Below are 115,343 nucleotides of genomic sequence, written 5' to 3'. Positions count from 1 at the left end.
TCTCCATGCCCCGTACCGCGGCATCCCCGCTTGCCTCCCCCGTTCCCCGTGCCGCCGACCGCGACCGGCGACGCACCAGCGCCAGCGTCGTGCTGCGATCCGTGCTGGAGCACGGGCCGGTGGCGCGCAGCACCGTCGCCCGGCTGACCGGGCTGTCACCCGCGTCGGTGACCGAGCACTGTGCCCGGCTGGCCGGACTCGGGCTGATCCGCGAGGAGGCGGCGCCGCGCCGTTCGAACGGGGTCGGCCGGCCGCACGTCCCGGTGGACCTCGACGGCGAGCGGTTCCTGGTCGGCGGCGTGCACGTGGCCGTGCCGTACACCACGGTCGCACTGCTCGATCTGCGTGGCCGGGTGATGGCCGAGCGACGGCTGGAGCACGAGCGGACCGATCCGGGGCGGGTGCTCACCCGGGCCGCCGAGGGCCTCGCGGCGCTGCTCGCCGAGCATCCGGGCCGCCGGCCGCTGGGTGTCGGGGTCGCCGCCGGCGGCTGGGTGGACCGGGAGACGGGCACCGTGGTCGAGCACGAACTGCTGGGCTGGCGCGAGGTGCCGGTGCGCGAGCTGCTCCGCGACCGCACCGGACTGCCGGTCCGTGTGGACGGACACGCACGGGCGCTGGTGGGCGGCGAGCGGCTCTTCGGGCGGGCCCGGGGAAGCCGCAGCGTGCTGCACCTGTTCGTCGGCAACGTGGTCGACGCGGCCTTCGCCACCAACGACGAGGTGCATCACGGACCTCGTTCGCAGGCGGGCGCGATCGCCCACCTTCCGGTGCCGGGCGGCACCGAGCCGTGCACGTGCGGCCGTACGGGCTGTCTGCAGGCCGAGGTGAGCGAGCGGACGCTGTGCCGCCGGGCCCGGGCGGCCGGGGTGATCGAGTCGGCCGATCCGGTGCACGTGGTGGCCGCGGCAGCGGCCGGGGACGCGGTGGCCCGGCGGCTGCTGGTGGAGCGGGCCCGGACGACCGGGCGGGCGGCCGCGCTGCTGCTCGATGTGCTCAATCCCGAGACGGTCGTCGTCACCGAGGTCGGTGTCCTGCACTTCGAGGACTGCCTGGACGCGCTGCGCGAAGCGGCCGGAAAAAGCCGGTCCACCACCGTGCTGCCGACGAGCTTCCCGGATTCCGTACTGGCGGTGGCGGGCGGATCGGTGCTGCTGGACGCGTTGTTCCGGGACCCTCTGGGTGTGTCGTCAGAGGCTATTTAATTCAGAAACTCGGAATGTTGACAGGGGGTACCCATGGCCGGGAACATACTGGTCATGGGCCCTCTCACGAGCTGTCGCACCCTCTGTTGCTGACACGTTGCCGCGCATGAAGCGCGTGTTTCCTCTACGTGAGTTCGTGTTGCGCGTGTTTCCTTCTGCGTGAGTTCGCATTGCACGGTTTCGCACTGCGCGGGCTTCCCCTGCGCCGGCTTCCCCTGCGTGTTTTCTCTTGATCCGGCTCGCCTTCCCGGAATTCTTCCTGCCTTCCCCGTCCTTTCTCCCGGGAGTTCTCCCATGCACCGTCGTGTCTTTCTCACCTCCCTGCTGGGCGCGTCCGCCGCCGTGGCGGGCCTCAGCGGCTGCGCGGGCGGCAGCGCCGCCGCCGACACCGAGGGCGCCTCCACCGAGCCGCTCGCCGGCAAGGTCCCGGCCGGCACCAGCCTGAAGATCGCCTCGTACCAGAACGTGCAGCAGCTCCAGTTCAGGCTGGCCAAGCTGCCCGCGCTCCCGTTCACGGTGTCGAGCTGGCTGAACATCGGGGCCGGCCCGGACGTCATCAACGCCTTCCGGGCCAAGTCCCTGGACCTCGCCAACAACGCGGGCATCCCGCCGATACAGGCGCACTACCAGGGCTTCGCCGCGAAGATCGTGGCGATCGACGTCACCCGCAAGCCCAACTACCTCTTCGCCACCAAACCCGGCAGCGACATCCGCACGGTCGGGGACTTCAAGGGCAAGAGGCTCGCCTTCTCGCAGGGCCAGGCCCAGGGCGTCGTCCTGCTGCGGGCGCTGAAGCAGGCGGGGCTGAAGTACGACGACGTGACGCTGGTCCCGCTGACCAGCAACCAGTTCCTGACCGCCCTGCAGTCGGGCCAGGTGGACGTCGCGCCGCTCGCCAACAGCCAGGCACCCGCCTATCTCAAGCAGTACGCGGGCAAGGGCGCCCGGACCGTCACCACCGACGTCGTCGACCTGCTCAACCTGCTGTGGGCGCCGCAGTCCGTGCTGAACGACCCGGCGAAGGCCGCGGCGATCGCGGCGTACATCCCGCAGTGGGCCAGGGGCCTGGTGTGGCAGTACGAGCACCCGGACGTGTGGAACGAGGAGTTCTACGTCAAGACGCAGAACCTGACCCTCGACCAGGCCCGGAGCATCAGCAGGCTCGCCAACAAGCCCCTCTTCCCACCCAGCTGGGACGAGGCGGTCACGTGGGAGCAGGAGACCGCCGATCTGCTCGCCGAGGGCGGCTTCGTGAAGAAGTTCGACGTCTCCTCCCTCTTCGACCACCGCTTCGAGTCCCTCGCCGCGAAGGCCGTACCGGCGGAGTACCGGAGGTGAGCGCCGTGACCACGACGACGACCGCCGTGGCGCCGGCGGCCGCCGCGGAACTTCCCCCGGTGCGCCGACGCCGCCGCCTCTCCCCCGGCCGCCGCCTGCCGGCCGCCCGGCTGGCGGGACCGCTGCTGCTCCTCGCCCTGTGGGCCGCCGCCTCGGCAGCCGGACGGCTCGACCCGGGTGCGATTCCGGCACCCTGGACCGTGGCGCGCACCGCCGTCCGCCTGTGGAGCGACGGCACGCTGCCCACCGACATCCTCACCTCGGTGGAGCGGGCCGGGTACGGCTTCGTGATCGGCCTGGCCGCCGGGGTCGTCCTCGCGCTCGTCTCCGGGCTCAGCCGGACCGGGGAGGCGCTGATCGACGGGACCGTGCAGCTCAACCGGGCGATCCCGACCCTCGGCCTGATCCCGCTGTTCATCCTCTGGCTGGGCATCGGCGAGACCTTCAAGATCGCCATCATCGCGATCGTCGTGTACATCCCGCTCTACCTGAACACGCACGCGGCCCTGTCCGGCATCGACAGCCGGTACGTCGAACTCGCCGAGGTGCAGGGCCTGTCCAGGTTCGCGTTCGTCCGGCAGGTCGTGATCCCGGGGGCGCTGCCCGGATTCTTCGTGGGACTCCGGCTCGCCGTCACCGGCTCCTGGCTGGGCCTGGTGGTCCTGGAGCAGATCAACGCCACCAGCGGCCTCGGCTACCTGATGTTCCAGGCGCAGAACTACGGCCAGAGCGACGTCATCCTGGTCGGCCTGCTGATCTACGGCATCTTCGGCCTGGTCTCCGACAGCGCGGTCCGTCTGATCGAACGGAGGGTGCTGTCATGGCGCCGCACACTGAGCAGCTGACCCGGCCCGCCGTCCGGCTCAGCGGCCTGACCCGGTCGTTCGCGGACCGCACGGTCCTCGACGGCATCGACCTCGACCTGCCGGCGGGGCAGTTCACGGCCCTGCTCGGGCACAGCGGTTCCGGCAAGTCCACCCTGCTGCGGGCCGTCGCCGGGCTCGACCACGGGGTGGCCGGCAGCGGCCGGCTGACCGCGCCCGAGCGGGTGTCGGTGGTGTTCCAGGACTCCCGGCTGCTGCCCTGGCGCCGGGTGCTGGACAACGTCCTGCTGGGCCTGTCCGGCAGGGACGCCGAGGAGCGTGGCCGGGCCGCGCTGGCCGAGGTCGGCCTGGGGGGCCGCGAGCGGGCCTGGCCGGGCGAGCTGTCGGGCGGCGAGGCACAGCGTGCGGCGCTCGCCCGCTCCCTGGTCCGCGAGCCCGAACTGCTGCTGGCCGACGAGCCGTTCGGGGCGCTGGACGCGCTCACCCGGATCAAGATGCACAACCTGCTGCGCGAGCTGTGGGAGCGCCACCGGCCCTCCGTGCTGCTCGTCACCCACGACGTGGACGAGGCGATCGTGCTCGCCGACCGGGTCCTCGTCCTGGACCGGGGCCGTATCGGCCTCGACCTGACCATCGACCGTCCCCACCCGCGCTCCTACCGCGAGCCGCTGCTGGGCGAGTACCGCGAGCGGCTGCTGGCAGCCCTCGGTGTCACGGAGGACCACGCATGACCCGCAGGCTCCACCTCAACGCGTTCCTGATGAACACCGGTCACCACGAGGCGTCGTGGCGGCTGCCGGAGAGCGACCCGTACGCGCACGTCGACCTCGCCCACTACGTGGAGCTGGCGCGGATCGCCGAGCGCGGCACCTTCGACTCCCTCTTCCTCGCCGACGGTCCCCAGCTGTGGAGCAACCTCGCGCAGCGTCCGGCCGGTGCCCTGGAACCGCTCACCCTGCTGACCGCGCTGGCGACCGCCACCGAGCACATCGGGCTGATCGCCACCGCTTCCACCTCGTACAACTCCCCTTACAACCTGGCCCGCAAGTTCGCCTCGCTGGACATCATCAGCGGCGGCCGGGCGGGCTGGAACATCGTGACCACCGCGGGTGCCGAGGCCGCCCGCAACTTCGGCCTGGACGCCGAACCCGCGCACGCCGAGCGGTACGCCCGCGCCGCCGAGTTCCTCGACGTGGCCCTCAAGCTGTGGGACAGCTGGGAGGACGACGCGATCGTCGCCGACAAGGCGGCCGGGGTCTGGGGCGACGACACCAAGATCCATCCGCCCCGGCACCGCGGGACGTACTTCCGGGTCGAGGGCGCGCTCAACGTGCCCCGTTCCCCGCAGGGCTACCCGCTGCTGGTGCAGGCGGGCTCCTCCGACGACGGCAAGGCGTTCGCGGCCCGGTACGCGGAGGCGGTGTTCACCGCCCAGCAGACCCTCGCCGACGCACAGGCCTTCTACGCCGGCCTCAAGTCCCTCACCCGGCAGGCCGGACGCGACCCCGAGCACCTCAAGGTGCTGCCCGGGATCGTCCCCGTGCTCGGCTCGACCGAGGCCGAGGCGCGGGCCGGCGAGCAGCTGCTGGAGGACCACATCGTGCCCGAGCACGGCCGCACCCGGCTGGAGAACCTGCTGCACCTGCCGCCCGGCACGCTCGACCTGGACCGGCAGCTGCCCGACGACCTGCCGCCGGAGTCCGCCATCGAGGGCGCCAAGAGCCGCTACACGCTCGTCGTGGAGCTGGCCCGGCGCGAGCGGCTGACCGTGCGGCAGCTGATCGGGCGGCTCGGCGGCGGACGCGGTCACCTCACCTTCGCCGGGACGCCCGAGCAGGTCGCCGACCAGATCGGCACCTGGTTCACCGAGGGTGCCGCCGACGGCTTCAACATCATGCCCGCCGTGCTGCCCTCCGGCCTCGCGGCCTTCGTCGAGCACGTCGTACCGCTCCTGCGCACCCGCGGTCTGCTGCGCACCGAATACGGCCCCCGCCAGACCCTCCGGGAGCGCTACGACCTCCCCCGCCCGGCCAACCAGTACCTCGGCTCCGCCTCCGCCCTCGTCTGACCCCCTTCCGAAAGGAACCCTCATGTCCCTCGACATCACCAAGGTCACCGCACGCATCGGCGCCCGGGTCTCCGGCGTCGACATCACCAAGCCGCTCGCGCCGGAGGAGGTCGCCGCAATCCGCGAGGCCCTGAACGTCCACAAGGCGCTCGTCTTCGAGGCCGGGGATCTGGACGACGCGGGCCAGCAGGCCTTCGCCCGTCACTTCGGCGACCTCACCACCGCCCATCCGACGGTCGGCGCCGTCGAGGGCGCCCCGCACGTGCTGCCCGTGGACAGCGAACGCGGCCGCGCCAACCACTGGCACACGGACGTCACCTTCGTCCTGAACCCACCGCAGGCCAGCACCCTGCGCTCGATCACCATCCCGCCCTACGGCGGCGAGACCCTGATCGCCAACGCGGCGGCCGCCTACCGCGACCTGCCCGAGCCGCTGCGCCGCCTCGCCGACACCCTGTGGGCGGAGCACACCAACGACTACGACTACGCGGTGCCGGAGGAGGAGATCGACGAGGAGAAGGCCGCCCAGCGCACGCAGTTCACCTCCATCAAGTACCGCACCGCCCACCCGGTGGTCCGGGTGCACCCGCTGACCGGGGAGCGCGGGCTGTTCATCGGCGGGTTCGCGCAGCGGATCGTGGGCCTGTCGGTGGGCGAGTCCCGCCGGATCCTGGACCTGCTCCAGGCCTATGTCACCCGCCCGGAGAACGTCCTGCGCTGGCGCTGGTCGGAGCGGCAGCTGGTCCTCTTCGACAACCGCATCACCCAGCACTACGCCATCGACAACTACGACGGCCGGCCGCGCCGCCTGCACCGGGTGACCGTCGCCGGTGACGTGCCGGCCGGCATCGAGGGCAAGGAGAGCTACACGATCGAGGGCGACGCCTCGCACTACACACCCGTGGCCGCGTAACCAGGGGTTCACCCTGGGTACAGTGAGCGTCCGGATACTGGGCGGCTCCTTCGCGCGAGCGGACGGGCCGCCCAGACTGTGGGCGATTTTGCCCTCCTATTGCACTGGACGAGTCGCGCCCATGCCCAGCACCACTGTCGAGACGCCGCCCGAGCAGGACAGCGCCTCCCTCTCCCACGGTCTCAAGCAGCGCCACCTGTCGATGATCGCCCTCGGCGGTGTGATCGGCGCGGGCCTGTTCGTCGGCTCCGGCGCGGGTATCGCCGCGGCAGGTCCGTCCATCGTGATCGCCTACGCCGTGTCCGGGCTGCTGGTGATGCTCGTGATGCGGATGCTCGGCGAGATGTCGGCCGCCTACCCCTCCTCGGGTTCCTTCTCCGCGCACGCCGAGCGGGCGATGGGCCCCTGGGCGGGCTTCACGGCGGGCTGGTCCTTCTGGGTCCTGCTCTGCACGGCGGTCGGCCTGGAGGGCATGGGCGCGGCGAGCATCGTGCAGGGCTGGCTGCCGGGCACCCCGCAGTGGATGTGGGTCGCGCTGTTCATGGTGGTCTTCTGCGGTGCGAACCTCGCCGCCGTGAAGAACTTCGGCGAGTTCGAGTTCTGGTTCGCCGCGCTGAAGGTCGGTGCGATCTCCCTGTTCCTGATCCTGGGCGGGCTGGCCATCGCCGGTGTCCTGCCCGGCACCGACTCCCCGGGCGCCTCGAACCTCACCGGCCAGGGAGGGTTCCTCCCGAACGGCAGCGAGGGCCTGGTCATCGGCCTGCTGGCCTCGGTCTTCGCCTACGGCGGCCTGGAGACGGTCACCATCGCGGCGGCGGAGTCGGAGAACCCGGTCAAGGGCGTGGCGATCGCGGTGCGCACCGCGATGTGGCGGATCGCGCTGTTCTACATCGGCTCGATGGCGGTCATCGTGACGCTGGTCCCGTGGGACGACAAGTCGGTCGTGACGGACGGTCCGTACGTCGCCGCCCTGAAGCAGATCGGCATTCCGGGCGCCGACCAGCTGATGAACGTGGTCATCCTGGTCGCCCTGCTGTCCGCGATGAACGCCAACATCTACGGCTCCTCGCGCATCGCCTACTCGCTGGTGGAGCGCGGCCAGGGCCCGAAGGTGCTGGCGAAGGTCTCCGGCGGTGTCCCGCGGGTCGCCGTGCTCACCTCCTGCGTGCTGGGCTTCGTCTGCGTGATGCTCAGCTACTGGCGGCCCGACGACATCTTCAAGTGGCTGCTGAACATGATCGGCGCGGTGATCCTGGTCGTCTGGATCTTCATCGCGGTCTCCCAGCTGCTGCTGCGCCGCCGCATCGAGCGGGAGACGCCCGAGAAGCTGGTCGTGCGGATGTGGGCGTTCCCGGTCCTCACCTGGGTCGCGCTGGCCGGCATGGCGGCGATCTTCGTCCTCATGGCCCGGGAGCCGGACACCCGCGTCCAGCTCTGCTCGACCGGCGGGATGACCCTGCTGCTGGCCGCGGTGGGCTACGCCCGGCAGCGGGTCCGCGCCAGGTCCTGACCTCGCGCTCCCCTTTCGAAAGACCCCCGCGGTGCACCCGCGGGGGTCTTTTTGTTGCTACCGTGCAGTTGCAAGCTCTTTGCAATAAGCGGTTCGGAAGGGACCATCCATGCCCGTCTACACGTTGCCCGACCTGCCCTACGACTACTCCGCGCTCGCCCCCGTGATCAGCCCCGAGATCATCGAGCTGCACCACGACAAGCACCACGCGGCCTACGTCAAGGGCGCCAACGACACCCTGGAGCAACTCGCCGAGGCGCGGGAGACGGAGTCGTGGGGCTCGATCAACGGGCTGGAGAAGAACCTGGCCTTCCACCTCTCCGGGCACATCCTGCACAGCATCTACTGGCAGAACATGACCGGCCCGAAGGAGGGCGGCGGCGAGCCGCTGGCCCAGGACGGCGTGGGCGAGCTGGCCGATGCGATCACCGAGTCCTTCGGGTCCTTCGCCGCCTTCAAGGCACAGCTGTCCAAGGCGGCGGCCACCACCCAGGGTTCGGGCTGGGGCGTCCTCGCCCACGAGCCGCTCAGCGGCCGGCTGATCGTGGAGCAGGTCTACGACCACCAGGGCAACGTGGGCCAGGGCGCGGTCCCGGTCCTGGTCTTCGACGCCTGGGAGCACGCCTTCTACCTCCAGTACCGCAACCAGAAGGTGGACTTCATCGAGGCCATGTGGAAGGTCGTCGACTGGCAGGACGTGGCCCGCCGGTACGCGGCGGCGAAGTCCCGCGCCGACGTCCTCCTGCTCGCCCCCTGACGGCGCCCACCGATCGTCCTGCCTCGTGATCGTCTTCTCACCCTTCACGTCGGCAGGCGGATGAAGGAGAACCCCCGCGAGGACGTGACTCGCGGGGGTTTTCCCCCTCCTCGGGGTCCACCGATCGGTCGACGGCAGGTTCCACCGGGCACCCGTGTCCCGCAACCGCCCTGTTCAGCAAGGCTTTCGGGCATGAACTCACCTACCGTGCGCATCGCACGCCTGAGCGCCAGGCACCCCTGGCGGGCGCTGGTCGGCTGGCTGCTGTTCACGGCGCTGTGCCTCGCCGTGGGCAGCGCCGCCGGCACCCACAAAGCCACGACCGCCGACTACCGGGTCGGCGAGGCGGGACGGGCCGAGGCACTCGCCGCCGACGGCCGTCTGGAGCGCAGGCCCACCGAACAGATCCTGGTCTCGGCCCGGTCGGGTCCTCTGGACGCCGGAGCCGCTCACTCGGCCGTCGAGGACCTCACCACCCGGATGAAGCGGCTGCCCGAGGTCGACCGGGTGGCCGCTCCGGTCCGTTCGGCGGACGGCCGCGTCCTGCTCGTGGAGGTGGCACTCAAGGGCGAGGAACTGGACGCCACGCACAAGGTCGGGGCGCTCGTCGCGCAGACCGAGGCCGTGCAGCGGCGGCATCCCGCGCTGCTCGTGCAGGAGACCGGATCCCCCTCCACCAGCAAGGGGGTCGACCAGCAGCGCGACGACGACCTGGCCCTGTCCGAGAAGATCACCCTGCCGGTCACCCTGGTCACCCTGCTGGTCGCCTTCGGCTCGCTCACCATGGCCGCCGTGCCGCTGCTGCTCGCACTGTCGTCGATCGCCTCCGCCGTCGGCCTGGCGATGGTCGCCTCCCACCTCAGCCCGGACACGGGTGTCGGCACCAATGTGATCCTGATGATCGGCCTCGCCGTCGGCGTCGACTACACGCTCTTCCATCTCAAACGGGAGCGGGAGGAACGGGCCCGCAGCGGCGGCCGGCTGAGCAGCGAGGCACTGGTCGAGCTGGCGGCGGCCACCTCCGGGCGGGCGGTCGTGGTCTCCGGGCTCGCGGTCGTCGCCTCCACGGCGACGCTGTACCTGGCCTCGGACGTCATCTTCTCCTCGCTCGCCACCGGCACCATCGTGGTCGTCCTGACCGCGGTGGCCAGCTCCCTGACCGCACTGCCCGCGCTGCTGACCCTGCTGGGCCGGCGGGCCGAGCGCCGGGCGCTGCGCCGGGCCCGGCGCGGCAGGCCCGCCCGTCGCCTCCGCGAGGGGAGCGGCGGCCGGTTCTGGCCGGCGCTGCTGCGGCCCGCGACCCGGCGTCCGGCGGCCACGCTCGTCCTGTCCCTGCTCGCCCTGCTCGGGCTCGCCCTGCCGGTCTCCGGGCTGAAGATCACGGAGATGAGCCGGGACACCCACTCCCGTGCGATCCCCGCGATGCGGGTGTACGACCGTCTCAACGCCGAATTCCCCGACCGGCGGGTCACCCACCAGGTCGTCGTGCGCGCCGATGCCTCGCGCTCGGCCGAAGTCACCGGCCGGCTGCGCTCCCTCGCCCGCCGGGCCGCCGCCGACCCGCTGTTCACCGGTGCCTCCACGATCCGCACCTCCGCCGACCGCCGCACCAGCGCACTGGAACTGCGGGTGCCGTACCTGGGCAACTCCCCCCAGGCGTACGCCTCCCTGGACCATCTGCGGCACGACTACCTGCCCGCCACCGTCGGCAGGGTCGCGGGCGCACAGTACGGCGTGACCGGTGACGTGGCCCGCTACACCGACTATCCGGCGCACCAGGACTCCAAACTGCCTCTGGTCCTCGGCGCGTTGCTGCTGGTGACCTTCCTGATGACGCTGTACGCGTTCCGCTCGGTCGTGCTGGGCGTGCTCGGTGTCGCACTGAACCTGCTGTCGGCGGCGGCCGCGCTCGGCCTGCTCGTGCTGGTCTTCCAGCACACCTGGGCCGAGGGGCTGCTGAACTTCAGCTCCACGGGGTCGATCGGTTCCCGGGTGCCGCTGTTCCTCTTCGTGATCCTCTTCGGCCTGTCGATGGACTACCAGGTGTTCGTGGTCAGCCGGATCCGGGAGGCGGTGCTCGCCGGCACGCCCACCCGGCAGGCCGTCGTGGACGGCATCCGGCGCTCGGCGAGCGTGGTCACCAGCGCGGCCGTGGTCATGACGACCGTCTTCGTCAGCTTCGTCTTCCTGCACATCATCGAGATGAAGCAGATCGGATTCGTGCTCGCCGCGGCCGTCCTGCTGGACGCCTTCGTGGTGCGTGTGCTGATCCTGCCGGCGGCCCTGCTGCTGCTCGGCGAGCGCACCTGGTGGCCCGTGCGGCCGGCCCGGACCGCGGCCGACGGCCCGAACCCCGCCCTGGTGGACGTAGGTTGACGGGTATGACCGCAACCGCCGCCCCGACCGCCGACGCCTTGTGGGCGACCTCGCTGCGCCGCTGGAACGCGGTGTGCTGGGTCCTGTTCGCCGCGATGGCGGTCGGGATCACGGCCCTGAGCCGGGGCCCCGACCGGTATGCGGCCCTCGCCCTGCTGGGCAGTGTGGCCGTGTGCTTCGCCGTGCTGGACCGGCGCCCCGCCAATCCTGTCGTCCGGCCGCACGGGTACCTCGCGGTGCTGGTGTGCGCGCTGGCCGGTCTTGCCTACCTGCGGACCAGTTACGCGGCCCTGTTCATGGTGACGCTGCCGCACTACTGGATGTTCGGCCGCACCCCCAGGATCTCCCTCGCCTTCCTGGGTCTGGCCACCGGTGGAACGCTGCTGGGCGGCTGGCTCCGGCAGGGCTGGTCCGGCAAGTTCTTCGGCGAGACGGTCGTGGGCACGCTGATCGTGGTCGCGGTGGGGGTACTGATCGGGCTGTGGGTCCGTGCGGTGGTCGAGCAGAGCAGCGAACGCGCCCGGCTGATCGTCGAACTGGAACGTACCCAGGCGGAGCTGACCGAGGCGCATCTGCGGCAGGGCGCGGCGGAGGAGCGGGAGCGGATGGCACGGGAGATCCACGACACGCTCGCGCAGGGCTTCGCGTCGATCGTCGTCCTGGCCGAGGCCGCCCGGGCCGGGCTCGCGGGCGATCCCGGACGCACCGCCCGGCAGCTGGTGTCGATCGAGTCGACCGCCCGGGAGAACCTGGCGGAGGCCAGGGAACTGGTCGGCTCGGGCCTGCTGCCGGGCGGCGCGCCCGCGCACGCCGGGTCGGTGGCACAGACCCTGCAGCGGATCGTGGACCGGTTCGCCGAGGACACCGGGCTGAGCGTGGCCGCCGATCTGGCCGACCTGGACTGCGACCAGCAGACCCGGATCGCGCTGCTGCGCTGCACCCAGGAGTCCCTGGCCAATGTGCGCAAGCACGCCCGCGCCTCGACGGTCGGCGTGGTGCTGACCCGGCGCCCGTACGGCGTGGAGCTGGAGGTCACCGACGACGGCACCGGGTTCGTGGTCGGGGAGCCGACGGGCTTCGGCCTCGACGGGATGCGCAAACGGCTCGCCGAACTCGGCGGTCGGCTCACGGTGACCAGCTCGGTCGGGGACGGGACCAGGATCCTCGCGGTGATCCCGGTGGAGGCGGGCGCATGACCGGGGAAAGGCTCCGGGTCGTCGTGGTGGACGACCACACCGTGATGCGGGCCGGGGTGATCGCCCTGCTGGACGGGGAGGCGGACATCGAGGTCGTCGGCGAGGCGGGCGACGGCCGCGCCGCCCTCGCCCTGGTCGCCCGGCACGAGCCGGACGTGGCCCTGGTGGACCTGCGGATGCCGGTGCTGGACGGGGTCGCGACGACCACCGAGATCTCCGCCCGTCACCCGCGCACCCGCGTGCTGATCCTCACCACCTACGACACCGACACCGACATCGAGCGCGGGGTGGAGGCCGGTGCCATCGGCTACCTGCTCAAGGACACCACCCGCGAGCAGCTGGCCGACGCGATCCGCTCGGCCGCGCGCGGCGAGACCGTGCTCGCGCCCCGGGTGGCGGAGAAACTGGTCGCCCGGATGCGGCGCCCCGTCCACGATCCGCTCACCGCACGCGAGACCGACGTGCTGGACGCGGTGGCCGACGGGCTCACCAACGCCGAGATCGGCCGCCGCCTCGTCATCACGGAGGCCACCGTCAAGACGCATCTGCTGCGTCTGTTCGCCAAGCTGGACGTCAACGACCGGACGCGGGCGGTGGTCGTGGCCATGGAGCGCGGGCTGCTGCCGCGGCCGTGACCGCTCATGTGCAGGGCAGGTTGAGCGACAGCAGCGCGGTGTGCTCCCCGCCGACGCGGATCTCGCTCACGGCCGTGTTGCGCAGCCGGGGGAAGACCCGGCGGTACTCGGCGAGCGGGATGCGCAGCAGGGAGCACAGCACCAGGCGGAGCAGGGTGTTGTGAGCGACGACGAGGACGCGTTCACCGGGGTGGGCGGCGGCGACGCGGCGCAGGGCGGCCGTGCCCCGTGCGGCGGCGGCCCGCGGATCCTCGGCGCCGGGGAAGGGATGCGCCACCGGGTCGGCGCGGAAGTCCTCGGCCGCCTGCGGGTGCTCGGCCCCGAACTCGGCGAGGGTACGGCCCTCCACCACCCCGAAGTCGCATTCGCGCAGGTCGGGTTCGCGCTGCGGGGTGAGGCCGAGGGCGCGGCAGGCGGGCTCGGCGGTGGTCACGGCACGGGACAGGGGCGAGGTCCACACGGCGTCGACCGGGTGCGCGGCGGCCCAGCGCCCGAGCGCCTCGGCCTGGGCGAGCCCGGCGTCGGTGAGGGCGACGTCGCTCACCCCGGCGTACCGGTTCTCGGCGTGCCAGACGGTCTGGCCGTGACGTACGAGGAGAAGGCTGGCCGGCGGGGTCATGGGGAGCAGTATCCCCGTGTCCGGCGAGCGGTGTCCCGGGTTCCGCTGCCCCGGCGGGCAGCGGCGGGCGCGCCACCCGTGACTGCGCCCCGACGGCGGGCGGCCACGACGACGCCGTACGGCATGCGCGGCCGGGACGCACCGCGCCCTGCCGCGTCCCGCTCGGGGCACGGCGGTCCGCCTGCCCCTCTCCGCCTACCCCTCTGCGAGCCGCTCCCGCGCATGTGCGGCGACCTTCGCCGGCAGCCAGCCCCGCGACTCCAGTTCTCCCACCAGGCGGGCGTACGGTTCCGCGAACCGGGCGGTGCGGGCGGGGCGGGGTTCGACGGTCGTACCGCGGCGGGACATGCTCGCGGCCACGTCCGCGAGCGTGGCTGCGCCGCCGGTGCCGTAGCAGGCCAGGGCGGCCATGCCCAGTGCGGGTCCGGTCTCCCGTGGCACCCGGGCCGGGCGGCCGAGGACGTCCGCGCGCAGCTGGTTCCAGTACGTGCTGCGGGCCGCGCCGCCGGTGAAGGCGAGGGGGCCGTCCACGGGGGCGCCGAGGTGGTCCAGGTAGTCCAGGCAGAGGCGTTCCGTGAAGGCCACGCCCTGCAGCAGGGCCGCCCACAGGTCGGCGTCCGAAGCCGGCTCGCCGAGCAGCAGGGCGGTGGCGTGCGGGGCACGGAAGGGGAAGCGCTCACCCGGCGAGACCAGGGGGTAGGCGATCGCGTGGGAGGGCTCGAAGGCGGCGGCGCGGGCGTCCAGCACGGCGGGGTCGGCGCCCGCGAAACGGGCGGTGAGGACCCCGGCGCCCACGCTGGAGGCGCCGCCGGGCAGCCAGGTGCCGTCGGGTGCGCGGTGGTTGTAGACCACGCCGGCCGGGTCGCGCACCGGTTCGGCGGCGGCTCCCTTCAGGACGAGGGTCGTCCCCAGCACCGAGTTCCAGGCGCCCTCGCGCAGGGCGCCCGAGGCGATCTGCGCCGCGCAGCCGTCCGTCATGCCCGCGAGGACCGGGGTGCCGGCCGGGATGCCGGTGGCCGCGGCGGCCGCCGGACAGACGTCGCCGAGCCGGGTGCCGGGCCGCACCACGTCCGGGAGGGTGCCCGCGGGCAGCCCGGTGAGGTCCGGCCAGCGGTCGCGTTCCACGTCGTAGGCCGTCTTCAGGGCGTGGCTGGAGTCGGTGGGGACGGGCCCGCCGACCAGGTGCGCGGTGATCACGTCGGGCTGGTGCGCCACCCGGCCGGGGCCGTGGCGGTCGACGAGCCACCGCACCTTCGGCAGCGCCCAGGTGTCCTGCACCGCGAGCCCCGCCGACCGCAGCCGGCCCGCCTCGGCCGCCGCCCGCCCGTCGTCGTACATCAGCGCGGGCCCGGCCGGGCGCCCGGCGCGGTCCGTGAGCAGCACCGTCCCGGAGGTCCCGCACACGGCGACCCCGGCGACGCCCCCGCGCGTCCCGTCGAGGCCGTCTAGCGCGTCGCGGCAGGCCGCGCACACCGCCTCCCACCACTCCTGCGGGTCCTGCTCGTGCCGCACCCCCTCCCGCCGCCCGCGCCGAAGCCGCGCCGCGCCGCTGCCGAGCACGTCGCCGTCGGCCGTCACGAGCAGTGCGCGCACGCCTTGTGTGCCGAGATCGATCCCGAGCCACGCCGACCCCATGCAGACCTCCGAACATCGCGACCGGTCCTGTGAAGTTCCCACGCCCTGTCGAGATTTCCCGCTGTTTTCCTCGCGCGCAAGGGATTGACGCGCATCCACGGCCGTTACACCCTCTGTTGTCGAGTCGACTCACCGTGTTAACCCGCCCGACCCCACCGCCCCACCGGAGGTCATGGATGGACAGGCACGTGCACGACCGCCGGCGCTTCCTCGCCCTCGCCGGATCCCTCGCCGCCGCCACCGCCGCGGCCCCGCTGCTGTCCGCCTGCGACACCGGCTTCGGCGGCAACGGCAACCCGGGCGGCCCCGAGAGGGGCGGTTCGGCCGCGAACGAGGTCACCGGCGCCTTCGACTGGAAGCGGGAGAAGGGAACGACCGTCAGGGCGCTGCTCAACAAGCACCCGTACACGGACGCCCTGATCGCCGACCTGAAGTCCTTCACCCAGAAGACCGGCATCGAGGTGAAGTACGACGTCTTCCCCGAGGACAACTACTTCGACAAGCTCACCGTCGACCTGTCCAGCGGGCGCGCCTCCTACGACGTCTTCATGCTCGGTGCCTACATGGTGTGGCAGTACGGGCCGCCGGGGTGGCTGGAGGACCTCGGGCCCTGGATGCGCAACTCCTCGGCCACGGGTGCCGAATGGGACCAGGACGACTTCTTCCCGAACCTCCTCGGCGCCGACCGGTGGTCGCTGAAGGCGGGCGCCCCGCTCGGCCGGGGCGGGCAGTACGCGCTGCCGTGGGGCTGGGAGACCAACGTGGTCGCCTACAACACCGAGGTGTTCGGCAGGCTGGGACTGAAGCCGGCCGAGTCCTTCGACGAGCTGCGCGAGCTGGCGGGCGTGATCAGCAAGAGGGCTCCCGGCGCCGGGTTCGACGGCATGTACGGGATCGCCGTACGCGGGTCCCGGAGCTGGGCCACCATCCACCCCGGCTTCATGACGATGTACGCCCGCAACGGCCTGCACGACTTCACCGTCGAGAACGGGAAGCTCACCCCGGCCATGAACACCCCGAAGGCCGTCGCCTTCACCGAGGACTGGGCCCGCATGGTCCGGCAGGGCGGCCCGCCGTCGTGGACGTCGTACACCTGGTACCAGTGCTCCGGCGACCTCGGCGCGAAGAAGGCCGCGATGCTCTTCGACGCCGACACGGCCGCCTACTTCCAGGCGGTGAAGGGGGCGAGTCCGGCCTCCGGGAGGATCGCCTTCCATCCGGGGCCGAAGGGGCCGGACGGGTCCCTCGCGACGAACATGTGGATCTGGTCGCTCGGCATGAGCGCCAGGAGCGGACACAAGAGCGCCGCGTGGCTGTTCCTGCAGTGGGCCACCGGGAAGGAGCACCTGCGCAAGGGGGCCCTCGCCCACGACCACATCGACCCGGTGCGCAGGTCGATCAGCCAGGACGGCGCGTACAAGGACAGGATGAGGCATCTGCCGGGCTTCCTGGAGACCTTCGAGACCGTCGTCGGCGAGACGAAGATCCAGTTCACCCCGCAGGCCCAGTTCTTCGACGCCACCACCAGCTGGGCCGCCGCCCTCCAGGAGATCTACGGCGGCAGGAGCGCAGGGTCCGTGCTGAACGGGCTGGCGGACGACCTCCGGTCCAGGGCGAGCTGACGGTGGCGAGCCGGCGGACCGCCCTCAGGCCGTACCTCCTCGTCGTCCCGGCGCTGTTGCTGACCTGCGGGATCCTCTATCCCTTCGGGCTCGGCCTGTACTACACGCTGTTCGACTTCTCGGCGAGCAGACCGCAGCCGGACCTGGTCCGCCTGCACAACTACGAGACGGTCTTCACCGAGGACGCGTTCTGGAACTCGGCCTGGGTGACCGTGCTGTACGCGGTCGGCGCGGCCGCCGTGGAGACCGTGCTCGGGGTCGCCGTCGCCCTGCTGCTGCACCGGTCGTCCCCTCTCGGCCGGGTCCTGGAGAAGATCCTGATCCTGCCCCTGATGATCGCGCCGGTGATCGCGGCGATCATGTGGAAGCTGATGCTCCAGCCGTCGGTCGGCGTGGTCAACCACCTGCTGAAGCCCTTCGGGCTCGGCGGGGTCCAGTGGACGGACACACCGACGGGCGCCCTGTTGTCGTCGATCGCCGTCGACGTCTGGGTCTACACCCCGTTCGTGGCGATACTGGCGCTGGCCGGTCTGCGGTCGCTGCCCACCTCCCCCTTCGAGGCGGCGGCCGTGGACGGCGCCGGCCGGTGGTACACCCTCCGGCGGCTGACCCTGCCGATGCTGTGGCCGTACGTGCTGGTCGCGGTGATCTTCCGGTTCATGGACTCGCTGAAGGTCTTCGACATCATCTACGCCCTGACGGAGGGCGGTCCCGGCGACTCCACGGTCGTGCTGCAGATCCGGGCCTATCTGGAGGCGATCCGCTTCCAGCGGTACTCCTTCGGGATCACCTACACGATCGTGCTGTGGGCCGTGGTGTATCTGGCCGCGATGGTGCTCGTGCGGCATCTGGGGCGGATCCGGCGGAAGGCGGCCGAGGCCACGTGACGTACAGGAAACGGCTGTTGGGGTGGCTCGCCGATGCCGCCCTCGTCCTCTACTTCCTCTTCTCGCTCTTCCCCGTCGCCTGGATGGTGGTCCTCTCCCTCAAGCCCGCCGACCAGCTCTTCAGCACCTACTTCTCCTTCACCCCGACCCTGGGCTCCTACCGGACCGTGCTGGGCGACGGCGAGGGCATCCCCTTCGTGCGGTTCTTCGTCAACAGCCTGGTGGTGTCGGTGGGCGCGGTCGTGCTCTCGCTGGTGGTCGGGCTGCCCGCGGCGTACGCCTCGGCGCGCTGGCGGTTCCGCGGCTCGGAGAACCTGATGTTCACGCTGCTGTCGTTCCGGTTCGCGCCCGAACTCACCGTGATCATCCCGCTGTTCGTGCTGTACCAGAAGCTGGGGCTGTTCGACACGTACGTCGGCATGGTGTGGGTGCTGCAACTGGTCACGCTGCCGCTGGTGGTGTGGATCATGCGGTCGTACTTCGCCGATCTCACCCCGGAGCTGGAACAGGCCGCGCTGCTCGACGGCTACTCGCGCACGCAGGCCTTCTTCAAGGTGGCCCTGCCGCTGGTGAAGCCGGGCATCGCGGCCGTGTCGCTGCTGGCGTTCATCTTCGCCTGGAACAACTTCGTCTTCCCGCTCATCCTCACCTCCCACTCGGCGCAGACCGTGACCGTGGGCGCGCTGTCCTTCCTCGGCGGCGACCGGCCCCGGTACAACCTGACGGCCGCGGCCGCGCTGGTCTCCGTCGTACCGCCGCTGCTGCTGGCCCTGACCATCCAGCGGTATCTGGTGCGCGGGCTGTCGTTCGGGGCGGTGAAGTCGTGAGCATCGCGCTGCGGGACGTGCACAAGGCGTACGGGCGGACGAGGGCCCTCGACGGGATCTCGCTCCAGGTGGAGGAGGGCGAGTTCTTCTGTCTGCTCGGGCCGTCCGGGGCGGGCAAGACGACGACGCTGAAGACCGTCGCCGGTCTGGAGCGGCCCGACAGCGGGACCGTCGAGATCGGCGGCCGGGACATGCGGGACGTGGAGCCGTACGACCGGGGCGTGGCCATGTGCTTCGAGAGCTACGCCCTCTACCCGCACCGCTCGGTGTACGACAACCTCGTCTCGCCGCTGCGCTCCCCGAGGCACCGGCTGCCCGCCGCCGAGGCCCGCGACCGGGTCGGCGCCGTCGCCGGACTGCTCGGCATCGGCGCCCTGCTGGACCGGTCCGTGGGGCAGCTGTCCAACGGGCAGCGGCAGCGGGTCGCCCTCGGCCGGGTGCTGGTCCGCCCGGCCCGTGCCTTCCTCCTCGACGAGCCCCTCTCCCATCTGGACGCCAAGCTGCGCCAGCAGATGCGGGCCGAGCTGAAGGCGATCGGGGCCGTGCGGCGCACGACCACGCTCTACGTCACCCACGACTCCGTCGAGGCGCTGGCCCTCGGGGACCGGATCGGGGTCGTCCGGGACGGGCGGATCGTGCAGACCGGCACCCGGGAGGACATCTGGTACCGGCCCGACGACACCGAGATCGCGCGGGCCTTCGGGCGGCCCCGGATCAATCTGCTGCCGGGGACGGTGACGGAGCGGGGCGCCTTCCGGTCGGCGGACGGCGCGGTCGGGCTGCCGCTGCCCGTCCGGGTCCCGGCCGGCAGCGAGGTCCTGGTCGGCGTGCGCCCCCGGGACGTGTCCCTGACCGGGGACGGCCACCGGCTCACCGGGAGCGTGTACGTCACCGAGGTGCTCGGACGGTCCGTCGAGGTCACGGTGCGGATCGGCGCGCAACGGCTGTCGCTCGTCGCGTCCCGCGGCGAGGCGGCCGGGCTGTGTCCCGACGATCCGGTCCGCCCGGCCGTCCGGACTGAGAGCCTGCTGGTGTTCGAGGCCGACCGGCCCGGGCGGCCTGGACGACGGATCGGGACACGATGAGCAGCAGCGCACACACCCAGCAGGGCCCGGCGGCCCGGCAGGCCGCCATGGCCGAACTCGTCCTGGCCGAGGGCTCGGCCACCGCGGCCGAGCTGGCCGAGCGGTTCGGGGTGAGCCTGATGACCATCCACCGGGACCTGGACGAGCTGGAACGGCAGGGCATCGTGCGGAAGTTCCGCGGCGGGGTGACCGCCCAGCCGTCCGGGGTGTTCGAGTCGAACGTGCAGTACCGGCTGAAGAGCATGCGCCCGCACAAGGCCGCTCTCGCCGCGCGGGCGCTGAAGTCCATCGAGCCCGGCATGGCGATCCTGCTCGACGACTCGACCTCCACCCTGGAGATAGCGCGCCTGCTCCGGCTCGGCGGGATCACCCCGCTCACGGTGGTCACCAACTTCCTGGAGGCGATCAACCTCCTGGCCGACCGGCGGGGCATCCACCTGATGGCGCTCGGCGGCGACTACGACCGGCTGCACTCCTCCTTCCTCGGGGTGTCCTGCGTGGAGGCGGTCGAACAGCTGCGGGTGGACGTGTGCTTCGCCTCCACGTCGGGCGTGGACGGCGGCTTCGCCTACCACCAGGAGCAGCACATCGTCTCGGTGAAGCGGGCGATGCTGGACGCGGCCGCCCGCAATGTGCTGCTGGTCGACCACACCAAGCTGGGCCGGGTCGCGCTGCACCGGGTGGCCCCGCTCTCCCGGTTCGACCTGCTGCTCGTGGACGACGGGGCGTCCCCCGAGGCACTGCGCGACCTGGACGAGCACCAGGTGCGCTACGAGGTGTGCGCCACGGATCCGAGGGAGGGCGATGACCGCACTGGAGTTACGTGAGCTGCGCAAGACCTACCGGTCGCGGGGCCGGCCGGCGGTGGAGGCGGTCCGGGGCCTGGACCTGAGCCTGAGGCCGGGCGAACTCCTCGGGCTGCTCGGCCCGTCGGGCTGCGGCAAGTCCACGACGCTGCGGATGATCGCGGGCCTGGAGACGGTGACCGGCGGGGACATCCTGGTCGGTGGCGCCTCGGTGACCGGCCGTCCGGCACAGGAGCGCAACATCGGGGTGGCGTTCGAGAACTACGCGCTCTATCCGCCGCTGACGGTCGCGGAGAACCTGGCGTTCGGACTGAAGGCACGCCGCAGGGCCCGCAGAGGGGACGTCCTGCGCAAGGTCGCCGAGATCGCCGAGCGGGTCGGCCTCACCGACGTCCTGGACGCCCGCCCGGCCGGCCTGTCCAGCGGGCAGAAGCAGCGGGTGTCCCTGGCCCGCGCGCTGATCCGGGAACCGGACGTCCTCCTCCTCGACGAACCGCTCTCCCACCTGGACGCCGCCCAGCGCGACTCCACCCGCCGCGAACTCAAGCGCATCCAGCGGGACCTGGGCCACACCACCATCCTGGTCACGCACGACCAGGAGGAGGCCCTGTCCCTGGCCGACCGGATCGCCGTCATGCGGGACGGCGCGATCCAGCAGCTCGGCACCCCCTACGAGATCTACGACAGCCCCGCCACCACCTTCGTGGCGGACTTCGTCGGCGAGCCCGCGATCAACCTGCTGCCGGGCATCGCCGACGGCGACGGCCACGCACGTCTGTCCGCCGGGGTGCGGATCGCGCTGCCGGTACCGGTGGCCGAGGGCCGCCCGGTGGTGGTCGGCGTCCGCCCCGAGGACCTGAGCCTCACCGGCGCCGACGGCATCCCGGCCCGGGTCGTGGCCCATGAGCCCCTGCTGGAGTCCGGCATCGCCACCCTCGCCCTCGACGGGGTGGAGCGGCACCTGGTGGTCCTCACCGGACCCGAGGTGCGCCTCACGCACGACACGCACGTGCGGGTGGCGGCCGGACCCGCCCTTGTCTTCGACGCCGAGACGGGAGACTGCCTGCGATGACCTCCATGACCTCCATGACCTCCATGGACCGGCCGCGTGTCGTGGCCGCCGGCGACCACTTCGTCCTGCCCTCGCTGATCGGCGAGGCGGTCGGCCGCGAGCTGCACGGCGCCTGTGACGTGAAGGAGCTGACCCTCGGCTGGCCGCTGGAACCCTTCGGGCCGGTCGCCGAGGTGAGCGAGGCCAGCGACGCGGAGGACGAGCTGATCGCCGCGCTCGCGGACGCCGAGGTCCTGGTGACCCAGATGGGACCGGTCACCGGACGCGTCCTCGGCGCCTGCCCGGGGCTGCGGCTGGTCGTCGTGTGCCGGGGCGGACCGGTCAACGTCAACCTTCAGGCGGCGCGCCGGCACGGCGTGCGGGTGTGCTTCGCGCCGGGGCGCAACGCGGCCTCCACCGCCGAGTTCACCGTCGGACTGCTGCTGGCCGCCCTGCGCCGCATCCCGCAGGCCCACGAGCTCCTGGCCCGGCAGGGGAGCTGGGCCGGGTCGGTGTACTACACCTACGAGCACAGTGGCCTCGAACTGGAGGACCTGCCCGTCGGGCTGGTCGGGTACGGGGCGGTGGGCAGCAGGGTCGCGCGGGTGCTGTGCGCGTTCGGGGCCCGGGTGATGGTCTACGACCCCCATGTGCACGGCGAGATCCACGGGTTGCGTCTCACCTCCCTCGACGACCTCCTGCGCCGCTCGCGGGTGCTCACCCTGCACGCCCGGCTGACCGACGGGACCCGGGGTCTGATCGGCGCCCGCGAGCTGGCCCTGCTGCCGCCCGGCGCGGTGGTGGTCAACGCGGCCCGGGGCCCGCTGCTGGACGAGGACGCGCTGTGCGAGGCGCTGGAGTCCGGGCGGCTGTCGGCAGCGGCGCTGGACACCTACGCGCGGGAGCCGCTGCCCCCTCACTCACGCCTGCACGCCCTTGCCGACCGTGTCGTCCTGACCCCGCATCTGGGCGGGGCGTCGCGCGCGGTGGCCGAGAAGGCGGCGCGGATCGCCGCGGCGGAGGTGGGGCGCTGGGTGCGCGGGGAGCCGCTCGCGCACTGTCTGACGTGACAGCAGGGGCCGTGCGGGGCACGTCTGCCGGGACCCCGGCGGTCAGAGAGCCGAAGGGTGCGCGCCGGTGCCCGCGGTGCGAACGCGCAACGGCCCGAAGGGCTGAGCACGATCGCGCTCCGGGCACCGGCCCAGGCGCCGTCGTGGGCGAACGAGCCAGGAAGTGGGGAGCCGCATGTTCGTCGGGATCGATGTGGGCACGTCCATGGTGAAGGCCGCCGCCTTCGACGCCTCGGGCCGTGAACGGGCCGTCGAGGCACGGCCGGTGGGGCTCGATCTGCGCGACGGGGCCGTGGAGCAGGACATGGAGGAGGTGTACGCGGCCGTCCTCGCCGTGCTGGAGGCGGTGAGCGCGCGGGTGCCGGAGCCGGTGGAGCTGGCCGGGCTGACCGGGCAGGGCGACGGGGTGTGGCTGGTGGACGCGGCGGGCCACCCGGTACGGCCCGCCCTCTCCTGGATGGACGGCCGGGCCCACGCCCTGGTGGACCAGTGGCTCGCGGACGGCACCTTCGAGGCCGTCTTCCGGCGCACCGGCAGCGCCATGTTCCCGGGCTGCCCGGGCCCGCTGCTGGCCTGGCTGGACCGGCACGAGCCGGCGTCCCTGGACGCGGCCGCCGCGGCCGTCTACTGCAAGGACATGGTCTTCCAGCGGCTGACCGGCGGGGCCCGTGCGGTCACGGACGTGTCGGACGCGTCGATGCCGTTCCTGGACCCGCGCACCCGGTCCTACGACAACGGGGTCGTGGAGCTGCTCGGGCTGACCCACCGCCGCGGGCTGCTCGCCGCGGTGGCCGACCCGGTGGCGACGGCCGAAACATGCGGCGCGGGCCTGCCGGCCGGCACCCGGCTGGCGAACGGACCGTACGACCTGCCCGCCTGCGCGCTCGGCGCGGGCGTCACCGCGCCCGGGGACGGCCTGCTGATCGTCGGCACCTGCCTGGCCGGCCTGGCCGCCACCACGGAGCTGGACCTCGGGGGTGAACCGGCCGGGCTGTACATCTCCACCGACCGGCCCGGCCACTGGCTGCGCGCGATGCCCGCGATGGTCGGCACGGCGGCCCTGGACTGGGTGCTGCGCACCACGGGCGTGCGGTACCCGGAGGTCGATGCGCTGCTGGCCGCCACGCCGCCCGGCGCGCACGGGGTGCGGGTGCTGCCGTACTTCGCGCCCTCCGGGGAGCGGGCCCCCTTCGTGGAGCCCGGGCTGCGTGCCGAACTCACGGGCGTCTGCCTGGAGTCGACGCCCGCCGATCTGATCCGCGCCACCTGCGAGGGCATCGGGTACGCGGCCCGGCACTGTCTGGCGGCGGCGGGTCTGAGCGGTTCCCTCGCCGTGTGCGGCGGCGGTACCCGCAGCCCCGCCTGGATGCGGCTGCTGGCCGATGTCCTGGGCCGCCCGCTGCGGGTGACCGAGGGCGAGGTGGGCGCCCGGGGCGCGGTGCTGGCGGCGGCCGAGCGGTTCGGGGTCGCCCTGGACACGGCGGCCTGGACCGGGCCGACGCGAGTGGTGGAGCCGGACGCTGCGCGGGCGGCGTACTACGCGAAGGGGTACGAGGAGCACCTGGAGCGGCTGGCCGCGGCACGGGAACGGGCCCGGTGCTGACCGGGCCCGTCCGGGGAGATGCGCAGCCGTGCGGGGGCCTGCCACTTGCCGAAGCGGGGGCCTGCACAGGTTGCCGAAGCCGGCGCCTACAGGTTGCTGAAGTCGGGGCCCTTGGTGCGGGTCCGCTTGATCTCGTAGAAGCCCGGGACGGAGGCGACCGCGAGGGTGCCGTCCCACAGGCGGGCCGCCTCCTCGCCCTTGGGGGCGGGGGTGACGACCGGGCCGAAGAAGGCGATCTGCTCGCCGTCGGGGCCCGGCACCGCGATGACGGGGGTGCCGACGTCCTGGCCGACCTTCTCGATGCCCTCCTTGTGGGAGGCGCGCAGCTCGGCGTCGAACTCGAAGTCCTTCTGCTCGGCGTAGTCGATCAGCTCGGCGGGCAGGCCGACGTCCGCGAGCGCACCGGCGACGGCCGCCAGGGTCGGGCCCTCGCCGTCGTTGTGGATGCGGGTGCCGAGCGCGGTGTACAGCGGGCCCAGGACGTCCTCGCCGTGCTTCTGCCAGGCGGCGGTCACCACGCGCACCGGCTGCCAGGCCTTGGTGGCGAGCATGTCCCGGTACTCCTCGGGCAGCTCGTCCAGCCTGTCCTCGTTGAGGACGGCGAGGCTCATGATGTGCCAGCGGACCTCGATGTCCCGGACCTTCTCGACCTCCAGCACCCAGCGGGAGGTCATCCAGGCCCAGGGGCACAGCGGGTCGAACCAGAAGTCCACGGGGGTCTTGCCGGACGGGGTGGTCACGGTCTCGGACATGTCTCTCCTCGGCGAGGCGTTCTTTTGAACGGTCAACATCGCCTCGCGCATCCCCATTCCCTGGTGCCCCGCGTCAGGGGCACGTGGCAGGATCGGTCCTGTTCAGGCGTTCAAGCGATCACGAGGGAGTGCCGCCCGTGCCCGGTGAGAATCTGACCCGCGAGGAGGCCCGGGAGCGGGCCGCTCTGCTGTCCGTGGACGGGTACGAGGTGGCGCTGGACCTGCGCTCCGCCGTCGGCGACGGCGGCGGGGAGCCACGCACGTTCCGCTCGGTGACCACGATCAGGTTCCGCTGCAACGAGCCCGGCGCGGCGAGCTTCGCCGACCTGATCGCTCCGAACGTGACCTCCGTCACGCTCAACGGGAAGGACCTGGACCCCGGCGAGGTCTTCGACGGCTCCCGGATCCTCCTGGAGGACCTGGCCGCGGAGAACGAGCTGACCGTCGACGCCCGGTGCGCCTACTCCCGCACCGGCGAGGGCATGCACCGCTTCGTGGACCCCGAGGACGACGAGGTCTACCTCTACACGCAGTACGAGCCGGCCGACGCCCGCCGTGTCTTCGCGAACTTCGAGCAGCCCGACCTCAAGGCCCCCTACCGCTTCGAGGTGCAGGCGCCCGAGGGCTGGACGGTGTGGAGCAACGGGGCGGGCGAGCTCGCCGAGGGCGTGTGGCGCTTCGCGGAGACGAAGCCGATCTCGACGTACATCACGTGCGTGGTGGCGGGCCCGTACCACTACGTGACCGACTCCTACGAGCGGACCTTCGAGGACGGGACGAAGCTGGAGATCCCGCTCGGCGCCCTGTGCCGCAAGGGTCTTTCGCCCTACTTCGACGCCGACGACGTCTTCCTGGTCACCAAGCAGGGCCTGGACTTCTTCCACGACCACTTCGACTACCCGTACCCGTTCGGGAAGTACGACCAGGCGTTCGTGCCCGAGTACAACCTGGGCGCGATGGAGAACCCCGGTCTGGTCACCTTCCGCGAGGAGTACATCTTCCGCGGCAAGGTGACGCAGGCGTCGTACGAGGCACGGGCGAACGTCGTCCTGCACGAGATGGCGCACATGTGGTTCGGCGACCTGGTCACCATGGAGTGGTGGGACGACCTGTGGCTGAAGGAGTCCTTCGCGGACTTCATGGGCACGTTCGCGAACGTCGGCGCGACCCGCTTCACCGACGCCTGGATCACCTTCGCCAACCGCCGCAAGGCCTGGGCCTACCGCGCGGACCAGCTGCCCTCCACGCACCCGGTCACGGCCGACATCCGCGACCTGCAGGACGCCAAGCTGAACTTCGACGGCATCACCTACGCCAAGGGCGCCTCCGTGCTCAAGCAGCTGGTGGCGTATGTCGGCGAGGACGCGTTCCTGGAGGGTGCCCGCCGCTACTTCAAGCGCAACGCGTACGGCAACACGCGCCTGGGCGACCTGCTGTCGGTGCTGGCGGAGACCAGCGGCCGGGACATGACGGCGTGGGCGCACTCCTGGCTGCAGACGGCCGGCGTGAACTCACTGACCCCGCAGGTGCTGCTGGACGCCGAGGGCCGCGTCGCCGAGCTGGCGGTGGTGCAGGAGGCGCCGGAGGCGTACCCCGAGGAGCGCCCGCACCGGATCGCGGTGGGTCTGTACCGCCGGACGCCCGAGGGCGCGCTTACGCGGTACGCGCGCGTGGAGACCGACATCGAGGGCCCGCGCACGGTCGTGGCGGACCTGGCCGGCGCCGAGGCCCCGGAGCTGGTGCTGGTCAACGACGACGACCTGACCTACTGCAAGATCCGCTTCGACGAGACCTCGCTGGCCACCCTGCGCGGGCACCTGGGCGCGCTGACCGACCCGCTGGCCCGCGCGCTGTGCTGGTCGGCGCTGTGGAACATGACCCGGGACGCGCTGCTGCCGGCCCGGGACTTCGTCGACCTGGTGCTGCGGTTCGGGGGCCGCGAGTCCGACATCGGTGTGCTGCAGATGCTGCACACGTGGGCGCACTCGGCGCTGGTGCACTACGCCGATCCCGCCTGGCGGGCGACGGGCGGGGAACTGCTCGCCGAGGGTGCGCTGCGGGAGCTGCGGGCGGCTCGGGCGGGCAGCGAACACCAGCTGGCCTGGGCGCGTTTCTTCGCGACGGCCGCCTCCGCCGAGGCCGACCTCGCGCTGCTGAAGGACCTGCTGGACGGCGCGGAGACGATCGAGGGCCTGGAGGTGGACCAGGAGCTGCGCTGGTCCTTCCTGGAGCCGCTGGCGGCCCACGGGGTGGCCGACGAGTCCGTCCTCGCGGCCGAACTGGCCCGCGACGACACGGCGTCCGGCAAGCGGCACCAGGTCCGCTGTCTGGCCGCGCGCCCGTCGCAGGCGGTCAAGGCCCAGGCCTGGGCGCAGCTGGTGGAGTCCGACAGCCTGTCGAACGCGCTGGTGGAGGCCACCATCGCGGGCTTCGACCAGCCCTCGCAGCGGGAGCTGACGGCGCCGTACGCCGAGAAGTACTTCGCCGCGATCGCGCGGTTGTGGCAGGAGCGGTCGATCCAGATCGGCATGGATGTGGTGCGGGGCCTGTTCCCCTCCTTCCAGGACCGGCAGGAGACGCTGGACGCGACGGACGCGTGGCTCACGGCCCACGCGGACGCGGCTCCGGCGCTGCGCCGCCTCGTGCTGGAGGCGCGGGACGACCTGGCGCGGTCGCTGCGCGGACAGACGTGCGACGCGGCGGCAGCCCGCGCCTGAGCCTTGGCCTGAGGTCGCTGCTCCGGTGACCGTTACGGAATTCAGGCAATAGGAGCCGTAACCCCTGGTCCGCACCCGATCGGACCAGGGGTTTTCGCTGCCTACTCGACACCCGAACATCCGTCCTTTAGTACCACCTTGTCCGCATTCATCGACGGCTCTGTAACAGCGGTTAAAGGCGGGACGAAGCGCGGAAAGTTCGACGCCATGACGCACAACACCCCGCTCTCCCCCCGCCCCCTGCGCCACCTCTCCGAGGTCCACCGCCGCGTCCTGACGGCGGCCCAGCTCCACACCCACGGCGTGACCTCCGCCGCCCTGACCGAACAGTGCCGCCCCGGCGGCCCCTGGCAGGTGCTCCTGCCGAACGTGGTCCTGCTCCACCCCGGCCCCCCGACGAGCGAGGAGCGGCTGCACGGGGCGCTGCTGTACGCGGCGCGCGAGACGACATCGGGCGTCCCCTCGCAGCCCAGCGCCGAGGACCCGCACCGACCGGTGTACGCGGAGGCCGTGATCACGGGCCTGGCCGCCCTGACCCTGCACGGCTTCTCGTCCGCCCCGCCCCTGCTGTCGCTCGACCACGTCGACGTCCTGGTCCCGCGCATGCGCCGGCTGCGCTCGGCCGGGTACGTGCGGGTCCTGCGCACCGCCTCCCTGCCGACTCCCCGCGCGGTGACGGGACTTCCGGTGGCGCCGGTGCCGCGCGCCCTGGCGGACGCGGTGGCGGAGCTGAGCGACGCGGACGTGGTGCGCCGCCTGCTGACCGAGGCGGTGCGCGCCGGGCACTGCGAACCCGCCTCGGTGGTGCGGGAGTTGACCGCGGCGAAGCTGCTGACCCGGCCGCACGTGGTGGACGCGGTGGACTCGCTGCTCGCCGAGGGCCGGGCGATCGCGGAGGACCGGCTGTACCGGATGGTGCGCGAGTACGGCCTGCCCGACCCGGTCTGGAACGTGGACCTGCGCCTGCCCGGCGGCCCCCACCTGGGCGGCGTGGACGCCTACTGGCCGGAGCAGGCCGTGGCGGTGGAACTGGACACCCGGGCGCCGCGCCAGGACGAGGACGCGCTGTGGTCGGAGTACGCCCGCAAGCGGGAGAACCTGGAACGCCTCGGGATCACCGTCGTCTACATCACCCCCAGGAAGCTCAGGGGGGCCCTGGAGCAGCAGGCGGCGGTGGTCCGTACGGCGCTGATGGCGTCGGGCGACCGTGATCCGGCCGCGTACGTCGTGGTGCTGCCCCGGTAGTGACGGACCGGGGAGCATCAGGAGGGGAGAGGAGGGGCCGCCGGGCCTGACACCGGCGGCCCCTCCTCGTGCATGTACGGCGCCCCGGCAACTTCTGCTGCGCCGCCCGGGTGAGGAGTCACCCGGGCGGCGCAGCACGGCGGGCGGGGCCGGTGCGGGCCGCGGTACAGGAGACACATGAGACAGTCCCGAACAGCGGCCGGCACGGCTTCCCTCCTCCTCGCGGCCGCCTGCGCCTTCGCCGACCCCGCGACGGCACAGGTGGCGTCCCCGGACCCGGCCGTGGCCTATGCGGCCCTCGGTGACTCCTACTCCTCCGGTGCCGGAGCCGGCGACTACCTGCCTCCGGACAAGGGCTGCAAGCGCAGCAGCCACGCCTACCCCGTCCTGTGGGCCGAAGCCCATGCGCCGTCGTCCTTCAGCTTCCTCGCCTGCAACGGCGCCGGCACGACCGACATCCTGCACGACCAGCTCGGCACCCTCGGCCCGCGCACCGGCCTGGTCACCCTCACCGCGGGCGGTGCCGACGCCGGCTTCTCCGGCGCCATGACGACCTGCGCGCTGGGCGGCGCCACCCGGTGCCTGTCCGCCGTCTCCGGCGCCCGCACCACGATGGACGGGCCCCTGCGGGACAACCTCGACCGTCTCTACTCGGCCATCAGGGACAAGGCTCCCGCCGCGCACGTCGTGGTGCTCGGCTATCCGCATCTGTACCGGCTCAGGGGCAGCTGTGCGCTGGGCCTCGCGGACTCCGAGCGCGCCGCCGTCAACGGGGCCGTGGACCACCTCAACGAGGTGATCGCCCGGCGCGCCGCCGCGCACGGATTCACCTTCGCCGACGTCACCGCGGCCTTCGAGGGCCATGAGATCTGCTCCGCCAGCCCCTGGCTGCACAGCGTCGACGTGCTGGCTATCACCGAGTCGTACCACCCCAACGCACCCGGGCAGTCCCTCGGCTACCTCCCGGTCCTCACCCGCGCGTCCTGAAGCCCGCCGCGTGCCCGGGTCGCGCCCGGGTCGGGACGGACAAGGCTAGGCGGAGGGCGACGCGGACGACGGGACGGAGGGCGACGCGGACGGCGGGGGGTAGCTGGGGTGCAGCCTGGCGGGCAGCGGGGCCAGCGACCCGCACAGCGCGGCCGGGAACCTCGGCTGCCTGCGCTGCACGTCCCGGCAGCCTCCCCGCACACTTTCGAGGAACGGCACCCACCCGGACTTCCCGGCCCGGAAGAACCAGCGGTCGCCCAGCGCCGACGAGCAGGCGGGATCCGAGGTGTCGTCGCAGGCCGGTCCCGTGCGCCAGGAGAAGTCCAGCACCAGCCACTTCCCGTCGCAGTGCTCCGCGTCCCGGTACGCGTGCTCGGGCGCGTCGGCCGCCACCAGGGCCTGTTCGTAGGAGTGGGTGGTGCAGCCGGTGGCCGGCGGGTGGCAGCCGAGCCGCCCGCACAGCCGCAGCGCGGGCGGCTTCGCGCCGTCGAGGGTGAAGTGGGTGTCGTGGTCGACGATCAGGTCCTGCCTGCCGAGCGGCCCGGGCAGCCGCACCCGCGCCGTGGCCGGCTTCTGCGTGGTGCATCCGGAGCGCGTGTCCCCCTCCGGCGAGACGAAGGTGATCTGCACCCAGACGGCGCCGTTGACCCGGTCCGTGACGACGGCCTTGAGATCCTTCACACAGGCGCGTGCACCGCTCGGTACCTGTGTGTCGAGGCTCAGTGTGCGGCCGTCGGCGCCGAGGCGGGCTCCGGTGACACCGGAGGGCTCCGCCGTGGTCCAGGGCAGCGGCGAGGCCCCGTCCGTCGCGCCGGCCACCTGTTTCCCGCACGCCCCGAGGAACAGCACGGCAACGGCCCAGAGCGCGGCAGCGGCGCCCCGTCTTCTCCCTGATCGCAGGATCAACTCGGTCTCCCCCGTCGTTCCGACGCCGCCCCAGGACCGGTCCGGGGCACGGGGGTCACCGTACCGAAGCGCGCCGCCCGTGCCTCCCGCCCGGTACCGCTAATGCGGCTCGGGCATCGTCGGCACCGGCGAGGCCTGCATGTGGACGTCGTCGAGCAGCGCGGCGTACGCCGCGATCATGCGCGTACGGCTGAAGCGTTCGCGGCTGGCCGCCAGCGCCGGGGCGAGGCCGGCGCGGCCGGCCACCGCCGCCGTCCAGGCCAGGGCTATGGCCTCCGGGTCCTGCGGGGTCACGAAGCCGTGGCCCCGGACGATCTCCGCGCTGTCGCCCACGTCGGTGGTCACGGGTACGGCGCCGCACATCATGCCCTCGATCAGGCACAGCGGCGCCGCCTCCCCGGAGGCCGAGGTCAGCGCGACGACATCGGCGCCGGCGTAGACGGTCTCCATGTCGCGGCGCACACCGAGGAGACGAATCCTTTCCGCAAGGTGCCGGTCCGCGCCGAACGCGATCTCGATGTCGGCCCACAGGGCCGGGTTCGCCTCGTTCATGCCCGCGCCGCACATCAGGACGTGGCCCTCGGGCTCGCGGGCGAGGAAGGCCCGGGCGGCCCTCAGGAGGAGCGGGACGTTCTTCATCGTGGCGTAGCGGGCCGCGAAGACGATCAACGGTGCGGCGGCCGGGATGCCCAGGGAGGCGCGGAACGCCAGGCGGGCCGCCGGGTCCGGGCGGAAGCGGAGCAGGTCCACGCCGTTGGGAATGACGTGCAGCACCTCGCCGGGGATGCCGGCGGCCTCGTACGCCGCCCGGGTCGACTCGGCGCAGCACACGCACGCCACCACCGTGCCGTCGGCGATCGCGGCCTTCAGCTCGTCCAGGGCGGGACCCTGGTTCTCGGGGTCGGAGCGGTGCAGGCCGACCACGACGGGGCGGCGCGGCAGGCCGCCCTGGTTCAGGAGGGCGAGCGGCTGTTCCTTGAGGGAGAGGATCACATCGGCCGCGGCCATGGCCCGTGCGGTTTCGGCCAGCTCCGGTCCGCTGAAAACCGATGCCGCGACCGATCCGTCCACCAGGCCCGCGGTGCGCCCCAGCGAGGTGACCGCGACGCCGCCGGCCGTGAGCGACCGGTAGCAGGGATCGTCCTCCATCCGCTGCCGGGTGGCCTCGCGGTGGACCTCTCCGTGGATGCTGAGTACCTGGTGGGACTGGCCGCCCTCGGCCAGTCCCCGTACGACGTCGCTGTGCACGATCCGGGCACCTCCGGAGAAGAAGCCCTCGTAGACCGACAGCACACGCAGTCCGTGCCTCGTACGCACACGACCACCCGCCTTGCATAAATGATCGAGAAGATCGAGCCATCCCCGTCCATCGCGGGTTAGCCGATATGAGGCGGTACGGACATTACGTACGAGTTAACGCAGAACTACGCGCATGAAACGTTGCCTAACAGAATTCCCCTTCGATCACGGCGAGCGCGTCTCCGCTCCAGTCCCCGTTGAAATTCAGGGCCAGCGCATGGCGGCCGTCCGCCGTCACCACCGCCGCGGACTGGGAGCCGTGGATCCCGCCGTCATGACCCCAGACATGAACACCGCAGGTCAGCGTGGTGTCGATGAGTCCGAGACCGTAGCCGATGTCCGGGGAGCCGCCGGTTTTCACGGTGGTCTTCATTTCCTTCAGCTGCTTCGGCGGAAGGAGTTCGCCACGCAGCAGCGCGCCGTAGAAACGATCGAGGTCCGCGGAATCCGAGATCATTTCGCCGGCCGAGGAGGCGATGGACGGATTGAGGTTCGTGGCGTCGTACGTGGGGCCCGCCGGGTCCGTGAATTTCGAGTAGGCGCGGCTGCTGGGCCGCGGGACCGTGACCCGGGTGCCGGGCAGGGAGGTGGCCGTGAGGTGCAGGGGGTCGATGATGCGGCGGGTGATTTCCGTGGCGTACGAGTGCCCGGTCACCTTCTCGATCACCATGCCGGCCACGACGTAGTTGGTGTTGGAGTACTTCCAGGACGTGCCCGGTGCGAAGTCGGGCTCGTGCTTCATCGCGATCGCCACCAGGCCGAGCGGGGTGAGCGTGTCGTAGCGGTGCGCGAAGAAGCCGTCCTTGGTGAAGTAGTCGCGGGCGAAGCCGTCGTCGGCGGTGTATCCGTAGATGCCGCTGGTGTGGTTGAGGACCTGGCGGACGGTGATCCGGCGGCCGTCGTGGCCGTGACCCCGCACCACTCCGGGCAGCCAGTGGTCCACCGTGTCGTCCAGGGAGAGCCTGCCCTCCGCCTCCAGCTGGAGCAGGACGGTGGAGACGAAGGTCTTGGTGATGCTGCCGACCCGGTAGCGGTCGGCCGTCGAGCGCGGCGCGCCCGTGTGCAGGTCGCCCACGCCGGCGGTCGCGGACCAGGTGCCGTGGGCGTCCTTCTCGGTGGCGGTCACCCCGGGCACGCCGGCCCGGACCGCCGCCTCGATCGCGCGGCGGGTGGCCGGGTGGCCGTCGCCGAGGTGCCCGCCCGTGGCCGGTCCGGCCGCGACGGCCGGGCCCGCCACGGCGGCCGAGACGAGCAGGGCGGTCACGCCCACCAGAGTCGTTCGTACACGCATGCCTTCCCCCAACTGTGCCGTTCGGTTCGGTCGGGGGGAGGGACTGGTGGAGGTGTGCGAAGGTTGCGCCTTTGTAGGCCAGTTGAGTGACTTTCAGCCCTTCTTCAGCACCAGCTCGGTGTTCCGGTCGTCCGCGCTGCCCGCGAGGGTCTTGCTGGCACCGGGGGCGTTGAAGGACAGCTCGCGGTAGAGGGCGGCGAGGCCGGTCTGCGAGAGGTCGGCGAAGTCGGTGCGGTGCGGGGCCGCCGACTCGATCAGGGTGGTGAAGACGGAGAGCGTGCCGTCCTTGTTGTCCACCAGCTCGATGACGCGGGCGAGCTGCGGGTAGTCGACGTGCGAGGCGGTGGAGATCTCCCAGAAGGAGCGGCCGCCGGAGGCCTTGTGCGGGGTGATGACGTTCTTGTGGATGTGCCCGTTCACCCAGGCCAGCACGTTGCTGTGGGAGGCGAGGACCGAGATCACCTCGGCGCCGTCGTGGCGGCGCTCCCCCGGGCGGTGCGGGTCGGGGCGGGTGTTGGTCATCGTCTTGCTGGTGTGGTGGCTGAAGACGACGGCGTAGGAGTCCTTGTTGTCCTTGAGCGTCTTCTGGAGCCAGTTCAGCTGGGCGGTGCCGATGGAGCCCTCGTAGTGGCCGCCGGCGTCGGTGGTGTCGAGGCTGATGCCGATGACGTCGTCGGAGATGCGGAAGGCGTAGTACTGGGTGCCCGCGTCCAGGTTCGCCGAGGAGTAGCCGTGGCCGACCGGGCCGTGGCCCTGGTGGGCGGGGTCCAGGTGGGCCTTGAGATAGTCCGCGGAGGTATACGGGGCCCGCTTCTCGTCCGGGGTGACCGAGTGCATCGAGCGGGCGTGCGCCTTGAGGAAGTCGCGGTAGCCGACGCCCTTGGGGTCCGTGGCGTTCTTGATGGCGTCCTGGAGCTTCTTGGCCTCGGCGGCGGAGACGTTCATCAGCTTCTTGCCGCCGATGGCCGCCTCGGCGAGGTAGCGGTCGCCGTGGGAGCCGTAGCAGCCGAGCGGGAGGGCGTCGTGGTTGCCGACGGTGGAGTACCAGGGCAGGTTGAGTCCGGGGCTCTTCACCTCGCGGGTCGCGGCGGCCAGGAAGCCCTTCAGGTGCGGGAAGCCGAGCGCCTTGTCGCCGTCGCGGGCGGTGGAGTCGGGCTGCCAGTACAGCTTGAGGCCGCTGTTCTGCACGCCCTCGTAGTGCCGCGGGTCCCCGCTGCTGGGGGTGATCCGGCCGCCGCTCATCACCTTCATGAACCACTCCAGCTCGGAGTGGGCGTTGTTGTCGGTGTTGTCGCCGGTGGTCATGACGAAGTGCAGCGGGGCGCCGGTGACGGGGGCGCCGTGCAGCGCGTTGACCCGCTCGACGAGCGAGATGGCGCCGGGCACGGTCAGCGCCTCGTGCGGGCGCCAGGCGTGCGGGTCGGCGGAGCGCAGGTACTCCAGGCGCAGCGGGTGCTGAACGTCCATCAGGTGCAGGTCGGTGAACTGCACGAACGCGGCGAGCGTCGTGCGGCGGCCCGCGCGGCCGGAATTCGGCGCGGCCAGTTCGCTGCGCACGACCCGCTTCCAGCCGGGGCCGTCGCCGAGGCGCCGGTAGCCGGAGCTGTTACGGGGGGCGGCGACGGAGGCGAGGGTGGTGCCCTTGGTGTAGGGGGCGAGCGGGCCCGCCGCCGCGGCCTGCCGGGAGTGGGCGACGGGCGCCTCGGTGGTGGTGGCGGCCTCGCTGTCGGTGGGGCGCAGGGCGTAGCCCACGCCCGCGGAGAGCGAGACCGCCCCGGCGGCGGCGAGGACGGTACGACGGTGGACCCCCAGAGCGGAGGTGGCGACAGAGCGTATGCGCGACATGGCGCGATCTCCCCGAGTGCGAGCGCGTCGACTGTGGTCGCGGGCGATCGCTCTCGCGAACTTCCCGCTCACTTCGGATGCTTGGCACCGGGGATGACCTGTGCGTGAACACGACAGCAACGCGCAGCGCCGATCACCGTACGTGGATCTCGGGGTAGGGGCGCGGCCATGGAGTGGATTGCAAGCGGCCCAAGGCCGGTTACTCCCCGTTCATCTCCTGGGGTAGGGGACGGGTCTGCGGGGCGAGATGTCCGTCCGCCGGACGCTCGCGCCACAGCCGCAGCGCCACGTCGACCAGGCGCACCCGGTTCAGGCCGGGCACGGCGTCCAGGTCCTGCCAGGCGGCGAAGTCGGTGGAACCGCCGACCTCGTGGCGCAGTTCGCCGCCGGTGATCCCGCCCTCGTAGAGGATCCGCAGGCCCTGGTGGTCGCCGAGGCGGCGCAGGCGTCCGCTGCGCAGGACCCGCCGGCTGGAGTCCACGCCGAGCAGACCGGTCACCCGGATGCGGTAGCCGGTCTCCTCGGTCACCTCGCGGCGGACGGTGTCGTACGGGTCCTCGCCGTGCTCCATGCCGCCGCCCGGCAGGACCCACTCGGGAACGCCGTCGGGGCCCGGGGAACGGGCGAGCAGGATCTGTCCGTCGCGGACGCACACGGCGTAGGCCGCCACCCTCAGCTTCCGTCGCATGGACGGACGTTAGCGCGCGGGCTCCGGGTTGGCGGGGGAATATTCGGGCGCGGACCAGCGCAGCGGAACTGCGGCGGCCCTCTCCAGCACCTCCGTGACGGTGAAGCGGACCGTCCGCCCGCCGTCGGGGCCGAACGTGGTGTGCGCCTCTCCGGTGAGCTGGAGGGCCGTGCCGCTCGTCCAGTCCAGGAAGAGCACACCGGCGCGGGGGTCGGTGCGCAGGTTGCCGAGGGTGAGGAACATGGCGTTGCCGGGGTAGTCGGGCCAGGTCAGCACGCGCGGTGAGACGGCTCGGACGAATCCGGGGTTGCCGCCGCGGTGGCTGGCGTCGGCGCCGCGGTCGTGGACCGTGGCCAGGAAGAAGGTGTCGGCGGCGGCGATGAACTCCCGCTGCTCGGAGGTCAGTTCGACGTCTCGCCGGGGCCTGCCCGGCGTGCGGTCCACGGTCTCGTAGCCCGCCCTGCGCTGGATGTACTTCGGGCAGTTGGAGAACACCTGGTCCGCCGTGACGGCGAAGCCCCGGGCCGTGGGCCGCAGCCGGCCGTTGAGGCGCATGCGGCGGCGGGTGCGGGGGTCGAGGGCGATGGTGCCGACGCGCGTGCCCGGGGTGGCCAGGGCCGCCGCGAGAGGGTCGGCCGGGGGTGGCCCTCCCGCGACGGACATCTGCCGCGCCCCGGTGGCCCGCGCGAAACCGGGTGCGCCGGCGAGCGGCGAGGCCCACACCCGGCCGGTGCCGGGATCCGCCGCCCCCACGACCAGCAGGGGCTGGATGCCCAGGAAGGCCGCCGCGACCGGTTTGATGTCCTGGCCGAGGGAGCGGCCGACGTGGTCGGCACGCTCGCGCACCCCGGCCAGGTCCTGCAGGGCGCGCGAGCCCGCGTGATACCCGCTCATGGCTAGAAGAAGCCGCAGGTCGGAGCGGAGGCGTGCGGGGCCGGTGCCTGCTCGGCGCCGAGCGGTGCGGAGATCTCCAGGCGGGTGCCGTCGGGGTCGTGGAAGAAGATCCCGCCCGAGGCGGCACCCTCTCCGTGGGCGACCACGCCCTCGTGGTGGAACTCCACCCCGGCACCGCGCAGCGCCGTCTCGTACTCCCGGACGCGGTCCGCCGAGCCGGCCGCGAAGGCCAGGTGGTGCAGTCCGGCCCGGCGGCCGTCGTAGGACTCCTGCGCCTGCTGCCAGAGGGTGAGGACGGGCCCGCCCTCGCCGTCCCGCTCGCCGAGGAAGGCGTACCGGCGGCCGTCCTCCTTGCCCTCGGCGAGCAGCGCGAAGCCCAGGACGTCCCGGTAGAAGGCGAGCGAGCGTTCGAGGTCGGTGACGTTCAGGCCGGTGTGGCCGGTGCGCAAGGTCATGGCTCTCCCCTTCGGGCCGCCCTGTCGGGCTGTCTAACCGTCGTAATCAACACTAGAAGGTTAGATGCGAGAGAGTCAACCGGTCACGTACTCTTTAACGGTTAGCCACGAAGGAGTGCCCCATGTCCGCCGCCCGCGATCCCCGCCCGCTCACCGGCGAGCCCCTCGCCCTCGACCTGCTCAACACCCGGTGGAACCGCGAGGGCGTCACCCAGGACCTGCTCACCGACACCGAGGGGCTGGCCGTATGGCTGGCCGCCAACGGACTGGACGGCACCCATGCGGCCGACGAGGACACGCTGCGCCATCTGCGCGAGTCCCGTGAGGCGATCAGGGCCGCGGTGGACGGGTCACCGGCCGAGGGCGCGCCGCTCGTCGACGCCGTCCTCGCGCACGGGCGCATCCGGGCCCGGCTGACCGCCGAGGGCGCGGCCGAGGAGCCCGAGTTCGCCGACCCGTCCTGGGGGCCGGCCTGGCTGGCCGCCCGCAACTACCTGAAGCTGCTCGCCGAGGCCCCGGACCGGATCCGCCCCTGCGCCCACGAGGCATGCGTCCTGCACTTCTACGACACGTCCAGGAACGGCACCCGCCGCTGGTGCTCCATGGCCGCGTGCGGCAACCGGGCCAAGGCGTCCCGGCATTACGCCCGTTCCAAGGAGAGCTGAGCGAATCGGCGAATACGCAATCGTTCAGCCTTTATCCGGTCAGAACCCATCGCGGGTTTTCCCCATACATCGATATCGATTCGGTCAACGGTCACCAAAATCCCGTCCGTTGGGTGAAGCTGTGCCCTCGTCCGGCACAGCACATTTCACCTACAAGGGATGCCGATGACCCAGACCCCCGAGCGTGACCCGATACCCGGTCCGAGACGCCTGGCCCGCATAGCCGTGGCCGTGGGCGTGGTGGCCGCTCTCTCCGCGGCCGGGCCGATACCCCTGGCCCTCGCCGCGGACACTCCCGCACTCCTCCACGCGCGGGAGGCAACCCCACCGGCCCCGGCCACCGGCCCCGGCGTCAAGTCCGACCGGAGCAAGCTGGGTTCGGACGACGCCGATCTGCTCGCCGAGGCCAAGGCGGACGGCGACAAGAACGTCACGATGATGATCGCGACCGCTCCGGGCCGGACCGAGCAGGTCGCCAGGGAACTGGACGCGATCGGGGGCGGCTCGGTGGGCCGGACCTACGACAAGCTCGGCTATGTCCGGGCCACCGTCCCCACCGGCAAGGCGGACTCGGCCATCGCCGCCGCCGCGAAGCTCTCCTCGGTACACGCGATCGACCTGCGCCAGGAGATCCAGCTGGACGACCCGACGCCGAACGGCACGAAGTCCCCCTCGGGCAAGACCTCCTTCGGCGGGCCGGACAGGAACACCCCCGCCGAGAACCCGTACAACCCGTCCTTCGAGACCGGTGCCGTCGACTTCGTCGAGGAGCACCCGAAGGCGGACGGCCGGGGCGTCACCATCGGCATCCTCGACTCCGGCGTCGACCTCGGCCACCCGGCACTGCAGAGGACCACCACCGGCGAGCGCAAGATCGTCGACTGGGTGACCTCGACCGACCCGATCGCGGACGGCGACGCCACCTGGCGCCCCATGGTCACGGCGGTCTCCGGCCCGAGCTTCGGCTACGGCGGCCAGACCTGGACGGCACCGGCCGGCTCGTACGAGATCAGCACCTTCAAGGAGTCCGCCACCACCGGCGGGGACGAGAAGGGCGACCTCGACCGGGACGGCGACACCACCGACAGCTGGGGCGTGCTCTACGACCCGGCGGCCGGCACGGTCACGCTGGACCTGAACAACAACCACGACTTCACCGACGACACCCCGATGAAGCCGTACAAGGACGGCTACCAGGTCGGCTACTTCGGCACCGACGACCCGAAGACCGACGTCGTGGAGCGCGTGCCGTTCGTCGTGCAGATCCGCAAGGACGTGCCGATGGACCCGTACGGCGGCGACTGGACCGGCAAGAAGGCCGACTTCGTCAACATCGGCGTCATCGAGTCCGAGCACGGCACCCACGTGGCCGGCATCACCTCCGCCAACGGCCTGTTCGGCGGGAAGATGAACGGTGCCGCCCCGGGCGCGAAGATCGTCTCCTCCCGCGCCTGCACCTGGACCGGCGGCTGCACCAACGTCGCCCTCACCGAGGGCATGATCGACCTGGTCGTGAACCGGGGCGTCGACATCGTCAACATGTCGATCGGCAGCCTGCCGGCCCTGAACGACGGCAACAACGCGCGCGCCGAGCTGTACACCCGGCTCATCGACACCTACGGCGTCCAGCTGGTCATCTCCGCGGGCAACTCCGGGCCCGGCGCCAACACCATCGGCGACCCCGGCCTCGCGGACAAGGTGATCTCGGTCGGCGCGGGCATCTCCCGGCAGACCTGGGCCGCCAACTACGGCTCGCAGGTGGACAAGCAGTACCAGATGATGCCCTTCTCCTCGCGCGGCCCGCGGGAGGACGGCGGCTTCACACCGACCCTGGTGGCGCCCGGCGCCGCGATCAACACCACCCAGACCTGGCTGCCCGGCTCCCCGGTCACCGAGGCGGGCTACTCGCTGCCGGCCGGCTACTCGATGCTCCAGGGCACCTCGATGGCCTCCCCGCAGGCCACGGGCGCGAGCGCGCTGCTGCTGAGCGCCGCGAAGCAGAAGGGCATCGACCTGACGCCCGCGAACCTGCGCACGGCGCTGACCTCGACGGCCGACCACATCAAGGGCGCGCAGGCCTACGAGGAGGGCGCGGGCCGCATCAACGTCGTGGACGCGTGGGACGCGATCCGCGACGAGGCGACCGCGCACGAATACACCGTCAAGGCCCCGGTCGACACCGCGCTCGACCAGGCGCTCAAGACCCCGGGCTTCGGCACCGGCCTGTACGACCGCGAGGGCGGCCTGAAGGCCGGGCAGAAGAAGACGTACGACGTCACCCTCACCCGCACGTCCGGCCCGGACAAGGCGGTCCGGCACGAGCTGCACTTCGAGAACAACGCCGGCGGGACCTTCCGGATCCTCGGTGACGACGTCGTGAAGCTGCCGCTGAACCAGCCGGTGACCGTCAGGGTCCAGGCGGCCCCGCGGTCGGCCGGCATCAAGAGCGCCATCCTGGAGGTCGACGACCCGCGGACCGAGGGCGTCGACAAGCAGGTCCTCACCACGGTCGTGGTCTCCGCCCCCGTCCACCACACCTACGCGGCGTCGGGTTCGGTGCAGCGCAACAGCACGCAGTCGTACTTCCTGACCGTGCCCGAGGGCGCCAAGTCCCTGGAGGTCGCGCTCGGCGGGCTGAAGGACAAGAGCCAGACCCGGTTCATCGCGATCCACCCGTACGGCACGCCGGTCGACAACACCGGCACCCCGTACTGCTACGTCAACTACCTGGACGGCAACGGCTGCAAGCCCGACGTGCGGTCCTACGCCGACCCGCAGCCCGGCGTCTGGGAGGTCGAGGTCGAGGCGCGCCGCACCTCGCCGCTGCTCGACAACCCCTACACGCTGGACGTCTCCGTCCTCGGCGCGGCCTTCGACCCGGAGACCGTGACCGTGCCCGAGGCCAAGGTGGGCACGCCGGCCACCGCCTCCTGGAAGGTGACCAACCGGTACGCGGCCCTCGACGGCAAGCTGACCGGCGGCCCGCTGGGCTCCGCGAAGACGGCCCGCCCCTCGCTCAAGGAGGGCGAGACGCAGACCACCACGGTGGACGTCCCGGCCGGCGCCAAGTCCCTCGACGTGGCCATCGGCGGCGTCTCCGACGCGGCCGCCGACCTCGACCTGACCGTCTACGACGCGAGCGGCAAGCAGGTCGCGCAGTCCGCGGACGGCGACTCGGAGGAGGCGGTCTCCGTCCCGTCCCCGGCCGCCGGCACCTACACGATCAAGGTCGTGGGCTACTCGGTCCCGTCCGGCTCGACCGCGTACGACTACCGGGACGTGTTCTTCTCCCCCACGCTCGGCACCGTCACGGTCGGCGACCCGGCCCCGGTCAAGCTCGGCACGGGCGACTCGGCCACAGTGAGCGGCCAGGTCACGGCCGCCGCCGAGGCTCCGGCAGGCCGTGAGTTCTTCGGGCAGGTCCAGCTGGTGAACGCGCGCGGCACGGTCGCGGGCACCGGCAGCGTGAAGATCGAGAAGGTCACCCCGTGACCCGGTGACCTGAAGTGAGGGGCGGGGGTCCGGGGGGACCCCCGCCCCTCATGGTCTGCCGGTCGGCGCCTGCTCGGACGGGCACGTAGTGTGCCGGGCGCCGGGCAGCGTCTCGGTGATCCAGGCCCGGTTCACGGCCACGCGGGCGTCACCGACGGCCCACAGTCCGGCGTTGTCCCGGCCCCGGCCGATCCCGACGAGCACGTGCTGCCCCTTGCGCGGGGCGGGCCTGGCCCCCTTGTCGAGGACGAAGGTGACCTCGGCCGCTGCGTGGGCGGGCTTGTAGGAGCGGTCCACGCTCAGCACGATCCGGGTCCAGGGGCTGTCGGGCTGCGGCTCCGCCCTGGCCACGGTGCCCTCCACGACCAGCCGGTAGCAGGCCAGGACCGGTACGGGGTCGGCGGGCCGGCCTTCGTCCCCGGAGACCGCGGCCGGGGTGTTCTGCGCGCCCCTGGCCGCGCCTTTCGCACGGTCGGCGGAGCCCCCGCTCATCGATCCGTCCCCGGCGGAGTGCGTGACGAGCCAGCCGAACCCCGCGGCCGTCGCGAACGCGGCGCCGGCCGCGAGCGTCCCGAGGGCGATCCGCAGGGCCCGGCGCGGGCCGGAGGGACGGCCCGGACGCGGCGGGCGGGCGGGGCGTGCCGGACCGACAGGACGGGTGAGACTGCGCGGCCGGGGGGCGGTTCGCCCGGTCCCCCCGGTTCCCCCCGCTCCCCCGGACTTCCCGGCGGACGGCCTCCCGGCGGACGGCGACGCCCCGCGAGAGCCCGGAGCCCCGTCCGGCTCCTGCCCCTTCGCGCCCTGGCTTCCTGCTTCCTCCCGTCCCGCGTCCCGCTCCGCTGCCTCCGGCCCCCCTGCCTGCTGCTCCTCCGCTTCCTGCCCTGCCGTTGCGGGCCCGGGCTGCGCCTCCCCGGTCAGTGCCTCCGCGAGCCAGGTCAGCTGCTCGCGCAGCACCGCCACGTCCGCCTCGGCCGACCGGTGTGCGGCCAGGAAGGCGGTGTCCCGGCGGGCCTCCTGCGGCAGCGCGTCGCCCGTGATCGCGGCCAGCAGCGCGTCCATGCCGCCGTACTCCCCGGCCTCCTCACGGCCCCCGGCGCCCGCCGGGCCCTCGTGCTGGGCGGTCATGTCACACCACCTCGTCCTCGTGCAGCCTCTCGCGCAGCGCGCGGACCGCCGTGTGCAGCCTGCTCTTGACCGTGCCCTCGGGAACGCCCAGCTCCTCGGCGATCGCGCGCACCGGCAGGTCGGCGAAGAAACGCAGGATCACCACCTGGCGCTGGGCGTCGGGCAGCTCGTCCAGCCCCTGGGCGACGGCGAGGGAGAGCAGGCTGGTCTCCTCGCCGGAGGGGTGCGCGGGCTCGCGCAGCGACGCCAGCCGCTCGCCCAGCCGCTCCTGGCGCCGCTTGGCCCGGTGCCAGTCCATGGCCAGGTTGGAGGCGACCACCGCCGCCCAGGCCGACACGTCCCGCGGCGCCTCGCGGCCGCTCGCGGCTCGCTCCAGCAGCCGCAGGCGGACCTGCTGCACCCCGTCCAGCAGGTCCGCCTGCGGCACCCCGCCGAGCGCGAGCACCGCCCGCACCCGGCGTTCCTGGGCCGCGTCGAGCGGGTCCTCGCCGGTGCGGTCGGCACCGGCGTACGCCCTCCGGTCACGGCGCGCCCCTCCACGCAGCACAAGCCACCCCCTCCTGCGTCCGCCCCTACGACGCCGGAGGGGGCGGAAACGTTCGGACGGGGTCAGAGGTGTACGTCACACCCGGTGTGCCCGGGGTCCGCACGGGCAGGGGCGGGACAGCACAGCTTCCGGCGCGCGGCCCCGGGCGGGGGAACATCTCCAGCCCCGGCGGGCGACGGACGGAGGTACGGAACCGTCCGCCGGGTGATCGTGTCCCACTCCTCGGGCACGCGTCGCAAACAATTGGACAGGTGGACCAGGGTCGGCCGCATGATGGAAAAGCCCCGGTCAGGAAAGCAACACACAGAGGGAGTCGTCGTGAGGGTCGGAATCGTCGGAGCCACCGGTCAGGTCGGCACGGTCATGCGCAGGATCCTCGCGGAGCGGAACTTCCCGGTCACCGAGCTGCGCCTGTTCGCCTCGGCCCGCTCGGCCGGCACGGTGCTGGACGGCGTGACGGTCGAGGACGCGACGAGCGCCGACTACACGGGCCTGGACATCGTGCTCTTCTCCGCGGGCGGCGCGACCTCCCGGGCGCTGGCCGAGAAGGTCGCCGCCCAGGGTGCCGTCGTCATCGACAACTCCTCGGCCTGGCGCAAGGACCCCGAGGTCCCGCTGGTGGTCTCCGAGGTGAACCCGCACGCGATCGCCGACCGCCCCAAGGGCATCATCGCCAACCCGAACTGCACCACCATGGCCGCGATGCCGGTGCTGCGGCCGCTGCACGAGGAGGCGGGCCTCGAAGCGCTGGTCGTCGCCACCTACCAGGCGGTGTCCGGCTCCGGTCTGGCGGGCGTGGCCGAGCTGCACGGCCAGGCGCAGAAGGTGGTCGCCGACGCGGACCGGCTGACCCACGACGGCGGCGCGGTGGAATTCCCCGAGCCGCAGGTCTACAAGCGGCCGATCGCCTTCAACGTGCTCCCGCTGGCGGGCTCGATCGTCGACGACGGTCTCCACGAGACCGACGAGGAGCAGAAGCTGCGCAACGAGTCCCGCAAGATCCTGGAGATCCCGGACCTGAAGGTCTCCGGCACCTGCGTGCGCGTGCCCGTCTTCTCCGGCCACTCCCTCCAGGTCAACGCCCGCTTCGCCCGCCCGATCTCCCCGGAGCGCGCGACCGAGCTGCTCGCGAAGGCCCCGGGTGTCGTCCTGTCCGACATCCCCACGCCCCTCCAGGCGGCCGGCCAGGACCCGTCGTACGTCGGCCGCATCCGCCGCGACGAGACCGTGGACAACGGCCTGGCCCTGTTCGTCTCCAACGACAACCTCCGCAAGGGCGCCGCGCTGAACGCGGTCCAGATCGCGGAGCTGGTGGCGGCCGAGCTGTCGGCGAAGTAGGGCACGGCACGACGCGGTGAACCCTGCGAAACAGGGCGCCGCGGGGCATGACGGACAGGGGCGGGTCCTCGGTTCTTCCCGAAGGGGCGGTCACACGCGTGACCGCCCCTTCCTCTGATCGGCTCGGCCGCCCCGCCCCTCGGGGCCGGTGTGGCGGCGCGGGGCGCGGACGGAGGTGGTGAGGGGGTTCGCTCGGGTGCCGGCGGGGACGCCGGGCGGACGCCTGGGGACATCGCTTTCCCCGCGGATCCCATGGAAGGATGGCGCAACCGACACATAACGAGGAGATGACCGCGTGCCTGGCACAAACCTGACTCGCGAAGAGGCACAGCAGCGGGCGAAGCTGCTCACCGTTGACTCGTACGAGATCGATCTCGACCTCTCCGGCGCGCAGGAGGGCGGTACCTACCGGTCCGTGACCACGGTGCGCTTCGACGTCGCCGAAACCGGCGCGACGTCCTTCATCGACCTCGTGGCCCCGGCGGTCCACGAGGTGACGCTCAACGGGGACGCGCTGGATGCGTCCGAGGTCTTCGAGGACTCCCGGATCGCGCTGCCCGGCCTGCTGGAGGGGCGCAACGTCCTCAGGGTCGTCGCCGACTGCGCCTACACCAACACCGGCGAGGGCCTGCACCGCTTCGTGGACCCGGTCGACGACCAGGCCTACCTGTACACCCAGTTCGAGGTGCCGGACGCCCGCCGCGTCTTCGCCTCCTTCGAGCAGCCGGACCTGAAGGCGACCTTCCAGTTCACGGTGAAGGCCCCCGAGGGCTGGACCGTCATCTCCAACTCTCCGACGCCGGAGCCGAAGGACAACGTGTGGTCCTTCGCGCCGACGCCGCGCATCTCGTCGTACATCACGGCGCTGATCGTCGGCCCGTACCACTCCGTGCACAGCGTGTACGAGAAGGACGGCCAGAGCGTGCCGCTCGGCATCTACTGCCGGCCCTCGCTCGCCGAGTTCCTGGACTCGGACGCGATCTTCCAGGTGACCCGGCAGGGCTTCGACTGGTTCCAGGAGAAGTTCGACTTCGCCTACCCGTTCGAGAAGTACGACCAGCTCTTCGTGCCGGAGTTCAACGCGGGCGCGATGGAGAACGCGGGCGCGGTGACCATCCGTGACCAGTACGTCTTCCGGTCCAAGGTGACGGACGCGTCGTACGAGGTGCGCGCGGAGACGATCCTGCACGAGCTGGCCCACATGTGGTTCGGCGACCTGGTCACCATGGAGTGGTGGAACGACCTGTGGCTGAACGAGTCGTTCGCCACCTACACCTCCATCGCCTGCCAGGCCTCCGCGCCCGGCTCGCGGTGGCCGCACTCGTGGACCACGTTCGCGAACTCGATGAAGACCTGGGCGTACCGCCAGGACCAGCTGCCGTCCACGCACCCGATCATGGCCGACATCCGCGACCTGGACGACGTGCTGGTCAACTTCGACGGCATCACCTACGCCAAGGGCGCGAGCGTGCTCAAGCAGCTCGTCGCCTACGTCGGCGAGGACGAGTTCTTCAAGGGCGTGCAGGCCTACTTCAAGCGGCACGCGTTCGGCAACACGCGCCTGTCCGACCTGCTGGGCGCCCTGGAGGAGACCTCGGGGCGCGACCTGAAGACCTGGTCGGCGAAGTGGCTGGAGACGGCCGGCATCAACATCCTGCGCCCCGAGGTCGCCACCGACGCCGACGGCGTCATCACCTCCTTCGCCGTCCGCCAGGAGGCCCCGGCCCTGCCCACCGGCGCCAAGGGCGAGCCGGTGCTGCGCCCGCACCGCATCGCGATCGGCCTGTACGACCTCCAGGCGGACGGCGGCAGGCTGGTGCGCACCGAGCGGATCGAGCTGGACGTCGACGGCCCGCTGACCGCGGTGCCGCAGCTGACCGGCAAGCGCCGCCCGGCCGTCATCCTGCTCAACGACGACGACCTCTCCTACGCCAAGGTCCGCCTGGACGAGGAGTCGCTGAAGGTCGTCACCGACCACCTCGGCGACTTCGAGGCGTCCCTGCCGCGTGCCCTGTGCTGGGCGTCCGCCTGGGACATGACCCGCGACGGCGAGCTGGCCACCCGCGACTACCTGTCGCTGGTGCTGTCCGGTGTCGGCAAGGAGTCGGACATCGGCGTGGTGCAGTCGCTGCAGCGGCAGGCGAAGCTGGCGATCGACCTCTACGCCGACCCGGCCGCCCGCGAGGCCCTGCTGACCCGCTGGACCGACGCCACGCTGGCCCACCTGCGGTCGGCCGAGCCGGGCAGCGACCACCAGCTGTCCTGGGCCCGGGCGTTCGCGGCGACCGCACGCACCCCCGAGCAGCTGGACCTGCTGGAGGGCCTGCTGGACGGCACGCACACCGTCGAGGGTCTGGCCGTCGACACCGACCTGCGCTGGGCGTTCGTCGAGCGGCTCGCGGCGGTCGGCCGGTTCGACGAGGCGGAGATCGCGGGTGAGTACGAGCGGGACAGGACGGCCGCCGGCGAGCGCCACGCGGCCACCGCCCGGGCGGCCCGCCCGACGGCCGAGGCCAAGGCGGAGGCGTGGGCGTCGGTCATCGAGTCCGACAAGCTCCCGAACGCCGTCCAGGAGGCGGTGATCGGCGGCTTCGTCCAGACGGACCAGCGTGAGCTGCTGGCGTCGTACACGGACAAGTACTTCGAGGTCCTCAAGGACGTCTGGGACTCCCGTTCGCACGAGATCGCCCAGCAGATCGCGATCGGCCTGTACCCGTCGGTCCAGGTCTTCGAGGAGACCCTGGCGAAGACGGACACCTGGCTGTCCGCGGCCGAGCCGAACGCGGCCCTGCGCCGCCTGGTCTCGGAGTCCCGCTCGGGCGTCGAGCGGGCCCTGAAGGCCCAGGCGGCGGACGCGGCGGCCGCGTAGCCGTTCGTACGCAGATGAAGGGCGCCCGGCACCGAGCCGGGCGCCCTTCCGCTCTCCAGGGCCATGTCCGGATCCCGCCGGTCCGCGGCCCGGCGGCGCGCCACGCTGGCTGCATGACGACCTACACCGCACGCCCCCTGACGCCCCTGACGCTCAAGGAACTGCGCACCCGCGACGACGCGGGCCGCCCCATGGCCCCCTTCACCGACGACGAGGGCGGCGCACCCCTGCGCTGCTGCCTGCGCCGCAGCGAGCCGGGCGAGCGGATCGCCCTGGTCTCGTACGCGCCCCTGCGCCGCTGGGCGGCCGGGACGGGCGCCGACCCGGGGGCCTACGACGAGCAGGGCCCCGTCTTCGTCCACGCCGACGACTGCGCCGGTCCGGACACCGACGCCCTGCCCTTCGCGAACGCCCACCGCACGCTGCGCCGCTACTCCGCCGACGGCCGCATCCTCGGCGGCCGCCTGGTCGAGGACGGCACCGCCTTCGAACCGGCCTTCGCCGAGGCGTTCACCGACCCGGAGGTGGCACTCGTACACGTGAGGGCGGTGGAGTACGGCTGCTTCCTGTACGAGGTGCGGCGGCCGTGAGGCCGCGGCCCATCCGTCGACATGATGGTCATGCCCGCCCATATGCAGCAGCTGCGTTACGAGATGCGGATCGGATGACCGTGCCCACCACCGACACCGGCGCCGAGGACCGGCGGTCACTGCACGAGCGGATCGCGGCCGACCTGCGCGACGAAATCATGAGCGGCGACCTGGCCCCGGGCGCCGGCCTGCCCTCCACGGCTCGGCTCAAGGCGAGATTCGACGCGTCACTGAGCCTGCCCAGCGACCCTCCGGTACTCCGTACGCTGCGTGTGGTCTACAGCGACGACGATCGCCCCGTCGAAGCCACGGTCATGGTCAAGGCGGGCCATCTCTACGAGCTTCAGTACGAGTTCACATCCGAGTGACCACTGGCTGCGGCCGTGTCCCGCAGGGCCTGGAGCACCCGGGACACCGCCCGTCCGGTCTCCCCGCCCTTCCTCACCGCCGCCACCACGTGCCGGACCGGCCGGTCGTCCCCCAGTTCCCGCATGACCACGCCGTCGCGGCGGGCCGCCGCCGTCCGCGGGACCAGGGCGACGCCCATGCCCGCCTCCACCATGGCCAGGATCGCGGTCCAGCCGGAGGCCGAGTGGCCCTGGTGGGGGCTGAAGCCGGCGGCCTCGCAGGCGCGGCGGGTGATGTCGGACCAGGGGCCGCTGCCGCCGAAGATCCAGGGCTCGGCGGCGAGGTCGGTGAGCCGTAGGGCGGGGGCCGAGGCCAGGGGGTGGTCCGGGGGCAGGGCGATGTCCAGAGGGTCGGCAAGGAGGGGAGAGCGGGTGAAGCGGGGGTCGGCCGCGCTCGGCGCCTCGGCGGCGAGGGAGAGGGCGAGGTCGACCTCGCCCGCGGCCAGCAGGTCGTACGCCTCGGCGGCCTCGGCCTCGCGGACCCGTACGGTCACTCCCGGGTGGCTCGCCCGCAGAGCGCGTACGGCCGGTACGACGAGGGCGGGCACCGCCGTGGAGAAGGCGCCGACCCGCACCTCGCCGGCCTCGCCCTGCGTGTAGGCCGTGAGCGCCGCGTCGGCGCGCTCCAGTTGCTCGAAGACGGCTTCCGCGTGCCGCAGCACGAGCCGGGCCGCGTCGGTGAGCCGTACCCGGCGGCCGTGGGCCTCCAGGAGGGGTACGCCGAGCTGCCGGGCGAGGTTGGTGAGCTGCTGGGAGACCGCCGAGGGGGTCATGTGCAGGGCCTCGGCCGTAGCGGTGACGGTGCCCCGCTCGCGCAGGGTGCGCAGGATCTGCAGTTTCCTCAGGTCCCACTCGGCCATGACGGCACGGTACACGTCCGTCCGCGGCACACCGCCGCGACCGTTCGCAGAGGTGCCCGGCCGCGCGCCGTCATCACGGCGCCGTCACCGGCGGGACCCCGCGCCCAGCGTAATCCCGCCCAGGATCAGTGCCATGCACAGGAGTTGGGGCCCGGTGGTGGCTTCGCCGAGGAGGGCCCAGGAGAGCAGGGCCACGCAGACCGGCTGGAGGTAGTAGACGATGCCGGCGCGGGCGGCGCCGATCAGGGCGATGGCCTTGCTCCAGGCGAAGAAGGCGACCGCGGAGGAGGCCACGCCGACGTACAGGAGGGGCAGGACCGTGCCGGGGGCGGGGCGGAAGCCGCCCTGGACGGCGAGGCTCACGGCCTGTGGGGGCAGCAGGAGGACGGTGCCGACGAGGAACGTCGTGAACAGGAAGGCGGTGCCGTCGATCTCGGCGGGCCTGCGGCGCAGCAGGGCGCTGTAGCCGGCGAAGCTGCAGCACGCCGCGATCATCCACAGGTCACCGGCGCCGAAGCGCGCCCCGCCGCCGACGAGCAGCACCACGCCCGCGCAGGCCGTCAGCAGCCCGGTGGTCCGCCGCGCTCCGAGCCGTACGCCGCCCAGTCGCTCGAACACCGCCATCAGGACCGGCGCGGCGGCCATGATCATGCCCATGGTGGCGGCGGGGGTCGTGAGTCCCGCCTGGTTGACGAGGGTGTTGTAGACGGCGACGCCGAGCAGGGAGGCCAGCAGGACGTGGCGGAAGTGGCGCCGTATCGGCTTCCGCTGCCGCCAGGCCTGCCGGGCACCGAAGGGTGCGACGGCGGCCAGCGCGATCACCCAGCGCCAGAAGGCGTGCTGCACGGGTGGGACGCTGTCGTGCAGCGCGCGCGAGACGACGAAGCTGCCGGACCAGACGACCGTGGCGAGGGCGGCGAGGGCGAGGCCGAGCACGGGGGCGGCGGCCTTGCGGGGGCGGGTGACGGGGGTGGCGGTCAGGTGCGGGACTGTGGCCACAGAGATCCTTTCGGTGATCGGTGTGCGCCTACCGTCGCAGCGGCCGACCTGTCAGGTCCATCGAATCTTTTCGACCGTTCACTTCAGTGGAACTGAACAATTCAGGCCTGAACGGTGGACGCACGCCCGCACGCCTGCCGACGCTCCCGCCCCTGCCCCGCTGCCCGGCCAGCGTCGCCCCGAAGGCCAGCGCCATGCCCGCCGTCTGCACCGGCGTCAGCGCCTGCCCGAGGGCCGCCCAACCGACGACGGCCGCGGTCAGCGGGGAGAGCGGGCCGAGGAAACCGGCCTGGGAGGCGGTGAGCCGGCCGATGCCGCGGAACCAGAGCCAGTAGGCGACCGCCGTGTTGGCCAGCGCGAGGTAGAGGTATCCGCCGACCGCGCGGCCGTCGAGCGCGGGCGGCGCGCCCTCGGCCAGGAACGCGACCGGGGCGATGAGCAGACCGCCCGCGGTGAGCTGCCAGGCGGTCAGCGCGAGCGGGCCGACGCCGTCCGGCCGGCCCCACCGCTTGGTCAGCACGGTCCCGGCCGCCATGGACGCGGTGGAGGCGACGGATGCGAGGACCCCGATCGCGTCGAGGGCGCCGGCTCCCCGCAGGACGACGAGGCTGACGCCGAACGCGGCCACGGCCCCGGTGACCAGCGTGCGCGCCGCGGGCCGCTGCCCGAGCAGCAGCGCCGAGAGGCCTACGACGAACAGGGGCCCCAGCGAGCCGACGGCGGCGGCCGTCCCGCCGGGCAGCCGGTACGCCGCCAAGAACAACAGCGGGAAGAAGGCGCCGATGTTCAGCGCGCCCAGCACCGCCGCCTTCCCCCACCAGGCGCCGCGCGGCAGCACCCGGGTGAGGGCGAGCAGCAGCAGGCCGGCGGGCAACGCCCGCATCAGGCCGGTGAACAGGGGGCGGTCGGGCGGCAGGAACTGGGTGGTGACCGCGTAGGTGGTGCCCCAGGAGACGGGGGCGAGGGCGGTGAGCAGGACGGTTGCGGGTCGTTTCATGACCGGGTCCCTTCGGTTTCGGCGGAGGCGGCGCCCGCGCCGGGCCGGACGAGAGAGGCGGGCCGGACGGCAGGGGCGGCCCGAACAGCAAGGGCGGGCCGAACGGCGGAGGCGGGCTGGGCGACAGAGGCGGGCTGGGCAGCAGGGACGGGTCGGGCGGCAGCGGCGGGTCGGGCGGCAGGGGCGGGCGGCGCGGCAGGGGCGGCGCCACCGTGGGTCACGGTCACCGGAAGGGGCCGTACCGCCTCCTCCGGCAGGCGGCGCTCCGCCCGGATCAGCAGGACGGCGGCCACCGCCGAGGTGAGGACGAGCACGGCCCACGGCGCCCGGCCGTCGACCGCGAGCAGGGCCGTGAACAGCGACGGAGCCACCGCCTTCGCCAGCGACCAGGACATCTGGTACGCCGCCAGGTACCGTCCGCGCACCGCCTCGGGCGCCGCCGCCACGGCGAGCACCTGGGCGGCGGGGCTGTGGATCAGCTCGCCGAGGGTGTAGACGACGACCACGCCGACCAGGGCACCGCCCAGGACCGTGTCCGAGGCCGGCCGCAGGGTGCCGAGGACGATCTGCGCGGCGAAGGAGGCCGCGAACAGGCCTGCGCCCATCGCCGCCGCCCGGGTGCGCCGGGCGCCGGTCCGCCTCACCCGCGCGCCGACGGCGACACCGGCCAGCGCGCAGAGCACGGTGTTGAGGGTGAAGGCGGCGCCGCTGAGCGCGGCGGGTCCGTGCAGCCACTCCACGACGAACAGCGGGAAGAGGACCGAGAGGGCCGAATAGCTCAGCGCGTTCAGGAAGTTGGCGCCGGTGACGACCAGGAAGGGGCGGTCGGCGAGGACGAGCCGGTAACCGGCGCCCGCACGAGGCGCATCCGGGTCCCCGTCGGTGGCGCGCACCGGCTTCAGCGGACGCAACAGCAGCGCGGCCAGCGCGAAGGAGAGGGCGTTGCCCCAGGCCGCGTAGGTGTAGGCGGTGCCTCCCGCGGCCGCGATGACCAGCGTGGCCAGCAGCGCGCCCGCGCCGTTTCCGGCGTTCTGCAGCGCACGCGTCGACGCCTGCAGCCGGTCCCGGCCGGCACCGCGCGCCACCTCGCCGATCAGGGACTGCTGCGCGGCCGGGAAGGCCCGGTCGGCGGCGGCCGTGACCAGGGCGACGAGCGTGAAGGCGGCGAGGGAGTGGGCGAAGGGGTAGAGGGCGAAGCCGACGACCCGGACGCCGTAGAGCAGGTACTGCACGCGCTTGGCTCCGTACCGGTCCACCGCCGCCCCGGCGAGCGGGAGCGCGCCGATGCCCATGAGGCCGGTGACGGTGAGCACGGCGCCCACGACGGTGAAGGACAGTCCGGTGACGTAGTGGAAGAACACCAGGGTGAACGGGATGTACATGCCGGTGCCGACGCCGTTGACGGCGGCGGCGACGGGCAGGGCCCACTCCCCCGGTATGCGCCCCTCCTTCCGGCGCCCGCGCCCTGCGCCCTCCCGGCCCTCGCCCTCCCGGCTCTTTCTCTTCACGATGCCGACCCCCTTGAAGTGACTTGATGGAAAGTAGCTTAGCGCTAAGCAACTTTTTGGCAAGCTACTTTCTTGCGGGCGACCGTCCACCGGGCGATACTCGGCGCATGAAGGAAGGCCGGCAGCAGCACAGGGACCCCGTCGACGCGATCATCGGCCAGTGGGCGGCCGAGCGGCCCGACCTCGACACGAAGGCGATGGAGGTCTTCGGGCGGATCTACCGCCTCTCGCGCGCCATGGGCGACCGCGTGGAGAAGGCCTACGCCGCCTACGGCATCTCGCGCGGCGAGTTCGACGTGCTGTCGGCCCTGCGCCGCTCCGGCGAGCCGTACACCCTCTCCCCGCGCCAGCTCTCGGCGACGCTGATGCTCACCACCGGCGGCATGACCGGCCGCCTCGACAAGCTGGAGCGCGCGGGCCTGCTGCGCCGCTCCCCCGACCCCCACGACCGCCGCGGCCTCCAGGTGACGCTGACCGAGAAGGGGTTCGGCGTCGTCGACCGGGCGGTCGGCGCGGGCCTCGCCGTCCAGACGGAGGCCCTGTCCTCCCTCGACGACGAACAGACCGGCCAACTGGCCGGTCTGCTCAGGGAGTTGCTGACAGGGACGGAACGGGCGGAACACTAGCCCCGCCCGGACACCCGGCCGCACATCTCGGGAACGCAGCTGCCCACCCGGACGCGCAGCCGCACCGCCCGGACACGCATCTGTCCCCGGGCACACAGCCGCACCGTCGGGCGGGCGGCCGCACCGCCTAGACGCCCGGCCGCACCGCCCGGCCGCCGACGTGTGCGGTCACCGCCGTCTCGATGCGTGCGGTGTCCGCGGTGTCCGCCGCCCAGGCCACGTATCCGTCGGGGCGCACCAGCACGGTCGTACGGCGCTCGCCCGCCCAGCGCGCCACGGCGAGCCGCTCTGCGCGTCCGCCCTCGTAGGGCTCCGGGGTGATCAGGACGAACCGGCCGCCGCGCAGGGCCTCGTAGAGGCGGCCGCCGCCGGCCAGGGCCACGTCCGGGACGCGGGTGCCGGTGAGACGGTGGGCGCCGCGGGGTGCGGGGTAGCGGTAGCCGATGCCGGTGACCTGGCCGACGGCCTTGCGGCGGGCCGGTCCCACGGCACCGAGGAAGGCCGTCAGCGCGGCGCGGGCCGCCAGCGTCCAGGGACGTTTGGCCATGGCGAGGCGGACGATGCCGCCGCTGCTGCGCAGCACCGACCTGCCGACCGGGTGCCGCTCGGCCTGGTAGCTGTCGAGAAGGTCCGGGTCCGCGTGGCCGTGGACGGCCGCGGCGAGCTTCCAGCCGAGGTTGGCGGCGTCCTGCAGCCCGGTGTTCATGCCCTGGCCGCCCGCCGGGGTGTGCACGTGCGCGGCGTCCCCGGCGAGGAAGACCCGGCCGACCCGGTAGGCGGGCGCCTGACGCTCGTCGCTGTGGAAGCGGGACATCCAGCGGGCGTCGTGCATCCCGAAGTCCCGGCCGAGCGCGAGGCGGGTGATCTCCTGGACCTCCGCGAGGCCGAGCGGCTCCCGGTCGGGGACGTTGCGGCCGCGGTGCCAGCCGATCACCCGGTAGTAGCCGTCGCCGAAGGGCGCGAGGAAGGCGAAGGCGTCGCCGACGGCGTTGACGGTGAGCAGGTTCGGGGGCTTCTCGGCGAGCCGCACGTCGGCGAGGACGACGGAGCGGATCACCGACCTGCCGGGGAACGGCAGGCCGATCGCTTCCCGCACGGCGCTGCGCATGCCGTCGGTGCCCACCACGTAGTCGGCCCGCAGGCTCTCCGTGCGGCCTTCGGGTCCGCGGGCCTGCACGGTCACGCCGTCCGCGTCCTGGGCCAGACCGGTCACCTCGGTCTCGTACCGGAAGTCGGCGCCCGCCTCGACCGCACGCCGCTCCAGCGCCTTCTCCACCTCGTACTGCGGGAGGACGAGGAGGTGGTTGAAGCGGGAGGGGAGGGTGCCGAGGTCAAGGGTGAGCCGCCCGAAGAGCCGGAGCCGGTCGAGAGGCCGGCCGGCGGCCTCCAGGTCGTCGGCGAGTCCTCGGGCGTCGAGCTGTTCGAGGGTGCGGGCGTGCAGGACGAAGGCGCGGGAGAGGTTGCTGATCCCGTGCGGGCGCTTTTCGAGGACGGTGACCGGGACGCCGGCGGCGGCGAGGTCACCGGCGAGCAGGAGGCCGGTGGGGCCGGAGCCGACGACGAGGACGCGCCGGGCGGGGCCGGCGCCGCCAGTGGGGCCGGGGCCGGTGGTGGGGCCGGGGCCGGTGGTGGGGCCGGTGGTGGGGCCGGGGCCGGTGGTGGGGCCGGTGGTGGGGCCGGTGGTGTCATTGGTGCTGGTGTTTCCAGTGGTGCCGTTCATGGAGGCCTCCTGGGGTGCCAACGCTCGTGGGCCATCTGCTGTTGACCAACTGCCGTTGACCAACCGTTGGCGGGTCACTGCCGCCGGTCGACCGCCGCCGGTCGACCGCCGCCGGTCAACGCCTGGTGGCCAACAACTGTTGACCAACGCTTGTTGGCAAACGTAGAACGCCCGATCGAGCGATGTCAACACTTGTTGGCCCACGCGTGTTGGCCTACGCTCGTTGACATGAACGGCAGCCCCAGCACAAGCACAGATCCCGGAACCGGACCGGCGGCCCGCCGCTCCGACACCACCCGCGGCGCGATCCTCGCCGCGGCCCGTGAGCGCTTCGCCGCCGACGGCTACGAGCGGGCCACCATCCGCGCCATCGCCAAGGACGCGCGCATCGACCCGTCGATGGTGATGCGCTACTTCGGCAGCAAGGAGGGCCTGTTCGCGGCGGCCGTCGCGCTCGACCTGCGGCTGCCCGATCTGGCGCAGGTCCCCCGGGACGAGGTCGGCCGGGCGCTGGTGCAGCACTTCCTCGGCCTGTGGGAGGAGAACGAGGAGCTCACGGCCGTCCTGCGGGTCGGCGCCACCAACCAGGCCGGGGCCGAGCGCATGCAGGGCATCTTCCGGGACCAGCTGCTGCCGGTGGCCCGCCAGGTGTGTCCCGACCCCGAGCAGGTGCCCACCCGGGCCGCGCTCTGCGCCTCCCAGCTGCTCGGCCTGGCCCTCACCCGCTACGTGCTGCGCCTGCCGCCCACGGTGGCGCTCGGCACCGGGGAGATCGTGGCCTGGCTCGCCCCCACGGTGCAGCGTTACCTGACGGCTCCCAGCCCCTGACCGCGCACTGCCGGGTGGCGGGAGCACCAGGCTGCCGGCGCCTGACGCCGGGGCGAACCACCTAGGCTCGAAGGGGAGTTGACGAAAGACGCCGAAGAACCGGAGCCCCCATGTCCACCAGCGCCGACACCAGCAGCACCGCCTCCGAGATCGCCGAACGCTTCCTAGCCGCGTTCCGGACCCGGGACTGGGAGGCGCTGCACCGCCTGCTGGCGGACGACATCACCTGGACCATGCCGGGGGCCGGCGCCATCTCCGGCACCGCCCGGGGCGCCGACGCGGTCGTGGAGCGGGCGCGGCACATCGCGAGCCGGGGCCTGCACACCGAGCTGTTGCACGTGCTGGTCGGCGCACACGGTGCCGCGCTCTCGCTCCGCAACACGGCGACCGCCGCCGACGGCCGCAGGCTCGACGAGCACTTGGCGACCGTGCTGACCACGCACCGGGGCCGCGTCACCGCCATCGACAGCTACCTGTCGGACGTCGACGGCATGAGCGCCTTCTTCACCACGCCCTGAGGCCGCCGGCGCCACCGTGCCGGAGAGGCCGCCGGCGCCACCGTGCCGGAGAGGCCGCCGGCGCCACCGTGCCGGAGCCGTGCCTGAGCCATGCCGGGGCCGTGCCTGAGCCATGCCGGGGCCGTGCCGTCACCACGCCGAGGAAGTCACCGCGCCGAGGCAGTCACCACGCCGCTCCGTCACCACGCCGAGGCCGTCACGCGCCCTGACCGGCGGCGCCGCACCCTGACCGTCGGCGCCGCGCGCCGGGACCGTGGGGACCGTGGCGGCCGTGGAGAAACACCGAGGGCGCCGTCCTCACCCGGGCACGGCGGTGTGCACGTACCCCGGGAGGACCGGCGCCCTCTGCGGAGACTCAGGTCCGGCTCAGGCCTTGGCCTTGCCCTGGCCCGGCTTGGTCACACGGATCTTGGACTTGTCCAGGACCATCACCAGCCCGGCGATGACCACGAACAGGACCACCGGGGCCACCACGTACAGGCCCAGCGTCTGGATGACGCTCAGACCCGTACCGGGGTCGTCGCCGTCGTCGCGGGTGAGCGCGAGGGCGGGGGACGACATGAGCAGCATCATCAGCGTCGTACCGGCGGCCAGGGCGCCGGCGCGCAGGGCGTTCTTCTTGTCCACGCTCTCAAGTTAGCGAACGGCCGGGAAGCCCGCGCGCGCGGGGTGCCCTACGGCGGCTCGCCCCCGGTTCCCGCCCCGGTTCCCTCCCGCAGGATCTCCAGCAGGGCCCGCAGCCGCGGCGAGGCCGCCAGCTCCTCCAGCGGTACCGGGCGGCCCTGGGCGTCGGCGACGGGCAGCCGCCAGTTGGGGTACTGGTCCCAGGTGCCGGGGAGGTTCTGCGGGCGGCGGTCGCCGACGCCGTCCGGGAGCCAGACGCCGATCAGCCGGGCCGGGGTGCGCAGCAGGAACCGGTGGACACCCTGGATCTCCGCCTCCTCGGCGGTTCCCGGGGGCCCGGCAGCCGGGGTGTCCAGCAGGCCGAGGCTGCCCAGCAGGGCGAGCCACTCCGCGGTGTCCGCGGTCGCCTCCGTGCGCTCCTCGGCGGCCGGGCGGGTCAGCAGGCCGAGGCTCTCGCGCAGGTCGACGTGCTCACCGGTGAGCCGGGCGGCGGTGGGCGGCAGGTCGTGGGTGGTCGCGGTGGCCAGGCAGTCGGCGCGCCAGCGCTCGGGCGGCAGCGGACGGCCGTCGCCCTCCCAGTCCCGTTCGAACCACAGCACGGAGGTGCCGAGCACCCCGTGCCGCTGGAGCCTGTCGCGCACGCCCGGCTCCACGGTGCCCAGGTCCTCGCCGATGACCACCGCCCCGGCGCGGGAGGCCTCCAGGGCGAGCAGCGCGAGCATGGCCTCGGCGTCGTAGCGGACGTAGGTGCCCTCGGTGGGCGGGCTGCCCCGGGGCACCCACCACAGCCGGAACAGGCCCATCACGTGGTCGATGCGCAGGGCGCCGGCGTAGCGGAACAGGGCGCGCAGGAGGCGGCGGTAGGGGGCGTGGCCGGAGGCGGCGAGGCGGTCGGGGCGCCAGGGCGGCAGACCCCAGTCCTGGCCGCGCGCGTTGAACGCGTCGGGCGGCGCGCCGACCGACATCCCGGCGGCGAAGTGGTCCTGTTGCGCCCAGGCGTCCGCCCCGCCGGGGTGCACGCCGACGGCGAGGTCGTGCACGATCCCGACGGGCATCCCGGCCCCGCGGGCGGCGCGCTGGGCGGCGCGCAGCTGGCCGTCGGTGAGCCAGGCGAGCCGGGTGTGGAACTCGACGCGGCCGGCCAGTTCGGCGCGGGCGCGGGCGGTGTCGGCCGAGCGCGGATCGCGCAGCCCCGCGGGCCAGCCGTGCCAGTCGGCGCCGTGGGTCTCGGCCAGCGCGCACCAGGTGGCGTGGTCCTGCAGGGCCTGGCCCTCGGCGGCGCGGAAGGCGTCGTAGGCGGCCTGCCGTCCCGGGCCGAGGGGGACGCGGAGCACCAGCTCCAGGGCCTCGCGCTTCAGCTCCCAGACCGCGTCCCGGTCGATGAGGGCGCCCTTGTCGAGGACGGCGGCGCGCAGCCGCGCGGCGCCTTCCAGCAGTGCGGAGATCCGAGCACGGTCGGCGGGGTCCTCCACGTACGCGAACTCGGGGACGGCCTCGATCCGCAGGTGGACGGGGTCGGGGAAGCGGCGCGAGGACGGCCGGTAGGGGCTCGGGTCGGCCGGGGCCCCGGGTACGGCCGCGTGCAACGGGTTGACCTGCACGAACCCGGCTCCGGCGGTGTGTCCGGCCCAATCGGCCAGCTCGGCGAGGTCGCCGAGGTCGCCCATGCCCCAGGAGCGCCGGGACAGCAACGAGTACAGCTGGACGAGGAGGCCGTAGGAGCGGGTGGCGGGGGTGGGCAGGCGGTCCGGGGCGACGATCAGGTGGGCGTGTGCGGTGCGTCCGTCGGGGGCGGTGGCGCTCACCCGGTGCACACCGGCCGGCAGTCCTTCGGCGGCGTCCCGCGTCTGCCCCTGCTCGGTCTCGATGCTCAGGCGCGTCCCGGCGGGCAGCGCGGCGAGGACGGCGGGGGCGGCTCGGTCCTGTGCACCGCCGGTCCAGTGCACGAGGGTCGGCGGCAGCAGCCGTTCGCGCAGTTCGCGCTCGCGTGCGGTGAGCGCGGCACGGACGGCGTCCGGGGTGCCCGCGTCCACGCCGAGGGCGGCCAGGGCGGCGGTCACGGCGGCGACGGAGACCCGGACCGTGCGGTCCGGGGACGGGCTGTAGGACGTGGCGACCCCGTGGAGTGCGGCGAGCCGGGACAGTTCCTCGTCGTCGTGCGCCGCGGCCATCTACGACCCCGGGGCGAAGAAGTCCGGGACCGGGTCGGACTCGCTGGTCAGCGGGGCGGTGTCTGCGAGCGGTGGCTCGCTGGTCAGGGGCTCGGCATCGGGCAGCGGCGGTTCACTGGTCAGCGGCGCCTGGGTGTAGGTGCTCTCCGCGCTGAAGATGTACGCCTGTGTGTCGAGGGTCTCGGCGGACGGCTCCGCCACGGGTTTCCACTGGGCCGGGATCACGAGATGAGCCGGTGCGGCCACGGGGGCCTCCTTGTCGGGTGCGGCGTGTGTCGGATTACCGCAGCCCTACCCAGTGCGCGCGATGCCAGACGTCATCGGGGCGAACAACGTGCTTCTTCCGGCATTCCGGCCACCCTGCGACCGCCCGCTCGACCGCCCCTCCGGCCGCCCGTTCGGCCAGCCACCCCTGTGCCGGCGCCTTCGATGGCGCCCGCGGTGACAGCTTCGATGGCGCCCGCGCCGGCGCCTTCGACAGCGGAAGAACCTGCCGCAGGACCTCACGGACGCGGCCCGCCCTCTCCCGCACTCCCGCCCACTCCCACGCTCTCGCTCCCTCCCGCCCGCCCCCCCAATCACTCCCCCCGCCACTATTCACTCAGTACATGTATCTGATGCATACTGATCTCCATGAGCACCCGGCACATCATCCTGGGACTGCTCGAGGCGGGGCCGAGCCATGGCTACGACCTCAAGCGGCGCCACGACGAACGCTTTCCACAGGCCCGTCCGCTCGCCTACGGGCAGGTCTACACGACCCTGCAGCGCCTGGTCCGGGACGGTCTGGCCCAGGTCGAGGGGACCGACGCCGACGGCGGACCGGAGCGGACGCTGTACCGGTCGACGGACGAGGGGGCAGGCGAACTGGCCCGGTGGGCCGGGGAGATCGCCGCGCCCGCGCCCTTCGTGGCGAACGAGATCTTCACCAAGGTCGTCGTCTCGATCCTGGCGGGCGGCGACCCGGCCCTCTATCTGCGCGCCCAGCGTGCCGCCCACATGGAGCGGATGCGGGAGCTGACGGCCGTGAAGACGGCCCCGGGCGCCCCGCCGGCGACCGTGCTCTCGGCGGACTACGCCCTCAACCACCTCGACGCCGACCTCCGCTGGATGAACACCACGGCGGCCCGGCTGACCACTTTGACCGCGGAGGTCGACGCATCATGAACAACAGGGGGGACCACTCCTCGGACCCGCTTCTGGCGGGCCGCGACCTGGTCAAGGCGCACGGCACGTCGCCGGCGCTGCGCGGCGCCTCGCTCGGTCTGAGCGCGGGCGAGATCCTCGCCGTGACCGGGACCAGCGGCAGCGGCAAGTCGACGCTGCTGCACTGCCTGGCGGGGATCGTACGGCCGGACGAGGGCGAGGTGGTCTACGACGGACTGCGGCTCGACCGGCTGCCGGAGAAGCGGCTGAGCGAGCTGCGCCGTACCGACTTCGGTGTGGTGTTCCAGTTCGGGCAGCTGATCCCCGAGCTGACGGCCGTCGACAACGTCGCGCTGCCGCTGATGCTGGCGGGCACCGACCGGGCCGGTGCCCGGGAACGGGCCGGCGAATGGCTGGAGCGGTTCGGGGTGCGCGGCCAGGAGGGGCTGCGGCCGGGTGAGATGAGCGGGGGCCAGGCGCAGCGGGTCGCCCTGGCGCGAGCGCTGGTGACCGGTCCCCGGGTGGTCTTCGCGGACGAGCCGACGGGGGCACTGGACTCGCTGGCGACCGAGCAGGTGATGACGGCGCTGGTGCACACGGCCCGCGAGTCGGGCACGGCGGTGCTGCTGATCACGCACGACGCCCAGGTCGCCGCGTACGCGGACCGCGAGGTGCGGCTGAGCGACGGCGCCGCGGTACCGGCGGAGGTGGCGGCGTGACGACGCGTGGGGGCGGCGCACTGACCGCCGATGCACGGCTCGCCTGGCAGCTCACCCGGGGCTCCGGCCGGCAGGAGTGGTGGCGGGTCGGGCTGACCGCGGCCGGTGCCGCGGCGGCGACGGGGATCGCCCTCGCCGCCGTCGCCCTGGCATCACTCAGGGGCTATTACTCGGTGTCCTTCGGCGGCGGCCTGTTGAACGACCCCGGTGAGCGCTCGGGGGTGATCGTCAGCCTGCTGCTTCTGCTGGTGCCCGTGCTGGGCTTCCTCGGGCAGTGCGCCCGGATCGGCGCCGTGCACCGCGACCGGCGGCTGGCCGCCCTGCGCCTGGCCGGTGCCGGCCCGGCCCAGGTGCGCCGGATCGCCGCCCTGGAGACGGGGCTGGCCTGTCTGCTGGGCTCGGTGCTCGCCACCGCCGCCGCGGTACCGGTCCTGCTGAGCGTGTGGGCCGGCTCGACGGCCGCGGCCTGGGCCGGCCTCGTACTGGTCACCCTCGGGGTGCCGGTGCTCGGGGCGGCGGCGGGCGCGCTGACGCTGCGCCGGGTGGTGGCCTCGCCGCTCGGGTGGGTACGCCGGACGCGGCCCCGCAGCGGGCGAGGGCCGGGGCTGCTGTTCACCGGTGCCGTGCTGGCCGTCCTGCTGCTGGCACTCTCGGCCGTCGTCCACACCTCCGGCACGGACCGGGGCCGGGTGCCGCTGATGGTGTTCGGGCTGATCGTCGCGGTCGGGGCGGGAACGGTGTGGCTGACCGGGGGGACGGCCGCGCTGGCCGGGCGGGTGCTGGCGGGGCGCGCGCGTTCGGCGGCGACACTGATCGCGGCGGAGCGGCTGCGCGACGAGCCCTGGGCCGCGGCCCGCACGCACGCGTCCGTCCTGCTGGTCACGATCGTCGGCACGGGCTTCGTCGGCATCCGCCAGGCACTCCTGGCCGGCCTGCACGAGATGAGACGCGAGCATCAGCTCGGCATGCCCCTGTCCTTCTACACGACCGGCATCGACCTGACCGGCGCCGCGATCCTCGTCGCCTTCGCGATCACCCTGTCCGGCCTCGCGGTCGGCACCGCCGAGTCGCTGGCGAACCGCCGCCGCAGCCTGGCCGCACAGGTCGCCGCCGGGGTGCCGCGCGCGGTGCTCGGCCGGGCGCTGCTCCTGGAGACCGCGCTGCCGCTGGCCCCCGCACTCGCGCTGGCGGGCGCGGGCGGCATGGCGATCGGCATCGGGTACGCCTCGCTGACCCAGGGACACGGCTCCCTTGTCGTGCCGTACGCCGGGCTGCTGGTCCCGGTGGGCGTCTACGGGTGCTGCCTGCTGGCGGCGGCGTGCTCGCTGCCCCTGCTGCGCCGCTCGGTGCGCCCGGCGGAGCTGCGCTACGTGTGAGGGCGCGAGGAGATGTCCGGCCCCGGGGCACGGGGGACCCCGGGGCCGGACCGCACACGTGCCCCGGACAGGGACCCAGGTACGCGAAGGCCCGGATCGTCAGGCGGAAATGCCGTCGATCCGGGCCATGGCGTCGTCCGCGCCGAACGGCTGCAGGTAGGGCAGCCAGCGCGGGTCCCTATGTCCGGTCCCGATGATGCGCCAGGCCAGACCAGTGGGCGGAGCGGGTTTGTGGCGCAGCCGCCAGCCGATCTCCACGAGATGCCGGTCGGCCTTCACGTGGTTGCAGCGGCGGCACGAGGCCACCACGTTGTCCCAGACGTGTTTGCCCCCGCGGCTGCGCGGGATGACGTGGTCGACGCTGGTTGCGACGCCACCGCAGTACATGCACCGGCCCCCGTCGCGGGCGAACAGTGCCCTGCGGGTGAGAGGAACGGGCCCGCGATAGGGAACCCTGACGAATCGCTTGAGCCGGACCACGCTGGGTGCGGGGACTGTGACGGTTGCGCTGTGCATATAGGCGCCGGATTCCTCGAGGGAGACAGCCTTGTTCTCCAGGACGAGGACGAGCGCGCGGCGGAGCGGTACGACGCCGAGCGGCTCGTACGACGCGTTGAGGACCAGGACATGCGGCACGGGTGCCTCCTTGGGCGTCGGCGGCGCGTGGCTCGCGCCGGGACGATCTGCAGTCAGTCTCCCCTCATGCCTGGTGGAAGCGCCACCATGTCCCGGTAACGGGCTGGGAGTGTTTTCGACCACACCCGATTCATCCCCAGGATCATGGCCTGTTCAAGCCGGGGTGAGCCCGGTCTCTCCTGTGCCTCTCCTTTGCGGATCGGCGTGGTGCGCACACAATGCCCCGTTAGTGTGGTGGTTCTGTCCGTCCGGTGACCCTTTCGTGACCTTGACCGCCCCGCCGGAGCGGACCGCGCAGCACCATGGAGGTACCTGCCGTGTCCTTGCCCGTCGTCCTACCGGCCGCCGGTGCGACGCCGTCGCCGTCCCCCTCGGGGTCGACGGCCCCGGCCGTGCCGACGCTCCAGGACGCCCAGGAGAGCGCGACGAACGCGGCGAGCTGGGTGGAGCAGAACTGGTCGACCTGGCTCGCGATGGGTCTGCAGATCCTGCTGATCCTGGTCGTGGCCTTCGTGCTCAGAGCAGCGGTGCGCCGCGCGATAACCAAGCTGATAGACCGGATGAACCGGACCGTGGAGTCGGTGGACGGCACCGCGCTCGGCGGTCTGCTGGTCAACGCCGAGCGGCGCCGGCAGCGCTCGCAGGCGATCGGCTCGGTGCTGCGCTCGGTGGCGAGCTTCCTGATCCTCGGCACGGCCGCGCTGATGGTGCTGTCGACCTTCAGGATCAACCTGGCGCCGCTGCTGGCGTCCGCCGGTGTGGCCGGTGTGGCGATCGGTTTCGGCGCGCGCAACCTGGTCACGGACTTCCTCTCCGGGGTGTTCATGATCCTGGAGGACCAGTACGGCGTCGGCGACACGATCGACGCGGGGGTGGCCTCCGGCGAGGTGATCGAGGTCGGGCTGCGGGTGACCAAGCTGCGGGGCGCGGGCGGTGAGATCTGGTACGTCCGCAACGGCGAGGTCAAGCGGATCGGCAACCTCTCCCAGGGCTGGGCGACCGCCGGGGTCGACGTGACCGTGCGCGCGAACGAGGACCTGGACCGGGTGCGGGCCACGCTGGACGAGGTGGCCGGGCAGATGAGCAAGGAAGAGCCCTGGAACGAGCTGCTGTGGGGGCCGATCGAGGTGCTCGGCCTGGACAGCGTGCTGATCGACTCGATGGTGGTCCGGGTCTCGGCCAAGACCATGCCCGGCAAGTCGGTGACGGTCGAGCGCGAGCTGCGCTGGCGCATCAAGCGGGCGTTCGACGCGGCGAGCATCCGCATCGTGGGCGGTGCGACGGCCGCGGAGGACGTCGAGGCGGCCCCCGACCCGACGGCTGCGGTGGCGGCACTGTCGGCGTACTCCAACGCCGACTCCCCGCAGTCGGCGGCCACGACGCCGATCGCTCCGCAGCAGCGGTCGGCGCCGAAGTAGGGCGCCGGCCCCCACACCTTCCCTCCCGCCCCCGAGGTAACGAGTCTGTTGCCTCGGGGGCGTTGTCTATTGACGCCCTCTTCGTCCTGGGCTTACGTTCCTCCCACCCGAATAGGAAACTTTCCTAACAGTGATCTTCCGGCGGCCGGTGATCAAGGCTGGACGCCATGGTCAGGTCGCTGGAAAGCTGGACAGTCGGAAAGGCAGGTGTCGACCCCCATGGCAGGAACCGCCGGTACGCCGGGCACCCCGCGCGTCCTGCGCGCCATGAACGACCGCGCCGCCCTGGACCTCCTGCTGGAGCACGGGCCGCTGTCCCGCACCCGGATCGGCAAGCTCACCGGCCTGTCCAAACCGACCGCCTCCCAGCTCCTCGCCCGCCTGGAGGCGGCCGGACTGGTCCGGCTCACCGGCACCAGCGAGGGCCGGCCGGGCCCCAACGCCCAGCTGTACGCGGTCAACCCCGCGGCCGCCCACGCCGCCGGGCTCGACGTCACCCCGACCCGGATCCGCGCCGCCGTCGCCGACATCACCGGCCGTACCGTCGGCGAACACGAACTGCCCACTCCGGGCCGCCGCCCGGCCCAGCCGGTCGTCGAGCAGGTCACCGAGGCCCTCGACGGCGCGGTGAAGGCGGCGGGACTGGCCCGGGGCGACGTCCACCGGCTGGTCATCGGCACCCCCGGCGCCTTCGACCCCAACACCGGGCGGCTGCGTTACGCCTCCCACCTGCCCGGCTGGCACACCCCCAGCCTGCTCGACGAACTCGCCGCCGCGCTGCCGATGCCGGTGGAGTACGAGAACGACGTCAATCTCGCCGCCATCGCCGAACAGCGGCTCGGCGCGGCCCGCGGCCACGCGGACTTCGTGCTGCTGTGGAACCAGGAGGGCCTGGGCGCCGCCCTGGTCCTCGGCGGCCGGCTGCACCGCGGCTGGACCGGCGGCGCCGGCGAGGTCGGCTTCCTGCCGGTGCCGGGCACCCCGCTGGTGCGCCAGGTGACCCGGGCCAACAGCGGCGGCTACCAGGAGCTGGCCGGTTCCCAGTCCCTGCCGAAGCTCGCCCGGCACCTGGGCATCGAGGACGTGCCGCCGGGACCGTACACCGAGGCCGCCGCCGAGCTGGTGGCCCGCGCCGCCGACCACGCGGGCGGGCCGTACCGGGAGCTGCTGCAGACCTACGCGACCCGGCTGGCCACCGGGCTCGCCTCGCTCGTCTCCGTCCTCGACCCCGAACTCGTGGTCCTCAGCGGCTCCGCCCTCACGGCCGGCGGCGAGGTGCTGCGCACCCTCGTCCAGGCCGAGCTGGAGGAGCTGGCGGCGGCCCGCCCCCGGCTCGTCGTCGGCGACGTCCGGGAGCACCCCGTGCTGCGCGGGGCGCTGGAGTCCGCGCTCGCCACCACCCGCGACGAGATCTTCGACACCTCGCGCTGAGCCCCGCAGCCCGCCCTTCCCTCTCCCCCCTTTTCCTCCCTTCCCCTCTCACCCACCCCGCCCCGGGAGACCTCGCCATGCCCGAAGTCGCACCCTCTCTCGCCCGAAAAGCGGCATATGCCGTGATCGCGTCGCTGGCTCTGCTCACCACCGCCTGTACCGGCCAGTCCAGCTCCGGCGCCACCGACGACGCCTCCAAGGACACGACGATCAACTTCTGGCACGCCTGGAGCGCGCCGAACGAGGTGAAGGCGGTCAAGTCCCTGGTCGCCGGCTTCGAGAAGGCGCACCCCAACATCCACGTGAACATCGTCGGCAACATGACCGACGACAAGATCAACCAGGCGCTGCGCTCCGGCGGCGACCGGGCCCCGGACGTGATCTCCTCCTTCACCACCAACAACGTGGGCAAGTTCTGCTCCTCGGGCGCGCTGGTGGACCTGAACCCCTTCTTCAAGAAGTCGCGGATCGACCCGGAGGCCACCTTCCCGAAGACGATGAACGAGTACACGCAGTTCGACGGCAACCGCTGCACGGTGCCGCTGCTGGGTGACGCGTACGGCCTCTACTACAACAAGACGGCGTTCAAGAAGGCGGGCATCACCGCCCCGCCGAGGACCTGGTCGGAATTCGAGGCCGACGCCAGGAAACTGACGATCCCGCAGGGCGACGGCTACAAGCAGCTGGGCTTCATGCCGGACTACCACGGCTGGGAGTCCACCACCGAGCACTACTTCGGGCAGTTCTCCCCGACGTACTTCGCCAAGGACGGCAAGTCCGCCCTGGCCAAGGACCCGGCGTTCGAGAAGGGCTTCACGCTCCAGAAGAAGCTCGTCGACGAACTCGGCGGATTCCGGAAACTGGAGAAGTTCCGGGCCACCCTCGGTGACGAGTGGGGCCCCAAGCACCCGTTCCACACCGGTCAGGTCGCCATGCAGATGGACGGGGAGTGGCGCCTGGGCATGGCCGAGGAGGCCAAGCCGGGCTTCGAGATCGGCGTCGCCCCGCTGCCCGTCCCGGACGACCGGGCGAGCGAGTACGGCAAGGGCTACATCACCGGCACCATCGCGGGCATAGCCGCCTCCAGCCACAAGCAGAACGCGGCCTGGGAGCTGGTGAAGTACATGACCACGAACACGGACGCGGTGGTCGGCTTCGCCAACGACATCCACAACGTGCCGTCCACGCTCGCCGCGCTGAAGTCGCCGAAGCTGAAGTACGACCCGCGGTTCAGGACCTTCCTGGACATCGCCGCGAACCCGGACTCCACCACCACTCCCGCCTCGATCAACGGCGGGGTGTACCTGGTGACGATCCAGCAGCTCGGCTACGACTACGAGAGCGGCAAGGTCACCGATCTGAAGGCCGGCCTGAAGAAGGCGGCCGCGCAGATCGACACGGACATCGCGCAGGCGAAGTAGCCATGAGCGCGATCATGCCCGCCTCGAAGCGCCGCAGCCCCGCTCTCGCCGCCAAGCAGCGGAAGCAGGCACTGCGTACGGCCGCCTTCATGTCGCCCTGGCTGATCGGGTTCGCGGTCTTCTTCGCGTACCCGCTGATCTCGACGGTCTATTTCTCCTTCATGCACTACGACGGCTTCCGGCCGCCGACGTGGAGCGGGGGCAAGAACTGGACGTACGTCTTCGCGCACTACCCGCTCTTCTGGCCCGCCCTGCGCAACACCCTGTGGCTGGTCGTCGTCATGGTGAGCCTCCGGGTCGTCTTCGGCCTCGGGGTGGGCTTGCTCATCACGAAGATCAAGACGGGCGCGGGGGTCTTCCGCACCCTCTTCTACCTGCCCTATCTCGCCCCGCCGGTGGCGGCGACCATGGCCTTCGCCTTCCTTCTCAACCCCGGTACGGGCCCGGTCAACTCGATCCTGGAGAAGGCGGGCGTCCCGGCGCCGGGTTGGTTCAACGACCCCGCCTGGTCCAAGCCGGCCCTGACCCTGCTGGCCCTGTGGGGCATCGGCGACCTGATGGTCATCTTCATGGCCGCGCTGCTCGACGTACCGGCCGAGCAGTACGAGGCGGCGGAGCTGGACGGGGCGTCGGCCTGGCAGCGGTTCCGTTACGTCACCCTGCCGAACATCTCGCCGATCGTGATGTTCGCCGTGGTCACCGGCGTGATCCAGACGATGCAGTACTACACGCAGCCGCTGATCGCGGGGAAGGTCGCCTCGGGCGTCATCCAGGGCGCGGGCACCCAGTTCGAGCCCGGCTACCCCGACAAGTCCACGCTCACCCTCCCCCAGCTCGTCTACAACCTCGGCTTCCAGCGCTTCGACTACGGCTCCGCGTGCGTCGTCGCCCTCGTCCTCTTCGCGCTGTCGATGGTGTTCACCGCGTTCCTGATGCGGCGCCGGGGCGGTCTCATCCAGGCAGGTGACTGACCATGACCCACGTTCTGGACCAGCCGGTCAAGCCGGCGCCCCCGGTGGTGTCCGGGGCCGAGCGGACCGCCCGCCGCAGGGCGCTGCTCGAATGGATCGCGATCCACTCCCTCGGCGTCGCCGCCGCGCTGTTCTTCACGCTGCCCTTCGTGTTCGTGTTCCTGACCTCGCTGATGAGCGACTCCCAGGCCCTGAGCCGGGACCTGATCCCGCACACCTGGGAGTGGGGCAACTACAGGACGGTGCTCCACACCCCCGGCTTCCTGACCTGGTGGAAGAACACGCTGATCTACGCCGGTCTCGGCACCGTCCTGACCGTGGCGTCGTCGATCCCGGTGGCCTACGCGCTGGCCAAGTTCCGCTTCCGGGGCCGCAGTCTGTCGCTCATGCTGGTGATCTCGATGATGATGCTGCCACCGCAGGTGATCATCATCCCGATGTACCTGTTCTGGGCGAAGCAGCTGGACCTGTCGGGCACGCTGTGGCCGCTGATCATCCCGATGGCGTTCGGGGACGCGTTCTCCGTCTTCCTGCTGCGCCAGTTCCTGATGACGATCCCGAACGAGTACGTGGACGCGGCGAAGGTGGACGGCTGCGGCGACCTCAGGACCCTGCTGCGGGTGGTCCTGCCGATGGCGAAGCCGGGCATCGCCGCCGTCGCCCTCTTCCAGTTCTTCTACGCCTGGAACGACTACTTCGGCCCCCAGATCTACGCGTCCGAGAACCCGGGCGCCTGGACGCTGTCGTACGGCCTGGAGTCCTTCAAGGGCGCCCACCACACCGACTGGAACCTCACCATGGCCGCGACCGTGCTGGTCATGGCCCCCGTGATCCTCGTGTTCTTCTTCGCCCAGAAGGCGTTCGTGGAAGGCGTCACGCTCACCGGAGTGAAGGGTTAACCACATATGCCGTGCTTTCCCGGGGGACAACCCCCAGCCCCCCGGCCGATGACCACCATCCGCGGCACCCGGAAGCGAGGGAACCTCCAGTGAAACTCACCGTGGTCGGCGGAGGATCGACCTACACCCCCGAACTCATCGACGGCTTCGCACGCCTCAGGGACACCCTGCCCATCGAGGAACTGGTGCTGGTGGATCCGGCCGCCGAACGCCTGGAGCTGGTGGGCGGCCTGGCCCGCCGTATCTTCGCCAGGCAGGCGCACCCCGGCCGGATCGTCACGACCGGCGACCTGGACGCGGGAGTCGACGGCGCCGACGCCGTACTGCTCCAGCTGCGTGTCGGCGGACAGGCGGCGCGCGAGCAGGACGAGACCTGGCCGCTGGAGTGCGGCTGCATCGGACAGGAGACGACCGGCGCGGGAGGCCTGGCCAAGGCGCTGCGCACGGTCCCCGTCGTCCTCGACATCGCCGAACGCGTGCGCCGTGCCAACCCCCGTGCCTGGATCATCGACTTCACCAACCCGGTCGGCATCGTCACCCGCGCCCTGCTCCAGGCGGGCCACCGGGCGGTGGGCCTGTGCAACGTGGCGATCGGCCTGCAGCGCAAGTTCGCGGCACTGCTGGGCACCGACCCGAAGGACGTCCACCTCGACCACGTCGGCCTGAACCACCTCACCTGGGAGACGGGGGTACGCCTCGGCGGCCCCGAGGGCGCGAACGTCCTGCCCGAACTGCTGGCCGGGCACGGCGACGCCATCGCCGACGACCTGCGCCTGCCGCGCCCCCTCCTGGACCGCCTGGGCGTGGTCCCCTCGTACTACCTGCGCTACTACTACGCCCACGACGAGGTCGTCGGGGAGCTGCGCACCAAGCCGTCCCGGGCGGCCCAGGTCGCGGCGATGGAGCGCCAACTGCTGGCGATGTACGGCGATCCGTCCCTGGACGAGAAGCCGGAGCTGCTCGCCGAGCGGGGCGGCGCCTTCTACTCGGAGGCGGCGGTGGACCTGGCCGCGGCCCTGCTGCGCGGAGCCGGAAGCCCGTACCAGGTGGTGAACACGCTGAACAGGGGCACGCTGCCCTTCCTGCCGGACGACGCGGTGATCGAGGTGCAGGCGGCCGTGGGTCCCAAGGGAACCGTGCCGCTGCCGGTGCCCGAGCTCGACCCCCTGTACGCGGGCCTGGTGGCGAACGTGACCACCTACGAGGACCTGGCTCTGGAGGCGGCCCTGCGCGGCGGCCGGGACCGGGTCTTCCGGGCCCTGCTGGCCCATCCGCTGGTCGGCCAGTACGCGTACGCCGACGCCCTCACCGACCGACTGATCGCGCACAACCGGGAGCACCTCGCGTGGGCCTGACCGCATCCGACACCGCGCGTGTCCTCGCCATCGACGCGGGCAACAGCAAGACCGACGTGGCCGTGGTCACCGCCGCCGGGGAGGTGCTGGCCACGGCCCGCGGCGGCGGCTTCCGGCCGCCCGCGGTGGGGGTGGCGGCGGCCGTGGACGCCCTGGCCGCCCCGGTGGCGCGGGCCTTCGCGGACGCGGGCGTGGGCTCGGTCACGCACGTCTCGGCCTGCCTGGCCAACGCCGATCTTCCGGTGGAGGAGGAGCAGTTGGCGGCCGCGCTGCACGCGCGCGCCTGGGGCGCGTCGGTGGAGGTCCGCAACGACACCTTCGCGATCCTGCGGGCGGGCGTGGCCGAGCCCCGGGGCGTCGCCGTGGTCTGCGGTGCCGGCATCAACTGCGTCGGCATGCGCCCCGACGGCCGCACCGCCCGCTTCCCCGCGATCGGCCGTATCTCCGGCGACTGGGGCGGCGGCTGGGCCCTGGCGGAGGAGGCGCTGTGGCACGCGGCCCGCGCGGAGGACGGCCGCGGCGAACCGAGCGCACTGGCCCGCACGCTGCCCGCCCACTTCGGCCTGCCGTCCATGTACGCGCTGATCGAGGCACTGCATCTGGAGCATGTGGAGAACGGGCGCCGGCACGAACTGGCCCCGGTCCTCTTCGAGACGGCCGCGCAGGGGGACGCCGTGGCGCGCTCGGTCGTGGACCGGCTGGCCGAGGAGGTGGCGACGATGGCCACGGTGGCGCTGACCCGGCTGGACCTGCTCGGTGAGCAGACCCCGGTCCTGCTGGGCGGCAGCGTGCTGACCGCGGGGCACTCCCAGCTGGACGACGGCATCCGCGCGTTGCTGGCCTCCCGCGCCCCGAAGGCGGACGTCCGGGTGGTGTCCGCGGGGCCGGTGCTGGGGGCGGCGCTGCTCGGCCTCGACCGGCTGGGAGCCGGCGCCGAGGCCCGGGAACGGGTGCGCGGCCACTGGGAGAAGAGGCCGTGAGCCGCCGGCGCCGGCGTCCTTCCCGCCCGGCCGGCGCCGACTTCACCGACGGCGCGACCGCCCGGTGAGGTCCCGGCGGGGGGCCGAGTAGTCTGCGGGGGCCGAGGCGCCGTAGGTGCCCGGCCCCCGCGGTGTGCCGCCCCGGGGAACCGATCACCCGCAACCGGCGTGTTCATCACCGGGGGGTGGTGCGCCACGCCCCCAGCGCCGTAGGTTGCGCTGCGATCCGATCAAGATCGAGTGAAGGCCGGTGCGGATGTCGGTCCGGGCGGCGATACTTGGCGGCGAACGGATGACCATGGGGGAGGTCAAGTGACACACCCGCCGAAGAGCAGCGCGGCACCACCGGTCGGCCCCGCCGTGCCCGCGGTCCCCGCGCAGCCCGGCCGGCCGCCCCTCTCCCCTGCCGCCTCCCCCGTGGCGCCCACCCGCCGTTCCGCCTTCGCCGAGGGCGCCGACCGGCTGCGCACCGCCGCGACCACCGAGCCGGGACGGCTGCGGATCATCGGGGCCGTGCTCGCCCTGCTCGTCGTCGCGTTCGGGGCGGTCACCGCCTGGCAGACCTCCGAGCGGGCGGCCGCCGCCGACGACGTGCTGCACAGCAGCCAGCCGCTCAGCTCGGGCGCCGCCGACATCTACCGCTCCCTGGCGGACGCCAACACGACCGCCTCCAGCGGCTTCCTGGCCGGCGGACAGGAGAGCGCGGCCTCGCGCACCCGGTACGAACAGGACATCAGCACGGCCGCCGCCGGGCTCGTCAAGGCCGCCGCCAACGCCGCTCCCGGCTCGCCCTCCGAGGCGACGATCACCAAGCTGAACCGGCTGCTGCCCGAGTACAAGGGACTCATCGAGCGCGCCCGCACCTACAACCGGCAGGGATATCCGGTCGGCGGCGCGTATCTGCGGTACGCGAACGAGAAGATGCAGAAGCAGATGCTCCCGGCCGCGGAGGACCTCTACACCAAGGAGAACCAGCGGCTGGACGCCGACTACGGGGACGCGACGCCGTATCCCTGGGCAGCCATCGCGCTCGGCGTGCTCGCCCTGGCCGCGCTCGGCTGGGCCCAGCACCGCACCTACCGGCACACCAACCGCGTCCTCAACCACGGCCTGGTGGCCGCCAGCGCCGCCACCGCGGTGGTCCTGCTGTGGCTGGTCGTCGGCCATGCGGTCGCGCGCTCCGGCCTCAACGGCTCGTACCAGCACGGCGTCCGTTCGCTGAACTACCTGCACGACGCCCGGATCGCCTCCCTGAAGGCCCGTGGCAACGAGAACCTCAGCCTGGTGGCGCGCGGCGCCGAGACCGTCACGGTCGGCGGCCGGCAGTCCGACGCGTACTACTACGCCTTCGACAAGGACATCGCCGCGCTCGGCAAGGGCCTGGCCGAGGCCGGGAAGCTCGCCGACGACCCGTCGGGCGCCAAGCCGGTCAAGGCGGCCGAGGGCAACATGGCGGTCTGGAAGCACCGGCACACCGCGGCCCGCACCGAGGACGAGAACGGCAACTACCAGCAGGCGCTGGACATGGTGATCGGTACCGAGGGCGCGACCGGTGAGTGCTTCGACAGCGTGGACCGCAATCTCCATCGGGCCATCGACCACGAGCAGGCCGAGTTCACGCAGGCCGCCGGGGACGGGCGGGACGCGATGACCGGGCTGCCCGTCGGTGCCGCCGTGCTGGCGGTGCTCGGCGCCGCGGGCGCGGTCGCCGGCATAGGGCGCAGGCTTTCGGAGTACCGGTGACAGGGGGCAGGACGATGTACGCAGCACGTGCACGGGCCTCCCTGAGAGGCTGGGGCGGCGTCGGCGCGATGGCGGTGGCGTGCGCCCTGGCGCTCGCGTTCGTCCTGCTGCTGCCCCGCACCCAGGCGGTCCAGCAGGCCGGGAACACCTCCGGGCCGGGACTGGCGAACGGCAGCCAGGTGCGCGCCGACTCCTGCAAGGACTCCGACGCACAGGACCGGACGCTGTCACCGTCCGGCGCCGACGGGCCCACCATCGACGCCATCAAGGCCCGCACGGGCGCCAAGCGCAAGCTGGTCGTCGGCGTCGACCAGAACAGCTACCACTGGGGCTACCGCAACCCGAACACCGAGGGCGCTCAGCTGGAGGGCTTCGACATCGACCTCGTCCACCGGATCGCCCAGGACATCCTCGGCGACCCGGACGCGGTGCAGTTCAAGGCCATCCCGACCAGCCAGCGCATCTCCGCGATCCAGGACGGCCGCGTCGACATGGTCGTGCGCACGATGACCATCACCTGCCAGCGGCTCGCCGACGTCGCCTTCTCCGCCCCCTACTTCAAGACCGGGCAGCAGGTGCTCGCGCCCAAGTCGTCGCCCATCACGGGGTACAACGACACCCTCGCGCACAAGAGGATCTGCACGGCATCCGGTTCCACCGCCTACGGCAAGCTGAAGGCGGACCTGGACAAGGGCAGCCTGCCCTCCTCGACCGACATCTCCACCACCGTCCCGAACCAACTCGACTGCCTGGTACGGCTCCAGCTCGGCGAGGCCGACGCCGTGGTCACGGACGGCGCGCTCGCCGCGAGCCAGGCCGCCCAGGACCCGACGGTCGAACTGAAGGGCAAGGCGTTCACCACCGAGTACTACGGCGTGGCGATGAAGAAGGACGCCTCCGATCTGGTACGCCGGGTCAACCGCATCCTGGTGGGATACCGCTCGAACGGCTGGCAGGCGTCGTACGACACCTGGCTGTCGGCCACACTGGGAAAGGACTCGGGGCCGTCCGAGCCGCCCGCCCCGCGCTACCTGCGCACGAGCTGACCCCCCGTCCCCGACCCAGGCCAACCACACAGCAGCGAGAGGTGATCGATGGGCGTCACGGACCCCGCCGGGCCGGTGATGGACCGGGACGAGGTGGACCGTGCGCTGGCGCGGCTCGGCCAGGAGCACGAGGCGATCGAGACCTCCCTGCTCGCCCTGCAGGACCACGCGGGCCGCAGACTCCTCGAAGGCGCCACCCTGGCCGGCGTCACCAGGGAGCGCTGGGCGGCCGCCGATGCGTCGATCACCCAGCTGTGGGCGTACTTCGACGCCTACACGGCCGCGCTGCGCTCCGCCCGCGAGATCCGTGCCCGGCGCCGCTGGTCCAGCCGCGAGGACCTGGTGGAGCTGACCGGGCTGCTGCGCGGCGCGTCCGTCACCGTGCCCGGAGGTGCCGTCCCCGCATCCGCGGGCAGACTCAGCGAGACCTTCTCGCTGAGCGGCCTGGTCGACCGGATGAACGAGCTGTACGCGTCCTCGCTGGACCTGGTCGTCACCGCCGACGCGGTCTGGTCGGCGCTGCCCGCACGGATCGATCTGCTCGCCGCGGAGCTGCAGCGCACCCGCACGCTCGCGCACTCCGTGGGCGTACGCCCCGGCGAACACCCGGCGGGCGACGACCTGGAACGCATCACCCGCACGCTGACCCGGCTGCGCGAGGACGTGGTCCTGGACCCGCTCGCCTTCTGGGTGCCGGCCGCGGGCAGTTCGGCGCCCGGCGGCGGCCGGCCGGACACCACGGTGTACGACCGCGAGGCGCGCGCCCTGGAGGACGTACGGCGGGAGATCGACGCCGTGCTGACGGTCCGGCAGGACGCGGAGGCGCGGCTGATCCGGCTGCGTGACGTGCTCTCCCGCGCCGACCGCACCCTCGCCGAGGCCCGCACCGCCCGCGGGGAGGTGCTGGCGAAGATCGCGGCGACCGAGGTGCCGGTGGTCAGCGGGCCGCCGACCGCCCTGCAGGAGCAGCTGGCGACGGCGGCCGACTACCGGCGGCAGGCGCAGTGGCACCGGCTCTCCCCCCTGCTGGAGTCCCTGGAGCAGAAGGCGGAGGACGAACTGCTGCGGGCCCGCGAGTCGCTGACGGCCGTCACCGCGCCGCTCGCGGTCCGCGCCGAGCTGCGCGGCCGGCTCGACGCGTACAAGGCGAAGGTCGCCCGGCACGGCATGGCCGAGGACCCGCTGCTGGTCGAGCGGTACGACGCGGCCCGGCGCATGCTGTGGAGCGCGCCCTGCGACCTGCGGGTGGCCGAGCAGGCCGTGCTGCGCTACCAGCAGGCGGCGGCCGAACAGCTCGGCACACCGGGAGTTCCCCACCAGGGCGGGCCAGAGGACCGTAGGAGTGAGTCGTCATGAGTCAGGCACAGCAGACGTGCCAGCGGCCGGGCTGCGAGGGGGCGTACGAGGACGTCGGCGGCGGTGAGCTGTACTGCGACACCTGCGGGCTCGCGCCGGTCGTCTCCGTTGGGGGTCCCCCCTCTGGGGGAGGCATGGTCGGCTCGCCGCCCACCGGGATCACCGGGGGCGGCAAGGGCTCCGCGAGCAGCGGCAGTTCACGCGGTTCGGGTACGTCCTCCCAGTCGTCCAGGTCGCGGCGCTCGGTCTCGGGACGGCTCTCCCGCTCCCTGTCGGGCAGCTCCAGCGGCCGCTCGGTGTCGGTGCGCAGCTCCGGTTCGTCCTCCGGCGCCTCCACGCGCGGCCGGCTCGGCGCCGGGCTGGTCACGGTGCCGCAGGTGCCGCGGCCCGACCCGCGCGCGATGGTGCTGGAGAACCCGGAGGTGCCCGAGCGGAAGCGGTTCTGCTCGCGGTCCGACTGCGGGGCGCCGGTCGGGCGTGCCCGGGGCGAGCGGCCCGGCCGCACCGAGGGGTTCTGCACCAAGTGCGGGCACCCGTACTCCTTCGTGCCGAAGCTGAAGGCCGGGGACGTCGTGCACGGCCAGTACGAGGTCGCGGGCTGCCTCGCGCACGGCGGCCTGGGCTGGATCTACCTCGCCGTGGACCGTGCCGTCTCGGACCGTTGGGTGGTGCTCAAGGGCCTGCTGGACACCGGCGACCAGGACGCCATGGCGGCGGCGATCTCCGAACGGCGGTTCCTCGCGGAGATCGAGCACGCCAACATCGTGCGCATCTACAACTTCGTGGAGCACCTCGACCAGCGCACCGGCTCCCTCGACGGCTACATCGTCATGGAGTACGTCGGCGGCAAGTCGCTGAAGGAGATCGCCAACGACCGCCGCGCCCCGGACGGCCGCCGGGATCCGCTGCCGGTGGAGCAGGCGTGCGCCTACGGCATCGAGGCCCTGGAGGCACTCGGCCACCTGCACAGCCGCAACCTGCTGTACTGCGACTTCAAGGTCGACAACGCCATCCAGACCGAAGACCAGCTCAAGCTGATCGACATGGGCGCCGTGCGCCGAATGGACGACGACGAGTCGGCGATCTACGGCACGGTGGGCTACCAGTCGCCGGAGGTCGCCGAGGCCGGTCCGTCGGTGGCGAGCGACCTGTACACGGTGGGCCGTACCCTCGCGGTGCTCACCTTCGACTTCCAGGGCTACACCAACGCCTTCGTGGACTCCCTGCCCGACCCGGAGACCATCGAGGTATTCCGCCGCTACGAGTCGTTCTACCGGCTCCTGGTCCGCGCCACCGACCCCGACCCGGCCCGCCGCTTCGCCTCCGCGCAGGAGATGTCCGAGCAGCTGACCGGTGTGCTGCGGGAGGTCGTCTCGCTGCAGACCGGACAGGCGCGGCCCGCGCTGTCGACGCTGTTCGGGCCCGAAGTGAAGGTCACCGACACGGAGTTGTTCCCGAAGGCGGCGGGCGACGTGTCGCGGCTGGGCGCACGGACGGCCCGCGCCACCGCACCCGTCGCACCCGCGCTTCCCCCGCCGTCCCTCGTCAGGCCCGTCGACACGGTGGCCGCGGCCCTCGCGCTGCCCGTCCCGCTGGTCGACCCGGGCGACCCCAACGCGGGCTTCCTGGCCGGGCTGATGGCGTCCGCGCCCGCCGAGCTGATCAGCGCGCTGGACGCGGCGCCCGTACGGACCGTGGAGACCCGGCTGCGGCAGATCCGCGCCCGGCTGGAGAGCGGCGAGCACGAGGCCGCGCTGATGTCGCTGACCAAGCTGCACGAGGAGCGGCCCGACGACTGGCGGGTGGTGTGGTACCGGGGCGTGGCCGCCCTGGTCACCGGCGACTTCGAGAACGCGGCGCTCTCCTTCGACGCGATCTACGACGCTTTCCCGGGCGAGGCCGCGCCCAAGCTGGCGCTCGGCCTGTGCGCGGAGGTGCTCGGCCAGCTGGACAACGCGGCCGAGTACTACGGACTGGTCCGGGCGACCGACCCGAGCTTCGTGAGCGCCGCCTTCGGGCTCGCCCGGGTGCAGCTCGCGGCCGGAAACCGGCGGGCCGCCGTGCGCACGCTGGAGTCGGTGGCGGAGTCCTCCATCCACTACACGGCCGCCCGGGTCGCCGCCGTGCGGGCCCGGCTCAGACAGCGCACACCGACCGCCGGTGACACGGCGTTCGCGGACGACCTGAGCGCCGCCGCCGTCCAGGTCGAGGCGCTGCAGGCGTACGGTCTGGACCCGGCCCGGCGCGAGCAGTTGTCGGCGGAGGTGCTCGGCAGCGCGCTGGACTGGATACTCTCCGGAGGCCGGGACAGCGACCGGCCCGCCGGCGGCGGACGGGAGCTGCTCGGCAGCGGTCTGGACGAGCGGGGTCTCCGCTTCGGCCTGGAGCGCGCGTACCGCACGCTGGCCCGGCTGGCGCCCGGCGGCGACGAGAGGATCGAACTGGTGGAACGGGCGAACCGTTACCGCCCCCGGACGTGGGTGTAGTTGATGTCGCAGATGCCCCAGCAGGCCGCACGGTCGAAGTGCCCGAGCTGCGCGGAGCCGCTTGAGCCGGGTGACCTCTTCTGCGGCGCGTGCGGTTACGACCTCTCGGTGGTGCCCGCCCCGCCGCAGGACCATCCGACGCTCACCATGTCCGGCTCTCCGGCGCCCGGGGACGGCGTGGACTGGCCCACCGCCGAGCCCGGCGGCTCCGGCAGGACTTCACCGGCGGCGCATCTGCCGACGGACCTGCCGGGCACCGACTCGGGCGGCAAGCCCCTGCACGCCGAGGAACCGGCCGCGCGCGGTGTGCGCTTCGACCGCCCCGACGAGCCCGACGACTACCCGCTGCAGGCACCGGACCCGCGGGCGGCCGCTCCCGCCGGACCGGGCGACCCGGCCGCTGCCGCCGCACCTGGCGCACTGGACGACCCGGCCGCTGCCGCCGCACCTGGCGCACCGGCCGGTCCGGGCGGCCCGGCCGATCCCGCGAAGGTCTGCGTGGCCTGCCGGGCGGGCCGGGTGGACAGCGACGGCTACTGCGAGAACTGCGGGCACGCCCAGCCGCGCGAACGCGACCACATGGAGCGTGAGTCGGGTCCGGTCGCCGCGGTCAGCGACCGCGGTCTGCGCCACCACCGCAACGAGGACGCCTTCGCCCTCGGCGACACCGCCCTGCCCGACGGATCGCCGGCCACCCTCGCGATCGTGTGCGACGGGGTGTCCTCGGCGACCCGACCCGACGAGGCCTCGACGGCCGCCTCGCAGGCGGCCGGTGACACCCTGCTGGCCGCCCTGCAGCGGGGCACGCATCCGCAGACGGCGATGCACGAGGCGATCGTCGCCGCCTCCCAGGCCGTCAACGCCCTGGCCGGGGAGCCCGTTTCGGCCGGCGAGCACGCCCCGCACCAGAACGCGCCGGCCTGCACCATCGTCGGCGCCGTGGTCACCTCGGGACTGCTGGTGGTCGGCTGGGTCGGCGACAGCCGCGCCTACTGGGTGCCGGTGGACCGCAGCGCGCCCCCGGCCCGGCTGACCGAGGACGACTCCTGGGCCGCGCAGATGGTCGCGGCCGGCCTGATGAGCGAGGCCGAGGCGTACGCCGACGAGCGCGCCCACGCGATCACCGGCTGGCTCGGCGCGGACGCCTACGAACTGGAGCCGCACACCGCTTCCTTCAAGCCGGACCGGCCCGGCGTGGTGATCGTGTGCACCGACGGCCTGTGGAACTACGCCGAGACGGCCGAGGAGATGTGCGAGGCCGTCCCGCCGGACGCGGCCGACCGGCCGCTGCACAGCGCCCGGGTCCTGGTCGGGCACGCCCTGGACGGTGGGGGCCACGACAACGTAACAGTGGCCGTCCTGCCGTTCCCGGCCCCGCCCCAGGGGGCAGGATCGGCCTGAGGCCGCACAGCACGGGGAAGTCTCGACGGACCGGAGGGGACCGGCCCGTCATCGTCGCCGCTCCGCTTCGCCGGGGTGTTTCAGGGGGATGTGAGCAAGCATGGCCAATTTCTCGAAGCCGAACGTGCCGCAGTTCTCGGTGGACGTCTACCAGAACGCATACCTGCCGGACGGCGGCCGCGAGGTCAACGCGATCGTCACGGTCACGGCGACCGGGGGCGGCACGATCGGCAGCGCCGTCACGTCACCCGTGTACGCGCCGGGCCACGGCCCCTCCGCAGCGGTGGCGATCATGGTCGACTGCTCGGGCTCCATGGACTACCCGCCGACCAAGATGCGCAACGCCCGCGACGCCACGGCCGCCGCGATCGACACCCTGCGCGACGGCGTGCACTTCGCGGTGATCGGTGGCACCCACGTCGCCAAGGAGGTCTACCCGGGCGGCGGGCGGCTCGCGGTCGCCGACGCCGGCACCCGCGAGCAGGCCAAGCAGGCCCTGCGCCGGCTCAGCGCGGGCGGCGGTACGGCCATCGGCACCTGGCTGCGGCTCGCCGACCGCCTGCTGTCCTCGGCGGACGTCGCCATCCGGCACGGCATCCTGCTCACCGACGGCCGCAACGAGCACGAGTCGCCGGAGGATCTCAGGGCCGCGCTGGACGACTGCGCCGGGCGGTTCACCTGTGACGCGCGCGGCGTGGGCACCGACTGGGAAGTGAAAGAAGTCACAGGGATCGCCTCCGCGCTGCTCGGCAGCGCCGACATCGTGGCCGATCCCACCGGCCTTGCCGCGGACTTCACACGGATGATGGAGACGGCGATGGGCAAGGAGGTCGCCGACGTCGCCCTGCGGGTGTGGACACCGGTCGGCACGACCATCAGGTTCGTCAAGCAAGTGGCGCCCACCGTCGAGGAGTTGACCGGACGCCGGACCGAGGCCGGGCCACGCGCCGGGGACTACCCGACCGGTTCCTGGGGCGACGAGTCCCGCGACTACCACCTGTGCGTCGAGGTGCCCGCGGCAGGCATCGGCCAGGAGATGCTGGCGGCACGGGTGTCGCTGGTCGTCCCGCAGCCCGGGGGAGGCGCGGCACAGAACCTCGGTGCACAGGGCCTGGTGAGAGCCGTGTGGACCGACGACATGACGGCCTCGACCTCGATCAACCCGCAGGTCGCCCACTACACCGGGCAGGCCGAACTGGCACAGGTCATCCAGCAGGGCATCGACCTTCGCAAAGCGGGCGATTTCGATGGAGCAACGGCCAAACTGGGGCGCGCTGTTCAGCTGGCCAGTGCCTCGGGGAACGCGGATACTGCGAAACTGCTTGCGAAGGTGGTGGACGTGGTCGATGCCGCGACAGGTACTGTGCGGTTGAAGACGAAGGTCGCGGAGGCCGACGAGATGACCCTCGAGACCCGGTCCACAAAGACTGTTCGTGTAAAGAAGTGACCCTGCAGAACACCGCAGGAAACCTGCAGGACACCGCGAGACACCGCACGACACGGCAAGACATCCAGGAAGAGATCCGGACCTCCGGAGGACCTCAGGAGAAGGGGAAGCGCCGACATGCCGACCTGCCCGAACGGACACCAGTCGGGTTCCGACGACTGGTGCGAGGTCTGCGGTCACCGCATGGCCGGTGCCGTACCTCCGCCCCCTCCGCCGCCGCCCCCGGCCGCCGGCGGCTACGGCTTCCCGCCGCCGCAGGGCACCCAGCCCGGCGGCCGCCCGCAGGCGGCCGGTGCGCCCGAGCCGGAGCTGTGCCCGCAGTGCCGCACGCCCCGCGAGGGCGGCGCACCGTTCTGCGAGGAGTGCCGGTGGAACTTCCTGACCAACACGGCCACCTCCTACACGCCGGCCGCCCCGCGCCCACCCCAGCCGCGCTTCGAGCCGCCGAGCTCGACGTACGGCAACGGTGACGCGTTCGACTACCACGGCTCGCGGCCCTCGCAGGTGAACCGGCCCGCCGAGCCGATCCCGTCCTTCGGCAGCGAGCCGTCGGGCCCGACGCCGTTCGCCGGCGAGCGCGGCCCGTCCGGCCCGCCGCCCACCTCGGGCGGCCCGGGTGGCATGGGCGGTCCGGGCGCCTTCGGCGGCCAGCGTCCGCCCGCCCCTCCGTCGGGCTTCGGCGGCGCCCAGGGACAAGGCCCCGGCGGCCCCGGCGGCCCGTCCGGCTTCGGCGGCGGCCAGGGACAGGGCCCGTCGGGTCCGGCGCCCTTCGGCCGTGAGCCCTCCGGCCCCGGTGGTCCCGGTGGTCCCGGCGGTTCCGGTGGTCCCGGTGGTCCCGGCGGTCCCGGCGGTCCCGGTCCCTCCGGCTACGGCGGCGGTCCCTCCGGCTACGGCGGCGGCCCCTCCGGTTACGGCGGCGGCCCCTCCGGCTTCGGCGGCGACCCCTCCCGTCCCGTTCCGCCGCCCGGGCCGACCCCGTCGGCCGGTCCCGGCGGTGCCCCGCAGGCTTTCCAGTCCTCGGGCCCGCCCGCGCCGCCCGCCTTCCCGCAGGAGACCGGCCGGCCCCCGGCCGGCGGCCCGTCCTTCGGCGGCGGTGACGACGACTGGGTGATCTCCCCGCCGTCGTCCGCCGGTCCCGCCGGCGGCCCGGGTGGTCCCGGTGGCGGCCAGGGCGGTGGCTACGGCTATCCGCAGCCCGGCGCCACGCAGGCCCCTCCCGGCCCCGGCTTCCGGCCCGCCCCGCAGGGGCCGGTCACCTGGACGGCGACCGTCGGCCCGGACCGCGAGTACTTCATGGCGATGATGCACCGCTCCGGTCCCGAGGCGACGGGCCTCAACCTGCCCGCGTACTCGCCCGAGCAGCAGCGCACGCTCACCGGCAACCAGGTCACCATCGGTCGCCGCCGGCACTCCACCGGCGACACCCCCGACATCGACCTGTCGGTGCCGCCGGAGGACCCGGGCGTCTCGCACCAGCACGCCGTACTGGTCCAGCAGCCGGACGGCACATGGGCGGTCGTCGACCAGAACTCGACGAACGGCACCACGGTCAACGGCTCGGACGAGCCGATCCAGCCGTTCGTGCCGGTGCCGCTGCAGGACGGCGACCGGGTGCACGTCGGCGCCTGGACGACGATCACCATCCACCGGGGCTGACCCGGCAAGGACGGACAGGTCCTGGAGGCGTCCTGGAGGACTAGAGGAGGGGCCAGGTGTACGGCCCCTCCGGGGCGTCCAGCCAGGCCCACGCCCGCTCGCCGTTCGCGGTGACGCCGTACCGCTCACGCCGCGGCCTTCCCTCGCCCTGCCACAACGCGTAGGCCTCCTGCGGGTCCAGGGTGCCCCGGGTCAGGGCCAGCAGGAAGCGGAACGTCTCCTGCCCGCGGGCGTCGACGGGCAGCCCGGCCAGGCACACCGACCCGGGTTCGGCCCGGCCCGTGCCGCGCAGCGGCACGAAGTAGGCGGGCGAGGGCAGGAACCGGCCCTCGGCGTGCCCGGCGTCGCGGACGGTGAGGACGAGCAGTCCGGTGGCCATCGGTGTCAGGACGCGGGCCCCCGGGCGGCACTGGGCGAGCCAGACCCGGGGCACCGTGGGCAGCGTGCAGGTGGCGATGATCCGGTCGAACGGGGCGCGGCCGGGCACCCCACGGGCGCCGTCGCCGGTGACGACGACCGGGTGGTACCCGGCCGCGGCCAGGTGCTGCCGGGCCGCGTCGGTGATCTCCGGTTCCAGGTCGACGGTGGTGACGAGATCGTCGTCGCCGAGCCGGTGGGCGAGCAGGGCCGCGTTGTAGCCGCTGCCGGCGCCCACCTCCAGGACCCGGTTGCCGTCCTCGACCCGCAGGGCGACCAGCATCCGCGCCATCAGCGAGGGCTGGCTGACGGAGGAGAGCAGCTCGCCGTCGCGCAGCAGGGTGGCCAGCGGGGTGTCGGCGTAGGCGCCGTGCAGCCAGAGCTCCCGGGCCCGGGGATCGGGGCTCTGCGCCCGGCGGCGTTCGTAGCCGCCCTGGACGCCGACGTAGTAGGTGGGCACGAACAGATGACGGGGCACCTGCGCGAACGCCTCGCGCCACACCGGGTCCTCGTCCCAGATGCCCTCGGCGTCGATCTCCCGCACGAGCGCGGAGCGCGCCGCGGCGGCGAGCGACTCGGTCTCCGGGTCGTAGGGGCCCATACACCCACACTAGGGTCGGACCCGGCCGGCCGGACCGGGCTGTCGGACGGTCCTGAGCCTTGATTCCTGGGCCACCCGGTCTGAGACCATGGACGGGTGAGAGAGATTCGGCGCGGCACGCTTCAGGAGCAGACCTTCTACGAGCAGGTCGGCGGGGAGGAGACCTTCCGTCGGCTCGTCCACCGTTTCTACGAGGGCGTGGCCGAGGACCCGCTCCTGCGGCCGATGTACCCGGAGGAGGACCTGGGCCCGGCCGAGGAGCGGCTCACCCTGTTCCTCATCCAGTACTGGGGCGGCCCCACCACCTACAGCGACAACCGCGGCCATCCCCGCCTGCGGATGCGGCACGCCCCATTCACCGTGGACCGGGCCGCGCACGACGCCTGGCTGAGGCACATGCGGGTGGCCGTGGACGAGCTGGGCCTCTCCGAGGACCACGAGCGGACGCTGTGGAACTACCTGACGTACGCGGCCCAGTCGATGGTGAACACCCCCGAGTGACTCCCGAGTGACCGCCCGGGGGGTGACCGCCCCCGGGACGAACACCCGCCGTGTTCACCCCCGCACGGCCGCCCCGGGGTGAACACCCCGCACGGACCGCCTTGGCGGTGACGCGGTGACTGTCCCCGGCCGAAGGACTGAACGTCGGATTCCGGTCGCATCGCGCCGGAATCCGGTCACGATCCGGTATAGACCGGTCGACAACCGCTTACCCGTGGCCGTCCTCCTCTGCCAGCATCGCCCGGAGATCTGGCAGAGATTCTGGAAGGGGCTCCGGAGAAGTCTCCGGCACCCCGGACGACACGGGGGCCGGATGACGGGGTTGGTCGTCTCACGCGCGCGGGCACACCGACTGCTGCTCGCCGCCGCACTGCTCACGGTGGGGCTGACCACCGCGGTACTGGCGACGCTCACGGCGTACTCGGGCGCGATCGGCGACGCGGCGCTGCGCCAGGTGCTGAACGCCCCGCGCAACGCGGCCGCCACGGCGCTCGTCGTCAAGGCCGACGTGCCGGCCGGACAGCGCGCCGCCGCCGACACCGCCGTACGGCGGGGCGCCCGCAGGACCTTCGACGGGCTGCCGGTGACCGTGCGGACGCTGCACCGCTCGGGGCCGTACGCGCTGCCCCGCTCCCTGCAGCCGCCCGCCGAGCGAGCGGGCGACCCGGACCTGACGTACTTCGCGGCGCTGGACCGCACGCAGGTGCGGCCGGCCTCCGGCCGGCTCCCGCGCCCGGCCGCGGGCGATGTCGAGGTGGCTCTGCCCCGGGCCGCCGCCCGGCCGCTCGGGCTCGCCCCCGGCGACCGCCTCACCCTGGCCGACCGGCTCGGCGGACACGCGGTGCGGGTGCGCGTCAGCGGGCTGTACCGGCCCGTCGCCGCGGACGCGCCGTACTGGCAGCTGGACGACCTGCTCGGCCGGGGGGTGAAGACCTCCGGCTTCACGACGTACGGGCCGCTGCTCGCCGATCCGTCGGTCCTCACCGGCGGGCGGCTGAGCGCCGGTCCGACGGCCTGGCTGGCGTCGGCCGACTTCCGCCCGGTGACGACCGGGCGGATCGGCGCGCTGCGCGGGGCGGCACGGGCGGGGAGCGGCGCGCTGCGCTCGTCGGGCGACCTGCGCGGTGCGACGGCGGCAACGACTTCGCTGCCGGAGGTCCTGGACCGGGCCGACCGCTCGCTGCTCGTCGCCCGCTCCACCCTGCTGATCGTCGCGCTCCTGCTGGTGCTGCTCGCCGGGTACGCGCTGCTGCTGGTGGCCCGGCTGCTGGGCGGCGAACGGGCGGCCGAGACCCGGCTGCTGAGAGCCCGCGGCGCCTCGCGCGCCCGGGTCGCGGGCCTCGCCCTGGCCGAGTCCCTGCTGCTGGCCCTGCCCGCGGCCGTCTGCGCGCCCCTGCTCGCCGGCCCCCTCACCACCCTCCTGACCGCCCACGGCCCCCTGAGCCGTCTCGGCCTCCATCTGCACCTGCCGCCCGCCGGCAGCCCCGCCGTCCGGCTGACGGCAGCCGTGACGGCCCTGGGCTGCGCCCTGCTGGTGGCGGTACCGGCACCGACGGGGGCCGGCACGGACCGGCCCCGCCCGAGGCGGCTCAGGTTCCTTTCCGCGAGGGGGAGCGCAGCGGGCCTGCGCGCCGGCGCCGATCTCGGGCTGCTCGCCGTGGCCGGGGTGACGTACTGGCAGGTGCGGCAGCAGGACTCGGGCGGTGTCGCGGCCGACCGGTCGGGGGCGCTCGGGGTGGATCCGCTGCTGGTGGCCGCGCCCGCGCTGGCGCTGCTCGCCGGGACCGTGCTGACGCTGCGGCTGCTGCCGCCGGTGGCCCGGCTCGCGGAGCGGGGGGCGGCGGCCGGGCGGGGACTGCCGATGGCGCTGGCCGGCTGGCAGTTCAGCCGCCGCACCGCGCGGCAGGCGGGCCCGGTGCTGCTGCTCGTGCTCGCCGTCGCCCTCGGCATGCTGGCCCTGGGGCAGGCGGCCTCCTGGGACCGCTCGCAGGACGACCAGGCCGACTTCCGCGCCGGGGCGCCGGTGCGGGTGCTGTCCGGGGGCGGGGGCGGGCTGGGCGGCACGGACCGGTACGCGGCCCTGGCGCGGGTGCGCGAGGCCGTCCCCGCCGTACGGGCCGACGAGGCGGTGTCCGGTGACCGCACCGCCACCGTGCTGGCCATGGACACCGCGTACGCGGCAGACACGATGCTGATGCGGCCGGACCTGGCGGACGTACCGGTGAAAACGCTGATCGCCGGGCTCGCCCCGAAGGACTCCCCGGCCGGGACCGGGGTGCCGGCGCACACCGCGCGACTGCGGCTGACGGCGAGCCTGCACAGCTCCACCGGTCCCGGCACGACAGCGGACGTCACGGTCACGCTGGAGGACCGCCACGGGGTGCCCTACCAGCTGCCGCTCGGGCAGCTCCCCGCCGACGGCCGCCCGCACACCCTCGCCCTCGACCTCACCTCCTCCCCCGGCCCGGCGGCCCTCACGGCACTCCAGCTGGACATGACCCAGCCCGCCGGGCGCGCCGAGCGGCACCGGCTCACCGTCCGGGACCTGACCGCCGTCGCGGCCGACGGGACCGAGCGCCCGCTCGCGCTGCCGGCCTCCTGGACGACGGCCGCGCAGACCGGCGGCGCCGCCGTCACGGCCCCGGCCACCAGCCCCACCCGCCCCCGCGTCGTCTCCACCCGCCCGCTGACCGTCACCTACGGCACCGGGTACCTCCCGGACGCGGACATCCGGACGATCGCCACCCTGTCCGTCCAGCTCCAGGTGGCACGGCCCGCACCGCCCGAGGTGAGGGCCGTCGCGACCGACCGCTTCCTGGACTCGGCGGGCGCCCGGCCCGGGCAGCGCGTGGACGTGGTGATCGACGGCCAGAGCCTGCCGGTGCGGATCGTGCGGTCGGTGCGGGCGCTGCCCACGACCGGCGCCCCGGTGAACTCCGCCGCCCACGACGGCGGTGCCGTCCTGGTCGATCTGCACGCCGCCGAGCGCGCGCTGCAGGCTCGGTACGGGCAGAGCGTCGCGCCCACCGAGTGGTGGCTGCGCACCGCGCCCGGCGAGGCGGCCCGGGTGGCCGCCGCGGTGCGGGCGCTGCCCGACGTGGACCCCGGGCAGGTGGTGGTGCGGGGCGAGATCGCCGCCGAGCTGCGCGGCGACCCCTTCGGCGCGGGCCCCACGGCCGCGTTCGCCGCGGCGGCCGTGGTGGCGGCGGCCCTCGCCGTGGTGGGCTTCGCCGTGGGCACGGCCGGTTCGCTGCGCGCGCGGGACGCGGAGTTCGCGGTGCTGCGCGCTCTCGGCGCGCCGCGCCGCCGGCTGGCCCGGACGATCGCCGCCGAGCAGGCCGTCCTGGTGGGCCTGGCGCTGGTGGTCGGGGTCGCCCTGGGCACCGTACTGGCCCGGGGCGTACTGCCGTTGATCGTGCTGACCGGCGAGGCTTCCCGGCCCGTACCGGATCTGCTCGTCCGGCTCCCGCCGGGCCGTACGGCGCTGCTGCTCGCGGCGGTCGCCGCGGGCCCGATCGTGGTCTCGGCGGTGGCGGCGCTGCGCCGGGCCGATCCCGCGCGGGCGCTGCGCGAACAGGGGGGTGAGTGACATGGGTTCCGTACCGCCCGTCGCACCCTGGGTGCGGACCAGGCTGCGGGCCGCGCCCGGCGCCGCCCTGGCGCTCGCGCTGCTGGTCGCGCTGACCGCCTGCCTGGCCGCCGCCTTCCCGCGCGCGGTCGACCGCTACGAGGACGCGGGCCTGCGGCACGCCCTCGGGCAGGCCCGCCCGGAGCGCACCACCCTGCAGCTCAGCGCGCCGCTGCCGGTCCCGGGCAGCACCTCGGGCGACCCGGCCACGACGCTCCGCCCCGACGTGCTCAAGCGGCAGTTCGAGAAGCTGCTCACGGTCCTCGGCGGTCCCCTGCGCATCGACGCTGCCCAGTCCTCGTACGGTGTCGCCACGGACACCGACCCGGCCGTGCCCGACCCGTGGATCCCGCGCCCGAGCGGCCTGCCCGCCCATGTCCGGCTGGCCGCACCGAGCGGCCTGGCCGAGCACGCGGCCGTCCGCGCGGGCCGCCTGCCCCGCGTCTCGGGCCCGGTGGACGCCAATTCGCCCGGGGTGGAGGCCGCCGTCACCGCCGCCACCGCCAAGGCCCTGCACATCAGGATCGGTTCGGTCGTCCATGTGCCCGGCGTCGCCCGTGCCCCGCTCGCCGTCCGCGTCACCGGCATCCTCGACCCTCGCGACCCGGCCGGCGCGTACTGGTCGACCGTGCCGCTGCTGCGCACGCCCACGCTCGTCCCGCTGCCCGTGCCCGGCCCGGTGCAGAAGTACTGGCTCGGCGCGCTCCTGCTCCCCCAGAAAGCGGCCCCCGCTCTGCTCGGCACCCGCGGAGAACCCGCCCGCCACTGGTACTTCGCGCCCGGCCTCGGCGGTCTGCGCGCCCATGACCTGGGCCGTCTGACGTCCGCCGTCGCCTCCCTGGAGTCCGGCCCCGGCCTGCGGCGCGCCCGCGCCCTCACCGACCCGGACGCCGACGTCGACACCGGCCTGGACGGCGTCATCGCCTCCTTCTCCCGTCTGCGCTCCGGCATCTCCCCGCTGGTGGCGGTGGCCGCGACCGGCACCGGCACGGTCGCCGTCGTCGTCCTGCTGATGGCGGGCAACCTGGCCGCCGACCGGCGCCGCACCGAACTCGCCCTGCTGCGCGCCCGGGGCGTCTCCCTGCCCGGCCTGGCCGGCCGGCTGCTGGCCGAGACCGCGGTGGTCGCCGTACCCGCGGGGGCACTCGGCCTGGCGGGCGCGCTGCTCCTGGTGCCCGGCGGCCGCATCGGCCCCTCCGTCGCCGCCGCCCTGGCCGTGACCGCCACCGCCTGCGCCGCCCTCCCGCTGCGCGCCGCGCTCGCCCACCGCTCGGTGCGGGTGACGGCGCCGCGTGAGGACCTGACCGCCGTACGGCCCTCCCGGCGCCGCACGGTCGCCGAGCTGACGCTGCTGGTGCTGGCGGCCGGGGCGGTGGCGACCCTGCGCCGGAGCGGCACCTCGGCCGGTCAGCCGGTCGCGGCGGCCCCCGTGCTGACCGGCGTCGTCGCGGCCTTGCTGCTGCTGCGCCTCCATCCCCCGCTGCTGCGCCGGCTGGGCCGCCCGGCCGGGCGGCTGCGCGGGGCCGTGGGCCACCTCTCCCTGGCCCGCGCGGCACGCACACAGACCTCCTCGGTACTGCCCCTGCTGGCCCTGCTGACCGCGCTGACCACGGCGGCGTTCGGCGGTTCGGTGCTCACGGGGGTGGCCGCCGCCCGGGACCATGCGGCCCTGCTCACCGTGGGCGCCGACGCCCGCGTGGACGCCGCCGCCCCGCTGCCCGCAAACCTGGCCGGGCGGGTGCGGACGCTGCCCGGGGTGCACGCGGTGACGGCGGTGAGCATCGCGTACGACGCGAAACCGGAGGACGGCGAGGAGACGGTGCCCCTGGTGGGCGTGGACCCCTCCGCGTACGCCGAGTTGTCGGCGCACACGGCTCTGGGCCCCTTCTCCGCAAGGCAGTTGAAGGCCGCGCACGCCGTCTTTGCCGTGGCCTCCCCCTCCGTGGCACGGGCGTACGGCACCCGCCGCCCCTTCCCCGTACGCCTGGAGGACGGCAGCTCGGTCAGCGTCCGGATCACCGCCGTCCGCGACCGCACCCCGGCGGTGCCCGGTGCCGACTTCCTGGTCGTCGACCGGGCCGGGCTCCCCGCGGCGGCCGCCCGCCCGACGGCACTGCTGCTGACCGGCGACCGCCTGGCGGCGGGGGCGCTGCGACGTGCGGCGGCCACCGCCTCGGCCGCGGTGCGGGTACGGGCCGAGCAGCGGGAACGCTACGCCGACTCACCCCTGCAGACCGGCGCCGAGCACGTCTACACGGCGGGCGTCGCCGCGGGCGCGGGCTTCGCCGTCCTCGCCCTGCTCCTCGCCCTGCTGCGGGCGGCTCCCGAACGCGCCGCGCTCCTCGCCCGCCTGCGCACCATGGGCCTCACCCGCGCCCAGGGCCGTCGCCTCCTCGTCCTGGAGTCCCTCCCCCAGGCCCTCCTCGCGGCAGCCGGCGGCACCCTGACCGGCTGGGCGGCCATCCGCCTCCTTGCCCCCGGCATCGACCTGACCGCCATCGCCCTGCCCACGGCCCCCTCCCCCCGCACGGCAGCCGAACTGCACCCCGACCCCTGGTCCCTGACCCTGCCCGCGATCACGGTCCTGGTGGTGGCGGTCGGGGTGGCGGGCCTCCAGGCGTGGTGGACGGGGAGACGGGGATCGGTGGGGGAACTGAGGGCGGGGGACGGCCGATGAACGACTCCGGCCCGGCCGCGCCCGGCGGGCGCGGGGGAACGATCCCAGCCCGGGCCCGGCCGCGGCACCCGGCACCCGGCACCCGGCACCCACTCAGGAGACCCCATGACCACCGACCGCCACCGCAAGGGCAGTCCCGACCCCACCTTCGCCGACCTCGCCGGGCGGGTCGCCGAGACCCGCAACGCCCCCGCCTTCGGTCACGACGCCCTCATCACCTGCGACCGGCTCGTCCGCATCTTCTCCGCGGACGGCATCGAGGTACAGGCCCTCCAGGGGCTCGATCTCCTCGTCCGTGAAGGCGAGTTGATGGCCCTGGTGGGGGCCTCGGGCAGCGGCAAGTCCACCCTGATGAACATCCTCGCCGGCCTGGACACCCCCACCGCGGGAGCGGCCCGGGTGGCCGGCCGCGACCTGCTCGCCATGACGGCCCGCGACCGCCTGGCCTACCGCCGCGAGACCGTCGGCTTCGTCTGGCAGCAGACCTCCCGCAACCTCCTGCCCTATCTGACCGCGGCCCAGAACGTCGCCCTCCCCCTCCAGCTGTCCGGCACCCGTTCCCGCCGCCGCGCCCGCGCCGAACGCGCCCTGGAACTGCTGGAGCTGCTCCAGGTGGCCGACTGCCGCGATCGCCGCCCGCACGAGATGTCCGGCGGCCAGCAGCAGCGCGTCGCCATCGCGGTGGCTCTCGCGAACGCTCCCGCGGTCCTCCTCGCCGACGAGCCGACCGGCGAACTCGACTCCCACACCGCCACGCAGATCTTCGAGGCGTTCCGCACGGCGAACGAGTCCCTGGGCACCACGATCGTGATCGTCACCCACGACCAGGCGGTGGCCGGCGAGGTCCGCCGCACGGTCGCCATCCGTGACGGCCGCACCTCCACCGAGGTACTGCGCCGCAGCGAGGTGGACGCCACGACCGGTCACGAGACGGTGGTCGCCCGCGAGTACGCCATGCTCGACCGCGCCGGCCGCCTCCAGCTGCCCGCCGAGTACACCAAGGCGCTGTACATGCGCGACCGCGTCGCACTGGAACTGGAACCGGACCACATCGGGGTGTGGCCGGACGACACCGGGGAGAAGCGGAAACCGGCGTGAGGCCGCTCGGCGCACCCTGAGACCTGTGTGAGCCGGGCCAGGGCACCCCTGAGCCGTGAGGCGGGCCAGTGCATTGAAGCCCGTGGCGGCCGGGGCACCGCACCCTGACGTCCGTGTGAGGCCGTTCAGCGCACGCTGACGCCGAGGGCTCCGAGGCCCGCACGCCGCACCGCGACCGACCCGTACGGCGTCCGCAGCCGCAGCCATGCCCCGGACGAGAACAGCCCGGTGTCGTCCGCGCCGGCACCCGGCCGCAGGAAGCCCAGGGACTGCGCGGCATGCACGGCCCGCACCGGAAGCCGGGTCTGGCCGATCTCCCGGGACCAGATGTCCCGGCCGATTCCGTCCAGCTCCGCACGGGTGCGCCGCTCGGGCGTCAACTCCTGTGTGCGGGAACGGAATTCGGCGACCGCGTCGGCCACCGTCGTGCGCAGTGTCTCCGGCGCGGGCAGCCCCGGCTCGGGCCGCCAGCCGCCACGCGGCGGCAGGACGCCGGCCCACGGCGGTCCGGTGACCGCGGCCGGCACGGCGGCCGTGGCCGCCCGCTCGTCGAGGGACTCCAGGAACTCGCCGGCGGAGACGGTCACGTCGAGCGTGACGTCGAGCCCGTTCTCGTACGGCTTGGCGAGCCCCACCGCGCGGACCGCCAGCACCTCGAAGGACGGCGGCCGCCCGAACACGGCGAGCGCCGTCCCGGCCGCCTGCAGGCGCACCGCGGCTCCACGGTCGTAGTGGAGCAGCCGGGAGAGGAAGGCGGCGAGGTCGCCCGCCTCCGTCTCGTCGGCCAGGTGGAGCACCGTCATGCGGCGACGGCCTCCTTGTCGCCGCCCGCCTCGGCCGCCTGAGCCCCGTCGGTGTACTGCTGGAGGAACGCGCGCTCACCGTCGGTGATCCGGCGCGGCCGTCCGGCCTCGAAGTCGAACGGCACGACGACCGTCCGTGCTCGCACGTAGACCAGGTCGTCGTCCTTCACCTCGTAGGCGACGGTGAAGGACGCGGCCCTGATCTCGGTGACCCACAGCTCGATGTCCACCGGATGGGGCCGGTGCACGAGCTGCCGCTTGTAGTCGATCTCATGGCGCGCCACCACGGACCCCTGCTGGGACTCCTTGGCCCGGAGGGACGTGAAGTCGATACGCGCCTCCTCCAGATAGCGGAGGAAGATCGCGTTGTTGACATGGCCGTAGGCGTCCATGTCCGACCAGCGCAGCGGACAGCGGTAGATGTGCCGCAAGATCGATCAGCCCCGGGTCAGCTTCTTGTAGGTGGCGCGGTGCGGACGGGCGGCGTCCGCGCCGAGCCGCTCGACCTTGTTCTTCTCGTACGACTCGAAGTTGCCCTCGAACCAGAACCACTTGGACTCGCCCTCGTAGGCGAGGATGTGGGTGGCGACGCGGTCGAGGAACCACCGGTCGTGGGAGACGACCACGGCGCAGCCCGGGAACTCCAGCAGCGCGTTCTCCAGGCTGGACAGGGTCTCGACGTCCAGGTCGTTGGTGGGCTCGTCGAGGAGCAGCAGGTTGCCGCCCTGCTTGAGGGTCAGCGCCAGGTTGAGCCGGTTGCGCTCACCGCCGGAGAGCACACCCGCGGGCTTCTGCTGGTCCGGACCCTTGAAACCGAAGGCCGAGACGTAGGCGCGCGAGGGCATCTCCACCTGGCCGACGTTGATGTAGTCCAGCTCGTCGGAGACGACGGCCCACAGCGTCTTCTTCGGGTCGATGTTCTCGCGGCTCTGGTCGACGTACGAGATCTTGACGGTCTCGCCGACCTTGATGGAGCCGGAGTCGGGCTGCTCAAGGCCCTGGATCATCTTGAAGAGGGTCGTCTTGCCGGCGCCGTTCGGGCCGATGACACCGACGATGCCGTTGCGCGGCAGCGTGAAGCTGAGGTCGTCGATGAGGACCTTCTCACCGAAGGCCTTGTTGAGGTTGTTGACCTCGACGACCACGTTGCCCAGACGCGGGCCCGGCGGGATCTGGATCTCCTCGAAGTCCAGCTTCCGCATCTTGTCGGCCTCGGCGGCCATCTCCTCGTAGCGCGCGAGACGGGCCTTGGACTTGGCCTGGCGCCCCTTGGCGTTCGACCGCACCCACTCCAGCTCGTCCTTCAGACGCTTCTGCCGCTTGGCGTCCTTCGCACCCTCGACCTTGAGGCGGGTGGCCTTGGTCTCCAGGTACTTGGAGTAGTTGCCCTCGTAGCCGTGCAGGCGTCCGCGGTCGACCTCGCAGATCCAGCCGGCCACGTTGTCCAGGAAGTACCGGTCGTGGGTGACGGCCACGACGGTGCCCTCGTACTTGGCGAGGTGCTGCTCCAGCCAGTTCACCGACTCGGCGTCGAGGTGGTTGGTGGGCTCGTCGAGGAGCAGCAGGTCGGGGGCCTCCAGCAGCAGCTTGCAGAGCGCGACGCGGCGCTTCTCACCACCGGAGAGGTTGGTGACGGGCCAGTCGCCGGGCGGGCAGCCCAGCGCGTCCATGGCCTGCTCCAGCTGGGCGTCGAGGTCCCAGGCATTGGCGTGGTCCAGCTCCTCCTGCAGCTTGCCCATCTCGTCGAGCAGCGCGTCGGAGTAGTCGGTCGCCATCAGCTCGGCGATCTCGTTGAACCGGTCGAGCTTGCCCTTGGTCTCGGCGACACCCTCCTGGACGTTCTCCAGGACGGTCTTCTCCTCGGTGAGCGGCGGCTCCTGGAGCAGGATGCCCACGCTGTAGCCCGGCGACAGGAACGCGTCGCCGTTCGACGGCTGCTCGAGCCCCGCCATGATCTTCAGCACGGTCGACTTACCGGCACCGTTCGGGCCGACGACGCCGATCTTGGCACCCGGCAGGAAGTTCAGGGTGACGTCGTCGAGGATCACCTTGTCGCCGTGCGCTTTGCGCGCCTTGCGCATGGTGTAAATGAACTCAGCCAAGAGAAACCGTCCGGCAGCTTGAAATCTGGCAGTGGGCAGATACACCCCATCTTGCCTGAACGCCAGGCTTGGGTGTTAACCCGTTTGGTCCGGGGGCTGTGACCTGGGGTTTCGTGGGTGGCGGCGGCAGCCCGGCCGTCACTGTCGGTCGCTGCCGGGTGGCCACGGGGAGCCCCGGGGAGCCTCGGACGGCCTTGGGGCGGCCCAGGAACGGCCCCGAGGCGGCTCGGGGCGCGGCCTGGGGCGACCCGGGGCGCCCTGGAGGAGCCTCACCCCCGTGCGGATCCATTTCGGGCCCGTGGGAGTCGTCGTTCTGGTGGTCGGCGGCGTCGGTCCGGTCCTCCCGGTCCGCTTGCCTGCCCACGGACCTTCACGTCCGCCCGGAACGGCGACCCGTCGGGCTGCTCCCGCGCGGACGAGCCGGACCACCCGCGCCCGCACCCGCTGCCGGGGGCTCGGCGACGTACGTGCCGATGGCCGATCCGGCCCGCCCCTCCAGCACACCGTGGGAGATCAGCAGCTCCTGAGCCCGCCGGACCGCGTTCTCGCCCGCGCCGCACTCCGAGTGGAGCCGGGTGAGGGCGTCAGCCACGGGGCAGCAGGAGGCGGGACAGGGCGGCGGTGGCGAGGAGGAGGGCGGCGACGGCGAGGAGGCCGATACGCATGCCCGGGAGGGAGAAGCCCCCGCCGGGGCCGGAGAGCAGGCTGCCGAAGAGGGCGACGGCAAGCGCACCACCGGTCTGGCGGAACGAGTTGAGCAGCCCCGACGCTGTCCCCGCGCGCTCTCCCGGGACGGCGTCCATCAGCAGCGCGGTCAGCGCGGGCACCACGAGCGCCCCACCGACGCTCAGTGGCAGCAGCAGGACCAGCACCAGCCACACCGGGGTGTGCGCGGCCATCGGCAGCATGGCCAGCATCGCTGCGGTGAAGATCAGCTGCCCGGCGACGATCACCGGCCGCCGCCCGATCCGCTCCGCCAGCCGCGGCGAGACCAGGTTGGTCGTGGTCACCACCGCGGACATCGGGACGAACATCAGCCCGGCCGCGGTCCCCGACATTCCTCGCAGCTGCTGGTAGTAGAGCCCGAGGAGGAAGATCCCGCCGTAGAAGGCCGCGTTGACGGCGAAACCGACCGCCAGCGGGACGGCCACCCTGCGGTCCGTCAGCATGCCCAGCGGGACCATGGGCTGACGGTGCCGGGCCTCCACCAGGCGGAAGGCGCACCCGGAGGCGACGGCGAGCGCGGCGGCGGCCAGCACGGGGCCGCTGGTCCAGCCCAGGTGGCCGCCCTCGATCACCGCGAAGGCAAGCCCGGCCAGGGCCAGTACGGCGGTGAGCTGGCCTCCGCCGTCCATCGCGGCGGACCGGCGCGCGGAGCGCGGTACCCGGACCAGCAGGCCCAGGATCACCGCGCCCACCGGGAGGTTGAGCAGGAAGACCGACCGCCAGCCGGCCGAGTCGGTGAGCAGCCCGCCCAGCACCGGACCCGCGGCCATGGCCACCGATCCACCGACCGTCCACAGCGCGATGGCGCGGGCACGCGCCCGGGCGTCCTCGTAGGCCTGCCGGACCAGCGCCAGCGAGGCCGGCATCACGACCGCGGCGGCCACGCCCTGCGCCACGCGCGCGCCGACCAGCACGCCTATGTCGGGCGCCAGTGCGCAGCCGAGGGAGGCGAGGGTGAACAGGGCCACGCCCCAGGCGTAGGCGCGGCGTGCGCCCGCACGATCGGCGAGGGCGCCGGCGGAGATCATCAAGGCCGCGAACATCAGGGTGTACGCGTCCACCACCCACTGCAGTCCGGTCATCCCGCCGCTGAGGGACTTCCCTATCGCGGGCAGGGCGATGTTGACGGCCGAGACGTCGATGGTGATCACCGTGAAGCCGAGCAGCGCGGCGACCAGCGCGACGCCGCCGCGCCGCGGCACGGTGGGGGCGCCGGCCGGCGGCCCGGCTGGTCGGAACCGGTGCGGCTGTCGTCGCCGCAGCGTGGACGCCGGGGACTGCTGACCGTGCCCAGGGGCGATCGCGGTGGACGCGGACGTGGAGAGGGCAGAGGTGGGTCGCATGGTGAACTCCTGTGTGAGCAATCCGAATCGACTGAAAGCCGGAGGGAATCGGCGGGCGGCTCCGGCCTGCCGGGGCCGCGGTCCTGTGCCTCGCACCCCCTGGGCCCCGGCGGCCGGGCCGCCCGCTGCGGGAACAACTCTCCGCCCCCGCACGGCCGCCTGGCAGACCGGGCTGTTCCCGGGGTGCGGCGTTCCAGGCCCTGACAGGGCCCCCCACGTTCCCGGTCCACCTGCCACAATGGGCCGAATGGCAGCAGCAGACGCACGGGGCACCGAACTCGGCAGATACCTGAAGGCCCGCAGGGCGCAGGTCCGCCCGGAGGAGGTCGGCCTCCCGGCCGGCGCGGGACTGCGCCGCACTCCCGGACTGCGCAGGGAGGAGCTGGCCGCGCTGGCCGGAGTGAGCGTCGACTACTACATCCGCCTGGAGCGCGGCCGGGAGACCAACCCCTCACCCGCCGTCGTGGACGCCCTCGGCCGCGCCCTGCGACTGCGCGGCGACGCCTACGAACGCCTGCACGAGCTCGTGGAGTTGGCCTCCGGCCGGATCGGTGAACTGCCCGCCTCCTCCGATCACACCGTCCGCGACTCGGTGCTGCGGATGCTGGAGTCGGTGCGTCCGCTCCCCGCCTACGTGGTGAGCCGCTACAACCGCATACTGGCCGCGAATCCGCCCGGCCGGCGACTGCTGCCCGGACTCTGGGACTGGCCGCAGGACCAGCGCAACCTGACCCGCTATCTCTTCCTCCACCCGGTCGGCCGGACGCTCTACCAGCCGTGGGAGGAGACGGTCGCGCTCTCGGTGGCGCATCTGCGGGCGGTCGCCGGAGCGGACCCGGACGACCCCGAGCTGACCACGCTCGTCGGCGAACTGGTGCTGAAATCACCGGAGTTCGCGCAGCTCTGGGAGCGGTACGACGTCTGCGAACGCGGCGGCGGGCAGAAGTCCTTCCAGCACCCGAAGGTCGGACCGATGACCCTGACCTACGAGGTCATGCAGCTGGCCCGGACGGGCGGCCAGCGGATGGTGGTCTACCAGGCAGCACCCGGCACCCCGGACGAGACGGCCATGCTCCGCCTGGACTCCGCGGAGACCCGACCGGAGTCGGCGCCCTCGGACCGTCCGGAGCCGGCCGCCGAACCCTGTCCCACCGCCACGCTTGCCCCGGCCCACGCCCCTGCCGGCTGAGCCGTACGTGATGATCACCAAGACCCGGTGGGCCGAGACCTCGGTCGACCAGCTCCTGAAAGCCGCGCGAAAGTAGCGCGCGTTCCTCGGAAGGCGGTCACTCCTCCGTCTGGGTCTCCTTGCGGCGCAGCACCACCAGCACCGCGCCTCCGATCACCACCAGCCCGATGGCCACCCCCGCGATCATCGGGGTGATCGCGGAGCCGCCCGTCGCGGCGAGGTCGGTGTCGGTCGTGGTGGTGTTCGTGTTTCCGCCCACCGTGGCGGGGCTGGGCTCGCCGAGGGTCTGGGCGGATTTCGTGGTCAGCGCACCCTGGGTCTTGCAGTCGAGGATGCCCGTGAAGCGCCGGCTGAAGCCGTTGGGCCCGGTGATCGTGAAGTCGTAGGCCTGGTCCTCCTGGAGCGGGACCGTCACCGTGCGGGAGGCCCCGGCCGCAATGGTGTGCTCGGCGCCCATCAGCCGGAAGGTGAAGGGCTGGTCCCCCTTGTTGGTCGCGGTGACGTCCACGCCTTGCGCGGCGCAGTTCTTCCGGGCCGACACAGCCGGTATGGCGCCCTTGGCCGCCCAGGTCGCACCCGCGGTCGCGGAGACCGTCGACTCGCTGGAACCGGCCAGGATCTGCGTCTGGCTACGGCTCTCGGAGGCGAACGCCCGGCCCACCGGCACGGTGGTCGACGCCTGCACGGTCAGCTGGGCGGAACCGGCCGGGGCGTCCTTCGGGACGGCGAAGTACAGCCGGCTCCCGTCCGTCGCCGACTTGATCACCTTGCCGGTCTTGTCGATGATCCGGACCCCGCTGGTGGCCGCGTCCGCAGGCGGGACCACCGTGACGCCGCCCGCGTTGGTGTGCACGGTCACCGGCCCGAGCACAGCACCGGGGCGGCCGGAGACCTCGGGCGGGTCGAGCGTCAGCGAGGCCTGCGGCTCGGCGCTGTTCCGGGCGCTCTTCTCCAGGAAGTCGGCGAGCTTCTCGGCCTGGGGATCCACCGCGTCGACCTTCGCGCCGTCCGAGTAGCGCCAGATGGCCACCTGGGTGCCGGCCGCCGCATCCTGCTCGGTCAGACCGCCTGCTCCCGCCCGCCGGGCGAGCGCCGCGAGGTCGTTGACCTGGGGGTAGGAGTTCTGCAGGATCCAGCGGATCCGGCCGGCGTCCTTGTTGGCGCCCAGCGAGGTGCTGCTCCAGGGCGTCTCCTGGTAGCGGGCGTCGCGCTGGGTGGGGCTGTGGATGTCGACGCAGTACGTCTGCAGGGTGCCGCCGCCGTCCACGGACATCTCGAACAGGCCGGCTGCCACCTGCTGGTCGACGCCGTCCTCGTGGATGACGGCCTGGCCATAGGTCTTCAGGCCGTTGATCGTGGCCGCCGCGCCGCCCTCGGGCTGCGGTCTCCCGTCGGCCACGGCCGTACCGGCGCCGGACAGCACACCCGCTGCCACCACACCGGAGACCATCGTCACGGCGCCGAGGCGGGCCACAGTGACGGACCGAGGAAACCCAGACAACGCAGCAAGCACAGAATTCCCCTTCGAGCAGGACCCGTTGGACGTGGGGGACGGTCCCACCAGCAGAATCGGCAGCCCCGAAGGGCACGCCCGGCATCCTATGGATCACGCGGACCCCGCCCGGCCGGTCAGATCGTCTGATGGCCGATCCGATCCGGAATCGTTATCGCCGGGACCGAACGCGAACCGCGCATATCGACAAATCCACCGCCCTGGCGGGGCGTTGGAGTGCCGGGGGGGCGCAAGTGCCGGGCCGCCGGGGCCGCATCCTCCTGCTGGCTGCGGGTCGCGGAGCACGGTCACGGAACGCGGGGTCGCGGAGCACGGTCACGGAACGCGGGGTCGCGGAACGCCGATCCATCAGGGCGCCGGTGGAGTCGGCGGAGCGGCTGGAGTCGACGCAGCCCGTGGGTCCGGTGAACCCGTGAGTCCGGTGAGTCCGGTGGAGTGGGCGGAGCGGGCGGAGCGGTGGCTCGGGTGACGTCACGCCTGTGATGTCACGTCACCGCCGCCGGCTCCGGATGCTGTTGGGCCCGGTCGCCGTCGGGCGCAGCGGCGGGCGGAGTCTCCCAGTCGGGCTCCGGCCGTACCGCCGTCGGTGCCTCCGGTTTGGCCGCGCGGCGGAAGGCCGCGGTGCCCCGGGCCAGGTCGTGGCCGATGGCCACCGCGTCGACGTCGGCCGACGTCCGGCTCTGCTGCCCCTCGCGCTGGTCCGTACGCACCTTCAGCCGGCCCTGCACGACCACGGGCTGCCCCACCTCCACCGAGGCCATCACGTTGACGGCGAGCTGGCGGTTGGCCCACACCGTGAAGAAGTTGGTGTGCCCGTCCGTCCAGGCGCTCTTCTCCCGGTCCCAGTAGCGCGAGGTCACCGCCAGCCGGAACCGCGCCGACGGGCCCGCCGCCAGCTCCCGGTACACCGGCGGCGTCGCCACGTTGCCCACCACACAGACCACGGTCTCGTTCATCGCGAACCCCTCCCTCGCCCGGCCGCCCCTTGCCGCCGGGCGGACACGCGTACGGGCCCCTCCCGTACGGCTGCGTCTGCCGTGCCCGGCGCACGCGTGCCGCGTACGCCGTCGCACTTCACGCCGATCGACGAGCCGCTCGCCCTGCCTCTCGCCGGGCGTGCGACGCGATCGCCGTGGGATCAGACTGCCTCCGCCGGGCCGGGCCCGCTGAGCGCTGTGGACGGCCGGTCACCTGTGGAAAACCCCGCCACCCGAACGAGTGATGGTCATCCCCCGGCCCCCTCACCCACCCCTGCCGGCCGCCCGGCCTCACCCCACCCCGGCCCGCGCCACCCGCCCGTACTGCTCCCGTACCTCCCGGTACCGCAGCAGCTCAGACGCCAGCGGATCGAGCACCCGGGCCCGCCCGCAGCCCGCGGCCGCTTCCCGCAGCCGCCGTTCGGCATCCTGTCCGTACCGTCGCGCCGGGCCCCGGGCCGCCATCCGGCAGCCCCACTCCACCATCGGGCCGCCGACGATCCCGCACACCATCAGCAGCACCGGCACCCCGAGATTGGGCGCCATGACCCCGGCGATCTGGCCCGCGAGCCACGCACCGCCCACGATCTGCAGCAGCGTCATGGCCGCCTGGACCAGCACCGCGACCGGCCACCATCCCGGCCGCGGCGGTCGTCCGGGCGGCAGACCGGCCCGCGCCGCCAGGTCGTCCAGCGCCTCGGACAGCCCCTGGGAACCGCGTGCGGCCGCCTCGCGCACGGCCTGTGCCCATGGCACGGGCAGCCCGTCCGAGGCCCGGTCGGACACCGTACGGACGGCCTGCTCCACCCGCTGGCGGGCCGTGGCCTCCTCGTCGGGGGGCCGCACCGCGATCCGTCCGGTCGTGTGTTCGCCACGGTTCTGGTACCAGCGCCACAGCCGCAGCCAGGGGGTGCCGCAGGCCCGGTTGGCGTTGCGCAGCCAGGCGCGCTCGGCGGCCTCCCCGGCCGCGATGGCACCCACCGCGTCGGCGAGACGGGCGGCGAACTCCTCCCGTGCCTCCTCGCTGAGGCCGACGGGCCGGCCGGTGGCGTAGACGGGCCGCAGCCGGTCCGCCGCCGCGTCGAGGTCGGCCGCGACCCGGCGGGCCGGGGCACCGCGCTCGGCCACGAATTCACCGAGCGACTCGCGCAGTTCACCGACGCCGTCGCCGGTGAGCGCGGACAGCGCGAGCACGGTGGCGCCCGCTTCGCCGTACTCGCCGAGCGCCACGCCGTCCTCGTCCAGCAGCCGGCGCAGATCGTCCAGGACCTGGTCGGCGGCCTCACCGGGCAGGCGGTCGATCTGGTTGAGGACGACGAACATGACCTCCGCGTGGCCGGCCATGGGCCGCAGATAGCGCTCGTGGAGGACGGCGTCGGCGTACTTCTCCGGGTCGACCACCCAGATGACCGCATCGACGAGCTTCAGGATCCGGTCGACCTGTTCGCGGTGCTGCACGGCCGCCGAGTCGTGGTCGGGCAGGTCGATCAGGACCAGCCCGCTCAGCTGCCCCTCGCCCTCCGGTCCCTGCACGGGCCTGCGGCGCAGCCGGCCGGGGATGCCGAGCCGGTCGATCAGGCCCGCCGCGCCGTCGCTCCAGCTGCACGCGATCGGGGACGCGGTGGTCGGCCGCCGTACGCCCGTCTCTGAAATGGCCACCCCGGCGAGCGCGTTGAACAACTGCGACTTTCCGCTGCCGGTGGCACCCGCGATGGCGACGACGGTGTGCTGACCGGAGAGCTTGCGCCGGGTGGCCGCCTCGTCCAGGACACGGCCCGCCTCGGCGAGGGTGGTGCTGTCCAGGCGGGTACGGGAGAGGCCGACGAGTTCCCGCAGAGCGTCCAGGCGGGAGCGGAGGGGGCCGTCGTAGGCCAGCCGTGCGGGGGTACGGCTGCCCGGACCGCGGCTCGGCTTGTCGAGGACGGAGCCGCGGCCGGCGGCCGCGTCGGCCGTGGCGTTCTCGTTCACGCGCCGGGCGATGAGACCGTCGTCCCAGACCTCGGTGGGGTCGGCCTCCGCGTCCGGGCCGAGGCCGGCCGCCGCCGTGTTCCCGGCCCTTCCCGCGTCCTCGCTCTGCCGGGCGCTCCTGCCCTTCCTGGCGTCCCCGCCCGCCCCCGCGTCCTTGGCCGCTGCACCGTTCCCGGCTGTTGCGACGCTCCTGGCCGCCGCACCGCTTCTGGCCACTGCGCCGTTCCCGGTCGCTGCCACGCTCCTGACCGCCGCACCGCTCCTGGCCACTGCGCCGTTCCCGGTCGCTGCGAGGCTCCTGGCCGCCGTGCTGCTGCCGGCCGCTCCGCCGCTGCCGGCGGTTCCGCCGTTCCCGGCCGCTGCGCCGTCCTTGAGACGGCCGCGCACGCCCCTGCCCGCGTCGGCGCCCCTGCTCGCGTCGGTGTCCCGGGCCACCACGCGCCCGAGCCGCTCCCGGTCCGCACCGCCGGCGCGTTCCGCCCGTTCCTCGGGCACACGCGCGTGGCGGACGCCGTCCGTGCGTGCGTCCCGGTCCTCGGACACACCCACACGCCTTTCCCGGTCCGTGCCATCGGCCCGTTCAGCCCGCTCCATCCGCTCCATCCGGTCCACCCGGTCCACCCGGTCCGCCCGTCCCGCCCGCTCCTCCGGCACGCGCGCGTGCCGGGCGCCGTCCGTCCGTGCGCCCCGGCCCTCCGGCTCGGAGGCGGCGCCGGACTCGGCAGCCCGGTCGGGGAACGGGCCGCTTCCGGCACGGCCCTCGGCGGAGCCTGCGTCCGGGCGAGGCCGGTGACGGTCACCGGCCTCGCCCCCACCGTCGGACCGTACGTTCGCGCCGTCCGCAGCCCCGGGCTGTGCTGCCGGGGAGCCGTCGCCCTGCTCGCTGTGTCCCATGCGGTTCAGTTGATTCAGTTTGTTCAGGTGGTCCAGGTGATCCTTGTGATCGGTGTGATCGGTGTGATCGGTGGGGTCCGTGTGGTCCGTGTGGTCGTGGTCGGCGACGGCGGTCACGGTCACCTCTCCTTCTGCAGTACGGACAGCGCGGCGATGAGTTCGGTCTGGGGATCGACGTGGACGCCCAGCGTGTCGAGCGGGGCCAGACGCCGTTCCCGCTCGCGGTGCATGACCCGGTCGACGTGCTCGGTCAGCAGGCGCCCGGCCCGGTCACGGATCCGCAGCGCCCCGTGGGGACCGATCCGCTGGGCGAGCCCCTCGCCCGCGGTGCGTGCCCGGCGGCCGCCCAGCAGCACGGTGGCGACCAGCGCGGCGACGGCGTCGGAGTCGGGGGCGCCGTTGCGCTCCAGTTCCCGCACTTCGTCCTCGGCGTACTCCTCCAGCTCGCGCCGCCAGCGTCGCGTCGCGAGCCCGATGCGGTGCTCGGCACTCTCCATCGAGGGGTCCCGGCCCATCAGCTCGGGGGCGTCGGCGGCGGGCTCGCGCCGCCAGGCCTCCTCGATGCGTTCGTCGGCCGCGGTGACGGAGCACAGCAGCAGCGCGGCGAGACTCTCCACGAGCGCGTCCAGCAGTTCGCCCGCGGTGCAGTCGAGCGGGAAGGCCCGCCAGCGCTTGAGGGCGTCCCCGGCGAGCACGGCCCCGTTCTGCAGCCGGTAGCTCACGCGTGCGTCCTCGGCGTCGTACGCGCTGTCGATGGCGGCGTTGAGCCGCAGCGCGGCCGCGTACTGGGCGGCGGCAGCGCTGGCCAGCTCGGGCACGCGCGACTTCAGCGAGTCGAGGAGGCCGTACGCCGTGCGGGCCACGACCTGCTCGCGAGCCCCCGCGTCCTGCGCGTGGTGGACGAGCCAGGTGCGCAGGGCCGCCACGGCGCTGGCGGGCAGCAGACCGCCGCCCCAGGCCGATTCGGGCAGCTCGGGCACGGTGAAACGGGGTACGTCACCGAGTCCGGCCTTGGTGAGCAGGGCGCCGTACTGCCGGGAGACCTCCGAGACGACCTGGTGGGGCACGCGGTCGAGGACGGTCACCAGGGTGGCGTCGTACTCCTTGGCGGTGCGCAGCAGGTGCCAGGGGATGGCGTCGGCGTAGCGGGCCGCCGTGGTGACCATGACCCAGACGTCGGCGGCGCAGATCAGTTCCGCGGCCAGGACGCGGTTGTCGGCGGCCAGGGAGTCGATGTCGGGGGCATCCAGCAGGGCGAGCCCGCGCGGGATCGTGTCGGCGGTCTCCAGCCGCAGCACGCGCGCCGGGTTCTCGCCCGGCACCAGGAGCTCGTCACCCTCCTCCTGGTCGGGCACCCACACACGGGTGAGGTCGGGGAGCACGCGCATGCCGCTGAACCAGTGATGGTCGTCCGGATGACAGACCAGCACCGGGGTGCGGGTGGTCGGCCGCAGCACGCCGGCCTCGCTGACCCGCCGTCCCACGAGGGAGTTCACGAGGGTCGACTTGCCGGCTCCGGTGGAGCCGCCGACGACCGCCAGCAGCGGTGCGCCGGGTTCCCGTAGCCGGGGCACCAGATAGTCGTCGAGCTGGGCGAGCAGCTCGTCGCGGTTGGCACGCGCGCGTGGGGCCCCGGCCAGGGGCAGCGGAAAGCGTGCGGCAGCGACACAGTCGCGCAGGGCGGAGAGTGTCTCGAGCAGCTGAGGCCGAACGTCCAAGGTCACCACATGCGAAGAATGCCCAATTTTAGGGGATTTCTGAAGCATATGGACATCTCAGCGCGCCGATGGAACACAACGGGCGTAAGGGATGACTGGGACGCGGGCCCAGTCCAGGCATAACGAGTGCACAACACCCTGTGCCTCGGGCGCCAAAAGCGGTGCACGATTCGTACCTGCCTGCGATTATCAGGACCGCTTCACCGAACCTCCACATCGAGCCACGGAGGCGAAGCAACCGGGTCAAGGAACGGGGAGCCTTATCCTTGTCCCGCACCAGGCCCCCGTAGCTCAGTGGATAGAGCAGGCGCCTTCTAAGCGCTTGGCCGCAGGTTCGAGTCCTGCCGGGGGCGCCACTGAACCTCTGGCCTTCGCACGGCACGCATACGGCGCGCGGAGCGGACCACGGCGGCGTTCAGGGCGCGATCAAGGGTGACAAGCCACAGGCGCGGGCGACGGCCCTGCGCGGCGCGCCGACAGCCGGCGCTCGACAGCGGAAACTCACCAGTGGCCACTCGACGGCCGACACACCACTGGACCGGGCTTCCCGGGGACAGCCACGGCACGCGTTCCGTCCGTCGGCGCGATGGCCCGGCGGCGCGATGGCCCGGCGGCGCGATGGCCCGGCGCCGCGGCGGCGGACCGCGGGCGCGGACCGTTCACGGCCGGCAGACGGACACCTTCCCGGCACGGACACCTTCCCGGCGTCGATCACACTCCGACCCCTGAGTCATGCACCACGAGCAATGGGCAGTGAGCCGTGAGCCGTGAGCCGTGAGCAGCGGGCAGTGAGCCGTGAGCAACGGGCCATGCACCAACGCTCCCCCAGCCGCACGGAGTTGCCCGGTGTCGGCGATCTCGGCGAATTCGGCGATATCACGCAACAGCGCGCCGGCGGGGGCAGGCGCCCCCGCTGACGCGCTGTGCGGCGTACGCGGTCGTGGGACCGGTCAGAACGCCCGGCTGTTGCAGCCCATGTCCGAACCGAGGTGGCTGGGCTGGGCACCCGGGGAGCCCTCACCGTTGAGCGCGTTGCCCAGTGCGCCGTTGATGGCGCCGACGCTGCCGAGGATGCTGATGTTCATGTCGTGCGAGCGGCACTCGATGCCCTGCGTGACGTCGAAGTCGTCGTGGCCCCGCTCGCCGTGTGCCATGGCCGTGCCGACGCCGAGGGAACCGACCGTGCCGAGGACGGCGGCGCCGACGACGGCGAACTTGTGAAGCTTGCGCATTGATTCTCCGTTGGTCGAGCGGATGTGATCTGCAGCAGATCGAGTGGGGAGGCCGAGGCCGGACTGGCGCGGCGGTGTCGTCAGCCGAGCCGGGGAAGACCCAGCTGGCCGACCGGAGGCGCCGCGACCTGCCCGAGGCCGAGCGGGGAGACCTCCGGCGCACCGGGCGGCGCGATCAGCGGGTTGACGAGCGGGTTCACCTGAGGGTTGACCTGCGGGTTCACCTGCGGGGCGACATGCGGCGCGGGCTCCGGGTTGAAGGCCTGGGGTACGGCGACCTGCGGGGCGACCTGCGGCATGACCTGGGGCGCCGTCTGCGGGGTGACCTGCGGTACGACCTGGGCGGGCGCCTGCTGGGGGGCGGCCTGGGGCGCAGGCTGCGGGGCGGCCTGCGGGGCGGCGTACGGCGAGTTGGAGGCCTGCGCGTAGCCCCCCGAGGTGGCCGAGGCGGAGGCGTAACCCGTCTGCTGCTGCGGGGGCGGCGGCGGAGCGGCCTGCTGCATCGGCGGGGCGTACTGCGGCGGACCGGACACCTGCGCACGGCCCGCGGAGTCGGAGGTCGCGGCGGCCTGCGCACCGTTCGACTGGGGAGCCTGGTACTGGGGCGGCGCGTACTGGGGAGGAGCCTGGTACTGCGGAGCCGCATACTGCGGCGGCGCGTACTGGGGTGGAGCCTGGTACTGCGGAGCCGAGTACTGCGGAGCCTGGTACTGGGGAGCCTGGTACTGGGGAGCCGGGTACTCGGGAGCGGGCGCCGGAGCGGCGCCGGGGTACCCGACTTGAGTGTCGGCATGGCTGACGCCGACGCCGATGGCGGACAGGCCGCCTGCCGCTGCTACGACGAGCGCGGCCTTGTGAAGCTTGCGCATGGAACCCTCGGCCCTTCAATACCTGTACAGGGAAATCCGTTGTATTCAGTGCAGTCTTGCGTGCGCTCAGTCTGATGTTCGTACTGCGCCCTTACCGCGGGGAATCCTGGGCTGCCACGGACTTCACGCCGGAGCCGACAGCGAATCCCCTTGCCCCTCTCCGAGTCCATGGTCGCTGCCCTCTCACCGCTGGCAACGACATTTCCCCCGACCCAGTCACGGGATCCATATACTCGTCACCCATTTGCCATCGACCGTATTATCGGTTCCGTTCCCGACCGATTCGGTCCGGTCAACACCGCTTCGGTGCGGCCGAGTTCGGGCAGCGGGCAGAATCCCATGGTCAGGCGCGGTGCGCCACCGTACACAACTCCTCGACATGGCGCGGCGATCGGCGGGTTCGCCGTTCACCCGCCCCGGTCCGCGGCGCCGTCCGACGCGGCGAGCATGCATCACTCACGAGCAAATGCGGCAATGCCACACGGCATTGAGGCAAATGAGTGACCACACCCCGGCTCCCGTGTCCGGCGCCACACTCATCTCGTTCCGCAGAGGGCCAGAACGAGGGTCCACCGCAGCCGCACCAGGGCATCAAGAACAACAGCCGCACTGGCTCATCAACATTCCAATACGTTCCACGCACAGGTCAATGAAGGGCCGAGGGTTTCATGCGCAAACTTCACCAGGTCGCTCTCGTCGTCGCAGCAGCCGGCGGTCTGACCGGCATCGGCACCGGCTCCAGCCTCGCCGCCGCCCCCGTTGCGTACAACGGCAGCGTCCCGCCCCCCATTGCGCAGCAGGACACCCAGGCCGGCGCGTACACCGCCTCCCGGGCCAACGCCAGTACGTACGGCACGCCGGCCCCGCAGGCCGCCCCGCAGCGGCCCACCGAGATCACCCCGCAGGTCAACCCGCAGGTGAGCCCGCAGATCAACCCGCAGATCTCGCCCCAGGCGACCCCGCAGGCGGCCCCGGCCGAAGGTGCTCCGTCGAATCAGACCAACCTCTTCCGTCCGTACCAGGAGTGCAGCCCGCAGAACCTGCTCAACGCGAATCTCCCGATCGCCCTGCTCGGCGCCTCCGAGACGCGCGGCATCAGCTGCACCCAGGCCAACAGCCAGGCGAACGCGGCCGCCAGCGCGCACTAGGCAGTCGCAGCGCCGGACACCGACGCCCCGCACGGGCCCTTCGAGGACGTTCCTCGAGGGGCCCGTGCGCATGTGCTGCGGCGTCAGAGTGCCTACCGCGACCAACGGATCAAGAATTCGGCGCGTCGCTGTCCTTTTTAGGATATTTCGGTACTAATGTCCCGTGACTGTAAGAAGTCGATCTGCCACAGATCGCATCCACTTCACTCCACCGGAGAAGACATGCACAAGCTTCGCAAGGCTGCCGTCCTGGTCGCTGCCCTCGGTACCGTCGGGCTCGTGGGCGCCGGCACCGCCACCGCCGGCGAGGGCGGCTACGGCGGCGGCAAGGACGGCGGCAAGGGCGACCGCTTCAGCGTCCTGCAGAGCTCCAACTGCAAGTCGCACGACCTGAACCTCGACGTCCTGGGCGAGGTCGGGATCCTCAACGGCCTGCTGGGCAACGCGCTCAACGGCGAGGGCAACCCGGGCGCGCAGGACACCCACATCGGCTCGTCCATGGGCTGCAACAACAGCGCCTTCTAAGCGCACGAGGGCCGCACGGGCGGCCACCTCGGGAGAACGGTCCCGGCATCGAGCCCCAGGCTCGACGCCGGGGCCCCTTTTTTGTGCCGAATTCCCGCCCCCCGGCGACCACCGGATCACCATTGTCGACGACGGCCGAACCCGGCTGGGATTATATGCTGAAATAGCAATTCACTCACGGAGCGGAATTCCAGACCGTCAACCAGGTGGAGACAATTCGCCGAATTCGGCGCGTCGCCGATTACTTGCGGATAGTTCTTATTAGCCTCCATAACTGTTCGAAGCAGATCTGCCACAGATCGCATCCACTTCACTCCACCGGAGACGACATGCACAAGCTCCGCAAGGCCGCCGTCCTGGTCGCCGCTCTCGGGAGCCTCGGGCTCCTGGGCGCCGGCGCCGCCCACGCCGACGGTCACGGCGGCTGGGGCCACGACGGCACCCGTGTCAACATCGGCCAGAGCACCACCTGCAGGTCGCACGACGCGAACGTCGACGTTCTGGGCGAGGTCGGCATCCTCAACGGCGTGGGCGGCAACCTGCTCAACGGCGAGGGCAACTCGGGCGCGCAGGAGAGCTCCCTGGGCTCGTCCATGGGCTGCAACAACAGCGTCGGCAAGTAGGTCGACCTCCCCGGCTCCCGGCCCGCGGCCGGGAGCCGGGGGCTTCTCATGGGCCCAGAAAGCCGAAATGCCGGACCGGGAACGTTCCCGGTCCGGCATTTGCCGATCGCGCCTCAAAACTTGGGACGAGGCACTTTGACGCCCTTCGGCAGCGGCACCCTGTTGGAACAGTCCACCACCGCCCCGACCTTCTGGGACCCGCCGCCCAGCAGAGAGTCCTCGGGAAAGACCACGCGCGGCCGGTCGACCGTCGAGCAGTCCTGCGTCTGCTTGACGACACGCTTGCCGTCCTTGTCGGTGTGCAGAGACTCGCTCTTGCGCACACAGACGGTCTCCCACAAACCCGTGCTCCTGCAGTCACTGGGGTACTCCCCGGCGTGCGCCTGAGCGGCGCCGCCGCAGACCACCGCGAGACTCCCGACGAGCCCCGAGACGGTGGCCATCTTCTGCCGACTGAACATGTCCTGCGCTCCTTTGCACATCCGGGCCCGGCGCCTGCGCCGTCGACCGGCGCGCGTCCGAGCCCTGGTGAACTATCGATACAGAGGGGCCGGCACCCGGACGCGTTACCGGATGCGCCCGGCGCCGGTGTTGCTGCAGCCCGGGCGCGCACCCTGTCGGGTCTGTTGCGCGTCCGGGCTGCCTTCGCCATTTGTTTGTATTGCTCAGCACACCGTCGAACGGACCGAGTTGATCAAGGGCTCGGACGTTCGGATCGTGCGATGCACAGAGGAGGTCCTGATGGATGTGGATGCGTCTGTCGTGGCGCTCCGAGGCCATGGGGGACGCGATGGTCCGCCAGGCGGCCGGCCGCCGGCCGGCCAGGATGCGGACCCCGGCGCGATCACCCGGGCAACGGCCTACGGCGCCCCGTGGCCAGGGCGTCGGCCTGCGAGAAAGCCACCGCGACGGCCTGCAACGCGCATACCGAGCCCCCGGCTTCTTCCTTACTTGGAGCTGTCCGGACCGTAACCCTCTTCGGGCGCCTGGTACTTGCCGTCCTCTTCGGGCGCCTGGGCCTTGTCGCCACCCGGCACGCCCCACTGCTGCGAGTAACCGCCCCACGTGGCCACGGCGTTCGCCTGCGAGTTGGCCACCGCGTTGAGCTGCCGCGGAACATCCTGGTCATCGTAACCACCGGCGAAGCTGACGCCGACGCCGAGGAGGGAAAGCCCCGCAACCGCCGTTGCTACGACCGCAGCACGCTGAAACTTACGCATGTTCAGACCCTTTCGTACCCGGGCTTTCAAGCCCTGGTGTTGACTACTTAGTGTGAGCATATACACACGTTTCGTAGCAATTTGGGATCTATGGATGCTCGGTCGTGTCGGGTGATGACAAGGCGGCTTGCATCAGGAGGAGCGAGCGGCGCATAACCGGTCCGGAATCATTCGGGTCCGGGCCGTTTGCCGCCCGGCGGGCGGGCGAGGAAGGTGCCGGAAGGTTGCGCCCCGGCCCTCAGCCGAGCACGTGGGGCAGGTCGAAGTCCCGGTCGGTCCCCGGAGAGGCGCTGGAACAGGTGATCTCGGGCCCGATCCGCATCTTCCCGTTGCCCAGGGCCGCGGGGATCGTCAGGGGCTGCGTCGGCAGGCAGTTGTCCTGGCGGGTCATGACCCCGTCCTCGGGCAGCTCGCCCTCGATCCGCTGGACGCAGGTGACGTTGCCCTGAATGTCGCGCGTGCAGCTGCCCGGACCTCCCGCGGCATGCACCTGGGCGACACCGGTACAGGTCACGGCGAGACCGCCGAGCAGCCCCGAGACGGCCGCGATCTTCTTCCTGCTGAACATGTGAAGCGTTTCCTTTGTGAGGGGCGCACTGTTGCTGCAGCCCGTGGCCGAGCCGAGAAAACGCGATGCTGCCGAAGGCGATTGCCGCGACATCCACCGCGGAGAATGGGGTGTGTCGTCTTTCAGCGGTTCACCGGCAACCGCTCGCCGTGCGCGGGCTTTCAGCGCCGACGCGACGGCTCACGGACCGGAGCAGCAGCCTCGCGCTCCGGGCGGGCCGGCATGGACGGGCCCCTTCGGGGGTGCCCCCGAAGGGTTCGCACCACGCGTCGCGCACGATGACGCCGCCGGATTCAGCTGCCGGCGGTGAAGGCGTTGTTGAACTGGCCGCAGGCGGTGTCCAGGGTCTGGCCGAGGCCGAGCACACCGAGCGGGATGTTGTTCTCGGAGACCGTCTGCGGGCTGCACTCCTGGTAGGGGCGGTAGAGATCGTTCACCTTGAGACCGCTGTCGTGGGCGTAGGCGGTACCGGCGCCGGCACCGACGGCGGACAGACCGCCGGCCGCCGCCACTGCTGCGATCACGACTTGCTGAAGCTTACGCATGGAACCCTCGGTTCTTCATTGCCTGCACATCGAGGCTGATTGCCTACCGTGACGGAATGAACACTAGCAGTAGCGGTAAGGCGTATTCCACATCGATGGATATCCGTGTCCGGGCAACCCGGCCCCGGGAAGGCTTACTTGATGAAAGGGCGGCAGAATTCAGCTGGTTGTGATCGTCGGCAAGAGCCATTGCCGAGATGATGATCCGCTCGTGATCCGGGTCCGCATCACCGTTTTGTGTGCTCCACGCCAACACCGTTGTAAATAAGGAAAGTTGATTTGGCGCAGAATGCCGGCGCTCCCGGTGTCACGAAAAGGTCGGCTCCGCGTCCCGGACGTGAACGCGTGCGGCGACGGACTCGACCAGGTCCCGCAGCCCTTCGACGTACAGCCGCATGTTCTTGTACGCGGCGTCGGTGTCGGGGTAGCGGCAGGCGAACCACAGGCCCTCGTGCAGCCGGTTGACCCAGGCGCACACCTGGTCGCCGTACGACACCCGGATCAGCCCGTACGCCTTCCGCTCGGTCCAGTGGGCCGAGCCGGGGACGACGCGCGCGTCGACGTACGAGACGATCGAGTACAGGTCGGGCGAGGTCGGGCGGAAGTCCGCGCCGAGCAGGCGCAGTACCCGGGCCAGCGGGATGCGCGCCAGTGAGCGGTTGGCCTGCAGTTCGGCGCGCACCGCCGCGAGCGCCTCGTCGAAGTCCCGGGCCGCGGGCACCTCGATCGGGGCTCCGCCGACGTACCAGCCCACGGAGTCCGCCCAGGTGGACCGCATCCGGGTGTGGAACGGCACCACCGCGCGGTAGACCGGCTGTCCGCCGAGCTGGTGGACGATCAGGCTGGTCGCGGCCAGGACGCCGACCAGACTGCCGCCGTAGGGCCTGCAGTACGTCTCGAACGCGGCGGCGGCATCCGCGTCCACGAGCGGCTCGCGCATCAGCTTCTGGGTGGGCAGCGGGTCGCCGGGCCGCACACCGAGGTCGACGGGGAAGTCCGGCAGCCTGCCGTCGCACCGGCGGATGAACTCCCGCCAGCGGGCGACGATCGTGTGCGTGTCGTCGATGCCGTCCGCGTTGGCCCGCTCCTGCTCGCAGAAGTCGACGTAGCTGCCGACCGGCGTCTGGGTCACGGTGCGGCCCGTGAGCTGCGCCGTGTACAGCTCGTGGATCTCGTCCGGGATGCGCTGGAGGGAGTAGGCGTCGACGTTGGTGTGGTCGAAGGCCATGTACACGCTGGTGGAGTCGGAGCGGACGACCGCCGTGTAGATGAGGTTCGGCCAGCCGAGCGCGTCCGCCGCCACGTCGAATCGGTCCTGCAAGTGCCGTACCAGCGCGCCCGTGTCGGTGAAGTCGCCGACCACCTCGCGGCGCAGGGAGACGTCGTCCCCGGCGAGGGTGAACCGGTGCATCTCGTCCCCGGCCCAGCGGAAGCCGCTGCGCAGCGTCTCGTGCCTGAGCGTCCAGCCGCGCAGCGCCTCCTCCAGCGCGTCGAGGTCCGCCCGGCCCGGCAGGTCGAACGCCGCGCCGAGCCAGGTCGGCACGAACAGGCCGTCCTCGCGCACCGACCGCGCCGTTCTGATGTGGCCCTCCTGGATGTACGCCGGTGGCCGCGAGTCCGTCGGCAGCGCTTCCGCCGCCGCGCGGGTCGCCGGGCTGAACGTCCACTCGACGAGTTGTCCGGGCCGGACCTCGCAGCGCTGGATGTCAGAAATTCGCACGGGCGTCTCCGTTCGCAGAAGGCACAGAATCGATCAAGGGAGTGCCGTGCGCGCGAGCGGTGGCCGCCGTGTCGCCGGCTTTTCAGCGGAATGCGTGACGTCTCGAACGGCGGAGCGATCAGCGGACGGTGATCGGGTCGTCGATGCCGAGGAGGTCGAAGTCGGTGCGTGTGTCGGCGAGTTGGTCCTCTCTGCGGTGCGTGGTGGTGCCGGGGGCGGGGCCGCCGGGGCACTTCCCGCGTGCTCCTCCCCCGGGATCTGCCTCACACGTACTGGTAGATCGCGCTCGTGTCCTCCAGTTCGTCCGGCGTCACGTTCCACGGCGGCAGCCGCTCGTGGCGCGACACGATCCGGCCGTGCTGGGCGTCGCGCGCACCGGGTGGCTCGGCCGGGAGGTAGCGGGGGTTGCCGTGCCGCTGCCGCCACAGGGTCCACTGCAGGTCGACGAAGGAGTGGTGGAGCCAGAAGACGGGGTCGTTGGCGGAGGCGCCGCCGAGCATCAGTCCGCCGACCCAGCGGTGCACCCGGTTGTGGTTGTGCCAGGATCCGCTGCCGCGGCCCGTTCCCCAGCCCTCCATCCTGTTGCGGAAGCCCTTGGTGACCGTCGAGTCCCAGGGCGCCGTGTCGTAGACCGGGTCGGCCAGCGCCCTGTCCAGGTCGGCGCGGGTCGGCAACTGGATCGGGGCGCGGGCGTTGCCGAGGTCGCGGGTGAGGAACTCCGCGGTGGTCACGCCCTCCGTGATCCTCCAGCGGCCCGCCCGGTGGGCGAACGGGCCGGTCATCACCTGCCGGTCCGAACGCCGTCCGTTGCCGCCGAGCAGGTCGTCGGTCCACGGCACGGCGGTGGGCGAGCGGTCCCGGGTCCAGTCCCAGTACGGCACCGTCACCGAGGGGTCCACCCGGCGCAGCGCCCCCTCCAGCTCCAGCACGAACTTGCGGTGCCAGGGCAGGAAGGAGGGTGTCATGTGGGCGGTGCGCAGCCCGCGCTCGCCGTCGGGCTTGTTGTAGGCGATGTGGATCCGTACGAACTCGTCGTACTCGCCGCGCCGTTTGAGCTCCAGCAGGGCGTCCACGAACCGTCGTCGCTCGGCGGCCGTCAGCGTGGTGACGTTCTTACGCGTGTACGCCATGCTCGCCACCCCCGTGCATCGGCCCCCCGCCCATCGGGCCCGGCGCCAGATCGCGCAGTTGCTCTCCGGGACTCAGCTCGTCGACCGCCCCGCGGGCCGCGGCGAGCGGCGTCGGGTACGAGCCGTAGTGGTCGATCATGCTCAGCCAGCTGCCGTCGGCGCGGCGCATCAGATGCAGGGGCCGGCCGTCGATCGTGACCTCCCACCGGCCGCCGGCGTCCCGCCGTGCCGTGCGGACCTCGATGCCGCGGATGCGGCGGCCCCGGTAGGTCTCGTCGAAGGCGGTGGCCCGCCGGCCGTCGTCCGGGGCGGGCTCGGGCCGCGCGCAGGCCGCGGCCACCGGGGCGAGCGCCGCCGCGACGGCCGAGGAGAGCAGCCTGCGGGTCACGTCCCGCCGTGTTCTGCCCAGGGACCGTGCTCTGCCCGCGACCGGTGTGCCGCGCTGTTGGCCGACCGGCGCTCCGCCGACTCCTTGGACCATCGTTCGCTCCTCGTCCGGTTCGGTTGTCCGCAGCGGTAACCGCCCGGCGGCCCTCCCGGTCACCGCCGTGCGGCCGGACCGGTGACAGGAGCGCATGCCGCGACGCGGCCGGATCGGCGGGTGTACCGGACAACGGGCTTGTGGACGAGGGAAGTTCGGGATGTCCGGGGAGCCGCGAGGGTCAGGCGGTCCAGAAGTCCCACCAGCGGGTCAGGACCAGCATGCCGACGATCGCGATGTGCACCAGCGGGGGCAGCCAGGTGAACTCGGCGAAGAAGGTCCGCAGCGCGGCCGGCGCGGGCAGGAACCGCCGCTGGACGGCGAAGGACGTCACGTACCAGAACAGCAGGATCGTGGCGACCCATGCCAGACAGCACCACAGGCACAGCGCGTTGATCCGGTACAGCGACTGGAGCTGCAGCCAGGTGACGAACCCGACCCCGAACAGACACCCCGCGCCGAAGGCCAGCCAGTACCAGCGGGGGAAGACCGCGCCGGCCAGCAGGCTCACGCCGACGCAGATCACGACGCCGTAGGCCACCAGGCCCAGCATCGGGTTGGGGAATCCGAAGGCCGAGGCCTGCGGGCTCTTCATGACGCTGCCGCAGGACACCACCGGGTTCAGGCTGCAGCCGGGCGTGAAGTTCGGG

Annotated in this window: 96 protein-coding genes, 1 tRNA gene and 1 pseudogene (1 of these 98 only partly in view); 57 read left to right on the top strand and 41 right to left on the bottom strand. The window is 72.8% G+C overall.

Annotation, left to right across the window (positions count from 1 at the left end; genetic code table 11):
- Window positions 1-5 precede the first annotated feature (5 nt).
- From ACFZCP_RS31945 to ACFZCP_RS31895, 11 genes are all read left to right on the top strand, one after another.
- Window positions 6-1,205 carry an ROK family protein gene (locus ACFZCP_RS31945; RefSeq protein ID WP_391433869.1) on the top strand — a complete coding sequence of 400 codons (1,200 nt, stop codon included), beginning with the start codon at window positions 6-8 and terminating at the stop codon, window positions 1,203-1,205.
- A 294-nt stretch (window positions 1,206-1,499) separates the two neighbouring features.
- Complete coding sequence (locus tag ACFZCP_RS31940) at window positions 1,500-2,543, top strand: ABC transporter substrate-binding protein (protein ID WP_391433866.1); 1,044 nt, start codon at window positions 1,500-1,502, stop codon at window positions 2,541-2,543.
- On the top strand, window positions 2,540-3,388 hold the full coding sequence (locus ACFZCP_RS31935; protein ID WP_391433862.1) for an ABC transporter permease subunit: 849 nt from the start codon (window positions 2,540-2,542) through the stop codon (window positions 3,386-3,388). The genes ACFZCP_RS31940 and ACFZCP_RS31935 overlap by 4 nt, the downstream gene beginning before the upstream one ends.
- Complete coding sequence (locus ACFZCP_RS31930) at window positions 3,364-4,098, top strand: ABC transporter ATP-binding protein (RefSeq protein WP_362691769.1); 735 nt, start codon at window positions 3,364-3,366, stop codon at window positions 4,096-4,098. The genes ACFZCP_RS31935 and ACFZCP_RS31930 overlap by 25 nt, the downstream gene beginning before the upstream one ends.
- Window positions 4,095-5,435 (top strand): NtaA/DmoA family FMN-dependent monooxygenase, encoded by a 1,341-nt coding sequence (locus ACFZCP_RS31925; protein WP_391433856.1) that lies wholly within the window; start codon window positions 4,095-4,097, stop codon window positions 5,433-5,435. Before ACFZCP_RS31930 ends, ACFZCP_RS31925 begins: the two co-directional genes overlap by 4 nt.
- A 22-nt stretch (window positions 5,436-5,457) precedes the next feature.
- Window positions 5,458-6,348, top strand: coding sequence for a TauD/TfdA family dioxygenase (locus ACFZCP_RS31920; RefSeq protein WP_391433853.1), 891 nt, complete (start codon window positions 5,458-5,460; stop codon window positions 6,346-6,348).
- A gap of 121 nt (window positions 6,349-6,469) precedes the next feature.
- Complete coding sequence (locus ACFZCP_RS31915) at window positions 6,470-7,858, top strand: amino acid permease (RefSeq protein ID WP_391433850.1); 1,389 nt, start codon at window positions 6,470-6,472, stop codon at window positions 7,856-7,858.
- 109 nt (window positions 7,859-7,967) lie between these two features.
- On the top strand, window positions 7,968-8,615 hold the full coding sequence (locus ACFZCP_RS31910; protein ID WP_362691757.1) for a superoxide dismutase: 648 nt from the start codon (window positions 7,968-7,970) through the stop codon (window positions 8,613-8,615).
- Window positions 8,616-8,807: 192 nt separating this feature from the next.
- Window positions 8,808-10,991 carry an MMPL family transporter gene (locus ACFZCP_RS31905; RefSeq protein ID WP_391433845.1) on the top strand — a complete coding sequence of 728 codons (2,184 nt, stop codon included), beginning with the start codon at window positions 8,808-8,810 and terminating at the stop codon, window positions 10,989-10,991.
- A gap of 5 nt (window positions 10,992-10,996) precedes the next feature.
- Window positions 10,997-12,187: a histidine kinase gene (locus tag ACFZCP_RS31900; protein ID WP_391433841.1), complete on the top strand. Its 1,191-nt coding sequence runs from the start codon at window positions 10,997-10,999 to the stop codon at window positions 12,185-12,187.
- The gene (locus ACFZCP_RS31895) at window positions 12,184-12,822 is read left to right on the top strand and encodes a response regulator transcription factor (protein ID WP_362691748.1); all 639 of its coding nucleotides are present in this window, start codon (window positions 12,184-12,186) and stop codon (window positions 12,820-12,822) included. Before ACFZCP_RS31900 ends, ACFZCP_RS31895 begins: the two co-directional genes overlap by 4 nt.
- Window positions 12,823-12,826: 4 nt before the next feature.
- Here the strand turns inward: ACFZCP_RS31895 and ACFZCP_RS31890 are convergent, their stop codons facing one another.
- Window positions 12,827-13,441, bottom strand: coding sequence for a histidine phosphatase family protein (locus ACFZCP_RS31890; protein WP_391433835.1), 615 nt, complete (start codon window positions 13,439-13,441; stop codon window positions 12,827-12,829).
- A 195-nt stretch (window positions 13,442-13,636) separates the two neighbouring features.
- Window positions 13,637-15,076: an FGGY family carbohydrate kinase gene (locus ACFZCP_RS31885; RefSeq protein WP_391433832.1), complete on the bottom strand. Its 1,440-nt coding sequence runs from the start codon at window positions 15,074-15,076 to the stop codon at window positions 13,637-13,639.
- A gap of 176 nt (window positions 15,077-15,252) precedes the next feature.
- On the opposite strand from ACFZCP_RS31885, the gene ACFZCP_RS31880 reads away from it, so the two are divergent.
- The 8 genes from ACFZCP_RS31880 (at window position 15,253) to ACFZCP_RS31845 (ending at window position 24,027) form a co-directional block, all read left to right on the top strand.
- Window positions 15,253-16,698 carry an extracellular solute-binding protein gene (locus ACFZCP_RS31880; protein WP_391433826.1) on the top strand — a complete coding sequence of 482 codons (1,446 nt, stop codon included), beginning with the start codon at window positions 15,253-15,255 and terminating at the stop codon, window positions 16,696-16,698.
- 2 nt (window positions 16,699-16,700) lie between these two features.
- On the top strand, window positions 16,701-17,585 hold the full coding sequence (locus ACFZCP_RS31875) for an ABC transporter permease subunit (RefSeq protein ID WP_391433822.1): 885 nt from the start codon (window positions 16,701-16,703) through the stop codon (window positions 17,583-17,585).
- Entirely contained in the window at window positions 17,582-18,412 is an 831-nt protein-coding gene (locus tag ACFZCP_RS31870) for an ABC transporter permease subunit (RefSeq protein WP_391433818.1), read from the top strand. The genes ACFZCP_RS31875 and ACFZCP_RS31870 overlap by 4 nt, the downstream gene beginning before the upstream one ends.
- Window positions 18,409-19,497, top strand: a complete 1,089-nt coding sequence (locus tag ACFZCP_RS31865) for an ATP-binding cassette domain-containing protein (protein ID WP_391433813.1) — start codon at window positions 18,409-18,411, stop codon at window positions 19,495-19,497. The genes ACFZCP_RS31870 and ACFZCP_RS31865 overlap by 4 nt, the downstream gene beginning before the upstream one ends.
- Window positions 19,494-20,324, top strand: a complete 831-nt coding sequence (locus tag ACFZCP_RS31860; protein ID WP_391433808.1) for a DeoR family transcriptional regulator — start codon at window positions 19,494-19,496, stop codon at window positions 20,322-20,324. The genes ACFZCP_RS31865 and ACFZCP_RS31860 overlap by 4 nt, the downstream gene beginning before the upstream one ends.
- A complete protein-coding gene (locus tag ACFZCP_RS31855) occupies window positions 20,302-21,375 on the top strand; it encodes an ATP-binding cassette domain-containing protein (protein WP_391433805.1) in 1,074 nt (357 codons plus the stop codon). The genes ACFZCP_RS31860 and ACFZCP_RS31855 overlap by 23 nt, the downstream gene beginning before the upstream one ends.
- Before the next feature lie 14 nt (window positions 21,376-21,389).
- Entirely contained in the window at window positions 21,390-22,424 is a 1,035-nt protein-coding gene (locus ACFZCP_RS31850) for an NAD(P)-dependent oxidoreductase (RefSeq protein ID WP_391433985.1), read from the top strand.
- A 175-nt stretch (window positions 22,425-22,599) separates the two neighbouring features.
- Window positions 22,600-24,027, top strand: coding sequence for an FGGY family carbohydrate kinase (locus tag ACFZCP_RS31845; protein WP_391433801.1), 1,428 nt, complete (start codon window positions 22,600-22,602; stop codon window positions 24,025-24,027).
- A gap of 86 nt (window positions 24,028-24,113) precedes the next feature.
- Here ACFZCP_RS31845 and ACFZCP_RS31840 read toward each other — a convergent pair whose 3' ends face one another.
- Window positions 24,114-24,779 (bottom strand): DsbA family protein, encoded by a 666-nt coding sequence (locus ACFZCP_RS31840; RefSeq protein ID WP_362691715.1) that lies wholly within the window; start codon window positions 24,777-24,779, stop codon window positions 24,114-24,116.
- A gap of 137 nt (window positions 24,780-24,916) precedes the next feature.
- Here ACFZCP_RS31840 and pepN (ACFZCP_RS31835) point away from each other — a divergent pair, with 137 nt between their 5' ends.
- From pepN (ACFZCP_RS31835) to ACFZCP_RS31825, 3 genes are all read left to right on the top strand, one after another.
- A complete protein-coding gene (pepN, locus tag ACFZCP_RS31835; RefSeq protein WP_391433794.1) occupies window positions 24,917-27,496 on the top strand; it encodes an aminopeptidase N in 2,580 nt (859 codons plus the stop codon).
- Window positions 27,497-27,703: 207 nt separating this feature from the next.
- Window positions 27,704-28,741 (top strand): hypothetical protein, encoded by a 1,038-nt coding sequence (locus ACFZCP_RS31830; RefSeq protein ID WP_391433790.1) that lies wholly within the window; start codon window positions 27,704-27,706, stop codon window positions 28,739-28,741.
- Window positions 28,742-28,918: 177 nt separating this feature from the next.
- Complete coding sequence (locus tag ACFZCP_RS31825) at window positions 28,919-29,728, top strand: GDSL-type esterase/lipase family protein (protein ID WP_391433787.1); 810 nt, start codon at window positions 28,919-28,921, stop codon at window positions 29,726-29,728.
- Between the two features lie 45 nt (window positions 29,729-29,773).
- On the opposite strand, the gene ACFZCP_RS31820 is transcribed toward ACFZCP_RS31825, so the two are convergent.
- From ACFZCP_RS31820 to ACFZCP_RS31790, 7 genes are all read right to left on the bottom strand, one after another.
- Complete coding sequence (locus ACFZCP_RS31820; protein WP_391433982.1) at window positions 29,774-30,628, bottom strand: hypothetical protein; 855 nt, start codon at window positions 30,626-30,628, stop codon at window positions 29,774-29,776.
- Window positions 30,629-30,733: 105 nt separating this feature from the next.
- Entirely contained in the window at window positions 30,734-31,927 is a 1,194-nt protein-coding gene (locus ACFZCP_RS31815) for a glycosyltransferase (RefSeq protein ID WP_391433979.1), read from the bottom strand.
- A 151-nt stretch (window positions 31,928-32,078) separates the two neighbouring features.
- On the bottom strand, window positions 32,079-33,224 hold the full coding sequence (locus ACFZCP_RS31810; RefSeq protein WP_391433783.1) for a serine hydrolase: 1,146 nt from the start codon (window positions 33,222-33,224) through the stop codon (window positions 32,079-32,081).
- 93 nt (window positions 33,225-33,317) lie between these two features.
- Complete coding sequence (locus tag ACFZCP_RS31805; protein WP_391433779.1) at window positions 33,318-35,069, bottom strand: TIGR03767 family metallophosphoesterase; 1,752 nt, start codon at window positions 35,067-35,069, stop codon at window positions 33,318-33,320.
- 199 nt (window positions 35,070-35,268) lie between these two features.
- The gene (locus ACFZCP_RS31800) at window positions 35,269-35,757 is read right to left on the bottom strand and encodes an NUDIX hydrolase (protein ID WP_362691694.1); all 489 of its coding nucleotides are present in this window, start codon (window positions 35,755-35,757) and stop codon (window positions 35,269-35,271) included.
- A 9-nt stretch (window positions 35,758-35,766) separates the two neighbouring features.
- Complete coding sequence (locus ACFZCP_RS31795) at window positions 35,767-36,651, bottom strand: pyridoxamine 5'-phosphate oxidase family protein (RefSeq protein ID WP_391433776.1); 885 nt, start codon at window positions 36,649-36,651, stop codon at window positions 35,767-35,769.
- A 2-nt stretch (window positions 36,652-36,653) separates the two neighbouring features.
- The gene (locus ACFZCP_RS31790) at window positions 36,654-37,106 is read right to left on the bottom strand and encodes a VOC family protein (RefSeq protein ID WP_391433773.1); all 453 of its coding nucleotides are present in this window, start codon (window positions 37,104-37,106) and stop codon (window positions 36,654-36,656) included.
- A gap of 122 nt (window positions 37,107-37,228) precedes the next feature.
- Between ACFZCP_RS31790 and ACFZCP_RS31785 the strand changes: the two genes are divergently transcribed.
- Entirely contained in the window at window positions 37,229-37,771 is a 543-nt protein-coding gene (locus tag ACFZCP_RS31785; protein WP_391433769.1) for a CGNR zinc finger domain-containing protein, read from the top strand.
- A 165-nt stretch (window positions 37,772-37,936) separates the two neighbouring features.
- A complete protein-coding gene (locus ACFZCP_RS31780; protein ID WP_391433765.1) occupies window positions 37,937-41,263 on the top strand; it encodes a S8 family serine peptidase in 3,327 nt (1,108 codons plus the stop codon).
- Between the two features lie 48 nt (window positions 41,264-41,311).
- Here the strand turns inward: ACFZCP_RS31780 and ACFZCP_RS31775 are convergent, their stop codons facing one another.
- Window positions 41,312-42,388: a hypothetical protein gene (locus ACFZCP_RS31775; RefSeq protein ID WP_391433762.1), complete on the bottom strand. Its 1,077-nt coding sequence runs from the start codon at window positions 42,386-42,388 to the stop codon at window positions 41,312-41,314.
- A 1-nt stretch (window position 42,389) separates the two neighbouring features.
- Complete coding sequence (locus ACFZCP_RS31770) at window positions 42,390-42,935, bottom strand: sigma-70 family RNA polymerase sigma factor (protein ID WP_391433759.1); 546 nt, start codon at window positions 42,933-42,935, stop codon at window positions 42,390-42,392.
- 318 nt (window positions 42,936-43,253) lie between these two features.
- On the opposite strand from ACFZCP_RS31770, the gene ACFZCP_RS31765 reads away from it, so the two are divergent.
- The 4 genes from ACFZCP_RS31765 to ACFZCP_RS31750 all read left to right on the top strand — a co-directional run bounded on the left by ACFZCP_RS31765 (window position 43,254) and on the right by ACFZCP_RS31750 (window position 48,100).
- The gene (locus ACFZCP_RS31765; protein WP_362691676.1) at window positions 43,254-44,273 is read left to right on the top strand and encodes an aspartate-semialdehyde dehydrogenase; all 1,020 of its coding nucleotides are present in this window, start codon (window positions 43,254-43,256) and stop codon (window positions 44,271-44,273) included.
- A gap of 295 nt (window positions 44,274-44,568) precedes the next feature.
- On the top strand, window positions 44,569-47,142 hold the full coding sequence (gene pepN, locus ACFZCP_RS31760; protein ID WP_391433752.1) for an aminopeptidase N: 2,574 nt from the start codon (window positions 44,569-44,571) through the stop codon (window positions 47,140-47,142).
- A 113-nt stretch (window positions 47,143-47,255) separates the two neighbouring features.
- The gene (locus tag ACFZCP_RS31755) at window positions 47,256-47,732 is read left to right on the top strand and encodes a DUF1203 domain-containing protein (RefSeq protein WP_391433749.1); all 477 of its coding nucleotides are present in this window, start codon (window positions 47,256-47,258) and stop codon (window positions 47,730-47,732) included.
- Between the two features lie 74 nt (window positions 47,733-47,806).
- Entirely contained in the window at window positions 47,807-48,100 is a 294-nt protein-coding gene (locus ACFZCP_RS31750; RefSeq protein WP_391433746.1) for a hypothetical protein, read from the top strand.
- Here the strand turns inward: ACFZCP_RS31750 and ACFZCP_RS31745 are convergent.
- The 4 genes from ACFZCP_RS31745 to ACFZCP_RS31730 all read right to left on the bottom strand — a co-directional run bounded on the left by ACFZCP_RS31745 (window position 48,076) and on the right by ACFZCP_RS31730 (window position 52,503).
- Window positions 48,076-48,999: a LysR substrate-binding domain-containing protein gene (locus ACFZCP_RS31745; protein ID WP_391433743.1), complete on the bottom strand. Its 924-nt coding sequence runs from the start codon at window positions 48,997-48,999 to the stop codon at window positions 48,076-48,078. The genes ACFZCP_RS31750 and ACFZCP_RS31745 overlap by 25 nt on opposite strands.
- An 84-nt stretch (window positions 49,000-49,083) precedes the next feature.
- Window positions 49,084-49,998, bottom strand: a complete 915-nt coding sequence (locus tag ACFZCP_RS31740; RefSeq protein WP_391433740.1) for an EamA family transporter — start codon at window positions 49,996-49,998, stop codon at window positions 49,084-49,086.
- Between the two features lie 28 nt (window positions 49,999-50,026).
- The gene (locus tag ACFZCP_RS31735) at window positions 50,027-50,995 is read right to left on the bottom strand and encodes an EamA family transporter (RefSeq protein WP_391433737.1); all 969 of its coding nucleotides are present in this window, start codon (window positions 50,993-50,995) and stop codon (window positions 50,027-50,029) included.
- Window positions 50,992-52,503 carry an MFS transporter gene (locus ACFZCP_RS31730; protein WP_391433734.1) on the bottom strand — a complete coding sequence of 504 codons (1,512 nt, stop codon included), beginning with the start codon at window positions 52,501-52,503 and terminating at the stop codon, window positions 50,992-50,994. The genes ACFZCP_RS31735 and ACFZCP_RS31730 overlap by 4 nt, the downstream gene beginning before the upstream one ends.
- Before the next feature lie 107 nt (window positions 52,504-52,610).
- Here ACFZCP_RS31730 and ACFZCP_RS31725 point away from each other — a divergent pair, with 107 nt between their 5' ends.
- Window positions 52,611-53,129 (top strand): MarR family transcriptional regulator, encoded by a 519-nt coding sequence (locus tag ACFZCP_RS31725; protein WP_391433730.1) that lies wholly within the window; start codon window positions 52,611-52,613, stop codon window positions 53,127-53,129.
- A 127-nt stretch (window positions 53,130-53,256) separates the two neighbouring features.
- Here ACFZCP_RS31725 and ACFZCP_RS31720 read toward each other — a convergent pair whose 3' ends face one another.
- Window positions 53,257-54,849: an FAD-dependent monooxygenase gene (locus ACFZCP_RS31720; protein ID WP_391433727.1), complete on the bottom strand. Its 1,593-nt coding sequence runs from the start codon at window positions 54,847-54,849 to the stop codon at window positions 53,257-53,259.
- A gap of 228 nt (window positions 54,850-55,077) precedes the next feature.
- On the opposite strand from ACFZCP_RS31720, the gene ACFZCP_RS31715 reads away from it, so the two are divergent.
- Window positions 55,078-55,677, top strand: a complete 600-nt coding sequence (locus ACFZCP_RS31715) for a TetR family transcriptional regulator (RefSeq protein WP_362691652.1) — start codon at window positions 55,078-55,080, stop codon at window positions 55,675-55,677.
- Between the two features lie 110 nt (window positions 55,678-55,787).
- Window positions 55,788-56,195 carry a nuclear transport factor 2 family protein gene (locus ACFZCP_RS31710; protein ID WP_391433722.1) on the top strand — a complete coding sequence of 136 codons (408 nt, stop codon included), beginning with the start codon at window positions 55,788-55,790 and terminating at the stop codon, window positions 56,193-56,195.
- 366 nt (window positions 56,196-56,561) lie between these two features.
- Here ACFZCP_RS31710 and ACFZCP_RS31705 read toward each other — a convergent pair whose 3' ends face one another.
- From ACFZCP_RS31705 to ACFZCP_RS31695, 3 genes are read right to left on the bottom strand one after another with little or no spacing between them, the layout of a single operon-like run.
- On the bottom strand, window positions 56,562-56,822 hold the full coding sequence (locus tag ACFZCP_RS31705) for a hypothetical protein (protein WP_362691646.1): 261 nt from the start codon (window positions 56,820-56,822) through the stop codon (window positions 56,562-56,564).
- A gap of 47 nt (window positions 56,823-56,869) precedes the next feature.
- Window positions 56,870-58,990, bottom strand: coding sequence for a 4-alpha-glucanotransferase (malQ, locus tag ACFZCP_RS31700; RefSeq protein WP_391433717.1), 2,121 nt, complete (start codon window positions 58,988-58,990; stop codon window positions 56,870-56,872).
- Window positions 58,991-59,236 (bottom strand): hypothetical protein, encoded by a 246-nt coding sequence (locus tag ACFZCP_RS31695; RefSeq protein ID WP_362691640.1) that lies wholly within the window; start codon window positions 59,234-59,236, stop codon window positions 58,991-58,993.
- A gap of 387 nt (window positions 59,237-59,623) precedes the next feature.
- Here ACFZCP_RS31695 and ACFZCP_RS31690 point away from each other — a divergent pair, with 387 nt between their 5' ends.
- From ACFZCP_RS31690 to ACFZCP_RS31680, 3 genes are read left to right on the top strand one after another with little or no spacing between them, the layout of a single operon-like run.
- Window positions 59,624-60,157: a helix-turn-helix transcriptional regulator gene (locus ACFZCP_RS31690; protein WP_391433712.1), complete on the top strand. Its 534-nt coding sequence runs from the start codon at window positions 59,624-59,626 to the stop codon at window positions 60,155-60,157.
- A complete protein-coding gene (locus ACFZCP_RS31685) occupies window positions 60,154-60,855 on the top strand; it encodes an ABC transporter ATP-binding protein (protein ID WP_362691634.1) in 702 nt (233 codons plus the stop codon). The genes ACFZCP_RS31690 and ACFZCP_RS31685 overlap by 4 nt, the downstream gene beginning before the upstream one ends.
- The gene (locus ACFZCP_RS31680) at window positions 60,852-62,231 is read left to right on the top strand and encodes an ABC transporter permease (RefSeq protein ID WP_391433707.1); all 1,380 of its coding nucleotides are present in this window, start codon (window positions 60,852-60,854) and stop codon (window positions 62,229-62,231) included. The genes ACFZCP_RS31685 and ACFZCP_RS31680 overlap by 4 nt, the downstream gene beginning before the upstream one ends.
- Before the next feature lie 99 nt (window positions 62,232-62,330).
- Here the strand turns inward: ACFZCP_RS31680 and ACFZCP_RS31675 are convergent, their stop codons facing one another.
- On the bottom strand, window positions 62,331-62,867 hold the full coding sequence (locus ACFZCP_RS31675) for an HNH endonuclease (RefSeq protein ID WP_362691628.1): 537 nt from the start codon (window positions 62,865-62,867) through the stop codon (window positions 62,331-62,333).
- Between the two features lie 317 nt (window positions 62,868-63,184).
- Here ACFZCP_RS31675 and ACFZCP_RS31670 point away from each other — a divergent pair, with 317 nt between their 5' ends.
- From ACFZCP_RS31670 to ACFZCP_RS31605, 14 genes are all read left to right on the top strand, one after another.
- Entirely contained in the window at window positions 63,185-64,285 is a 1,101-nt protein-coding gene (locus tag ACFZCP_RS31670; RefSeq protein WP_391433704.1) for a mechanosensitive ion channel domain-containing protein, read from the top strand.
- A 219-nt stretch (window positions 64,286-64,504) separates the two neighbouring features.
- Entirely contained in the window at window positions 64,505-65,716 is a 1,212-nt protein-coding gene (locus ACFZCP_RS31665; RefSeq protein ID WP_391433701.1) for an ROK family protein, read from the top strand.
- A 77-nt stretch (window positions 65,717-65,793) separates the two neighbouring features.
- Window positions 65,794-67,137, top strand: coding sequence for an extracellular solute-binding protein (locus ACFZCP_RS31660; RefSeq protein ID WP_391433698.1), 1,344 nt, complete (start codon window positions 65,794-65,796; stop codon window positions 67,135-67,137).
- A 14-nt stretch (window positions 67,138-67,151) separates the two neighbouring features.
- Entirely contained in the window at window positions 67,152-68,108 is a 957-nt protein-coding gene (locus tag ACFZCP_RS31655; RefSeq protein ID WP_391433695.1) for an ABC transporter permease subunit, read from the top strand.
- 2 nt (window positions 68,109-68,110) lie between these two features.
- Window positions 68,111-69,007 (top strand): ABC transporter permease subunit, encoded by an 897-nt coding sequence (locus tag ACFZCP_RS31650; RefSeq protein ID WP_391433691.1) that lies wholly within the window; start codon window positions 68,111-68,113, stop codon window positions 69,005-69,007.
- An 89-nt stretch (window positions 69,008-69,096) separates the two neighbouring features.
- On the top strand, window positions 69,097-70,362 hold the full coding sequence (locus tag ACFZCP_RS31645) for a 6-phospho-beta-glucosidase (RefSeq protein ID WP_391433687.1): 1,266 nt from the start codon (window positions 69,097-69,099) through the stop codon (window positions 70,360-70,362).
- Window positions 70,353-71,342, top strand: a complete 990-nt coding sequence (locus ACFZCP_RS31640) for a BadF/BadG/BcrA/BcrD ATPase family protein (protein ID WP_391433684.1) — start codon at window positions 70,353-70,355, stop codon at window positions 71,340-71,342. The genes ACFZCP_RS31645 and ACFZCP_RS31640 overlap by 10 nt, the downstream gene beginning before the upstream one ends.
- A gap of 312 nt (window positions 71,343-71,654) precedes the next feature.
- Complete coding sequence (locus ACFZCP_RS31635; RefSeq protein ID WP_391433681.1) at window positions 71,655-73,085, top strand: hypothetical protein; 1,431 nt, start codon at window positions 71,655-71,657, stop codon at window positions 73,083-73,085.
- Between the two features lie 14 nt (window positions 73,086-73,099).
- Window positions 73,100-74,131 carry a transporter substrate-binding domain-containing protein gene (locus tag ACFZCP_RS31630; RefSeq protein ID WP_391433678.1) on the top strand — a complete coding sequence of 344 codons (1,032 nt, stop codon included), beginning with the start codon at window positions 73,100-73,102 and terminating at the stop codon, window positions 74,129-74,131.
- Window positions 74,132-74,179: 48 nt separating this feature from the next.
- Window positions 74,180-75,487 carry a hypothetical protein gene (locus ACFZCP_RS31625; RefSeq protein WP_391433675.1) on the top strand — a complete coding sequence of 436 codons (1,308 nt, stop codon included), beginning with the start codon at window positions 74,180-74,182 and terminating at the stop codon, window positions 75,485-75,487.
- The gene (locus tag ACFZCP_RS31620; RefSeq protein WP_391433672.1) at window positions 75,484-77,973 is read left to right on the top strand and encodes a tetratricopeptide repeat protein; all 2,490 of its coding nucleotides are present in this window, start codon (window positions 75,484-75,486) and stop codon (window positions 77,971-77,973) included. The genes ACFZCP_RS31625 and ACFZCP_RS31620 overlap by 4 nt, the downstream gene beginning before the upstream one ends.
- Window positions 77,974-77,976: 3 nt before the next feature.
- On the top strand, window positions 77,977-79,374 hold the full coding sequence (locus ACFZCP_RS31615) for a protein phosphatase 2C domain-containing protein (RefSeq protein ID WP_391433669.1): 1,398 nt from the start codon (window positions 77,977-77,979) through the stop codon (window positions 79,372-79,374).
- A 100-nt stretch (window positions 79,375-79,474) separates the two neighbouring features.
- Window positions 79,475-80,821, top strand: a complete 1,347-nt coding sequence (locus tag ACFZCP_RS31610; protein WP_362691589.1) for a VWA domain-containing protein — start codon at window positions 79,475-79,477, stop codon at window positions 80,819-80,821.
- 117 nt (window positions 80,822-80,938) lie between these two features.
- On the top strand, window positions 80,939-82,477 hold the full coding sequence (locus ACFZCP_RS31605; RefSeq protein ID WP_391433662.1) for an FHA domain-containing protein: 1,539 nt from the start codon (window positions 80,939-80,941) through the stop codon (window positions 82,475-82,477).
- 40 nt (window positions 82,478-82,517) lie between these two features.
- Here the strand turns inward: ACFZCP_RS31605 and ACFZCP_RS31600 are convergent, their stop codons facing one another.
- Window positions 82,518-83,495 carry a methyltransferase domain-containing protein gene (locus tag ACFZCP_RS31600; RefSeq protein ID WP_391433659.1) on the bottom strand — a complete coding sequence of 326 codons (978 nt, stop codon included), beginning with the start codon at window positions 83,493-83,495 and terminating at the stop codon, window positions 82,518-82,520.
- A 96-nt stretch (window positions 83,496-83,591) separates the two neighbouring features.
- Here ACFZCP_RS31600 and ACFZCP_RS31595 point away from each other — a divergent pair, with 96 nt between their 5' ends.
- The 4 genes from ACFZCP_RS31595 (at window position 83,592) to ACFZCP_RS31580 (ending at window position 91,399) form a co-directional block, all read left to right on the top strand.
- Window positions 83,592-83,996, top strand: coding sequence for a globin (locus ACFZCP_RS31595; RefSeq protein WP_391433656.1), 405 nt, complete (start codon window positions 83,592-83,594; stop codon window positions 83,994-83,996).
- 313 nt (window positions 83,997-84,309) lie between these two features.
- Window positions 84,310-87,585 carry an FtsX-like permease family protein gene (locus ACFZCP_RS31590; RefSeq protein ID WP_391433653.1) on the top strand — a complete coding sequence of 1,092 codons (3,276 nt, stop codon included), beginning with the start codon at window positions 84,310-84,312 and terminating at the stop codon, window positions 87,583-87,585.
- Between the two features lies 1 nt (window position 87,586).
- Window positions 87,587-90,301, top strand: a complete 2,715-nt coding sequence (locus tag ACFZCP_RS31585; protein WP_391433650.1) for an FtsX-like permease family protein — start codon at window positions 87,587-87,589, stop codon at window positions 90,299-90,301.
- A gap of 105 nt (window positions 90,302-90,406) precedes the next feature.
- Complete coding sequence (locus tag ACFZCP_RS31580) at window positions 90,407-91,399, top strand: ATP-binding cassette domain-containing protein (protein ID WP_391433647.1); 993 nt, start codon at window positions 90,407-90,409, stop codon at window positions 91,397-91,399.
- Between the two features lie 125 nt (window positions 91,400-91,524).
- Here the strand turns inward: ACFZCP_RS31580 and ACFZCP_RS31575 are convergent, their stop codons facing one another.
- The 5 genes and pseudogenes from ACFZCP_RS31575 to ACFZCP_RS31555 all read right to left on the bottom strand — a co-directional run bounded on the left by ACFZCP_RS31575 (window position 91,525) and on the right by ACFZCP_RS31555 (window position 96,373).
- Window positions 91,525-92,202, bottom strand: a complete 678-nt coding sequence (locus tag ACFZCP_RS31575) for a hypothetical protein (RefSeq protein WP_391433644.1) — start codon at window positions 92,200-92,202, stop codon at window positions 91,525-91,527.
- On the bottom strand, window positions 92,199-92,633 hold the full coding sequence (locus tag ACFZCP_RS31570) for a thioesterase family protein (protein ID WP_362691565.1): 435 nt from the start codon (window positions 92,631-92,633) through the stop codon (window positions 92,199-92,201). The genes ACFZCP_RS31575 and ACFZCP_RS31570 overlap by 4 nt, the downstream gene beginning before the upstream one ends.
- A gap of 6 nt (window positions 92,634-92,639) precedes the next feature.
- Window positions 92,640-94,304, bottom strand: coding sequence for an energy-dependent translational throttle protein EttA (ettA, locus tag ACFZCP_RS31565; protein WP_391433640.1), 1,665 nt, complete (start codon window positions 94,302-94,304; stop codon window positions 92,640-92,642).
- Between the two features lie 325 nt (window positions 94,305-94,629).
- Window positions 94,630-94,896 (bottom strand): annotated as a pseudogene (locus ACFZCP_RS31560) (hypothetical protein); the annotation flags it as partial.
- Window positions 94,889-96,373, bottom strand: coding sequence for an MFS transporter (locus ACFZCP_RS31555; protein ID WP_391433637.1), 1,485 nt, complete (start codon window positions 96,371-96,373; stop codon window positions 94,889-94,891). The pseudogene ACFZCP_RS31560 and the gene ACFZCP_RS31555, both read right to left, overlap by 8 nt.
- Before the next feature lie 247 nt (window positions 96,374-96,620).
- On the opposite strand from ACFZCP_RS31555, the gene ACFZCP_RS31550 reads away from it, so the two are divergent.
- Entirely contained in the window at window positions 96,621-97,562 is a 942-nt protein-coding gene (locus tag ACFZCP_RS31550) for a helix-turn-helix domain-containing protein (RefSeq protein WP_391433632.1), read from the top strand.
- A 97-nt stretch (window positions 97,563-97,659) separates the two neighbouring features.
- Here the strand turns inward: ACFZCP_RS31550 and ACFZCP_RS31545 are convergent, their stop codons facing one another.
- The 4 genes from ACFZCP_RS31545 to ACFZCP_RS31530 all read right to left on the bottom strand — a co-directional run bounded on the left by ACFZCP_RS31545 (window position 97,660) and on the right by ACFZCP_RS31530 (window position 104,641).
- Window positions 97,660-99,012 (bottom strand): TQXA domain-containing protein, encoded by a 1,353-nt coding sequence (locus ACFZCP_RS31545; RefSeq protein ID WP_391433976.1) that lies wholly within the window; start codon window positions 99,010-99,012, stop codon window positions 97,660-97,662.
- A gap of 548 nt (window positions 99,013-99,560) precedes the next feature.
- Entirely contained in the window at window positions 99,561-100,031 is a 471-nt protein-coding gene (locus tag ACFZCP_RS31540) for a single-stranded DNA-binding protein (RefSeq protein ID WP_391433628.1), read from the bottom strand.
- A 312-nt stretch (window positions 100,032-100,343) separates the two neighbouring features.
- Complete coding sequence (locus ACFZCP_RS31535) at window positions 100,344-102,407, bottom strand: GTPase (protein WP_391433972.1); 2,064 nt, start codon at window positions 102,405-102,407, stop codon at window positions 100,344-100,346.
- Between the two features lie 626 nt (window positions 102,408-103,033).
- Window positions 103,034-104,641 carry a dynamin family protein gene (locus ACFZCP_RS31530; RefSeq protein ID WP_391433624.1) on the bottom strand — a complete coding sequence of 536 codons (1,608 nt, stop codon included), beginning with the start codon at window positions 104,639-104,641 and terminating at the stop codon, window positions 103,034-103,036.
- Between the two features lie 271 nt (window positions 104,642-104,912).
- On the opposite strand from ACFZCP_RS31530, the gene ACFZCP_RS31525 reads away from it, so the two are divergent.
- Window positions 104,913-104,988 (top strand) — tRNA-Arg (locus tag ACFZCP_RS31525).
- 594 nt (window positions 104,989-105,582) lie between these two features.
- On the opposite strand, the gene ACFZCP_RS31520 is transcribed toward ACFZCP_RS31525, so the two are convergent.
- Window positions 105,583-105,864: a hypothetical protein gene (locus ACFZCP_RS31520; protein ID WP_362691547.1), complete on the bottom strand. Its 282-nt coding sequence runs from the start codon at window positions 105,862-105,864 to the stop codon at window positions 105,583-105,585.
- Window positions 105,865-105,944: 80 nt separating this feature from the next.
- Window positions 105,945-106,733 (bottom strand): hypothetical protein, encoded by a 789-nt coding sequence (locus ACFZCP_RS31515; RefSeq protein WP_391433620.1) that lies wholly within the window; start codon window positions 106,731-106,733, stop codon window positions 105,945-105,947.
- Window positions 106,734-107,401: 668 nt separating this feature from the next.
- On the opposite strand from ACFZCP_RS31515, the gene ACFZCP_RS31510 reads away from it, so the two are divergent.
- From ACFZCP_RS31510 to ACFZCP_RS31500, 3 genes are all read left to right on the top strand, one after another.
- Entirely contained in the window at window positions 107,402-107,881 is a 480-nt protein-coding gene (locus ACFZCP_RS31510; RefSeq protein ID WP_391433616.1) for a hypothetical protein, read from the top strand.
- A gap of 222 nt (window positions 107,882-108,103) precedes the next feature.
- Window positions 108,104-108,406: a hypothetical protein gene (locus tag ACFZCP_RS31505; RefSeq protein WP_362691538.1), complete on the top strand. Its 303-nt coding sequence runs from the start codon at window positions 108,104-108,106 to the stop codon at window positions 108,404-108,406.
- Window positions 108,407-108,735: 329 nt separating this feature from the next.
- Window positions 108,736-109,029 (top strand): hypothetical protein, encoded by a 294-nt coding sequence (locus ACFZCP_RS31500; protein ID WP_362691535.1) that lies wholly within the window; start codon window positions 108,736-108,738, stop codon window positions 109,027-109,029.
- Window positions 109,030-109,142: 113 nt separating this feature from the next.
- Here ACFZCP_RS31500 and ACFZCP_RS31495 read toward each other — a convergent pair whose 3' ends face one another.
- The 8 genes from ACFZCP_RS31495 to ACFZCP_RS31460 form a co-directional block, all read right to left on the bottom strand.
- On the bottom strand, window positions 109,143-109,490 hold the full coding sequence (locus ACFZCP_RS31495) for a hypothetical protein (protein ID WP_391433612.1): 348 nt from the start codon (window positions 109,488-109,490) through the stop codon (window positions 109,143-109,145).
- Window positions 109,491-109,976: 486 nt separating this feature from the next.
- A complete protein-coding gene (locus ACFZCP_RS31490; RefSeq protein ID WP_362691530.1) occupies window positions 109,977-110,249 on the bottom strand; it encodes a hypothetical protein in 273 nt (90 codons plus the stop codon).
- A gap of 238 nt (window positions 110,250-110,487) precedes the next feature.
- On the bottom strand, window positions 110,488-110,817 hold the full coding sequence (locus tag ACFZCP_RS31485; protein WP_362691527.1) for a hypothetical protein: 330 nt from the start codon (window positions 110,815-110,817) through the stop codon (window positions 110,488-110,490).
- A gap of 293 nt (window positions 110,818-111,110) precedes the next feature.
- Window positions 111,111-111,362: a hypothetical protein gene (locus ACFZCP_RS31480; RefSeq protein WP_391433607.1), complete on the bottom strand. Its 252-nt coding sequence runs from the start codon at window positions 111,360-111,362 to the stop codon at window positions 111,111-111,113.
- Between the two features lie 307 nt (window positions 111,363-111,669).
- Window positions 111,670-113,082, bottom strand: coding sequence for a condensation domain-containing protein (locus tag ACFZCP_RS31475; RefSeq protein ID WP_362691521.1), 1,413 nt, complete (start codon window positions 113,080-113,082; stop codon window positions 111,670-111,672).
- Between the two features lie 263 nt (window positions 113,083-113,345).
- On the bottom strand, window positions 113,346-114,212 hold the full coding sequence (locus ACFZCP_RS31470) for a tyrosinase family protein (RefSeq protein WP_391433602.1): 867 nt from the start codon (window positions 114,210-114,212) through the stop codon (window positions 113,346-113,348).
- On the bottom strand, window positions 114,196-114,693 hold the full coding sequence (locus ACFZCP_RS31465; RefSeq protein ID WP_391433599.1) for a tyrosinase family oxidase copper chaperone: 498 nt from the start codon (window positions 114,691-114,693) through the stop codon (window positions 114,196-114,198). Before ACFZCP_RS31465 ends, ACFZCP_RS31470 begins: the two co-directional genes overlap by 17 nt.
- A gap of 181 nt (window positions 114,694-114,874) precedes the next feature.
- A protein-coding gene (locus tag ACFZCP_RS31460; RefSeq protein ID WP_391433596.1) for a vitamin K epoxide reductase family protein crosses the window boundary here: on the bottom strand, window positions 114,875-115,343 show its 3' portion. It continues 128 nt past the right edge of the window; the window shows 469 of its 597 coding nt (coding positions 129-597); its start codon lies beyond the right edge, outside the window; it ends in the stop codon at window positions 114,875-114,877.

The sequence above is a fragment of the Streptomyces sp. NPDC007971 genome, assembly GCF_042958635.1.
Classification (GTDB): Bacteria; Actinomycetota; Actinomycetes; order Streptomycetales; family Streptomycetaceae; genus Streptomyces.
Note: the sequence above shows the minus strand (reverse complement) of the source record. Positions and strands in the feature narration are given on the sequence as shown.

Coding starts and splice junctions, on each gene's coding strand:
- ACFZCP_RS31945 (WP_391433869.1), top strand. CDS start 6: ATGCCCCGTACCGCGGCATCCCCGCTTGCCTCCCCCGTTCCCCGTGCC.
- ACFZCP_RS31940 (WP_391433866.1), top strand. CDS start 1,500: ATGCACCGTCGTGTCTTTCTCACCTCCCTGCTGGGCGCGTCCGCCGCC.
- ACFZCP_RS31930 (WP_362691769.1), top strand. CDS start 3,364: ATGGCGCCGCACACTGAGCAGCTGACCCGGCCCGCCGTCCGGCTCAGC.
- ACFZCP_RS31925 (WP_391433856.1), top strand. CDS start 4,095: ATGACCCGCAGGCTCCACCTCAACGCGTTCCTGATGAACACCGGTCAC.
- ACFZCP_RS31920 (WP_391433853.1), top strand. CDS start 5,458: ATGTCCCTCGACATCACCAAGGTCACCGCACGCATCGGCGCCCGGGTC.
- ACFZCP_RS31915 (WP_391433850.1), top strand. CDS start 6,470: ATGCCCAGCACCACTGTCGAGACGCCGCCCGAGCAGGACAGCGCCTCC.
- ACFZCP_RS31910 (WP_362691757.1), top strand. CDS start 7,968: ATGCCCGTCTACACGTTGCCCGACCTGCCCTACGACTACTCCGCGCTC.
- ACFZCP_RS31905 (WP_391433845.1), top strand. CDS start 8,808: ATGAACTCACCTACCGTGCGCATCGCACGCCTGAGCGCCAGGCACCCC.
- ACFZCP_RS31900 (WP_391433841.1), top strand. CDS start 10,997: ATGACCGCAACCGCCGCCCCGACCGCCGACGCCTTGTGGGCGACCTCG.
- ACFZCP_RS31895 (WP_362691748.1), top strand. CDS start 12,184: ATGACCGGGGAAAGGCTCCGGGTCGTCGTGGTGGACGACCACACCGTG.
- ACFZCP_RS31890 (WP_391433835.1), bottom strand. CDS start 13,441: ATGACCCCGCCGGCCAGCCTTCTCCTCGTACGTCACGGCCAGACCGTC.
- ACFZCP_RS31885 (WP_391433832.1), bottom strand. CDS start 15,076: ATGGGGTCGGCGTGGCTCGGGATCGATCTCGGCACACAAGGCGTGCGC.
- ACFZCP_RS31880 (WP_391433826.1), top strand. CDS start 15,253: ATGGACAGGCACGTGCACGACCGCCGGCGCTTCCTCGCCCTCGCCGGA.
- ACFZCP_RS31860 (WP_391433808.1), top strand. CDS start 19,494: ATGAGCAGCAGCGCACACACCCAGCAGGGCCCGGCGGCCCGGCAGGCC.
- ACFZCP_RS31855 (WP_391433805.1), top strand. CDS start 20,302: ATGACCGCACTGGAGTTACGTGAGCTGCGCAAGACCTACCGGTCGCGG.
- ACFZCP_RS31850 (WP_391433985.1), top strand. CDS start 21,390: ATGACCTCCATGGACCGGCCGCGTGTCGTGGCCGCCGGCGACCACTTC.
- ACFZCP_RS31845 (WP_391433801.1), top strand. CDS start 22,600: ATGTTCGTCGGGATCGATGTGGGCACGTCCATGGTGAAGGCCGCCGCC.
- ACFZCP_RS31840 (WP_362691715.1), bottom strand. CDS start 24,779: ATGTCCGAGACCGTGACCACCCCGTCCGGCAAGACCCCCGTGGACTTC.
- ACFZCP_RS31830 (WP_391433790.1), top strand. CDS start 27,704: ATGACGCACAACACCCCGCTCTCCCCCCGCCCCCTGCGCCACCTCTCC.
- ACFZCP_RS31825 (WP_391433787.1), top strand. CDS start 28,919: ATGAGACAGTCCCGAACAGCGGCCGGCACGGCTTCCCTCCTCCTCGCG.
- ACFZCP_RS31810 (WP_391433783.1), bottom strand. CDS start 33,224: ATGCGTGTACGAACGACTCTGGTGGGCGTGACCGCCCTGCTCGTCTCG.
- ACFZCP_RS31805 (WP_391433779.1), bottom strand. CDS start 35,069: ATGTCGCGCATACGCTCTGTCGCCACCTCCGCTCTGGGGGTCCACCGT.
- ACFZCP_RS31800 (WP_362691694.1), bottom strand. CDS start 35,757: ATGCGACGGAAGCTGAGGGTGGCGGCCTACGCCGTGTGCGTCCGCGAC.
- ACFZCP_RS31795 (WP_391433776.1), bottom strand. CDS start 36,651: ATGAGCGGGTATCACGCGGGCTCGCGCGCCCTGCAGGACCTGGCCGGG.
- ACFZCP_RS31790 (WP_391433773.1), bottom strand. CDS start 37,106: ATGACCTTGCGCACCGGCCACACCGGCCTGAACGTCACCGACCTCGAA.
- ACFZCP_RS31785 (WP_391433769.1), top strand. CDS start 37,229: ATGTCCGCCGCCCGCGATCCCCGCCCGCTCACCGGCGAGCCCCTCGCC.
- ACFZCP_RS31780 (WP_391433765.1), top strand. CDS start 37,937: ATGACCCAGACCCCCGAGCGTGACCCGATACCCGGTCCGAGACGCCTG.
- ACFZCP_RS31775 (WP_391433762.1), bottom strand. CDS start 42,388: ATGACCGCCCAGCACGAGGGCCCGGCGGGCGCCGGGGGCCGTGAGGAG.
- ACFZCP_RS31755 (WP_391433749.1), top strand. CDS start 47,256: ATGACGACCTACACCGCACGCCCCCTGACGCCCCTGACGCTCAAGGAA.
- ACFZCP_RS31750 (WP_391433746.1), top strand. CDS start 47,807: ATGACCGTGCCCACCACCGACACCGGCGCCGAGGACCGGCGGTCACTG.
- ACFZCP_RS31745 (WP_391433743.1), bottom strand. CDS start 48,999: ATGGCCGAGTGGGACCTGAGGAAACTGCAGATCCTGCGCACCCTGCGC.
- ACFZCP_RS31735 (WP_391433737.1), bottom strand. CDS start 50,995: ATGAAACGACCCGCAACCGTCCTGCTCACCGCCCTCGCCCCCGTCTCC.
- ACFZCP_RS31725 (WP_391433730.1), top strand. CDS start 52,611: ATGAAGGAAGGCCGGCAGCAGCACAGGGACCCCGTCGACGCGATCATC.
- ACFZCP_RS31720 (WP_391433727.1), bottom strand. CDS start 54,849: ATGAACGGCACCACTGGAAACACCAGCACCAATGACACCACCGGCCCC.
- ACFZCP_RS31715 (WP_362691652.1), top strand. CDS start 55,078: ATGAACGGCAGCCCCAGCACAAGCACAGATCCCGGAACCGGACCGGCG.
- ACFZCP_RS31710 (WP_391433722.1), top strand. CDS start 55,788: ATGTCCACCAGCGCCGACACCAGCAGCACCGCCTCCGAGATCGCCGAA.
- malQ (WP_391433717.1), bottom strand. CDS start 58,990: ATGGCCGCGGCGCACGACGACGAGGAACTGTCCCGGCTCGCCGCACTC.
- ACFZCP_RS31690 (WP_391433712.1), top strand. CDS start 59,624: ATGAGCACCCGGCACATCATCCTGGGACTGCTCGAGGCGGGGCCGAGC.
- ACFZCP_RS31685 (WP_362691634.1), top strand. CDS start 60,154: ATGAACAACAGGGGGGACCACTCCTCGGACCCGCTTCTGGCGGGCCGC.
- ACFZCP_RS31665 (WP_391433701.1), top strand. CDS start 64,505: ATGGCAGGAACCGCCGGTACGCCGGGCACCCCGCGCGTCCTGCGCGCC.
- ACFZCP_RS31660 (WP_391433698.1), top strand. CDS start 65,794: ATGCCCGAAGTCGCACCCTCTCTCGCCCGAAAAGCGGCATATGCCGTG.
- ACFZCP_RS31655 (WP_391433695.1), top strand. CDS start 67,152: ATGCCCGCCTCGAAGCGCCGCAGCCCCGCTCTCGCCGCCAAGCAGCGG.
- ACFZCP_RS31650 (WP_391433691.1), top strand. CDS start 68,111: ATGACCCACGTTCTGGACCAGCCGGTCAAGCCGGCGCCCCCGGTGGTG.
- ACFZCP_RS31630 (WP_391433678.1), top strand. CDS start 73,100: ATGTACGCAGCACGTGCACGGGCCTCCCTGAGAGGCTGGGGCGGCGTC.
- ACFZCP_RS31625 (WP_391433675.1), top strand. CDS start 74,180: ATGGGCGTCACGGACCCCGCCGGGCCGGTGATGGACCGGGACGAGGTG.
- ACFZCP_RS31620 (WP_391433672.1), top strand. CDS start 75,484: ATGAGTCAGGCACAGCAGACGTGCCAGCGGCCGGGCTGCGAGGGGGCG.
- ACFZCP_RS31615 (WP_391433669.1), top strand. CDS start 77,977: ATGTCGCAGATGCCCCAGCAGGCCGCACGGTCGAAGTGCCCGAGCTGC.
- ACFZCP_RS31610 (WP_362691589.1), top strand. CDS start 79,475: ATGGCCAATTTCTCGAAGCCGAACGTGCCGCAGTTCTCGGTGGACGTC.
- ACFZCP_RS31605 (WP_391433662.1), top strand. CDS start 80,939: ATGCCGACCTGCCCGAACGGACACCAGTCGGGTTCCGACGACTGGTGC.
- ACFZCP_RS31600 (WP_391433659.1), bottom strand. CDS start 83,495: ATGGGCCCCTACGACCCGGAGACCGAGTCGCTCGCCGCCGCGGCGCGC.
- ACFZCP_RS31590 (WP_391433653.1), top strand. CDS start 84,310: ATGACGGGGTTGGTCGTCTCACGCGCGCGGGCACACCGACTGCTGCTC.
- ACFZCP_RS31585 (WP_391433650.1), top strand. CDS start 87,587: ATGGGTTCCGTACCGCCCGTCGCACCCTGGGTGCGGACCAGGCTGCGG.
- ACFZCP_RS31580 (WP_391433647.1), top strand. CDS start 90,407: ATGACCACCGACCGCCACCGCAAGGGCAGTCCCGACCCCACCTTCGCC.
- ACFZCP_RS31575 (WP_391433644.1), bottom strand. CDS start 92,202: ATGACGGTGCTCCACCTGGCCGACGAGACGGAGGCGGGCGACCTCGCC.
- ACFZCP_RS31555 (WP_391433637.1), bottom strand. CDS start 96,373: ATGCGACCCACCTCTGCCCTCTCCACGTCCGCGTCCACCGCGATCGCC.
- ACFZCP_RS31550 (WP_391433632.1), top strand. CDS start 96,621: ATGGCAGCAGCAGACGCACGGGGCACCGAACTCGGCAGATACCTGAAG.
- ACFZCP_RS31545 (WP_391433976.1), bottom strand. CDS start 99,012: ATGGTCTCCGGTGTGGTGGCAGCGGGTGTGCTGTCCGGCGCCGGTACG.
- ACFZCP_RS31540 (WP_391433628.1), bottom strand. CDS start 100,031: ATGAACGAGACCGTGGTCTGTGTGGTGGGCAACGTGGCGACGCCGCCG.
- ACFZCP_RS31520 (WP_362691547.1), bottom strand. CDS start 105,864: ATGCGCAAGCTTCACAAGTTCGCCGTCGTCGGCGCCGCCGTCCTCGGC.
- ACFZCP_RS31515 (WP_391433620.1), bottom strand. CDS start 106,733: ATGCGCAAGCTTCACAAGGCCGCGCTCGTCGTAGCAGCGGCAGGCGGC.
- ACFZCP_RS31510 (WP_391433616.1), top strand. CDS start 107,402: ATGCGCAAACTTCACCAGGTCGCTCTCGTCGTCGCAGCAGCCGGCGGT.
- ACFZCP_RS31505 (WP_362691538.1), top strand. CDS start 108,104: ATGCACAAGCTTCGCAAGGCTGCCGTCCTGGTCGCTGCCCTCGGTACC.
- ACFZCP_RS31500 (WP_362691535.1), top strand. CDS start 108,736: ATGCACAAGCTCCGCAAGGCCGCCGTCCTGGTCGCCGCTCTCGGGAGC.
- ACFZCP_RS31495 (WP_391433612.1), bottom strand. CDS start 109,490: ATGTTCAGTCGGCAGAAGATGGCCACCGTCTCGGGGCTCGTCGGGAGT.
- ACFZCP_RS31490 (WP_362691530.1), bottom strand. CDS start 110,249: ATGCGTAAGTTTCAGCGTGCTGCGGTCGTAGCAACGGCGGTTGCGGGG.
- ACFZCP_RS31485 (WP_362691527.1), bottom strand. CDS start 110,817: ATGTTCAGCAGGAAGAAGATCGCGGCCGTCTCGGGGCTGCTCGGCGGT.
- ACFZCP_RS31480 (WP_391433607.1), bottom strand. CDS start 111,362: ATGCGTAAGCTTCAGCAAGTCGTGATCGCAGCAGTGGCGGCGGCCGGC.
- ACFZCP_RS31470 (WP_391433602.1), bottom strand. CDS start 114,212: ATGGCGTACACGCGTAAGAACGTCACCACGCTGACGGCCGCCGAGCGA.
- ACFZCP_RS31465 (WP_391433599.1), bottom strand. CDS start 114,693: ATGGTCCAAGGAGTCGGCGGAGCGCCGGTCGGCCAACAGCGCGGCACA.